Annotated in this window: 102 protein-coding genes, 1 tRNA gene and 2 pseudogenes (1 of these 105 only partly in view); 61 read left to right on the forward strand and 44 right to left on the reverse strand. The window is 63.4% G+C overall.

The window, feature by feature from the left end:
• Window positions 1-136: 136 nt before the first annotated feature.
• From groL to FJ954_RS15365, 3 genes are all read right to left on the reverse strand, one after another.
• A complete protein-coding gene (groL, locus tag FJ954_RS15355) occupies window positions 137-1,792 on the reverse strand; it encodes a chaperonin GroEL (RefSeq protein ID WP_015318388.1) in 1,656 nt (551 codons plus the stop codon).
• Window positions 1,793-1,857: 65 nt separating this feature from the next.
• The gene (gene groES / locus FJ954_RS15360) at window positions 1,858-2,154 is read right to left on the reverse strand and encodes a co-chaperone GroES (protein ID WP_006203049.1); all 297 of its coding nucleotides are present in this window, start codon (window positions 2,152-2,154) and stop codon (window positions 1,858-1,860) included.
• 164 nt (window positions 2,155-2,318) lie between these two features.
• A complete protein-coding gene (locus FJ954_RS15365) occupies window positions 2,319-3,329 on the reverse strand; it encodes a class I SAM-dependent methyltransferase (protein ID WP_246681073.1) in 1,011 nt (336 codons plus the stop codon).
• On the opposite strand from FJ954_RS15365, the gene FJ954_RS15370 reads away from it, so the two are divergent.
• Entirely contained in the window at window positions 3,288-4,055 is a 768-nt protein-coding gene (locus FJ954_RS15370; RefSeq protein WP_246681074.1) for a hypothetical protein, read from the forward strand. The genes FJ954_RS15365 and FJ954_RS15370 overlap by 42 nt on opposite strands.
• Before the next feature lie 18 nt (window positions 4,056-4,073).
• On the opposite strand, the gene FJ954_RS15375 is transcribed toward FJ954_RS15370, so the two are convergent.
• Window positions 4,074-4,700 (reverse strand): TetR family transcriptional regulator, encoded by a 627-nt coding sequence (locus FJ954_RS15375; protein WP_140617152.1) that lies wholly within the window; start codon window positions 4,698-4,700, stop codon window positions 4,074-4,076.
• Between the two features lie 124 nt (window positions 4,701-4,824).
• Between FJ954_RS15375 and FJ954_RS15380 the strand changes: the two genes are divergently transcribed.
• The 4 genes from FJ954_RS15380 (at window position 4,825) to FJ954_RS15395 (ending at window position 9,487) form a co-directional block, all read left to right on the forward strand.
• Entirely contained in the window at window positions 4,825-6,012 is a 1,188-nt protein-coding gene (locus tag FJ954_RS15380; protein WP_140661865.1) for an MFS transporter, read from the forward strand.
• Between the two features lie 5 nt (window positions 6,013-6,017).
• On the forward strand, window positions 6,018-7,319 hold the full coding sequence (locus tag FJ954_RS15385) for a D-arabinono-1,4-lactone oxidase (RefSeq protein ID WP_140662072.1): 1,302 nt from the start codon (window positions 6,018-6,020) through the stop codon (window positions 7,317-7,319).
• Window positions 7,316-8,461, forward strand: coding sequence for an alanine racemase (locus FJ954_RS15390; RefSeq protein WP_140661866.1), 1,146 nt, complete (start codon window positions 7,316-7,318; stop codon window positions 8,459-8,461). The genes FJ954_RS15385 and FJ954_RS15390 overlap by 4 nt, the downstream gene beginning before the upstream one ends.
• Before the next feature lie 75 nt (window positions 8,462-8,536).
• Complete coding sequence (locus FJ954_RS15395) at window positions 8,537-9,487, forward strand: helix-turn-helix domain-containing GNAT family N-acetyltransferase (RefSeq protein WP_140661867.1); 951 nt, start codon at window positions 8,537-8,539, stop codon at window positions 9,485-9,487.
• Window positions 9,488-9,494: 7 nt separating this feature from the next.
• On the opposite strand, the gene FJ954_RS15400 is transcribed toward FJ954_RS15395, so the two are convergent.
• The 6 genes from FJ954_RS15400 to FJ954_RS15425 all read right to left on the reverse strand — a co-directional run bounded on the left by FJ954_RS15400 (window position 9,495) and on the right by FJ954_RS15425 (window position 15,481).
• Window positions 9,495-10,328, reverse strand: coding sequence for an AraC family transcriptional regulator (locus FJ954_RS15400; protein ID WP_140661868.1), 834 nt, complete (start codon window positions 10,326-10,328; stop codon window positions 9,495-9,497).
• A gap of 170 nt (window positions 10,329-10,498) precedes the next feature.
• Entirely contained in the window at window positions 10,499-11,551 is a 1,053-nt protein-coding gene (locus FJ954_RS15405; RefSeq protein ID WP_140661869.1) for an ABC transporter permease, read from the reverse strand.
• The gene (locus FJ954_RS15410) at window positions 11,548-12,345 is read right to left on the reverse strand and encodes an ATP-binding cassette domain-containing protein (protein ID WP_015318378.1); all 798 of its coding nucleotides are present in this window, start codon (window positions 12,343-12,345) and stop codon (window positions 11,548-11,550) included. Before FJ954_RS15410 ends, FJ954_RS15405 begins: the two co-directional genes overlap by 4 nt.
• Before the next feature lie 85 nt (window positions 12,346-12,430).
• Window positions 12,431-13,444, reverse strand: coding sequence for a substrate-binding domain-containing protein (locus tag FJ954_RS15415; RefSeq protein WP_140661870.1), 1,014 nt, complete (start codon window positions 13,442-13,444; stop codon window positions 12,431-12,433).
• 97 nt (window positions 13,445-13,541) lie between these two features.
• Window positions 13,542-14,447, reverse strand: a complete 906-nt coding sequence (locus tag FJ954_RS15420; RefSeq protein WP_210241804.1) for a sugar phosphate isomerase/epimerase — start codon at window positions 14,445-14,447, stop codon at window positions 13,542-13,544.
• A gap of 2 nt (window positions 14,448-14,449) precedes the next feature.
• Entirely contained in the window at window positions 14,450-15,481 is a 1,032-nt protein-coding gene (locus FJ954_RS15425; RefSeq protein WP_140661872.1) for a Gfo/Idh/MocA family oxidoreductase, read from the reverse strand.
• Window positions 15,482-15,649: 168 nt separating this feature from the next.
• Between FJ954_RS15425 and FJ954_RS15430 the strand changes: the two genes are divergently transcribed.
• The 4 genes from FJ954_RS15430 to FJ954_RS15445 all read left to right on the forward strand — a co-directional run bounded on the left by FJ954_RS15430 (window position 15,650) and on the right by FJ954_RS15445 (window position 20,264).
• Window positions 15,650-16,675, forward strand: coding sequence for a LacI family DNA-binding transcriptional regulator (locus FJ954_RS15430; protein ID WP_140661873.1), 1,026 nt, complete (start codon window positions 15,650-15,652; stop codon window positions 16,673-16,675).
• A gap of 90 nt (window positions 16,676-16,765) precedes the next feature.
• Window positions 16,766-17,245, forward strand: coding sequence for a MarR family transcriptional regulator (locus FJ954_RS15435; protein WP_015318373.1), 480 nt, complete (start codon window positions 16,766-16,768; stop codon window positions 17,243-17,245).
• Window positions 17,242-18,420 (forward strand): HlyD family secretion protein, encoded by a 1,179-nt coding sequence (locus FJ954_RS15440; RefSeq protein WP_140661874.1) that lies wholly within the window; start codon window positions 17,242-17,244, stop codon window positions 18,418-18,420. Before FJ954_RS15435 ends, FJ954_RS15440 begins: the two co-directional genes overlap by 4 nt.
• 308 nt (window positions 18,421-18,728) lie before the next feature.
• On the forward strand, window positions 18,729-20,264 hold the full coding sequence (locus tag FJ954_RS15445) for a DHA2 family efflux MFS transporter permease subunit (RefSeq protein ID WP_140661875.1): 1,536 nt from the start codon (window positions 18,729-18,731) through the stop codon (window positions 20,262-20,264).
• A gap of 47 nt (window positions 20,265-20,311) precedes the next feature.
• Here FJ954_RS15445 and FJ954_RS15450 read toward each other — a convergent pair whose 3' ends face one another.
• On the reverse strand, window positions 20,312-20,842 hold the full coding sequence (locus tag FJ954_RS15450; protein WP_181166516.1) for a CAP domain-containing protein: 531 nt from the start codon (window positions 20,840-20,842) through the stop codon (window positions 20,312-20,314).
• 70 nt (window positions 20,843-20,912) lie between these two features.
• Window positions 20,913-22,136 (reverse strand): pilus assembly protein TadG-related protein, encoded by a 1,224-nt coding sequence (locus tag FJ954_RS15455; RefSeq protein WP_140661876.1) that lies wholly within the window; start codon window positions 22,134-22,136, stop codon window positions 20,913-20,915.
• Between the two features lie 250 nt (window positions 22,137-22,386).
• Between FJ954_RS15455 and FJ954_RS15460 the strand changes: the two genes are divergently transcribed.
• Window positions 22,387-23,211, forward strand: coding sequence for a DUF2189 domain-containing protein (locus FJ954_RS15460; RefSeq protein ID WP_140661877.1), 825 nt, complete (start codon window positions 22,387-22,389; stop codon window positions 23,209-23,211).
• A 4-nt stretch (window positions 23,212-23,215) separates the two neighbouring features.
• Here FJ954_RS15460 and FJ954_RS15465 read toward each other — a convergent pair whose 3' ends face one another.
• Window positions 23,216-23,848: a LysE family translocator gene (locus FJ954_RS15465; RefSeq protein ID WP_015318367.1), complete on the reverse strand. Its 633-nt coding sequence runs from the start codon at window positions 23,846-23,848 to the stop codon at window positions 23,216-23,218.
• Window positions 23,849-23,972: 124 nt separating this feature from the next.
• Window positions 23,973-25,958, reverse strand: coding sequence for a TadE/TadG family type IV pilus assembly protein (locus FJ954_RS15470; RefSeq protein WP_181177826.1), 1,986 nt, complete (start codon window positions 25,956-25,958; stop codon window positions 23,973-23,975).
• 258 nt (window positions 25,959-26,216) lie between these two features.
• Here FJ954_RS15470 and FJ954_RS15475 point away from each other — a divergent pair, with 258 nt between their 5' ends.
• Both FJ954_RS15475 and FJ954_RS15480 read left to right on the forward strand, forming a co-directional pair.
• Window positions 26,217-27,077 carry a TIGR01459 family HAD-type hydrolase gene (locus FJ954_RS15475; RefSeq protein WP_140661878.1) on the forward strand — a complete coding sequence of 287 codons (861 nt, stop codon included), beginning with the start codon at window positions 26,217-26,219 and terminating at the stop codon, window positions 27,075-27,077.
• Window positions 27,078-27,083: 6 nt separating this feature from the next.
• Window positions 27,084-28,064, forward strand: a complete 981-nt coding sequence (locus FJ954_RS15480) for a bifunctional riboflavin kinase/FAD synthetase (RefSeq protein WP_140662075.1) — start codon at window positions 27,084-27,086, stop codon at window positions 28,062-28,064.
• 29 nt (window positions 28,065-28,093) lie between these two features.
• Here FJ954_RS15480 and FJ954_RS15485 read toward each other — a convergent pair whose 3' ends face one another.
• Complete coding sequence (locus FJ954_RS15485) at window positions 28,094-28,648, reverse strand: HdeD family acid-resistance protein (protein WP_015318363.1); 555 nt, start codon at window positions 28,646-28,648, stop codon at window positions 28,094-28,096.
• 188 nt (window positions 28,649-28,836) lie between these two features.
• Between FJ954_RS15485 and FJ954_RS15490 the strand changes: the two genes are divergently transcribed.
• The 3 genes from FJ954_RS15490 to FJ954_RS15500 all read left to right on the forward strand — a co-directional run bounded on the left by FJ954_RS15490 (window position 28,837) and on the right by FJ954_RS15500 (window position 33,795).
• The gene (locus FJ954_RS15490) at window positions 28,837-29,649 is read left to right on the forward strand and encodes a MipA/OmpV family protein (RefSeq protein ID WP_140617137.1); all 813 of its coding nucleotides are present in this window, start codon (window positions 28,837-28,839) and stop codon (window positions 29,647-29,649) included.
• A gap of 284 nt (window positions 29,650-29,933) precedes the next feature.
• Window positions 29,934-32,918, forward strand: coding sequence for an isoleucine--tRNA ligase (gene ileS, locus FJ954_RS15495; protein ID WP_140661879.1), 2,985 nt, complete (start codon window positions 29,934-29,936; stop codon window positions 32,916-32,918).
• A 205-nt stretch (window positions 32,919-33,123) separates the two neighbouring features.
• Complete coding sequence (locus FJ954_RS15500; protein ID WP_015318360.1) at window positions 33,124-33,795, forward strand: hypothetical protein; 672 nt, start codon at window positions 33,124-33,126, stop codon at window positions 33,793-33,795.
• Window positions 33,796-33,829: 34 nt separating this feature from the next.
• Here the strand turns inward: FJ954_RS15500 and FJ954_RS15505 are convergent, their stop codons facing one another.
• Entirely contained in the window at window positions 33,830-34,279 is a 450-nt protein-coding gene (locus tag FJ954_RS15505; protein ID WP_041163474.1) for a nucleoside deaminase, read from the reverse strand.
• A 181-nt stretch (window positions 34,280-34,460) separates the two neighbouring features.
• Between FJ954_RS15505 and FJ954_RS15510 the strand changes: the two genes are divergently transcribed.
• From FJ954_RS15510 to FJ954_RS15530, 5 genes are all read left to right on the forward strand, one after another.
• A complete protein-coding gene (locus FJ954_RS15510; protein ID WP_140661880.1) occupies window positions 34,461-36,473 on the forward strand; it encodes a pseudouridine synthase in 2,013 nt (670 codons plus the stop codon).
• Window positions 36,470-37,024 carry a 16S rRNA (guanine(966)-N(2))-methyltransferase RsmD gene (rsmD, locus tag FJ954_RS15515; RefSeq protein WP_140661881.1) on the forward strand — a complete coding sequence of 185 codons (555 nt, stop codon included), beginning with the start codon at window positions 36,470-36,472 and terminating at the stop codon, window positions 37,022-37,024. Before FJ954_RS15510 ends, rsmD begins: the two co-directional genes overlap by 4 nt.
• Before the next feature lie 119 nt (window positions 37,025-37,143).
• On the forward strand, window positions 37,144-38,532 hold the full coding sequence (locus tag FJ954_RS15520) for a pitrilysin family protein (protein WP_015318356.1): 1,389 nt from the start codon (window positions 37,144-37,146) through the stop codon (window positions 38,530-38,532).
• 2 nt (window positions 38,533-38,534) lie between these two features.
• Window positions 38,535-39,932 (forward strand): pitrilysin family protein, encoded by a 1,398-nt coding sequence (locus tag FJ954_RS15525; protein ID WP_140661882.1) that lies wholly within the window; start codon window positions 38,535-38,537, stop codon window positions 39,930-39,932.
• Window positions 39,929-40,801, forward strand: a complete 873-nt coding sequence (locus FJ954_RS15530; protein WP_140617132.1) for a patatin-like phospholipase family protein — start codon at window positions 39,929-39,931, stop codon at window positions 40,799-40,801. Before FJ954_RS15525 ends, FJ954_RS15530 begins: the two co-directional genes overlap by 4 nt.
• A gap of 84 nt (window positions 40,802-40,885) precedes the next feature.
• On the opposite strand, the gene efp is transcribed toward FJ954_RS15530, so the two are convergent.
• Window positions 40,886-41,455: an elongation factor P gene (gene efp / locus FJ954_RS15535; RefSeq protein WP_015318353.1), complete on the reverse strand. Its 570-nt coding sequence runs from the start codon at window positions 41,453-41,455 to the stop codon at window positions 40,886-40,888.
• A gap of 114 nt (window positions 41,456-41,569) precedes the next feature.
• Here efp and epmA point away from each other — a divergent pair, with 114 nt between their 5' ends.
• Complete coding sequence (gene epmA / locus FJ954_RS15540; RefSeq protein WP_140661883.1) at window positions 41,570-42,616, forward strand: EF-P lysine aminoacylase EpmA; 1,047 nt, start codon at window positions 41,570-41,572, stop codon at window positions 42,614-42,616.
• A 24-nt stretch (window positions 42,617-42,640) separates the two neighbouring features.
• Here epmA and FJ954_RS15545 read toward each other — a convergent pair whose 3' ends face one another.
• Window positions 42,641-43,057 carry a VOC family protein gene (locus tag FJ954_RS15545; RefSeq protein ID WP_027042200.1) on the reverse strand — a complete coding sequence of 139 codons (417 nt, stop codon included), beginning with the start codon at window positions 43,055-43,057 and terminating at the stop codon, window positions 42,641-42,643.
• A gap of 175 nt (window positions 43,058-43,232) precedes the next feature.
• Between FJ954_RS15545 and FJ954_RS15550 the strand changes: the two genes are divergently transcribed.
• The 6 genes from FJ954_RS15550 (at window position 43,233) to lpxK (ending at window position 48,825) form a co-directional block, all read left to right on the forward strand.
• On the forward strand, window positions 43,233-44,576 hold the full coding sequence (locus tag FJ954_RS15550; RefSeq protein ID WP_140661884.1) for a TldD/PmbA family protein: 1,344 nt from the start codon (window positions 43,233-43,235) through the stop codon (window positions 44,574-44,576).
• Window positions 44,563-45,366, forward strand: coding sequence for a 3'(2'),5'-bisphosphate nucleotidase CysQ (locus FJ954_RS15555; protein WP_140661885.1), 804 nt, complete (start codon window positions 44,563-44,565; stop codon window positions 45,364-45,366). Before FJ954_RS15550 ends, FJ954_RS15555 begins: the two co-directional genes overlap by 14 nt.
• 76 nt (window positions 45,367-45,442) lie before the next feature.
• Window positions 45,443-45,688 (forward strand): DUF4170 domain-containing protein, encoded by a 246-nt coding sequence (locus FJ954_RS15560; protein WP_140661886.1) that lies wholly within the window; start codon window positions 45,443-45,445, stop codon window positions 45,686-45,688.
• Between the two features lie 5 nt (window positions 45,689-45,693).
• Entirely contained in the window at window positions 45,694-46,485 is a 792-nt protein-coding gene (locus FJ954_RS15565) for a lysophospholipid acyltransferase family protein (protein WP_140617128.1), read from the forward strand.
• Window positions 46,482-47,798, forward strand: coding sequence for a lipid IV(A) 3-deoxy-D-manno-octulosonic acid transferase (gene waaA / locus FJ954_RS15570; RefSeq protein WP_015318346.1), 1,317 nt, complete (start codon window positions 46,482-46,484; stop codon window positions 47,796-47,798). The genes FJ954_RS15565 and waaA overlap by 4 nt, the downstream gene beginning before the upstream one ends.
• A 1-nt stretch (window position 47,799) precedes the next feature.
• Entirely contained in the window at window positions 47,800-48,825 is a 1,026-nt protein-coding gene (gene lpxK / locus FJ954_RS15575) for a tetraacyldisaccharide 4'-kinase (RefSeq protein ID WP_140661887.1), read from the forward strand.
• Between the two features lie 96 nt (window positions 48,826-48,921).
• On the opposite strand, the gene FJ954_RS15580 is transcribed toward lpxK, so the two are convergent.
• Complete coding sequence (locus FJ954_RS15580; protein ID WP_010915490.1) at window positions 48,922-49,155, reverse strand: DUF2093 domain-containing protein; 234 nt, start codon at window positions 49,153-49,155, stop codon at window positions 48,922-48,924.
• A gap of 114 nt (window positions 49,156-49,269) precedes the next feature.
• Here FJ954_RS15580 and FJ954_RS15585 point away from each other — a divergent pair, with 114 nt between their 5' ends.
• Complete coding sequence (locus FJ954_RS15585) at window positions 49,270-49,860, forward strand: hypothetical protein (RefSeq protein ID WP_140661888.1); 591 nt, start codon at window positions 49,270-49,272, stop codon at window positions 49,858-49,860.
• Between the two features lie 59 nt (window positions 49,861-49,919).
• Here the strand turns inward: FJ954_RS15585 and FJ954_RS15590 are convergent, their stop codons facing one another.
• On the reverse strand, window positions 49,920-50,846 hold the full coding sequence (locus FJ954_RS15590; protein ID WP_083883064.1) for a LysR substrate-binding domain-containing protein: 927 nt from the start codon (window positions 50,844-50,846) through the stop codon (window positions 49,920-49,922).
• 90 nt (window positions 50,847-50,936) lie between these two features.
• On the opposite strand from FJ954_RS15590, the gene FJ954_RS15595 reads away from it, so the two are divergent.
• The gene (locus FJ954_RS15595) at window positions 50,937-51,830 is read left to right on the forward strand and encodes a DMT family transporter (protein ID WP_140661889.1); all 894 of its coding nucleotides are present in this window, start codon (window positions 50,937-50,939) and stop codon (window positions 51,828-51,830) included.
• Window positions 51,831-51,963: 133 nt separating this feature from the next.
• Window positions 51,964-52,725 carry a hypothetical protein gene (locus FJ954_RS15600; protein ID WP_015318341.1) on the forward strand — a complete coding sequence of 254 codons (762 nt, stop codon included), beginning with the start codon at window positions 51,964-51,966 and terminating at the stop codon, window positions 52,723-52,725.
• Between the two features lie 20 nt (window positions 52,726-52,745).
• Here FJ954_RS15600 and mutL read toward each other — a convergent pair whose 3' ends face one another.
• The gene (gene mutL / locus FJ954_RS15605; RefSeq protein ID WP_140661890.1) at window positions 52,746-54,635 is read right to left on the reverse strand and encodes a DNA mismatch repair endonuclease MutL; all 1,890 of its coding nucleotides are present in this window, start codon (window positions 54,633-54,635) and stop codon (window positions 52,746-52,748) included.
• Between the two features lie 43 nt (window positions 54,636-54,678).
• Window positions 54,679-55,581, reverse strand: a complete 903-nt coding sequence (locus FJ954_RS15610; RefSeq protein ID WP_015318339.1) for a LysR substrate-binding domain-containing protein — start codon at window positions 55,579-55,581, stop codon at window positions 54,679-54,681.
• A 92-nt stretch (window positions 55,582-55,673) separates the two neighbouring features.
• On the opposite strand from FJ954_RS15610, the gene FJ954_RS15615 reads away from it, so the two are divergent.
• The 6 genes from FJ954_RS15615 (at window position 55,674) to FJ954_RS15640 (ending at window position 63,353) form a co-directional block, all read left to right on the forward strand.
• On the forward strand, window positions 55,674-57,224 hold the full coding sequence (locus FJ954_RS15615; RefSeq protein WP_140617120.1) for a trimethylamine methyltransferase family protein: 1,551 nt from the start codon (window positions 55,674-55,676) through the stop codon (window positions 57,222-57,224).
• Between the two features lie 44 nt (window positions 57,225-57,268).
• Window positions 57,269-58,918, forward strand: a complete 1,650-nt coding sequence (locus tag FJ954_RS15620) for an ABC transporter substrate-binding protein (protein WP_015318337.1) — start codon at window positions 57,269-57,271, stop codon at window positions 58,916-58,918.
• 73 nt (window positions 58,919-58,991) lie between these two features.
• Window positions 58,992-60,974, forward strand: coding sequence for an FAD-dependent oxidoreductase (locus FJ954_RS15625; RefSeq protein WP_140661891.1), 1,983 nt, complete (start codon window positions 58,992-58,994; stop codon window positions 60,972-60,974).
• 52 nt (window positions 60,975-61,026) lie between these two features.
• Window positions 61,027-62,136 carry a mandelate racemase/muconate lactonizing enzyme family protein gene (locus tag FJ954_RS15630; protein ID WP_140661892.1) on the forward strand — a complete coding sequence of 370 codons (1,110 nt, stop codon included), beginning with the start codon at window positions 61,027-61,029 and terminating at the stop codon, window positions 62,134-62,136.
• A gap of 127 nt (window positions 62,137-62,263) precedes the next feature.
• Complete coding sequence (locus FJ954_RS15635) at window positions 62,264-62,740, forward strand: DUF3828 domain-containing protein (protein ID WP_015318334.1); 477 nt, start codon at window positions 62,264-62,266, stop codon at window positions 62,738-62,740.
• Between the two features lie 4 nt (window positions 62,741-62,744).
• On the forward strand, window positions 62,745-63,353 hold the full coding sequence (locus tag FJ954_RS15640) for a hypothetical protein (RefSeq protein WP_140661893.1): 609 nt from the start codon (window positions 62,745-62,747) through the stop codon (window positions 63,351-63,353).
• Window positions 63,354-63,361: 8 nt separating this feature from the next.
• Here FJ954_RS15640 and queF read toward each other — a convergent pair whose 3' ends face one another.
• Window positions 63,362-63,823 (reverse strand): preQ(1) synthase, encoded by a 462-nt coding sequence (gene queF / locus FJ954_RS15645; RefSeq protein WP_140661894.1) that lies wholly within the window; start codon window positions 63,821-63,823, stop codon window positions 63,362-63,364.
• Between the two features lie 57 nt (window positions 63,824-63,880).
• On the opposite strand from queF, the gene FJ954_RS15650 reads away from it, so the two are divergent.
• Window positions 63,881-65,926: an NADH:flavin oxidoreductase gene (locus tag FJ954_RS15650; RefSeq protein ID WP_140661895.1), complete on the forward strand. Its 2,046-nt coding sequence runs from the start codon at window positions 63,881-63,883 to the stop codon at window positions 65,924-65,926.
• 100 nt (window positions 65,927-66,026) lie between these two features.
• Here the strand turns inward: FJ954_RS15650 and FJ954_RS15655 are convergent, their stop codons facing one another.
• Entirely contained in the window at window positions 66,027-66,434 is a 408-nt protein-coding gene (locus FJ954_RS15655; protein WP_140617114.1) for a hypothetical protein, read from the reverse strand.
• A 175-nt stretch (window positions 66,435-66,609) separates the two neighbouring features.
• Between FJ954_RS15655 and FJ954_RS15660 the strand changes: the two genes are divergently transcribed.
• Window positions 66,610-67,008, forward strand: a complete 399-nt coding sequence (locus FJ954_RS15660; RefSeq protein WP_246681081.1) for a MarR family transcriptional regulator — start codon at window positions 66,610-66,612, stop codon at window positions 67,006-67,008.
• 33 nt (window positions 67,009-67,041) lie between these two features.
• Here the strand turns inward: FJ954_RS15660 and FJ954_RS32005 are convergent.
• Both FJ954_RS32005 and FJ954_RS15670 read right to left on the reverse strand, forming a co-directional pair.
• Window positions 67,042-67,188: pseudogene (locus tag FJ954_RS32005) on the reverse strand (polysaccharide deacetylase family protein); the annotation flags it as partial.
• 98 nt (window positions 67,189-67,286) lie between these two features.
• The gene (locus FJ954_RS15670; RefSeq protein WP_140661897.1) at window positions 67,287-69,359 is read right to left on the reverse strand and encodes an EAL domain-containing protein; all 2,073 of its coding nucleotides are present in this window, start codon (window positions 69,357-69,359) and stop codon (window positions 67,287-67,289) included.
• Between the two features lie 306 nt (window positions 69,360-69,665).
• On the opposite strand from FJ954_RS15670, the gene FJ954_RS15675 reads away from it, so the two are divergent.
• Window positions 69,666-70,853 carry a glycine C-acetyltransferase gene (locus tag FJ954_RS15675; protein ID WP_140661898.1) on the forward strand — a complete coding sequence of 396 codons (1,188 nt, stop codon included), beginning with the start codon at window positions 69,666-69,668 and terminating at the stop codon, window positions 70,851-70,853.
• Window positions 70,854-70,905: 52 nt separating this feature from the next.
• Entirely contained in the window at window positions 70,906-71,940 is a 1,035-nt protein-coding gene (gene tdh, locus FJ954_RS15680) for an L-threonine 3-dehydrogenase (RefSeq protein WP_015318326.1), read from the forward strand.
• 149 nt (window positions 71,941-72,089) lie between these two features.
• Here tdh and FJ954_RS15685 read toward each other — a convergent pair whose 3' ends face one another.
• Window positions 72,090-72,527 (reverse strand): MarR family transcriptional regulator, encoded by a 438-nt coding sequence (locus FJ954_RS15685; protein ID WP_015318325.1) that lies wholly within the window; start codon window positions 72,525-72,527, stop codon window positions 72,090-72,092.
• 87 nt (window positions 72,528-72,614) lie between these two features.
• Between FJ954_RS15685 and hmgA the strand changes: the two genes are divergently transcribed.
• From hmgA to FJ954_RS15705, 4 genes are read left to right on the forward strand one after another with little or no spacing between them, the layout of a single operon-like run.
• A complete protein-coding gene (hmgA, locus tag FJ954_RS15690) occupies window positions 72,615-73,928 on the forward strand; it encodes a homogentisate 1,2-dioxygenase (RefSeq protein ID WP_140661899.1) in 1,314 nt (437 codons plus the stop codon).
• 11 nt (window positions 73,929-73,939) lie between these two features.
• On the forward strand, window positions 73,940-74,827 hold the full coding sequence (locus tag FJ954_RS15695) for an MBL fold metallo-hydrolase (protein WP_181177834.1): 888 nt from the start codon (window positions 73,940-73,942) through the stop codon (window positions 74,825-74,827).
• Window positions 74,824-75,837: a fumarylacetoacetate hydrolase family protein gene (locus FJ954_RS15700; protein WP_140661901.1), complete on the forward strand. Its 1,014-nt coding sequence runs from the start codon at window positions 74,824-74,826 to the stop codon at window positions 75,835-75,837. The genes FJ954_RS15695 and FJ954_RS15700 overlap by 4 nt, the downstream gene beginning before the upstream one ends.
• 21 nt (window positions 75,838-75,858) lie before the next feature.
• Complete coding sequence (locus FJ954_RS15705) at window positions 75,859-76,395, forward strand: DinB family protein (protein WP_140662076.1); 537 nt, start codon at window positions 75,859-75,861, stop codon at window positions 76,393-76,395.
• Window positions 76,396-76,399: 4 nt separating this feature from the next.
• On the opposite strand, the gene FJ954_RS15710 is transcribed toward FJ954_RS15705, so the two are convergent.
• From FJ954_RS15710 to hppD, 3 genes are all read right to left on the reverse strand, one after another.
• The gene (locus FJ954_RS15710; protein WP_015318320.1) at window positions 76,400-76,777 is read right to left on the reverse strand and encodes a type II toxin-antitoxin system VapC family toxin; all 378 of its coding nucleotides are present in this window, start codon (window positions 76,775-76,777) and stop codon (window positions 76,400-76,402) included.
• Complete coding sequence (locus FJ954_RS15715) at window positions 76,774-76,998, reverse strand: type II toxin-antitoxin system prevent-host-death family antitoxin (protein WP_140661902.1); 225 nt, start codon at window positions 76,996-76,998, stop codon at window positions 76,774-76,776. The genes FJ954_RS15710 and FJ954_RS15715 overlap by 4 nt, the downstream gene beginning before the upstream one ends.
• 66 nt (window positions 76,999-77,064) lie before the next feature.
• On the reverse strand, window positions 77,065-78,177 hold the full coding sequence (gene hppD / locus FJ954_RS15720) for a 4-hydroxyphenylpyruvate dioxygenase (protein ID WP_140661903.1): 1,113 nt from the start codon (window positions 78,175-78,177) through the stop codon (window positions 77,065-77,067).
• 136 nt (window positions 78,178-78,313) lie between these two features.
• Between hppD and FJ954_RS15725 the strand changes: the two genes are divergently transcribed.
• Window positions 78,314-78,781, forward strand: coding sequence for an Lrp/AsnC family transcriptional regulator (locus tag FJ954_RS15725; protein ID WP_140662077.1), 468 nt, complete (start codon window positions 78,314-78,316; stop codon window positions 78,779-78,781).
• Here the strand turns inward: FJ954_RS15725 and FJ954_RS15730 are convergent.
• The 4 genes from FJ954_RS15730 to aztA form a co-directional block, all read right to left on the reverse strand.
• Window positions 78,778-79,116, reverse strand: a complete 339-nt coding sequence (locus FJ954_RS15730; protein WP_015318316.1) for a TIGR01244 family sulfur transferase — start codon at window positions 79,114-79,116, stop codon at window positions 78,778-78,780. The two genes, FJ954_RS15725 and FJ954_RS15730, sit on opposite strands and share 4 nt — an antisense overlap.
• Before the next feature lie 149 nt (window positions 79,117-79,265).
• Complete coding sequence (gene aztC, locus FJ954_RS15735; RefSeq protein ID WP_140661904.1) at window positions 79,266-80,207, reverse strand: zinc ABC transporter substrate-binding protein AztC; 942 nt, start codon at window positions 80,205-80,207, stop codon at window positions 79,266-79,268.
• 31 nt (window positions 80,208-80,238) lie between these two features.
• Entirely contained in the window at window positions 80,239-81,114 is an 876-nt protein-coding gene (gene aztB, locus FJ954_RS15740; protein WP_140661905.1) for a zinc ABC transporter permease AztB, read from the reverse strand.
• Window positions 81,114-81,926: a zinc ABC transporter ATP-binding protein AztA gene (gene aztA / locus FJ954_RS15745; protein WP_015318313.1), complete on the reverse strand. Its 813-nt coding sequence runs from the start codon at window positions 81,924-81,926 to the stop codon at window positions 81,114-81,116. The genes aztB and aztA overlap by 1 nt, the downstream gene beginning before the upstream one ends.
• Before the next feature lie 220 nt (window positions 81,927-82,146).
• On the opposite strand from aztA, the gene FJ954_RS15750 reads away from it, so the two are divergent.
• Window positions 82,147-82,491: a RidA family protein gene (locus tag FJ954_RS15750; protein WP_023773346.1), complete on the forward strand. Its 345-nt coding sequence runs from the start codon at window positions 82,147-82,149 to the stop codon at window positions 82,489-82,491.
• Window positions 82,492-82,532: 41 nt separating this feature from the next.
• On the opposite strand, the gene hutC is transcribed toward FJ954_RS15750, so the two are convergent.
• Both hutC and FJ954_RS15760 read right to left on the reverse strand, forming a co-directional pair.
• Window positions 82,533-83,273, reverse strand: coding sequence for a histidine utilization repressor (hutC, locus tag FJ954_RS15755; RefSeq protein WP_085986622.1), 741 nt, complete (start codon window positions 83,271-83,273; stop codon window positions 82,533-82,535).
• A gap of 11 nt (window positions 83,274-83,284) precedes the next feature.
• The gene (locus FJ954_RS15760; RefSeq protein ID WP_140661906.1) at window positions 83,285-84,640 is read right to left on the reverse strand and encodes a formimidoylglutamate deiminase; all 1,356 of its coding nucleotides are present in this window, start codon (window positions 84,638-84,640) and stop codon (window positions 83,285-83,287) included.
• 98 nt (window positions 84,641-84,738) lie between these two features.
• Here FJ954_RS15760 and hutI point away from each other — a divergent pair, with 98 nt between their 5' ends.
• From hutI to FJ954_RS15800, 8 genes are all read left to right on the forward strand, one after another.
• Window positions 84,739-85,974, forward strand: a complete 1,236-nt coding sequence (gene hutI / locus FJ954_RS15765) for an imidazolonepropionase (protein ID WP_140661907.1) — start codon at window positions 84,739-84,741, stop codon at window positions 85,972-85,974.
• Window positions 85,971-87,512: a histidine ammonia-lyase gene (hutH, locus tag FJ954_RS15770; RefSeq protein ID WP_140661908.1), complete on the forward strand. Its 1,542-nt coding sequence runs from the start codon at window positions 85,971-85,973 to the stop codon at window positions 87,510-87,512. Before hutI ends, hutH begins: the two co-directional genes overlap by 4 nt.
• Entirely contained in the window at window positions 87,512-88,330 is an 819-nt protein-coding gene (gene hutG / locus FJ954_RS15775; RefSeq protein WP_140661909.1) for an N-formylglutamate deformylase, read from the forward strand. Before hutH ends, hutG begins: the two co-directional genes overlap by 1 nt.
• Window positions 88,331-88,358: 28 nt before the next feature.
• Window positions 88,359-90,029 (forward strand): urocanate hydratase, encoded by a 1,671-nt coding sequence (hutU, locus tag FJ954_RS15780; protein ID WP_140662078.1) that lies wholly within the window; start codon window positions 88,359-88,361, stop codon window positions 90,027-90,029.
• A gap of 3 nt (window positions 90,030-90,032) precedes the next feature.
• On the forward strand, window positions 90,033-90,611 hold the full coding sequence (locus tag FJ954_RS15785; RefSeq protein WP_140661910.1) for a HutD family protein: 579 nt from the start codon (window positions 90,033-90,035) through the stop codon (window positions 90,609-90,611).
• Window positions 90,612-90,899: 288 nt separating this feature from the next.
• Window positions 90,900-99,488, forward strand: coding sequence for a glucoamylase family protein (locus FJ954_RS15790; protein ID WP_140661911.1), 8,589 nt, complete (start codon window positions 90,900-90,902; stop codon window positions 99,486-99,488).
• Window positions 99,489-99,858: 370 nt separating this feature from the next.
• On the forward strand, window positions 99,859-101,631 hold the full coding sequence (locus FJ954_RS15795) for a glucan ABC transporter ATP-binding protein/ permease (RefSeq protein WP_015318303.1): 1,773 nt from the start codon (window positions 99,859-99,861) through the stop codon (window positions 101,629-101,631).
• 104 nt (window positions 101,632-101,735) lie between these two features.
• On the forward strand, window positions 101,736-102,497 hold the full coding sequence (locus FJ954_RS15800; protein ID WP_140661912.1) for a heme ABC transporter permease: 762 nt from the start codon (window positions 101,736-101,738) through the stop codon (window positions 102,495-102,497).
• 4 nt (window positions 102,498-102,501) lie between these two features.
• Here FJ954_RS15800 and FJ954_RS15805 read toward each other — a convergent pair whose 3' ends face one another.
• Window positions 102,502-103,560, reverse strand: a complete 1,059-nt coding sequence (locus FJ954_RS15805) for a D-TA family PLP-dependent enzyme (RefSeq protein ID WP_140661913.1) — start codon at window positions 103,558-103,560, stop codon at window positions 102,502-102,504.
• 198 nt (window positions 103,561-103,758) lie between these two features.
• Between FJ954_RS15805 and FJ954_RS15810 the strand changes: the two genes are divergently transcribed.
• Together FJ954_RS15810 and FJ954_RS15815 are read left to right on the forward strand one after the other, a co-directional pair.
• The gene (locus FJ954_RS15810; protein WP_140661914.1) at window positions 103,759-104,445 is read left to right on the forward strand and encodes a D-lyxose/D-mannose family sugar isomerase; all 687 of its coding nucleotides are present in this window, start codon (window positions 103,759-103,761) and stop codon (window positions 104,443-104,445) included.
• Window positions 104,446-104,516: 71 nt separating this feature from the next.
• On the forward strand, window positions 104,517-104,918 hold the full coding sequence (locus FJ954_RS15815; RefSeq protein ID WP_140661915.1) for a hypothetical protein: 402 nt from the start codon (window positions 104,517-104,519) through the stop codon (window positions 104,916-104,918).
• Window positions 104,919-104,948: 30 nt separating this feature from the next.
• Here the strand turns inward: FJ954_RS15815 and FJ954_RS15820 are convergent, their stop codons facing one another.
• Window positions 104,949-106,631 (reverse strand): hypothetical protein, encoded by a 1,683-nt coding sequence (locus FJ954_RS15820; protein ID WP_140661916.1) that lies wholly within the window; start codon window positions 106,629-106,631, stop codon window positions 104,949-104,951.
• 133 nt (window positions 106,632-106,764) lie between these two features.
• Window positions 106,765-107,397, reverse strand: coding sequence for a hypothetical protein (locus tag FJ954_RS15825; protein WP_140661917.1), 633 nt, complete (start codon window positions 107,395-107,397; stop codon window positions 106,765-106,767).
• A gap of 611 nt (window positions 107,398-108,008) precedes the next feature.
• Between FJ954_RS15825 and FJ954_RS32365 the strand changes: the two genes are divergently transcribed.
• The 3 genes from FJ954_RS32365 to FJ954_RS15840 all read left to right on the forward strand — a co-directional run bounded on the left by FJ954_RS32365 (window position 108,009) and on the right by FJ954_RS15840 (window position 109,501).
• On the forward strand, window positions 108,009-108,230 hold the full coding sequence (locus FJ954_RS32365) for a YidB family protein (RefSeq protein ID WP_348641136.1): 222 nt from the start codon (window positions 108,009-108,011) through the stop codon (window positions 108,228-108,230).
• An 8-nt stretch (window positions 108,231-108,238) separates the two neighbouring features.
• The gene (locus FJ954_RS15835) at window positions 108,239-108,715 is read left to right on the forward strand and encodes a hypothetical protein (RefSeq protein ID WP_140661918.1); all 477 of its coding nucleotides are present in this window, start codon (window positions 108,239-108,241) and stop codon (window positions 108,713-108,715) included.
• 519 nt (window positions 108,716-109,234) lie between these two features.
• Window positions 109,235-109,501, forward strand: a complete 267-nt coding sequence (locus FJ954_RS15840; RefSeq protein WP_041163471.1) for a hypothetical protein — start codon at window positions 109,235-109,237, stop codon at window positions 109,499-109,501.
• Window positions 109,502-109,827: 326 nt separating this feature from the next.
• Here FJ954_RS15840 and FJ954_RS15845 read toward each other — a convergent pair whose 3' ends face one another.
• Together FJ954_RS15845 and FJ954_RS32015 are read right to left on the reverse strand one after the other, a co-directional pair.
• Entirely contained in the window at window positions 109,828-110,388 is a 561-nt protein-coding gene (locus FJ954_RS15845) for an EF-hand domain-containing protein (RefSeq protein WP_140661919.1), read from the reverse strand.
• 146 nt (window positions 110,389-110,534) lie between these two features.
• Window positions 110,535-110,685 (reverse strand): annotated as a pseudogene (locus FJ954_RS32015) (IS110 family transposase); the annotation flags it as partial.
• 281 nt (window positions 110,686-110,966) lie between these two features.
• Between FJ954_RS32015 and FJ954_RS15855 the strand changes: the two are divergent.
• Window positions 110,967-111,242, forward strand: coding sequence for a hypothetical protein (locus FJ954_RS15855; RefSeq protein ID WP_015318293.1), 276 nt, complete (start codon window positions 110,967-110,969; stop codon window positions 111,240-111,242).
• 88 nt (window positions 111,243-111,330) lie between these two features.
• Here the strand turns inward: FJ954_RS15855 and FJ954_RS15860 are convergent.
• The 3 genes from FJ954_RS15860 to FJ954_RS15870 form a co-directional block, all read right to left on the reverse strand.
• Window positions 111,331-111,404, reverse strand: a tRNA-Gln gene (locus tag FJ954_RS15860).
• Window positions 111,390-111,578, reverse strand: coding sequence for a hypothetical protein (locus FJ954_RS15865; RefSeq protein ID WP_140661920.1), 189 nt, complete (start codon window positions 111,576-111,578; stop codon window positions 111,390-111,392). The genes FJ954_RS15860 and FJ954_RS15865 overlap by 15 nt, the downstream gene beginning before the upstream one ends.
• A gap of 3 nt (window positions 111,579-111,581) precedes the next feature.
• Window positions 111,582-112,514, reverse strand: a complete 933-nt coding sequence (locus FJ954_RS15870) for a lysylphosphatidylglycerol synthase domain-containing protein (protein WP_015318292.1) — start codon at window positions 112,512-112,514, stop codon at window positions 111,582-111,584.
• A gap of 352 nt (window positions 112,515-112,866) precedes the next feature.
• Between FJ954_RS15870 and FJ954_RS15875 the strand changes: the two genes are divergently transcribed.
• Window positions 112,867-113,658 carry the 5' portion of a Ppx/GppA phosphatase family protein gene (locus FJ954_RS15875; RefSeq protein ID WP_140662079.1) on the forward strand. It continues 570 nt past the right edge of the window, so the window shows 792 of its 1,362 coding nt (coding positions 1-792); its start codon is at window positions 112,867-112,869; the stop codon falls past the right edge of the window.

Genomic DNA, 113,658 nt, shown 5'->3' on the forward strand with positions numbered 1-113,658 from the left:
ACTCAAGCCCGCTTGCGGGCTTGAGCAACTTGGATTCATGGGCGTGCTTTATGGACTTCTTAGAAGTCCATGCCGCCACTCAAGCCCGCTTGCGGGCTTGAGCAACTTGGATTCATGGGCGTGCTTTATGGACTTCTTAGAAGTCCATGCCGCCCATGCCGCCCATGCCGCCGCCGCCCATGCCGCCAGGCATGCCGCCGCCAGCCGAATCCTTCTTCGGAGCTTCGGCGATCATGGCTTCGGTGGTGACGAGCAGGCCGGCGACCGAGGCCGCGTCCTGGAGGGCCGTGCGCACGACCTTGACCGGATCGACGATACCCATGACGATCATGTCGCCATATTCGCCGGTCTGGGCGTTGTAGCCGAAGGTCGCGCCCTTGTTCTCAAGGATCTTGCCGGCAACGATCGAGGCTTCCGCACCAGCGTTGGCCGCGATCTGGCGGGCCGGAGCCTGCAGCGCACGACGAACGATGTTGATGCCGGCGGCCTGGTCGGCGTTGACGCCGGTCACCTTGATGTTGGCCGAAGCGCGCAGCAGGGCAACGCCACCGCCAGCAACGATGCCTTCTTCCACGGCCGCGCGGGTCGCGTTGAGGGCGTCATCGACGCGGTCCTTCTTTTCCTTGACTTCGACTTCCGTCGCACCGCCGACGCGGATCACCGCAACGCCGCCGGCGAGCTTCGCCAGACGTTCCTGCAGCTTCTCCTTGTCGTAGTCCGAGGTGGTCTCCTCGATCTGCTGCTTGATCTGGGCGACGCGACCCTGGATCTCGGCTTTCTTGCCGGCGCCGTCGACGATGGTGGTGTTCTCCTTGGAGATCGACACCTTCTTGGCGCGGCCGAGCATGTTGAGGCCGACATTCTCGAGCTTGATGCCGAGGTCTTCCGAAATGACCTGGCCACCGGTCAGGATGGCGATGTCTTCCAGCATGGCCTTGCGGCGATCACCGAAGCCCGGCGCCTTGACGGCGGCGATCTTCAGGCCACCACGCAGCTTGTTGACGACCAGCGTTGCGAGCGCCTCGCCTTCGACGTCTTCCGAGATGATGAGCAACGGCTTCGAGGTCTGCACGACGGCTTCGAGGACCGGCAGCATCGCCTGCAGGTTGGAGAGCTTCTTCTCGTGCAGGAGGATGTAGACGTCCTCCAGCTCGGCAACCATCTTGTCGGCGTTGGTCACGAAATAGGGCGAGAGATAGCCGCGGTCGAACTGCATGCCTTCGACGACTTCGAGTTCGGTCTCGGCGGTCTTGGCTTCCTCAACCGTGATGACGCCTTCGTTGCCAACCTTCTGCATCGCTTCCGCGATCATCTTGCCGACCGACTCGTCGCCATTGGCCGAGATCGTGCCGACCTGGGCAACTTCCTCGGAGGTCTTGATCTTCTTGGCGGCCTTGCCGAGAGCAGCGACCACTTCGGTGACGGCCAGATCGATGCCGCGCTTCAGGTCCATCGGGTTCATGCCGGCCGCAACCGACTTGTGGCCTTCCTGGACGATCGACTGCGCCAAAACGGTCGCGGTCGTGGTGCCGTCGCCGGCGATGTCGTTGGTCTTCGAAGCAACTTCGCGGACCATCTGCGCGCCCATGTTCTCGAACTTATCTTCAAGCTCGATTTCCTTGGCGACGGTGACGCCGTCCTTGGTGATGCGCGGGGCGCCGAACGACTTGTCGATGACGACGTTGCGGCCCTTGGGACCGAGCGTGACCTTCACCGCGTCGGCGAGGATGTTGACGCCGCGCAGCATGCGCTCACGGGCATCGCGAGAGAATTTTACGTCTTTGGCAGCCATGTTTTAGCTCCTGGCAGGGGCTCGGATAGAGCCCGAAAAATTCAAGTTGAGGGTGAGGCCGATAATCAGCCGATGATGCCCATGATGTCGGATTCCTTCATGATCAGAAGGTCTTCGCCATTGAGCTTGACTTCGGTGCCCGACCACTTGCCGAACAGGATGCGGTCGCCGGCCTTGACGTCCAGCGGGACCAGCTTGCCAGCTTCGTCACGAGCGCCGGAGCCGACGGCGATGATCTCGCCTTCCTGCGGCTTTTCCTTCGCCGTATCCGGGATGATGATCCCGCCGGCGGTCTTGGATTCGGATTCGACCCGGCGAACGACCACGCGGTCATGAAGCGGGCGGAACTTCGACTTTGCCATTTTTTCTTCCTCGATGAGAACGGTGAGAAACAGTTCCTCCGTCCGGCGGCGCCGGACACATAGTTAGCACTCACCAAAGGCGAGTGCTAACGTGGCGCTGAAATAGGCCGCCGACCTGCCAGAGTCAAGGCGCGCGGAGCGCCTCTTCGTACGATGGCGATGACTTATCGAAGCTTGGCCGAACCGAGTACCAGGAGCGGACAACGTTCCGCCAGGGGATAACTGCCGCTTGGCACGACGCGCACCTGGTCGAACCAGCCGCGCGCCTCATCCACCAGCATGGCCAGCGTCGCGAAGCTGTACCTCGTTTCGGAGCCCGCATAGACGTCGATCGTGTTGATGGATGCCATACTCCATCCGGTGCATGCGGCAAGGGCCTCCCGATCCGGAAACAGCTTGTCGAATGCCGCACGGATTGCTTGCACATCGACGCTGCTGTCGCAGTCGCCGGTCGTGCACGCCATGGCTATCCGCCATTTGAGCGCGTGGAAATTCTCGATTCCGCCGGCCAGGACCAGAGCTTCGATGCCGCGCAGGTCATCCGCGGTTTCCGGCCGAGCGAACACGCGGATCGCCGCATGCCGGCCAGGCTTTAGCACCCTTGCGATTTCACCGAACAGCGAACCGCGCGCGGCCTTGGTGTCGACCGCCGACAGGCAGCCGTCGCCGATGACCGCGTCGAAACATTCCCGCTCGACCGGGAGGTCAAGCCAATTGCCGGCCATCGCCCTTCGCGAGATGTTGTCGCCGGCCCATACGCCGGAAATCATGGCAGCCGATTGATCGATCGCCAACATCGATCTGCCTAGAACCGCCAGTTCAGGTGTCACCCCAAGCAGAAGGACATCGGCATTTCCGAGATCGAGTTCGCGCTCGAATAGGCCGACGGTTTCCGGCGTCGGCCGGAGCGGGGCGTCCAGGAGCTTCCAGTGCCGATGATAACTGTCCCAATGATTCGTCATGCAGACCCGATGGAGCCCAGGAAAGTCTGGCATTGATTGACTAGAGCCGCTTAATGGAAGTGGGGATGGAAGCCAAGGGGTTAGCTGGTGGCGCGCATCATTGTCATAACGCATGAGCATGACCGGTTCCTGGGTCGCCGCGGCCTTCTGCTGCGCCGGAATAGCCGTTACATGCTTTTCGATATTCTCGAGGACCTGAAGAGGCGGGGCCATTCGGTCCGAATTCAGCCTGGCCTCTCCAGACAATCCAGCGCCGATGTCGCGGTTCTGCACGTCGATGCGACAACGACACCGGCGGATTATCTCGAATATGCGCGGAGTTTTCCCTTATGCCTCAATGTCGGGGCCGCCGACATATCGAAACGGCGGGTAAGCGGAGCGCTTCTGGCCGAGGGCGACGGCTGGCTGGGCCCGGTCATCGTCAAAAGCAATCTCAACAACCAGGGCATTCCGGAGACACGGCTCAATCGGCGGTCGAGGCGTGCCGGCCAACCGGCACCCTTTGCGCACGTGCCAGCCATGCCGTCCTACGAGGTCTACCAATCCCGGGACGACGTTCCCGATGGCGTCCTCGATCGCGATGATCTGGTCGTGGAAAAGTTCATCCCGGAAAAAGAACCTGACGGCTTTGCGGTGCGCTTCTGGGTGTTTTGCGGAGAGCGCGAGCGCTGCACCCGCTACGTCTCGCCAAACAGCCTGGTCAAGGCATCGGAAACGATCCGGCGCGAGCCCGCCGCTGTTCCCGACGAACTGCGCGAACGGCGGCGTGAACTCGGCTTCGACTATGGGAAATTCGATTTCGTCATGCATGAGGGCAGGGCTGTTCTCCTCGATGCCAACAAGACGCCCGGCCGCCCGCAGAACCTGGTGAAGATGTTCGCGGCGGGCGCTTCCGACCTGGCCGATGGTTTCGAAGGCCTCATCCGCCGGGCGAGATAGGTCCCCGGTTGCCGGTCGCTAAAGAAACAGCCGCAACTGGGTGTGGATGATCGATCGGTAATCCTCGATGGTCCGGCGGCTTTCCACTTCGCCTTGCGCAAGCGCCAGGCGCACAACGCCGCCGGCGAGCTGGAAGATCAGCAGAACCATGCGTTCGAACTGCTCGTGCTTTTCCGGCTCGAGCAAGGCGATGACGTGGTCGCAGAACATCTTGGCCTGATGCCGGGTTTCGGCGATGTCGAGATTCTTCAGCGCCTTGTCGGCCTGGATGGCGTTCTGCAGATCCTGGATGGCCGGATCGCCGGCGACCCGGCTGAGGTAGTCGTCAAGCAGCCGATCGGACGCGACGATGACGTCCTTGGCTTCGCGGACATCGGCGACGATCGCCGCCAACCTGGCACGGCTGACCTCCGAGAACCGCTCATAGAGCATCGCCAGGATCGCCGACTTGTTGGGGAAGTAGTGGTAGACGGTGGCGATCGGCCCGCCCGCCAGCATGCCGACCTCCTTCATGGTGACGGCGTCGATGCCTTTCTCGCCGATCAGCCGCATGGTGGTCGACAGAATGGCGTCGATGCGCTCGCGGCTGCGCTCCTGCTTGGGCCTGCGCCTGGGCTCGGTGATCGTTCGACTGGCTTGCGTCATGCACCGATCTTTCGCACGAGTTCCCAAATTCCGGTTGACAAGAAATATGATCAAGTATCAGTTTCTGGAATGCTGACAGACTGTCAGCTTTTTTGCCGTGCGGCAAGGACGTTGGGAGGCGCCTATGGCTTCGACAAGCGCTGATCTTCAGGGCGAAGGCGACTGGCTGGTCGGCAATCCCAGCGGCGGGCAGCTCGCCTCGGCCCTGTGGATCGGGTCGGTCGGCCTGCTCATTCTCGGTCTGCAGCCCGTCCTGCTCGGCGCCCTCTATACCGAGGGCCATGTCAGCGGCGACGAACTGGCGTTGGTCGCCACCGCCGAGATGATCGCCATCGCGATTGGTTCGGCGATCGTCGCGATGCTGCTTTCCGCCCACAACATGCGCTGGAAAAGTGCCGTCCTCCTGCTGCTCTTGGCGCTGGCCAATGTGTGGACCGCCTATGCCGCCGGCGCCCACACGCTGATGGCGGCCCGCGCGCTGGCCGGCCTTGCCGAAGGCGGCCTTGTCGCGGTCGCCACCGAACTGATTGCCCGTTCGCGGCGCGCCGAACGCATCGGCGGCTATTTCGTCACCATGCAGACCCTGGCGCAATGCGCTCTTGCCCTGGTGCTGGCGCTCTATGTCATTCCAGCCGCCGGGTCGGCTGGCGGCTTCCTCGTTCTTGCCGTCGTCTGCGTCGCGTCGCTGGTGGTCGCCTTTGCTGTCCCTGCCGATTATGCCGATCTGCCGAAGGACGAAAACCTCGCCAATGTGCTGACGGTTCCCTCGATCACCGCGCTGTTGTCGGTCTTCTGCTACTTCATGTTCTTCGGCGCCGTATGGGCCTTTCTGGAGCCGCTTGGCGCCCAATTCGGCATCGACGGCCGCACCGTCGGGCTGATCGTCTCGGCCAGCCTCGCGGCGCAGGTGCTGGGCGCGATGACGGCGACCGTGTTCGAGGCGCGCATCGACTATCGGCTTGCCGTCACGGGGATCGGCCTCGTCGCGCTTGTCGCCTCGCTCGTGCTTGCCAGCGGGCCCGGCCTCACGATGTTCTGGGTCGTGGCCCTGGTCATGGGTTTTATCCTGCTGTTCATCGTGCCCTACCAGATCCGGCTGGCGATCACCGCCGACGAGACACGCACCGCCGTGCTGCTGGTGCCGGCCGCCCAGCTTTTCGGCCTGGCGATCGGACCGGTCGCGGCGTCGCTGCTCATCGACGGCAAGGAGTTTCGCCCGGTTCCCGAGTTCGCCGCCGCAAGCGCTGTCGCCAGCGTGGCGTTGCTCGGCCTGTTTGTCCTGGCGGCGCGGCGTCGCCGCGCGATTGCGTGAGCACCATGTCGAACAGCTGGAGCAACTGGTCCGGCTTTCTCACCGCCGAACCGCGGCTGCTTGCCAGTCCGGCCGATGCCGGCGAACTCGGCGATCTCATTCGCACCGCACCCGGCCCGGTCCGCGTCGTCGGCGCCGGTCACTCCTTCACGCCATTGGTGAAGTCCCAAGGCACCATCCTGTCGCTGGAGAAGCTGGAAGGGCTGGTCGCGCATGACGCGAAAAAACATCAGGCGTGCGTGCGGGCGGGGACGCGCCTTGGTCCGCTCATGCACATGCTGCAAGGCATCGGCCAGGGCCTGCCCAATATGGGCGACATCGACCGCCAGGCGATTGGCGGCGCGCTGGGCACGGCCACCCATGGCTCGGGGCCTACGCTGGGCGCGTATCACACACAGCTGGAAACGGTGCAGATCGTCGACGGGCTTGGCAAGGTCCGCGACTTCAAGCGGGAAGGGGATCAGGAAACGATCCATGCGATCGGCGTTGCGCTTGGCGCCTTCGGTGTGCTCAGCGAAGTGACGTTGAACAACATCGCGACCTACCGGCTGCGGCGCCGCAAATGGGTGCTGCCGATAGCCGACATGCTGCGCGATTTCGAAACGATGATGAGCGAGCACCGGTCGGCCGAATTCTACTACATCCCATTTTCAGGCTACGCGCAGTTCATCGCCAGCGACTTCAGCACCGAGGCGACCACCCCGCGCCCGACCGACGATGACGAGGGCTCCCTGCGCACGCTGCGCCGCCTGCGCACCGGGCTTGCCTGGCTGCCCTCGCTGCGCCGCAGGCTGATCCTGGGCGCGGTCGCCAAGGTGCCGGCCGAGGATTACGTGCAGGACTGGCTCAACGTCTATGCCAGCGACCGGCAGACCAGGTTCAACGAAATGGAATATCACCTTCCGTTCGAGGAGGGGCCGAAGGCGCTGGCCGAGATCATCGAACTGACCGAGAAGCATTTTCCGGAAGTCTATTTCCCGATGGAAGTGCGGTCGGTGGCATCGGATGAATTCTGGCTCTCCCCTTTCCACAAAAGGCTCACCTGTTCCATCGCCATCCACCATGACGCGGCGAACGATCCGTTGCCGTTCATGCGTGCAGCCGAGCCGATCTTCCGCGGATATGGCGGCAGGCCGCACTGGGGCAAGATGCACAGCCTGAAAGCGGCCGACCTGAAAAAGCTCTATCCGCGCTGGGACGATGCGATGGCGGTGCGCCGCGACATCGATCCGCAAAACCGCTTCGTCTCGCCCTATATGGCCGACCTGTTCGGCATCGAACCCAGTTCTTTCGGCATCCAGCCATGAAGGCGTATTTCGCCACGCTTTCGGATGCGCTGAGAGAGGCGGACATTTTCCAACCCTGCCTGCTGCTCGACCTCGATCGGCTGGATGGCAACATTGCCCTGGTGAAGAAGCGGCTTGACCCCAGTCTTGCCGTCCGTTTGGTCGACAAGTCGCTCGCTTGCCTGCCGCTGCTCTCCCATATCGGCAAGGCGCTTGGAACCCACCGCCTCATGACCTTCCATCCGCCGATCACCGAGGCGGTGCTTAAGGCGTTCCCGGATGCGGATCTGCTGTACGGCAAACCGATGCCGGTTGGCGCGGCCAGGGCGGTGCTTTGCAGAGGCGACGTGGCTTGGTCGCGGGTCTGCTGGCTGATCGATACACAGGAGAGACTGGCGGAATATGGCGCGCTCGCCGACGAACTCGGCGCCGAATTGCGCATCGCTTTCGAAATCGATGTCGGACTGCATCGCGGCGGCTTTGCCGAACCGGCGGCCCTGTCGCGGGCGCTGAATGCGCTGCCCACCCACAAAGGGCTGCGCTGCGAAGGTGTCATGGCCTATGAAGCGCATGCGCCGCACATACCAGGCCTGTTCGGTGGACCGGCCAAGGCGTTGGCGCAAGCCTCCGAACAGGCCGCCGCTTTCGTCGCGCGCCTCGGCGCCGACCAGCGCCATATCCTGAACATTGGCGGCAGCAAGACCGCGCTGCTTCATCATGGCGGCATTGCCAATGAAGTTTCGATGGGCTCGGCCTTCGTGCTGCCCGTCGATTTCGACACGCCCGGCCTTGATGGCTTCCAGCCGGCGGCCTTCATCGCAACGCCAATCCTGAAAGTGGTCGAGCCGATGCTGCCTGGCCCGCCGGCGGTCTCGCGTTTGCTGCAGGCGCTGGGCCGGTTTCCGCGCAAGGGCTGCTATCTCTATGGCGGCAAGTGGATGGCCGAACCGGTGTTTCCCGACGGCATGACGACAAACGGCCTGCTTGGCCTGTCTTCCAACCAGCAATTCATGGGTCTGCTCGCCCAGGCCGTCGTCAGGCCCGGCGACTATGCGTTCCTGCGGCCCACGCAGAGCGAGGCCGTGCTGCAGCAGTTCGGATCGATCGCGGTGCTTTCCGGTGGCAGGATCGTCGACCGCTGGCCGGTGTTGCTGATGATGTAAGCATCTCGGGCGCCTTCCCTATAGTTGACTCCGTCAAGTAAATGATCGATCCTGTGCCAGCAGGAGATGACTCGAATGACAATCCACCAGCAGCCAGACAAGGCTGCGCCCAACAAGGGCCTGATCGATGCGGTGCGGGCGTTCAACCGCTTCTACACCCGCCAGATCGGACTGCTCGATGAAGGGCTGCTGAAGAGCGCCTTCTCGCTGACCGAGGCACGCGTGCTCTACGAACTGGCGCATCGTGACGGACTGACCGCGACCGATCTCGGGCGCGATCTCGGTCTCGACGCCGGCTATGTCAGCCGTTTGCTGAAGAAGTTCGAGCGCCTTCACCTCATCTCCAGGGCCACGCTGGCTTCGGACGCTCGGCAATCGTCGATCGCGCTGACGCCGGCGGGCAAGAACGCCTTCGCGCCGCTGAACCAGGGTTCGCACGATCAGGTCGCGGCGCTGCTCGATCGTCTGCCTGCGTCGGAGCAGGACCGGCTGGTCAAGTCCATGCGCGCGGTGCAGCGTCTGCTGGATGACGATGCCGAGCCCAAAATCCCTTATCTGCTGCGGCCGCTGCAGGTCGGCGACATCGGCTGGATCATCCGCCGGCAAGGCATGCTCTACGCGCAGGATTATGGCTGGGACGAAACCTATGAGGCGCTGGTCGCCGAAATCCTCGCGGCGTTCGTAAAATCCTACGATTCGAAATGGGAGCGCGGCTGGATCGCCGAGCGGGCAGGCGAGGTCGTCGGCTCGGTCTTCGTCGTGCGCAAGTCGGATCAGGTGGCCAAGCTCAGGCTGCTCTATGTCGAACCTTCAGCGCGGGGTCTCGGCATCGGCAAGCGCCTGGTCGAGGAATGCATCGGCTTTGCCCGCGCCAGAGGGTACAGGACGCTGACCCTATGGACCAACGACATTCTCACCGCCGCCCGGCACATCTACCAGACGGCCGGTTTCAGGCTGACCGAGGAAGAGCCTCACCATTCCTTCGGCAAGGATCTGATCGGCCAGAACTGGGAACTGGAGCTGTAGCGGCGCGTCATGCCTTGACCGGCACCCAGATCTCCAGCCCGCCATTGCCGGTGTGGGCGTCGAATTCAGGCCCGTAGCGCTCGAATTCCGGCGCATCGGCAACCTCATGGCCGGATGCCGGCAGCCAGCTGTTCCAGATCGTATTGATCGTTCGCCGGATGGTCGAGATGTGTTCGCGATGCGTGAAAACGGCGTATCTCTGCGCCGGCACCCGCACCCGTTGGAACTCCTTCGGCAGATCGGCGAAGTCGCGCACCTCGACGCCGACGACATAATCGAAATTGCCGGCATCGTCGCCATTGAGGCAGACGCCGTAGAAAACGCCGGCCACTTGCCCGGGGATGTGGCCGATATGGGGAGCGAAGCGCTGCCATTGCATTGGAATGCCGGCGCTGGACTCACAACTGTAGCGCTCGCCCAGTCCGGCGATGAGGAATGGCCGGCTGGTCTCGAAGCGCGGTGGTTCAAGTGTGGTCAAAAGCGAATTGTCCATCAGGATGGGCTCCACGAGGTCGAGGGTCTCAGTCGAACCTTGCGCGCGCACCAGCTCCGGCGTGGTGCCGAACTGGTCGCGGAAGGCCCGGGTGAATGCCTCATGCGAGTTGTAGCCGGCGTCGAGCGCGACGCACAGGATGTCGGGCGCCCCGCCGGCGAGCCTCCGTGCCGCCTCGGTCAGCCGGCGCGAGCGCATATAACCCATGACGGAGCGGCCGGTGGCGGCGCCGAAGGCGCGCGTCACATGAAAGCGCGACACGCCGCTGCTTTGGGCAACGTCGTCGAGCGTAACAGCCTCCGGCAGGTGGCTTTCGACAAACCATAGCGCCTTCTCGGTCGGGTTCATGTGTTCCTCGCATGTGGCGTCCTCACTCTGGCGCCTCGTTGCCCGGCCAGCTTGATCGAAATTGCGCATCGCGCAAATAGGCGATCGGGCCCGCGCGGTGTCGTCCGCGCGGCCCGTCGTCTATCGTGGGCTCGGATGACCGGCAAATCGCCGTTGAACGGCCGACTGGTTCAGCGGTAACGCGCCTGGTTCCATTTGTGGCCAAGCAGCGAAAGGATGATGATCAGCCCATTGAAGAACTGGACGTAGAAGCCGCTGAGCCCAGCCGCCACGACGCCGGTTTGGATAAACGACACGGTGACGGCGCCGATCGCGCCGCCGGCCACGGTGCCGATGCCACCCCAGGTCGGCGTGCCGCCGACGAACACCGAGGCCAGCACCGGCAAGAGATAGCCGTCGCCGGCGGTTGGCCACCAGGTGAAGTTGATCATCACCGAGAACGTGCCGGCGATCGCGGCCCCGATGCCGACGAAGACGAACACTTTCACCCGCACGCGCTTGACGTCGATGCCCATCTGCTGGGCACTGTCGGGGTTATCACCGACCACCTTCACCTGCGCGCCGAAGCGGTGGCGGTTGTAGAGCATCGCCGAAAGGACGACGAAGGCGATGGCCCAGAAGATCTGCACCGGAATTCCAAGGACCTGGCTGGAGAAGATCCTGTAGGCCCAACTGTCGGCAAGGCTGGTCAGCGAAGTCGATCTGCCCTCATTGATGATCTGAATCAGGCCGCGCAGCAGGAAATTCATGCCGAGCGTGGCGATCAGCGACGACAGCCCGCCATAGACCACCAGCGACCCGACGAGGAAGCCGAGCAGCGTGCCGGTGACCAGTGCCGCCGCAATGCCGAGGAACGGATCGTAGCCCGCCTGCACCACCAGCGCGAAGACCCAGGAGGCAAAACCCATCGTCGCGGGAAACGACAGGTCGATCTCGCCGCAGGTGACGACGAAGACCAGCGGCACGACCACGAACAGCGCCACGGGAAGCGTGGTGAGCACGGCGCTGTAGAGATACCAGGTTGTGAAGACCGTCGGGTTGGCGATCATGAAGACCGCCATCATGACGACGAACACGCCGAGCGTGCCAAGCGACGCGCGGTTGTCAAGGATGAAGCCGCGCATCCAGTGATCGGACGGGTGCTTCCACTCGTTCTGGGAACTGCCTTGGCGGGAAATGCCGGCCGACGGCTCGTGCAGATCGGGCTCCATGGTCTTGCTCATCGTGCTCTCTGCTCCGCGTCGCCGGTGTCGTGCAGCCCGGCCAACCCGCCCGGATGCGCGACGTCTTCCATGAAGTTGATGAGGTCTTCGGCCGACTTGACCTCGCTGCGATCGGCGGTGAGCGCGACCTTCCCGCGATCCAGCACCACGAAGCGATCGGCGATGTCGAAGACATGATGGATGTTATGGCCGATGAAAAGGATCGAGCGGCCGCTCGCCCGCACCTGGCGCACGAAATGGAAGACCTTGGCGGTCTCGGTCAGAGACAGCGCCGTCGTCGGCTCGTCGAGGACGATCAGTTCGGCCTGCTTGTAGATGGCGCGCGCGATCGCCACGCCCTGGCGTTCACCGCCCGAAAGCTGGCCGACGATCGAATGCGGCGTGAACACTTTCGAGGTGAAGCCGATCTCGCGCATCAGCCGGCTCGCCTCCTCGATTTCCTTGCCGACCTTCAGCCAGCCGAAAGGGCCGGTGAGTTCGCGGCCCATGAAGATGTTGCGGACGATCGTCTGCTGCACGGCCAACGCCCGGTCCTGGAACACCGTTTCGATGCCGGCCTCGCGCGAACGTGCCGCATTCCATCCGGTCACCGGCTTGCCGCGGATGAGGATCTCGCCGCTGGTCGGCTTGACCACACCGGAGAGGATCTTGATCAGCGTCGACTTGCCGGCGCCGTTGTCGCCGATGAGGCCGACCACCTCGCCGCGATCGACGCTGAGATTGACCCCGCCAAGTGCGTAGACATGGCCGTAGGACTTAGCGATATCGCGCAGCTCTATGAGACGTTCGGCCATAGCATCCTCGCTTGATTGTCTGGCGCCAGCCTTCTCGCCAGCGGCCCGCCGGCCGGGGCCTGATCCCGGCCGGCGGCTTGGGAGGTCAGCGCAGCGCCTGCTTGGCGAGTTCTGCGACGATCTCGTAATTTTCGGGCGTGACGAAACCGGCGCCGGTGTCGACGTTCATCGGCGCCAGACCCAGCACCACCTGCTGGCACAGGCTGAGGATCGGCAGATAGCCCTGCAGGAATGGCTGCTGGTCGGCCGTCAGTTGCACCCAGCCGCCCTTGAAGCCCTCGACGATCTGCGGGCTGGTGTCGAAGCCGAAGTTGAAGATGTCGCCAGGCTTTCTGCCAGCTGCCTGCATGTAGGTGGCGACATTGCCGAGCATCTGTCCGCCGGGATAGCCGACGGCCTTGACATCAGGATTGTTGAGCAGCGCTGCCGTAAGCACCGGTATCGCCAGATTGGGGTCGGAAGCCCATTCGCCGCTCGGCGGCGACGACAGCTGGATGACTTCGACGCCCGCCTCCTTCAAGGCCGCCACCGTGCCGCGCTCGCGTGCGCCGCGGCTCTCGTTCTCGAACGGGCCGATCATGATCGCCTTGTCGCCGGCCTTCAGCTTACCGAGCTTGAACGCTTCGGCGCCAAGTGCGCGGCCCTGCTGTTCCTGCTGCGCGCCGATATAGCCGCCACCGAACGCCGCCGTCACCTTCGGCACCGGGACGTTCTGGTACATCATCTTGATGCCCTCCTTATGGGCCTCGTCGGCGAGCGGCATGATCGCGGCGTCGCCCGGATGGCCCATCATGGCGATGCCCTGGGGCTTGACCGCGACCGCTTCGCGCAATTGCTGCACCATCTTCTCCGCGTCCCACTGGGAGAAGATGTAGTCGACCTTGGGTCCGAGATCTGCCGCCGCCTGCTTGGCGCCATTGTAGACGATGGTGCCGAAGGCGTCGCCCTCGGCGCCGCCGACGAAGAAGCGGATGTGGACGTCCTTGCACCATTGGGCGTCGAGCGCCTGCGCCGGCAAGGTGAAGATTGTGGCGGTAAGCGCCGTGGCCGCCGCCACGACGGCCGTGCGCAGAAGTGTCGTCCTGATCGCGATGCTCATGCACGTTCCTCCCATTGTTTTCCTCGTCAGCCGAGGGGCCTTTGAACGATTGCTTTGGCAATGCCACTTGCGGCCGGCTCCTCCCGCCGACCGATCCTCACGCCGGATTTGGCAGGTAGCTCGCACCTCCCCGGCATAGTTTGAGATACTCCAGGGCGCGTGCCTGCCCCGTGATCTCGAGGTCGCCGCGATAGACCGGGTCGTGCCAGCCTTCGATGTCGATGGCGCCCTTGTACCCGGCCAGCCTCAGTTCACTGATCACCCGGGTCCAGTCGCTGTCGCCGAAGCCGGGCGTGCGCATCTGCACGAAGGGCAGGCGGCCGAACACGCCGTGCTCGCGGATGACGTCCCAGCGCACCGTGGCGTCCTTGCCGTGGACATGAAAGATGCGATGCGCCCATTTGCGGATCTGCGGCATCGGATCGATCAGGTAGACGAGCTGGTGGCAGGGCTCCCATTCGAGACCGAGATTGTCGTTGGGCAATTCGTTGAACATCAGCTCCCAGGCATCCGGATTGTGGGCGATGTTCCAGTCTCCGCCGGCCCAATTGCCGTCCATGGCGCAATTCTCGAAGGCGATGCGCACGCCCTTGTCGGCGGCGCGTCTGGCCAGTTCGCCCCAGACTTCGCGATAGCGCGGCAGGCTGTCGGTCAGCGGTTTCCCGCGGATGCGGCCGGTAAAACCGCTGACCAGCATGGTGCCGAACAGATGGGCGTTGTCGATCACCGTTTTCCAGGCCTCGAGCACGCCGCGGTCGGTGTCGCCGCTCTCGAGCGGATTGCCGAACACGCCGATCGAACTGACGGTGACGTCGGCATCGCCGATCGCCTCTTCAATCTCTCCGGCGAGCCGCGGCAGATCCTTGCCGCCGAGCGTCTGCCAGAAAAAGGGCTGGATGCTCTCGAAGCCGAGCGGCAGGATTTGCCTGATATAGGCGGCCGGGTCTTCGAGATTGGCCCGCACCATGGTGCCGATCCTGATGTCGAGAAGCGGGTTCGGCATGGTCATCCTTCCTGCGATGCGATGTTCACGCGACGACCGGTCTCGGCGCTCTGGATCGCCGCGAAGACCATGGCCAGGCTCTTGATGTTGTCCGAGCCCCGTGTCTCCGGCTCGGTGCCGGTTTCCACGGCTTGCACGAAGTCGGCAATGACGCCGAGATGCCCGCCGATACGGTCGGACGGATCGAGGGGAGGCACTGTCACCGGCCCGACCTTGTCGATCAGGCCTTCGCGCTCCGGCAGCACGACTTCCGCCTTCACCTCGTCATGGCCGTCCCAGATCAGGCTGCCGCGCTCACCGACGATACGCCAGCTGCCCTCCCAACTGGTGCGAAAGCCGTCGGCGCACCAGCTGCCACGATAGGTGAACATCCTGTTTCGGCCGAGCCCGAAAGTGGCGCTTGCCGACGACCCTTGCCGATACCAGGAATTGGCCGGCTCCCATTCCTGGCAATAGACATCGGCAGGTTCGCCGTTGACCATGTAGCGAGCGGCATCGAAGGTGTGGATCGCCATGTCGAGCAACAGCACGTGGCGCATCTCTTCGCGAAAACCGCCAAAGTGCGGCGCCACGAAAAAATCCGCGTGGATGCTGGTCGGCGCGCCGATGGCGCCTGAATCCAGAAAGCGGCGGATGCGCCGGACATTGGCGACATAGCGGCGGTTCTGAACGACGGCGTGGACGCGGCCGGCGCGCCGCGCGGCGTCGACGATGGCGCGGGCGTTGGCCGGACTGTCGGCGAGGGGCTTTTCCGTCAGCAGGTGACAGTGATGGGCAAAGGCCGAATTGGCCACCTCGCGGCGGGCGGCCGGAACGACCACGTCGAACACCGCATCGGCTTTGGTCTGATCCAGAATGACGTCGAGATCGGTGCCGATCGCGGCCCCGGCAAGGTCATATTCGCGGGCTCGCTGGCGTGCCCTGTCGGCGTCGAGGTCGACGAGACCGGCAATCCTGATTTCAGGGGACTGACGGGCGGCCTCGAGCCACGTTTTGCTCATGGCTCCGCACCCGACCAGGACGACATGCAGCATCCGGCGCTCCTCCGCCAACCCCTCCCGGTTGGCATTCACGGTTCTTCCGTAAACGTTTACGATGACACACCCGAGGGCGTAGAATGTCAACCGGATTTGTGGCCGTTCGTCTGAGTGGCCTTGGCCGCAAGGTCCGCTAATGTTAGCGGGAACGGAAGGGGATTGGTCTTGGCATCCAGCATTCACGATCTTGCGCGCCATTTGAATATTTCGATCGGCACGGTGTCGCGGGCGCTCAATGGGCGCGCCGATGTCAATGCCGAGACGCGGCAGCGCGTGCTCGATGCGGCGCGCCTACTCAACTATTCACCCAACCAGTCGGGCAGGAACCTGCGCCGGGGCACCACGCATGCCGTCGCGTTCATGCTGCAGCCCCACCCGGGTGATCAGCAATATGGCGAGCCGTTTTTCATTCCGTTCCTGAGCGGGTTGCAAGCGGCACTGGCCGAGCACGGGCTCGACCTGATCATCGTCATGGGCGCGCCCGCCGATTATCAGCAGGAGCGCCTGCGACGGGTCGTCGAGACACGCCGCGCCGATGCCGTGTTGCTGGCCTGGACCCGGCGTGAGGACGATCGCATCGACTATCTCAGCAGGGCCGGCTTTCCCTTTGCGACGCTTGGCCGAAGCCAGTCCGGTGACGAGACCTATCCCTCGCTCGACCTCGATTTCGAGAAGGCGGGCGCCGACGCAGTCGACCGCCTGGTTGCACGCGGCCACCGCCGCATCGCCGCCATCCGGCCGTCACTCGACCTCAACTTCGGCTATCTGTTTCTTGACGGCTATCGCAAGGCGCTGCGGCGGCACGGCATCCACATCGATCCCGAGCTGATCGCCGACGGCTTCATCAACGAAGCCGGCGGCTACGCGGTGACGCCGCAAGTCATGCGCTCGAAGGATCCGCCGACAGCGATCATCTTCAACAATGACGCGATGGCGCTCGGCGGCTGCAAGGCGCTTGCCGAGATGGGGATCATGCCCGGTCAGGGCATCGCGGTGATGGTCATCGTCGATACGCCGCTCTGCCGCTATTTCTCCCCGGCGCTGACCGCTTTCCGCCCGGCATTGGAGCCGATGGGACGGCGGCTCGGCGAAATCCTGCTCGCCTCGCTGCCCGCTTTCGCCGGGCCCACGGGGCCGCAGACCATCAGGGAGGTCTGGCCGCTGGAACTGGTCGCGCGCGACAGCGATTGACCACACGCCTGTGTCCGCCATCCGCATTTGCCGGCTTTCATAGCGAAGTGGCATCTTGAATAGTAAGCACGCTTATTATATGTATCGCTCATGGTTTCAGATGGCATCGATAGATTGGGATTTTTGATCCACGACGTGCAACGCCTGATGCGCAAGCGCTTCGAGGCGCGCGCCAGCGGGCTCGGCCTGTCTTCGGCGCAATGGCGGCTTCTGGTCCGCGTTGCCAAGGAGGCGGGCGTTGCACAGGCGCGGCTCGCCGAACTGCTCGAAATCGAGCCGATCAGCGTTTCACGCCTGGTCGATCGGATGGAGGAGGGCGGCTGGATCGAACGCCGCTCCGACGCGACCGACCGGCGCGTGCGCATGATCTTCCCGACCGAGAAGGCGAATGCGGCCTATGCGGACGTCAAGAGCCTTGCTGGCGAGGTCTATGAGGAATCGCTCAGCGGCGTTTCGCCGGAAGACCGGCGCATCCTGATCCGGGCGCTGGATGTAATCGTGCAAAATCTGACGGACAGCGAAGCTTCGTCGCTTGAAAAGATCAAGAGTGCGGAAGGTGCGGCAGCATGAACGCGGTAGCCAAGGTAGAAGAAAACGCTCCCAAGGTGGAGATGGAAGCGCCGGTCCAGCCGGCATCAACCCCGGTCGCGGTCGCTCCTCCCGTGCAACCCGCGCCGGCGCCGAAGAAGAAGCGCCGCATCGGCCGCTTCTTTTTGATGTTCGCCTTGCCGGCGGCATTGATCATCGGCGGCGGCTATGTCTGGGTGACGGGCGGGCGCTACCAGGAAACGGAAAACGCCAATCTGCAGCAGGCCAAGGTGTCGATCGCCTCTGACACGGCCGGTCGTATCGTCCAGGTCGCCATATCGGACAACCAGACGGTCAAGCAGGGCGATCTCCTGTTCGCCATCGACCCCGAGCCCTACCGGATCGCGCTCGCCCAGGCGGACGCCGCGGTCGCTACCGCGCGTCTCAATGTCGAGCAGTTACGCGCGGCCTATAGCCAGGCGCAGTCGCAGCAGAAGTCCGCTGCCAGCGAGGTCGACTATGCGCAGTCTCAATTCGATCGCGCCGCCGATCTTGCCCAGAAGGGCATCAACGCCAAGTCATCGCTGGATCAGGCCAAGAACGATCTCGACAAAGCCAGGCAGCAACTGGCTGTTGCCGAGCAAGGCATCATCAGCGCCAAGGCGGCACTCGGCGGCAACCCCGACATCGAAACCGACAAGCATCCGACGGTGATGTCGGCGCTCGCGGCGCGCGACAAGGCTGCCTATGATCTGGAGCAGACCACCGTGAAGGCGCCTGCCGATGGTGTCGTCTATCAAGCCGCGTCCTTCAAGGTTGGCCAGTATGTCGGCTCCGGCACACCGTTGTTTGCGCTGGTCGAGACCGGCGACACCTGGGTCGACGCCAATTTCAAGGAAACCCAACTGACCAACATGAAGCCGGGCCAGAAGGCGGAGATCGTGGTCGATACCTATCCGGGCAGGACCTTCGAGGCGACGGTCAGGGCTATCGGTGCCGGCACCGGCGCGGACTTCTCGCTGCTGCCCGCCCAGAACGCCACCGGCAACTGGGTCAAGGTCACCCAACGCATCCCGGTGCGCCTGGAACTGACCGACCCCGACGCCAAGATGGCGCTGCGCACCGGCATGAGCGCCTCTGTTACGGTCGATACGGGCGTCGCGCGTGGCTGGCCGTCGATCTTCGGTCACGCTACGGCCGGCGAGCCCGCGAAGTAGTCTCGGCAGAAGCCCGCGGAGACCAAGCGGGTGAAAGCGAGTTGAAGGATTGGTCTGACGGGAGGGGTGGGAAGGATCAGCGTTTGGGCCGAGCCGCGTGGCAGCCGTCCAAAATCTGAAATCTTCGACACGGACCTGTCGGTCCTCAGGTTTCCGGGCGGCAGGCATCCGCTCATCAGAGACTTTCAGTCGATGTAACCCCCACATCGATAATCGCGTCCCACCGCGACGAAGGTCTCTCAACGGAAGGCTTTGCCGCCCGGAAACCCGTTGTACACGTTTCTGTTACCTTCTGGAAGTTCTGCGCCATGAGCACGTCCGAACCATTCAAAGAAGTGCCGCATCGTGGCCTGATCACGGTCGCGCTCATGCTGGCGACGATCATGCAGGCGCTCGACACCACCATCGCCAACGTCGCGCTGCCGACCATGACCGGCGATCTCGGCGCCTCGCCCGACAACATCAACTGGGTGCTGACCTCCTACATCGTCGCCGCCGCCATCATGACGCCTGTCACCGGCTGGCTCGCCGACCGTTTCGGCCGCAAGGAGCTGTTCCTGACGGCGGTGGTCGGCTTCACCATCTTCTCGATGTTGTGCGGCCTGGCGTGGAGCCTGGAAACCATCGTGCTTTTCCGGCTGATGCAAGGTGTGTTCGGCGCCGCGATCGTGCCGCTGTCGCAGACCTTCCTGCTCGACATCAACCCCAAGGAGCGCCATGGTCAGGCGATGGCCATATGGGGCGCCGGCATCATGCTGGGACCGATCCTCGGCCCCACGCTCGGCGGCTGGCTGACCGAGAATTTCAACTGGCGCTGGGTGTTCTTCATCAACCTGCCGGTCGGCATCGTCGCCTTTCTTGGCATGGCGGCCTATTTGCCGGCGGTCGCCCGGCGGGTGCGCAGCTTCGATTTCTTCGGCTTTGCCATGATATCGCTCGGCGTCGGCGCCCTGCAGCTGATGCTCGATCGCGGTGGCGAGGTCGACTGGTTTTCCTCGGTCGAGATCTGGATCGAGCTTGGTCTTTCGCTCACCGGCTTCTGGGTGTTCATCATCCATACGATGACATCGGAACATCCGTTTATCGATCCGAAGATTTTCCTCGATCGCAATTTCGTCACCGGGCTGGCGTTCATCTTCGTCATGGGCGTGCTGATCCTGGCCTCGATGTCGCTGCTGCCGCCGATGCTGTCGACCATCTTCGGCTATCCAACGGTCACCATCGGCATCGTCATTGGGCCGCGCGGTGTCGGCACCATGATTTCGATGCTCGTCGTCGGGCGCATCATGGGCAAGGTCGATGCCAGGATTCTCGTCGTCATCGGTTTCCTCCTGACCGCGCAGTCGCTCTACACCATGGCAAGCTTCACCCCGCAGATGGACAACTGGCTGATCCTCAGCTCCGGCGTGATCCAGGGCCTCGGCATGGGCATGGTGTTCGTGCCGCTGTCGACGGTTGCCTTCGCCACGCTCGACGCCCGCTACCGCACCGATGCAACCTCGCTGTTCAGCCTGGTGCGAAATCTTGGCTCGTCGATCGGCGTGTCGGTCGTGACCGTGCTGCTGGTGCGCAACACGCAGATCAACCACGCCGAGCTTTCAACCTTCATCAACCCGTTCAATCCCAATCTCTGGGCGGTCTCGCCGGCAGCCGCCGGCGGCGATCCGACGGCACTGTCGCAGGTCGACCGCATGGTCAATCTGCAGGCGATGATGATCTCCTACGTCAACGACTTCAAAATCCTGATGATCATGACGCTGGCCGCTATCCCGTTCGTCTTCCTGTTGCGCAAGCCGAAAACGGCGCCGGCCGGCGGCGGTGCGCCCGCCGCTCATATAGACTGAAGTAGCGGCTGCTCGTCAGCGGATGTCCGCTGCCGGCGATGTCTTTGCTACCTGCCGAGCACCAGCGACCAGTAGCGCAGGTTGGGGTCGCGGCCGTCACGGACATAGGCAAGTCCGAAGCGGTTGAAGTCCGGATCGAGTATGTTGCGCCGGTGTCCCTGCGAATGCATCCAGATATCGAACAGCTTCTGTTGGTCGAAGCGGCCGGCCGCGATGTTCTCGGCGGCGGCACCGTGTACGCCATTGTCCCTCATGCGCGAGGCGAAATCCTTGCCCCAGCCGGTGGTGTGGCTCATGTTTTCACGCTGCGCCATGTAGCCGGCCTGCTGCAATGCTGCTTGCTCCAACTGCGCGTCCGGGGTCAGCGGGCCGCGCCCGGCCGTCGCACGCAGGCTTGCCAGCGTGCCGGTTGCCGAGGAGGAAACCCCGGCGCCTTGCCCTGTCGGCAGCGAGACGGTGCTGCAGGCGGCAAGCCCAAGCAAGGCCGCCAGGCCAGCCGCCTTGAGCCCAGCCGCCTTGAGCCAACTGCGCCTGTTCAAGTTCGCGATCTGGTCGCAATCGATTTTCGAAGTGGTCATGCGTGCCTGACTCGGTCCCGATCATGGCTTTTGCCGGGCAGGCGGTGAAAAATCTCGATCGAAGCGGCCCCTAGTTCACAAGCGTGATGAGGCGGCTGGAGTACATCTCTCGATTTCCGAACACCGCCGTGCAGTCGGTCTTGATGGAAGAGTTGCCTGTCATCTGCACGGTCAAGCCAACAAGCCTCAGGCAGTCCCCCTGACCACTCATGTCCGAATTGCCGGCAAACGAAACGGCCGCGTCAGGCGCATAGACGAATCCGCTGATCACGGAATTTGCGCCGCCATTCAGGGTCAAGGCTGAAATGTTCCCGCGGCTCTGGAAGATGGTGATGCCGGCGTAAGGCCCGCTGGTTGGCGGGGAAAGGTTCACCTTTTCATTGGCGTTTATGATGATCTGTGCCCCTTCGGTGAGGAATATGGTTACGCCCTGGCCGCTCAGGCTGCCATTCCCGCCCGGCTTCAGGGTGACGCCGCGCAAGATGTAGACGCCCGGGTTGAACGTGATGTTTCCTGACAATGTCTTGTCGCAATAGGTGCCGGGCGACAGCGTGTAGGTTTTGCCGTTCGGCACCGGCAGGCAAAGTGTGTAGGGGGGAGGGACGATGTCGGCCAGGGGATCGAAGGACGCATATTGATGTTCGAGCGGCGTGCCGCAGGTGAGGTTGGCAGCGGGCGGAGAAAGCCCGGAAGTGCCACCGACGGCCGATACGCAGCCCGCCGAGACCTGCGCGGAACCGCCCCTGCTGACGGCATCGGACGCGTCCGAGTTTGCCGCGATCACGCAGTTGCTCATGGCGACATCGGTCGAGCCTTGTAGGCTCACCGCCGCCGACGCATGCGGATCGAGCGCCAGCACGCAGGCCTGGGCGCCCGGGTGCATCTTGACCGTTGCCGACCGGTGAGCTGGCCAGGGGGCAGCGCCGTTGATGAAGCTCGGACGGTTGATGCCGGACGACAGCGAGATGTAATAGGCGCTCGGATCGCCGCTGGCGGTGGCCGAAAAGGCGGAAACGCTGTCTGAATATTCCTGCTGGTCGGCAATGCTCAAATTGGCTGCGAAGAATGTCAGCCCAAGCCCCTGGACATCGCTCGCGCTCATGCTGGGCAGGTATTTGGTGCCGACGGCAAGGCCAGCCGCGTCCAGCGAGTTCTGCAGTTGCGCGGCGTCATCGCTCGTGCCCGTCAGGTCGAGGGTGCCGGCGACGACAGCCATTATCGGCAGCAAGGCTACGGCGGTCGCCATGGCGAAATTGCCGCGTTCGCAAGACCAGAAGCCCTTCAATGTGAACATCGCCCCTCGCCAACGTTTGTAAAGCTCAGGTGATACGCTCTGGGTCTCTACGAGTAATTTAAGCAATAGCTAAAATGCATGGATTCTAAAATGAACTCAGTGGTTCGCCAGACGATGACCGCTCAGCAAACCTTATGAGACGCGGCGACAATCCCGGGAAGATCGGCTATCATGCGAGCGTTCTTGAAGTGGCAGCTACGGGCAGCCACCCTAGGCGGTGACCGCCCCCCGAGAAAAACGGAGGAAGGTTATGGCCGGCTTTCATGTCATGGCGGACGCGTACGGGATGCATGTGCAACCAGCGGTCCGCCGCATTTCCACGGCGGACCTCTGGGACGCGCTCAGGCTTGGCGCCGAGGACTTCTGGGCCAAGCCCTCGCATTACGTGTTCCTGTGCCTGATCTATCCGGTCGCCGGCCTGATCCTGACGCAGTGGACGTCCGGCTCCAACGCCATCCAGCTCGTCTATCCCTTGATGTCGGGCTTTGCCCTGGTCGGGCCGTTCGCCGCGATCGGACTCTATGAGATCAGCCGCCGGCGCGAGCTCGGCATGAACACCAACTGGCGGCATGCGCTCGATGTTCGCCATTCATCGGCGCTGCCCTCGATAGCGGTTATCGGCATCATGCTGTTCGCGCTGTTCCTGTTGTGGCTGTTCACGGCGCAGTCGATCTACACCAGCCTTTTCGGCGGCGAGCCGCCGGCTTCGGCCGGGGCCTTCCTGCGCGATGTGCTGACGACCAGCAAGGGCTGGAGGCTGATCCTTCTCGGCAACGCGGCCGGCCTGGTCTTCGCGGTGGTCGTGCTGGCGACCACGGTCGTTGCTTTTCCGCTTCTGCTCGATCGGGATGTCGGCGCCGTTTCGGCGATAGAGACCTCGGCGCGCGCGGTCATGGCAAATCCGCTGCAGATGGCGCTATGGGGCCTCATCGTCGCGGTGCTGCTGGTGATCGGCTCGATCCCGCTGTTTGCCGGTCTCGCCGTCGTCATGCCGATCCTCGGCCACGCGACCTGGCATCTCTACCGCAAGGTGGTCGAGCCGGCCCAGATCCGGCCGCCGCGCCGGCCGATGTGACGCTTCAGCGCTGCGCGTCGGTCGCCATCTTCAGCGCCAGCGCCGTCAGCACGGTTCCCATCATCCAGCGCTGGATGACCAGCCACAGCGGGCGTCCGGCGAGGAAGGTGGCGATCGAGCCGGCCGTCAGCGCGATGACGGCGTTGACGCTGAGGCTGATCGATATCTGCGTCGCGCCCAGCACCAGAAGCTGCGACAGGACATGGCCCTTGCCGGGGCTGATGAACTGCGGCAGCAGCGACAGATAGAGAACGGCCACCTTGGGATTGAGCAGATTGGTCATCAATCCCATGGCGAACAGCTTGCGCGGCCGGTCCTTCGGCAGATCGCGCACCTGGAATGGCGAGCGTCCGCCCGGTTTCACGGCCTGCCAGGCCAGCCACAAGAGGTAGAGTACGCCGGCAAAGCGCAGCACGTCATAGGCATAGGGCACCGCGATCAGCAGCGCCGTGATGCCGAACGCGGCCGACAGCACGTAGAACAGGAATCCGACCGCAACGCCGCCAAGCGAGATCAGTCCGGCCTTCGGCCCTTGCGACAGTGAGCGCGAGATCAGATAGATCATGTTCGGACCCGGCGTCAGCACCATGCCGAGGCAGACCAGCGCGAAGGCGAGATGGTTGGCGGTATCGGGCATTGTTCGTTCCCCAGCCTGCCGCGATGGATGAGAGACCATGCGAGCGGCCAATCTGTGCCTGTCACGGCAGCCGCCCGCAAGGGCTTGACGGCGCCGGGCGTTGCGCCAGGGGAAGGAACTCGGGTTAGCCGACGACGCGCAGGTTCGACAGCTCGTTGCCGATTTCCTTGAAATCGTTTGCCAGGCTGGCGCCGGTCGCATTCCAGAACAGCTTCGCCGGTTTGCTCGGATCCGTCGCATCCTTGCGGAAGCGTGAATTCGACGAGCAGGATTTCAGCGCATCGATCGCCAGCTTGTCGCTGGCCTTGGTCGTCGACAGATCGAGCGCCACCGTCATCACCATGATGTTGGCTGCCTTGGCGTTGTTGCAGAGCGTGGCCATCTGCTCGTTGAGGGCATTGGTGTAGTTGCCGTTCGAATAGTCGAACTGACCGATGGCGCTCGATGTGCCCATGAACAGGCGGCCGACCGAGGTGCCGTTGTAGCCGGGGTTGAGGTAGCCGAAGGACGCATAGGTCGATTTCGAATTGGCGGGGTCGGAATTGCCCAGCGAGGATGGCGTATAATAGGTGTTGGCGCCGTCGGTCAGCACGATCACCACCTTGTCGTTGCCTCTTTCGGTTTCCGGGCGCCCTTGCGTGAACGGCTCTCCGCTCGAGACCACCCGCCAGCCCCAGGCCATGCCCTCGGGAACATTGGTGCCGCCATTCGGCTGCATCAGGTCGATCGCCGCCTTGATCGAGGCGAGCCCGTCGGCGACGCTGACGTCGGTCAGCGGCGTGATCGGGTTGGTGGTGCAGCTGTAATTCGGCCCGTTGCCGGCGGGCAGCGCCGGCGCATCGATCGGCCGCGGCTGGAAATATTTGGCCATGTTGCGCAGCCGCGATTGGCCGCTGCTGCTCGATGGATCGTCGTTCCACCAGCTGTTGATGGCACCATAAGTTACCGGTGCGGCCTCGTCGGGGGCCTGGGTGAGTTTCCAGTGATTGCCGGGTTCGTCGGGCGCGAACATCGGCACGAACATCGTTGCCGGATCGCCGACGCCGATGCCGGTGTTGGCCGAGCCACCGGACGGCGTGGCGTCGTTGATATTGTAAGGGTAGGGCCGTGCCTCGACGCAGCCTTGCCAACTGGCGAACGGACCGTAGGAATCGACATAGTCATATTCGTTGTGGCTGCTTTTGCAGGTGTTGTTCGAATTGTATGCGTCGCAGACCACGCGCTTGCTATTGACGATACGCTCGTGGTTGGTGACGACCTTCATGTCGCGATAAAGCGAAAACCGGGTCAGCATCTGGCCTTCCTCGGTTCCCCAGCCGGTGCCGCGCTTGTACCAGATGCCGTTGGTCTGCTGGGCGTATTTGTTGGCGCCGTTCAGCGTCGACCAGTCGAAATTCTCGTTCGATACCGGCGACAGACCCTCGGTGTCCATCCACGAGGCGTTGCCGTTGCCGGGGCCGACATTGACGGAGGCGGCAAAGGGCACGAGGCCGAATTGCACCGGCCTGTCGACCTGCTTGATCATCGCGGCCTGCTGGGCAAGCGTGTCGACCAGTTGCTTGGCCGCTGTTTTGAGCAGATCGATGCGCATTTGTCCTGAGCCGGTGCCGGGCGTGACCATCGATCCGGAATTGTCGAGCACCAAGGCAACCTCCAGCGTGTTCTTCAGCCGGACTTGCGAGGTGACGTTGAAGCTGAGCCTCTGGTTGGCATCGGTCGCCGATTTGCCGACGAACTGGGCGAAGGCGGGGTAGAAATAGGGTTTGTAATTAAGTTGGGCGGTCATGGTCAGCAGGCCGCCGCCGCTGGTGTTGCTCGGCAAGGTGACGTTGAGCGTCGCGCTGACGGGATCGATGTCGTTCAAATTGGCGTTGAAAAAGTCGAGCGCGTAGGCTCTCAGCTGATCGTCGGTGGCGCCTTCCGTCAGCCGGCGGGCCGTGGCGAAGTTGGCGGCGTCGAGCGCGTTCATCACCATCTGCTTTTCACGGTTCATTTCCGTGAAATCGACCGCGATCGCCAGGCCGCCCATCAGCGGCACCATCGCCACAGCCGTCATGAGAGCATAGTTGCCGCGCCTGTCGCGGCGGAACTGACGCCAGATTTCAAACATGCTTGCAGCGGCCCCCGCCGACGGATTCTCGGCCGGCGCCAACTTTCCACAAAACGCTGAAGGACGGGTTTGGGAAACCGCTCTATTGCTTGGTCTGCGCTTCACCAACCGCTAACCAATCAAGGCCGCGGCTTGCGCCGCAATTCGCGCCGATCAAGGCGAAAGCTGGTGACAGCATGGGCCGGTTCGGATAATTCGAACCGGCCGCGGGGAACCGTCGGCCGCTGTAACCGCAACGATCATACTGAAGGAAACGGCATGGCGGATTCGCCTGAAATCGTCGGCTCGCTCGAAGACGTCTCGAAAGCCTATTCGGCAATTCTTTGCGATGTCTGGGGGGTGGTGCACAATGGCGAATGGCATTTTCCGGCTGCCGCGGCTGCGCTGGCAGCGGCAAGGGCGGACGGCACTCCTGTCGTTCTGATCACCAATTCGCCGCGCCGCAGCGCCGATGTCGTGGCGCAGATGAGCGTGATCGGCGTTCCGCCATCAGCCTATGACCGTGTGGTGACCTCGGGCGACGTGACCCGTGATCTGATCGCGGAGGGCCCGCGCAAGGTCTTCCACATCGGCGCCGACCGCGATCTGACCCTTTATGACGGCCTCGATGTCGAACTCGTCGAGGAGTTCGAGGCCACCGGTGTGGTGTGCACCGGACTGTTCGACGACGAGGTCGAAAAACCTGACGACTATACGGAACTGCTGCGCCGGTTGCGCGCCAGGAACCTGCCGTTCATCTGCGCCAATCCCGATATCATGGTGGAACGCGGCGAACGGATCATCTGGTGCGCCGGCGCGCTCGCGCGCGACTACGCGCAGCTCGGCGGTCGCACGCTGATCGCCGGAAAACCCTATGCGCCGATTTACGAGGTCGCGATGAAGGAGGTGGCCGAGATCCTCGGCCGGTCGGTTGAGCGTTCGCGAATACTGGCAATCGGCGACGGCATCATGACCGACGTCAAGGGCGCTGCCGACAATGGTTTCGACGTCCTCTATGTCTCTGGCGGCATTCATGCCCGCGACTATGGCGATCCATCCCGGCCGGATCCGGCAAAGCTCGGGCTCTTCCTGGAGCGGCACGGCTATCGTCCGGTGGCCGTGATCGCAAGACTGCAGTAGGTGGCAATGGTCGCGTTCCAGCATCTTACGACAACCGCGCCGCTGCCCGCCGATCTGCGAGGGGGCGTGGTCGCGATCGGCAATTTCGATGGCGTCCACCGCGGCCATCAATCCGTGCTCGAACGGGCATTGGCGGAGGCCGTGCGGCGTGGCGTACCGGCCCTGGTGCTGACCTTTGAACCGCACCCGCGAACGGTTTTCAGGCCTGATCTGCCGCTTTTCGTGCTGACGCCGCCGCCGATGAAGGCGCACCTCCTGTCGCTGCTGGGCTTTGCCGCGCTCGTCGAACAGCCGTTCACGCGCGACTTCGCCTCGCTGTCGGCGGAAGCCTTCGTCACCGATGTGCTGGAGAGGGCGCTGGGCATTACCCACGCCGTGACCGGTTTCGATTTCCATTTCGGCAAGGACCGCCAGGGCGGGCCGGCTTATCTGATGGCTGCCGGCGAGCGCCACGGCTTCGGTGTTACCCTCGTCGACGCCTTTCGCGACGAAGGCGCCGAGGTGGTTTCGTCGAGCCGCATCCGTGCCTTGCTTTGCAAGGGCGAGGTGGCCGAGGCCGCCGGTCTGCTTGGCTATCGCTTTACGGTGGAAAGCGAGGTTGTCGGCGGCCAGCAGCTCGGGCGAACGCTCGGCTTTCCCACAGCCAATATGAGGCTTCCGGCGGAAGCCACGCTCAAGGAAGGGATCTACGCCGTCCGCTTCCGTCGCGCGGACGGTACGCTGCACGACGGCGTCGCCAGCTTTGGCCGCCGCCCGACGGTCGACGACAATGGCGCGCCGCTCCTGGAAACCTTCGTCTTCGATTTTTCCGGCGATCTCTATGGCGAGACTTGCGAGGTGTCGTTCTTCGGCTTCCTGCGCAGCGAGATCAAGTTCGACGGGCTCGACGCATTGGTCGTGCAGATGAAGCGCGATGAAGCCGAGGCCCGCGCGCTGCTTGGCGGCGTCAAACCGCTCTCTGGCCTGGACGCCGCGGTGGCGTTCTGAAGCATGATCCCGAAAGGGGAAACGAGTTTCTATTTCTTCAACGCGAGGCCGACGGCGATGAAGGTCCAGCCCTGGAAGATCAGGTCGATCGCCAGGAACAGTCCGAGCACCCACAGGCTGTTGACCGGCCAGCCCATGGCGATGATCAGGCCCGCGAGCACGCTGATGACGCCCGCCGCGACAATCCAGCCCCAGCCGCGCTCCGGACGGTGGCTGTAGCCGACCCAGGCCCGCAGCGCGCCGGAAGCTACGAGCGCGATGGCCAGCAGGAAGGTCAGCACCGCCGAGGCGAGCAGCGGATTGTCGAAAGCGAAGAACCCTGCGACCGCATAAAGCAGTCCGCTGAGCAGCCAGTAGAAGAAGCGGCCCCAGGTCTTGACCCCGAAAGCATGCATGATCTCGATGATGCCGGCCACCAGCATCAGCCATCCGACAACGTAGACGGAAGCCACCGTGGCGATGAACAGATTGCCGAAGGCTACACCGCCGAGGATCAGCAGCACCACGCCCAGACCGACGAACCATCCCCATTTGTCACGCGTCCGGCCGATCGCGTTCTTCAGAGTATCGCCGTGCAAGGTCATGTCGCCACCTCCATAGAGGACCGCCAGCATGCAGGGAGGTTACCCTCGGCGCCGACCCGCGTCCAGCCGATGGCGGGCGCGATGGTGCAGGCAATGCGCGCTGGATGTCTCGCCCTTAAATCAAATTTTACCAAAGCCTCGTCAAAGCTGTCGCCGCAGGGCAGTTGTATCGTGTTAGTGGAGTGACCATGAGTGAGGTCGGGAAGATTTCTGTAGCCGTGGCTACTGTCGTGCTCGCCATGTCAGGCGCGGCCGAAGCCGGTGATGGCGCTTTCGGCTGGCTGTCCGGCGACTGGTATCTGACGGTCGGCGCGACCGGCCTGGTGGCGCCCAATTTCGAAGGCGGCAAGAAATACATGCTGAGCGCCCAGCCCATCATTTCGCTGGGCAAGGCCGGCCCTGCGGCTCGCTTCACCTCACGCAACGACAATATTTCGCTGGCGCTTGTCGACGACGGCGGCGTCCGTGCAGGCCTGACCGGCAAGTTCCTGTTCTCGCGCGACGACGGCGATGCCGACGAGCTCAGGGGGCTCGACCCGGTCCGCTGGGGCGGCGAGGTCGGCGGCTTCTTCGAATTCTATCCGACGGACTGGATGCGCGCGCGTGCCGAATTGCGGCATGGCATCCGAGCCCATAACGGCTTTGTCGCCGACATCGCCGCCGATGCATTCTACGATGTGACGCCAACCGTCAGGATTTCAGGTGGTCCGCGCGTGTCGTTCGCTTCGGCGAACTATTTCGATGCCTATTACGGTGTCAACGCGCAGGAAGCCGTGGCCTCGGGCCTGAGCCAGTACAATCCCGGCGGCGGCCTGAAATCCGTCGGCCTCGGTGGCGCGGTGACCTGGAAGGTGACCGATCCGATGACTGCCAGCCTGTTTGGCGAATATTCGCGCCTGGAGGGTCCGGCCGCTGATTCCAGCCTGGTCAGGGAGCGTGGCGACCGCAACCAGTTCATGGTCGGCGTGTCGACCACCTACCGCTTCGACTTCAAGATGTAAGCGAATCGAACGAGACGCTTTATTCCTGCGCTCTTCTCCGCTAAAAGCCCAGCAATGACGAGCTTTTTGCGCCTTCACGCGCCAACGATACGAATTACCAGCCCGGTGTTCCCAGCAGCCTGAAGGCTGTAGGAGCCGCCGGGAATATTGCGCGCGGCCTCTCGCGCTTTTCCAGATCATCAAAGCATGTCGCCCCGAGTGGGCCCCGTTTTTGGGAACGGCATGCGTGTAAAATAGAGTTTCACGCCGCAAGCCACGTGGCCCGGCATGCACATGGCAGACCAATGACCGACGAAACCCAATCGAAGATCGACTATTCGAAGACCCTTTATCTGCCGCAGACGGAGTTTCCGATGCGCGCCGGCCTGCCCGAGAAGGAGCCGGTGCTGGTCAAGCGCTGGCAGGACATGGACCTCTACCGCAAGCTGCGCGAGAGCGCGGCGGGGCGTACAAAATACGTGCTGCATGACGGCCCGCCCTACGCCAACGGCAACATCCATATCGGCCACGCGCTGAACAAGATCCTCAAGGACGTTATCACCCGCTCATTCCAGATGCGCGGCTATGACTCGAACTATGTGCCCGGCTGGGACTGTCACGGCCTGCCGATCGAATGGAAGATCGAGGAACAATACCGCGCCAAGGGCAAGAACAAGGACGAGGTGCCGGTCAACGAATTCCGCCAGGAATGCCGTGAATTCGCCGCGCACTGGATCTCGGTGCAGGGTGGAGAGTTCCAGCGTCTCGGTGTCATCGGCGACTTCAAGAACCCTTATACGACCATGGCCTTCCACGCCGAGTCGCGCATCGCGGGTGAATTGTTGAAGTTCGCCATGTCCGGCCAGCTCTACCGTGGTTCGAAGCCGGTGATGTGGAGCGTCGTCGAGCGGACTGCGCTCGCCGAGGCCGAGATCGAGTACCAGGACTACGAGTCCGACACGATCTGGGCGAAGTTTCCGGTGGCCAATCTCGTGGTAGCCAGTGTCGTGGACGGGCAGCCGACGGAGTTCGATCCGGACCTGAGCGGTCGGTCGCTTGACCTGCTGGATGCTCATGTCGTCATCTGGACGACGACGCCGTGGACCATCCCGGGCAATCGCGCCGTCAGCTATTCGCCGCGTGTCGCCTACGGCCTCTACGAGGTGACGGCGGCCGAGAATGCGTTTGGCCCGCAGCCAGGCGAGAAGCTGATCTTTGCCGATGCGCTGGCAGAGGAAAGCCAGGCCAAGGCCAAGGTCACCTTGAAGCGTCTTCACGGCATCAGCGCCGAACAGCTTGGAAATCTTGTACTTTCGCATCCCTTCAAGGGCCTCGGTGGCGGCTATGAATTCCCGGTTGCGATGATTGCCGGCGACCATGTCACCGACGATGCCGGCACCGGCTTCGTGCACACCGCTCCCGGCCATGGCCGGGAGGACTTTGATGCCTGGATCGACGCCGCGCCCGCGCTGCGCCAACGTGGCATCGACACCGAAATCCCGTTCACCGTCGACGATGCCGGCTTCTTCACCAAGGACGCGCCGGGCCTCGGCCCTGACCGCGAAGGCGGACCCGCGCGCGTCATCGACGACAATGGCAAGAAGGGCAACGCCAACCAGGCGGTCATCGACGAGCTGATCAAGCGCAATGCGCTGTTCGCGCGCGGCCGGCTGAAGCACAGCTACCCGCATTCATGGCGTTCGAAGAAGCCGGTCATCTTCCGCAACACGCCGCAATGGTTCGTCTACATGGACAAGGACCTCGGCGACGGCACCACGCTGCGGGGCCGCGCGCTGAAGGCCATCGACGAGACGCGCTTTGTCCCGGCCGCCGGCCAGAACCGCATTCGCGCCATGATCGAGGAGCGCCCGGACTGGGTGCTGTCGCGCCAGCGCGCCTGGGGCGTGCCGATCGCCGTCTTCGCCGACGAGGATGGCAATGTGCTGAAGGATGAGGCCGTCAACCGCCGCATCATGGACGCCTTCGAGGCGGAAGGCGCCGACGCCTGGTTCGCGCCCGGCGCCAAGGAGCGCTTCCTCGGCAATCACGATGCCTCCAAATGGAAGCAGGTGATGGACATTCTCGACGTCTGGTTCGATTCGGGCTCGACACATGTCTTCACCTTGGAAGACCGGCCCGACCTGAAGTGGCCGGCCGACGTCTATCTCGAAGGCTCCGACCAGCATCGCGGCTGGTTCCACTCCTCGCTGCTCGAAAGTTGCGGCACCAGGGGCAGGGCGCCTTACGACACCGTCGTCACCCATGGCTTCACCATGGACGAGGATGGGCGCAAGATGTCGAAATCGCTCGGCAACACGGTCGTGCCGCAGGATGTGATCAAGCAGTCCGGCGCCGATATCCTGCGGCTCTGGGTGGTGACGACCGACTATTGGGAAGACCAGCGCCTCGGCAAGAACGTGCTGCAGACCAACATCGACGCCTATCGCAAGCTGCGCAACACCATACGCTGGATGCTGGGGACGCTCGCCCATGACGATGGTGAGGTCGTTCCCCTGGAGACGATGCCGGAGCTTGAGCGGCTGATGCTGCACCGGCTGGCCGAACTCGACGAGGTGGTACGCCAGGGCTACGACGCCTTCGAGTTCAAGCGCATCACGCGCGCACTGCTCGATTTCATGGTGGTCGAGCTGTCGGCCTTCTATTTCGATATCCGCAAGGACGCGCTCTACTGCGACGGCCCGTCGAGCGTGAAGCGCAAGGCCTCGGTCCAGGTGGTGCGCCATCTCTTCGATTGCCTGGTGAAATGGCTGGCGCCGATGCTGCCCTTCACCATGGAGGAGGCGTGGCTCGAGCGTCATCCCGATGCGATGTCGGTGCATCTCGACCAGTTCCCGCAAATCCCGGCGGGTTGGAGGAACGAGGCGCTGGCGGAGAAATGGCGCAAGGTCAGGCAGGTGCGCCGCGTCGTCACCGGCGCGCTCGAGATTGCGCGTGCCCAGAAGGTGATCGGCTCCTCGCTGGAGGCTGTCCCCGTGGTCACGATCAACGATGCGGCGCTCGAGGCGGCGATATCGGACGTCGACATGGCTGAAATGGCCATCACCAGCGATCTCGTCATTGCCCATGGCGAGGCGCCGCGAACCGCCTTCGCCCTCGATGATGTCAAGGGCGTTGCCGTGGTCGTCGAGAAAGCGGAGGATCGCGGCCTGGTCAAATGCGCGCGTTCCTGGCGCTACACCGCCGATGTCGGGCAGGATTCCGAGTTTCCGGATGTTTCGGCACGGGATGCCGCGGTGCTGCACGAACTGAAAGCGCTGGGAAGGCTCTAGTGCCTGTCGCCCAAAGAAGTGCACAAATGCCACGCCGCGCGGGTGCAAACCCGCCCGTGCGTTGCCCTTAACGAGTGGTTGAGGTAAACACGCGAAACTCCGGAAGACAAATTGTCGCCGGATTTCCGTCGCAAGTGCTTGCACGATGGGGACCGGACACAAGGCCGGTGCGATCGAGAGGTTGTCTAGAGTGGGACTTTTTGGCATGACCGAAAGATATAACGCGCGCCTTGCGCTGCTGGCGCCGCTTGTCGCATCGGGCCTCGCTTTGTCCGGCTGCATGGGCTCTCCGACCTACGGCACCGACAAGACCGCCGCCGAGCAGCTGGCCGGCGATCTTACAGGCGCCGTTTCCTTCGCGCCGAAGCGCAAGGACCCGATCGACTACAAGCCACGTCCCACCCTGGTGAAGCCGGCACCTGGCCAGAAGGAAGCGCTGCCTGCCCCGCAGGAAAGCATCCAGACGGCAAACGCCGGTTGGCCCGAATCGCCCGAGCAGCGCCGCGCGCGCCTGCGCGCCGACGCCACCGCACACCAGAATGATCCGGCCTACCAGTCGGAGATCGTCGATGACGTGCAGACGGATCCGGCTTCGGTGAAAAGGGCGATGGAGGAATCAGGATCCAGCCACCCGCCGGCGTGGAAACCCGCCGATTCCGACAAGGGCCGCGCCGCCGAGATCCAGCGCCGCCTTGCCGAGAGCAAGCAGGGCGATCCGAACACGCGTAAATACCTCAGCGAGCCGCCATTGGCCTACCGTGTCGCCTCCGATGCCGCGCCGCAGAACGAACTCGGCGAAGACGAGTACAAGAAAGAACGCGCTCTCAAGGCAAAGGCCGAGGGTAAGAAGGGCGGCTGGTTCGACTGGTTGCAGTAAGAACAAGTCGCCCAGGTCTTGCGGCGGCCTTGGCTCAGTCTCGACGTCCCCTGAAAAAATCCTTCAGCAGCAGGCCTGCTTCGGTCTCGGCCATGCCCGGATAGATGTCGGGCGTGTGGTGGCAGGTCGGAGAGGCGAAGAAGCGCACGCCGTTGACGACGGCGCCGCCCTTTTCGTCGGCCGCGCCAAAATAGAGACGGCGCAGCCTGGCGAAGGAGATTGCCCCGGCGCACATGGCGCAGGGCTCCAGCGTGACATAGAGATCGTGGCCGGTGAGCCGCTCGCTCGAGAGTTTGCCGCAGGCTTCACGGATCACCAGCATCTCGGCATGGGCCGTCGGGTCCGCAAGCTCGCGCGTGCGGTTGCCGGCACTGGCAATAACCGCGCCGCCATTGGCGATGACCGCGCCGACCGGCACTTCGCCACGCAAGGCTGCCGCTTCGGCCTCTTTTAGCGCCAGGGCCATGAAATCCGGCCTCTTCAAGGGGTTTGTCTTCCCATTATATCCTCGCCACCCGGCGGTGATCCTGTTATGGAGCGCATCAACCCGAAAAATCGGACTCGATTTTCGGAAATGATCATGCGCCAAATCAAAAGTGCTACAGCGTTCGTTGCGCGCCGAACGGATGCGCCACGCTGTAGCAGCGCAAACGGACAAAGGCCACATGGACGACAACGACAAGAAATCACCGCGCAAAGCCGGCCCGGGCAGGAGTGGCCCGAAATCGGCAGGTGCACGTGGCCGCGATGCCGGCAAGGGCGGGAAGCCGTCCTTTGCTGCGAAAAAACCTTATGCGCCACGTGGCGATCGGCCGATGGACGCCGACGGCGACCGGCCGAAGCGGGACTTCAAGGGCGGCGACAGGCCATTCAGCAAGGGACCGCGCCCCGAAGGCAAGCCTTATGAAAAGCGCGAAGGCCCGCGCAAGCCCTATGCGCCGCGTGGCGACCGCCCGATGGCGGCCGAAGGCAAGCGCAAGCCATATGAAAAGCGCGAGGGACCACGCAAGCCCTACGCGCCGCGCGGCGACCGCCCGATGGCAGCCGAAGGCGAACGCAAGCCTTATGAGAAGCGCGAGGGACCACGCAAGCCCTACGCGCCGCGTGGCGACCGTCCGGTTTCTGCATCGGCGGAGGGCGGTGAAAAGCGCTTCGACCGTCCCAAGCGTGATTTCGGAGATCGTCCGAAGCGGGATTTCGCTGACCGTCCAAAGCGTGACTTTGGCGGCGACAGACCCAAGCGTGATTTCGGTGATCGGTCGCAAGGCGCGTCTGGCGGCGGCTTCAAGCCGCGCTCGCGGCCTGCCGAAGCAACGGAAGAAGCCGGCGAGCGCATCGCCAAGCGGCTGGCACGCGCCGGGCTCGCCTCGCGCCGCGACGCCGAGGAGTTGATCGCCGCCGGCCGCGTCAAGGTCAATGGCAAGGTGCTGGCCTCGCCGGCGTTCAACGTCATGTCCAATGACATCATCCATCTCGATGGCATGGAAATCCCGCCGATCGAACGCACGCGCCTGTTCCTGTTCCACAAGCCGGCCGGCGTCGTCACCACCAACCGCGATCCGGAAGGGCGCAAGACTGTCTTCGACGTGCTGCCCGCCGAACTGCCGCGGCTGATGACCATCGGCCGCCTCGATATCAACACCGAAGGCCTGCTGCTGCTGACCAATGATGGCGGCCTGTCGCGCGTACTCGAACTGCCGGCCACTGGCTGGTTGCGCCGCTACCGCGTGCGCGTTCATGGCAAGGTCGAGGAAAGCGCGCTCGCCGGCCTGCGCGAGGGCATTGCCGTCGACGGCGTCTTCTACGGCGCCATCGAAGCCAGCTTGGATCGCGAGCAGGGCTCCAACGCCTGGCTGACGATCGGTCTGCGCGAGGGCAAGAACCGTGAGGTCAAGAACATCCTCGGCGCGCTCGGCCTCGACGTCACGCGGCTGATCCGCATCTCCTACGGTCCGTTCCAGCTCGAGGATCTCGCCGAGGGTCATGTTCTGGAGATCAAGGGCCGGGTGCTGCGCGACCAGCTCGGCGAGCGCCTGGTCGAGGAATCCGGCGCCAATTTCGACGCCGAGATAACAAAACCGTTTTCCAATCAGCCGGTGCGGCGTACCGAAGTCCGAGAAGTCGAGCCCGAACGGCCGAAGTTTACGCGAGACGGCGAGCGCCGGCCGATCGGCGAGGGTGGGCTGATCAAGAACCGCAAACGCCGGGAAGGCAGCCGCGACGAGGCGCTCGGCAAACTGTCGACGAGCCCCGACAGGGGTGAGAGACCAGAAAAGAGCTTCGGCGATCGCGGTCCGCGACCGGAGCGCGGCGGCTTTGGCGATAAGCCGCGTGGAAGTTTTGGCGACAAGCCGCGCGGTGGATTCGGTGACAAGCCTCGCGGCGGCGGCAAGAAACCCGAGCGCGAGCAACGGCCGATCGAGCCGCCCGGCCAGCGCAAGGCCAATGTCTGGATGGCGCCGGGAGCCCGGCCGATCGGCAAGGGCAGGGCGGAGGCCGATGCGGCCAAGGCGGCCGAGAACAAGGCACGCAAGGCCTCGTTCAAGCCGTCTTATGGCAAGCCCGCCGGCAAGCCAGGTGGCGCGAAACCGTTCGGCAAGCCGCGTGGCGAGCGTCCAGGAGGCGCCGGTGGCGGCGAGCGGCCGCGCGGCGGCCCCAAGGGCCCCCGGACAAGATGAGAATCGTCGGCGGTGAGTTTCGCGGGCGTCTGCTGGCGACGCCCCGCAGCAGCGCCATCCGCCCGACGACCGATCGCACCCGCGAGGCCGTCTTCAACGTTCTGGCGCATCGCTTTGCCGGGCAACTGGACGGCGCGCGCGTGCTCGACCTGTTCGCTGGCACCGGCGCGCTTGGCCTGGAAGCCCTGTCGCGCGGGGCATCCTATGGCGTCTTCATCGAGGAATCGGCCGAGGGCCGTGGTCTGATCCGCGACAATGTCGAAGCCTTCGGCCTGACCGGACGCACCAAGATCTTCCGCCGCGACGCAACCGGCCTTGGCGAGGCGGGCACGCTGGCGCCGTTCGGCCTGGTCTTTGCCGATCCGCCCTATGGCAAGGGCCTTGGCGAGCTAGCCCTGCGGTCGGCCCAGGCCGGCGGCTGGCTGCGGCCAGGCGCACTCTGTGTGGTCGAGGAGACGGCGGTGGTTCCCTTCGAGCCAGGCCCGGGCTTTTCCGTGCTTGATGAGCGCAACTATGGCGAGACCGTGATCCGCTTCATCGAAGCTGCCTGAGAGGCCTGCTTTCAGCCGTGGCCTCTTTGCCGCCGCCTTTGCCGGCAACATGACCAACAATTCACTTTGCTTGTCGCCAGCGCCTTGCCTATCGTCGCTGCATGAAACCGGAGCCATCGATGACATCAAGGACTGAATGGCTTCGGGCCACGCTGCTGGCGACGTCGCTGGCATTGTTCATGACCGCCCCCGTCCTGGCGGACGGCCCCGTATTGCCAAGCACAGTGCCGGCCGAGTTCAAGGTCACGGACTTCCTGCTCGACAACGGCATGGAAGTGGTCGTCATTCCCGATCACCGCGCGCCGATCGTCACCCACATGGTCTGGTACAAGATCGGCAGCGCCGACGAGCCGCCGGGCAAATCCGGCATCGCCCATTTCTTCGAGCATCTGATGTTCAAGGCCACGGCCCACCACGCGGCCGGCGAGTTCGACCGCGCCGTCTCCGACATTGGCGGCTCCAACAACGCCTTCACCTCCTACGACTACACCGCTTTCCACGAGACGGTGGCACCGTCGGCGCTCGAGCTGATGATGAGCTTCGAAGCCGACCGCATGCGCAACCTCATCCTCACCGATGACGTCATCAAGACCGAGCGCGATGTCATCCTGGAGGAGCGCCGCTCGCGCATCGACAACAATCCGCAGGCCGTGCTCGACGAAGAGGTCGATGCCACGCTATGGCAGAACCAGCCCTATCGCATCCCGGTCATCGGCTGGATGCAGGAGATGGAGCAGCTGAACCGCACCGACGCGGTGGCGTTCTACAACAAATACTACCGGCCCAACAACGTCGTGCTGATCGTGACCGGCGATGTCGAACCGGACACGGTGAAGGCGCTGGCCGAAAAGACCTATGGCAAGGTGGCCCGCGGGCCGGACCTGCCGCCGCGCGTCCGTCCGGTCGAGCCGGAGCAGAACACCAGGCGCACGGTCACGCTCTCCGACGCTCGCGTCAGCGTGCCGAGTTTCTCGACACAATGGGTCGTGCCCTCCTATCACACTGCGAAGCCCGGCGAGGCCGAAGCGCTCGATCTGCTGGCCGAGATCCTCGGCGGCGGCAACCGCAGCCGGCTTTACCAGGCCCTTGTCGTCAAGCAGGGCATTGCTTCCGGCGCCGGTGCGTACTTCCAGGGCACCATGCTCGACGACACCAATTTCACTGTCTACGGCGCGCCGCGCGGTGACGCCAAGCTGGCCGACGTCGAAGCCGCGGTCGATGCGGAAGTGGCGCGCATCGCCAGCGACGGCGTCACCCCGGACGAGCTCGAAAAAGCCAAGGACCGCTATGTCAGGTCGATGATCTTTGCTCGCGACAAGCAGGATTCCATGGCCAACATCTATGGCTCGACGCTTGCCACCGGCGGCAACGTCCAGGATGTGCAGCAATGGCCGGACCGCATCCGCAAGGTCACCACCGACGAGGTCAAGGCCGTTGCCGCGCGCTATCTGGTATTGGCCCGCTCCACGACCGGCTATCTCTTGCCGCAGCAACAGGCGGGGAATTGATGATGACGAACCAGTTTAGCGGCGCGTTGACCTCTCCCCGCCAGGCTCTCCCTTCTCCCCTCGCGCGAGAAGGGAAGGCCCTCCACGCCCTCGCAACCTTCTTCCTCTCCGTCCTCTTCCTGGTTCTGCCGGCGCTTGCCGCCCGCGCCATGGAGATCCAGTCCGTTACCTCCTCGAAAGGCGTCACGGCCTGGCTGGTCGAGGACTATTCCGTGCCGGTGGTCGCCGTCCGCTTCGTCTTCGGCGGCGGCTCGACGCAGGATCCGGTGGGGAAGGAAGGTCTCGCCAACCTGATGACCGGCCTGTTCGACGAGGGTGCCGGCCCGCTCGACTCGGAAGCCTTCCAGATCAAGCTCGATGATGCCGGGGCCGAAATGAGCTTCGACGAGACCCGCGATGGCATCTACGGTTCCATGCGCATGCTGGCCGAACAGCGCGACGAAGCCTTCGACCTGTTGCGTCTGGCGGTCAATGAGCCGCGCTTCGACCAGGCGCCGATCGACCGCATCCGCGCGCAGGTCCTGTCCGGCATCATCGCCAACGAGAACGATCCCGACACGGTGGCGCAGAACCGGTGGGCGCGCGCCGTCTATGGCGACCACCCTTATTCGCGTTCCGACCAGGGCACCAGGCAGAGCATCGCCGCCGTCACGCAGGCCGATCTCGAGGCCCTGCACAAGGCGGTGTTCGCGCGCGGCGGCTTGCATGTCGCCGTGGTCGGGGCCATCGACCCCGAGACCCTGAAGAAGAAGCTCGACATGGTGTTCGGCGACTTGCCGCGGGACCAGGCGCTCGCTCCTGTAGCCGATATCGAGCCCAAGCTGGCCCAGCATATCGAGGTCAATTACGACCTGCCGCAGACATCGCTGCAGCTCGCCTGGCCGGGCGTGAAGCGCAAGGCGACGGATTTCTTCCCGGCGGTGCTGATGAATGAGATCCTCGGCGGTGGAACTTTCACCTCGCGCCTGTTCCAGGAGGTGCGCGAAAAGCGCGGGCTCGCCTACAGCGTCAATTCCTCTCTGGTCAACCAGGACCATGCCAATGCGCTGATCGTCACCACTGGGACGCGCTCCGATCGCGCGGCCGAGACGCTCGCTATCGTGCGCGACGTCGCCAAGCGCCTGGCCGAGGATGGCCCGACCGAAGCCGAACTGGCGGCGACCAAGAAATATCTGATCGGCGCCTATGCGATCAGCAATCTGGATTCGTCGAGTTCTATCGCCGCCACGCTTGTCGAGCTGCAGATTGACGATCTCGGCATCGACTACATGCAGCGCCGGGCCGGCTATATCAACGCGGTGACGATCGATCAGGTCAAGGCGGCGGCGAAGAAGCTGCTGACGACCGAGCCGACCATCATGGTGGTCGGGCCGCCGCTGGCGGGAGCCGGCAAGGGATGAGCCCCACTTTCGGCATAGCGTTCGGCGGTGGCGGCGCGCGCGGTCTGGCGCATATCCATGTCATCGAGGCGCTGGACGAGCTCGGCATCAAGCCGGTGGCGATAGCCGGCTCGTCGATCGGCGCCATCATGGGCGCCGGCATGGCCTCGGGCATGACCGGCAAGGATATCCACGACTATGCCCGCTCGATCCTCGGCCGCCGCGCCGAGGTGGCGAGCCGCATGTGGCGGGCGCGGCCGGGCACGATCGCGGAAGCCATGCAAAATGGCATCCGCGTCAGCCAGTTCAATGTCGAGCGCATCCTGAAGGCGTTTCTGCCCGAGGCTATTCCCGAATCCTTCGCCGGATTGAAAATCCCGCTGAAGGTGACAGCAACCGACTATTTCGGCCACAAGCTCGCCGTGTTCGACGATGGCGACCTGCATTCCGCCCTTGCTGCCTCTGCCGCCATTCCTGCCGTCTTCCGTCCGGTGACGCGCGACGGCAGGCTGCTGATCGACGGCGGCATCTACAACCCCGTGCCCTTCGACCTGATCGAGAAGGATGCCGATATCATCATCGGCGTCGACGTGGTTGGCGCGCCGGAAGAGGCCGACCGCAAGCAGCCGACCTCCGTCGACCTGATGTTCGGCGCCACGCAATTGATGATGCAGTCGATCATCGCCAACAAGCTGAAACAGTGCCAGCCCGACATACTGGTCCGCCCGGCGGTGTCGAAATACCGCGTCCTCGATTTCCTGAAGATCGAGGCCCTGATGAGCGAGACGGTTGAAATCAAGGATCGGCTGAAGCGGGAGGTGGAGGTCGCAATTGAACGGCGTTCCGCCAAGGTCGAAGCAAAAAGGACAAGAACACCAGCCAGGTCGTGATCGCAGTCAGCGAGACTGCGAGGCTATTTTGTGCCGTGTCGGCGGGGCATCAATGCCGAGGCGGCAACAATGCCTCCGCTTCGCTCAGTCCTTCGCCCGCTCCACATAGGATCCGTCCGCAGTCATCACCACGACGCGGGTGCCAGGCGCGATGTGCGGCGGCACGGTGGTGCGCACACCGTTGGAAAGCACGGCCGGCTTGTAGGAAGACGATGCCGTCTGGCCCTTGGTCGTCGGCTCGGTCTCGACCACTTCGAAGGTGGCGCGCTGCGGCAGCACCAAGGCGATAGCGATGCCGTTGAACTGTGACACCTGCACCGGCATGCCTTCCTTCAGATAGGGCGCCGCGTCGCCGACCACGGCTTCCGACACCGCCACCTGGTCGTAGGTTTCCGGGTTCATGAAGTGATAGCCTTCGCCATCGGCGTAAAGGAAGGTGTGCTCGCGCTCCTCGACATAGGCGCGCTCCACCTGTTCGGTGGTGCGGTAGCGCTCCGACACCTTCACCCCGTCTCCGATGCGGCGCATATCGAGCTGCGTCACGGGCGTGCCCTTGCCTGGGTGGATGTTTTCGGCAAAGAGGATCACATAAAGCTTGCCGTCCTTGTCGACGACATTGCCTTTGCGGAGTGAACTGGCGATGACTTTCACCACGGTTTTAAATCCTGCGAGAGTTGACTGGCGTTTGCCGGCTTGCGCGGCGCTGAATGGGGGCCTAGCGCATCTTGGCGCGAACCGCCAGCCCCCTCGGCGAACCGAAGCGCGCTGATGACCGCCGCGTCGCCCTGGTGGACGCCGCATGTCCATGCCGACCGCCGTCCGCGCCTGATGCTGCGCAACGGGATGACGGCTGCCTTGCGCGACTGGTTCGCCCGCAACGAATTCATCGAGGTGGAGACGGCGGCGCTGCAGGTCTCGCCCGGCAACGAGGCGCATCTGGCGGCCTTCGCCACCGAAGCGGTCGGGCCGGATGGCGCCCGCTCGCCGCTTTATCTCCACACCTCGCCGGAATTCGCCTGCAAGAAACTGCTTGCGGCGGGGGAGCAGCGCATTTTCAGCCTGGGAGCCGTCTACCGCAACCGCGAGCGCGGTCCCTTGCATCATCCCGAATTCACCATGCTCGAATGGTATCGGGTGGGCGAGACCTATGAAAGCCTGATGCGCGATTGCGGCGATCTGCTGGCGCTGGCCGCGACACGGGCAGGGGCCACGCACTTCTCTTTCAGGGGCCGCGACTGCGATCCGTTTTCCGAACCGGAGCGGCTGACCGTGGCGGACGCCTTCAGCCGCCACGCCGGGATCGATCTGCTGGCCACGGTCGCGCCCGATGGCGGCACGGACCGGGACGCGCTGCATGCCGCTCTGATCCAGGCCGGTCTGCGCACCGCGCCTGACGACAGGTGGGCCGATTTGTTCAGCCGCGTGATGGTGGAAAAGATCGAACCCAATCTCGGCATCGGCCGCGCGACCATTCTTTGCGAGTACCCGGTCGCCGAGGCGGCACTGGCGCGGCCGAGCCCGAGGGATCCGCGCGTCGCCGAACGCTTCGAGCTCTATTGCTGCGGCGTCGAGCTCGCCAACGGCTTTGGCGAACTGACCGACGCGGCCGAGCAACGCCGGCGCTTCGTCATCGAGATGGACGAGAAAGAGCGCGTTTATGGTGAGCGCTACCCGCTGGACGAGGACTTCCTCGCCGCGTTGGCCATCATGCCGCAGGCCAGCGGCATCGCGCTCGGCTTCGATCGGCTGGTGATGCTGGCGACCGGCGCGCAGAAGATCGAGGACGTGATCTGGACTCCGGTCGCGGCATCTTGAAGACGGGCTGCCGCCCCTTTGATCTCAATGCGCGAATACCTGCTCCAGCGAGCGAAAGCCCTTGAATTCCAAGGCATTGCCCGAGGGATCCCGGATAAACAATGTCGCTTGTTCGCCGGGCTCGCCCTTGAAGCGGACCATCGGCCGCTCCAGCCAGTCTATGTCGTCGCGCGCTTCCAGCCGTGTCGCCAGACGCTGCCAGTCGTCCATCAAGAGCACAGCGCCGAAATGCGGGATCGGCACCAAAATGCCGTCGACCTTGCCGTCGCTTGCAGCTTGCGCGGCCTGCGGCCGCAAATGCGCCGACATCTGGTGGCCGTAGAGGTCGAAATCGACCCAGGTCGCCGACGAGCGGCCGATCGCACAGCCCAGTACCTCGCCATAGAAAGTTCGGGTTTCATCGAGATCACGGACTGGAAAGGCAAGATGGAAAGGCGTCATGGCGAAGGCTCCAGATAGGCAAAAACCGCGACGTCCGCTCTTTGCGGGCGCTTCGATGGCGATTTGGTCGCAACATCCTGATTGCCCTTCGGCCATTGCACAAGCGGCAGTGGAACAATAGATGGTGCGGCAGCACCTGCCTTCCGGACAGGCTGAAGAAAACAGGATCAAGTGCATGACCGACAAGCTCGACGCCGCGAAATTGACGGACCGTGTCGCGGCCCTGGTCGAGGCCGCCAAACGCGCTGGCGCCGATGCCGCGGACGCCGTCGCGGTGCGTGGCCGCTCGACCGGTGTTTCGGTGCGGCTTGGCAAGGTCGAAAACACAGAGGCGTCCGAGGGCGACGACGTTTCGCTGCGGGTGTTCGTCGGCCAGCGTGTGGCCAGTGTATCGGCCACCGCAGTGTCCGATCCGAAAGCCCTTGCCGAGCGCGCCGTCGCCATGGCCAAAGTGTCCCCCGAGGATCCCTACCAGGGTCTTGCCGACCCCGCGCTGCTCGCCAGACAGACGCGCGATCTGGACCTGTTCGATGCAACCGAAGTGTCGGCGGACCAGTTGAAGGAGGCGGCCCTTGCGGCCGAGGCGGCGGCTCTCGCCGTCAACGGCGTAACCAATTCGGCCGGCAGCAATGCCAGCGCCGGGCTCGGCGGGCTGGTTCTGGCCACCTCGCACGGTTTTCTCGGCCAGTATGTCGCCTCGCGCTTTTCGCGCTCGGCCAGCGTGATCGCCGGCGAGGGCACCGGCATGGAACGCGACTACGAATTCTCCTCGCGCCAGCATTTTGCCGATCTCGACGCGGCCGAGGATATCGGCCGCCGGGCCGGCGAACGGGCCGTGCGTCGCCTTGGCGCGCGCAAGGCGGCGACCGGATCGGTCGACGTGGTGTTCGACCCGCGCGTCGCGCGCGGCATTGCCGGCCATATCGCCGGGGCCATCAACGGCGCTTCCGTCGCGCGAAAAACCTCGTTCCTGCGCGACATGATGGGCAAGCAGGTGGCCGCGTCCGCCATCACCGTCACCGACGAGCCGCTGCGGCGCCGTGGCCAGGCCTCGCGCCCATTCGATGGCGAAGGCGTCGAGGGCGAGAAGCTCCTGATGATCGAAAAAGGCGTCCTCAATCACTGGTTCCTATCGACATCGGCGGCCCGGGAGCTCGGCCTCGTCACCAACGGGCGCGGCACGCGCGGCGGCTCCTCCGTCTCACCGTCTTCCACCAATCTTGCCATCGAGCCAGGCGAAAGGTCGCCGGAAGACCTGATCGGCTCGCTCAAGAGCGGCTTCTACGTCACCGAAGTGTTTGGCCAGGGCGTAGACATGCTCACCGGCGAATACAGCCGCGGCGCTTCGGGCTTCTGGATCGAAAATGGGGCGCTTGCCTATCCGGTCGCCGAAGTCACCATCGCCTCGAACCTGAAGACGATGTTCCTCAACATGATGCCCGCGAATGACCTTGATCGCAATTTCGGCACCGCCGCCCCGACGCTCCTGATCGAAGGCATGACCCTTGCCGGAGCATGAGCTGACCACCGCCGGTGCCGATCTGGACCTGCCGCTGCTGCGCGACGCCGCCCGCGAGGCGGGTCTCATCGCCATGCGCTACTTCGGCAATAATCCGCAGGTCTGGATGAAGGGCGGCACCTCGCCGGTCAGCGAAGCCGATCATGCCGCCGATGCGTATCTGCGCCAGACGTTGCTTGCGGCACGGCCGGATTATGGCTGGCTGTCGGAAGAGACGGCCGACGACCCGGCGCGGCTTTCGGCGCGCCGCACCTTCGTTGTCGACCCGATCGACGGTACGCGCGGCTTCCTTGAAGGCCAGCGCGCCTGGTGCGTCAGCGTCGCCGTCGTCGAGAATGGCCGCACGCTCGCCGGCGTGCTCGAATGCCCGGCGATGGACGAGACCTATTCCGCGCTGCCAGGCCAGGGCGCATTCCGCAACGGCAAGCGCATTGCGGTGCGCAAGCCAGGCGACAAGCCCGAGATTTCCGGCCTGAAGCAGTTGATCGACCTGATGCCGGCCGGCTGGCAGAAGCGGCTGCAACGGGCGCCCTACAGCCCTTCGCTTGCCTACCGCCTGGCGATGATCGCCAATGGCACGCTCGACGGCACCTTCGTCAAGCCGAACGCGCATGACTGGGACATTGCAGCCGCCGACCTCATCCTGCGCGAGGCAGGTGGCCAGCTGCTCGACCCGCACGGCCACGCACCGCTCTATGCCGGCGAGGTGACCCGCCACGGTGCGCTCGCGGCCGGCAGCGGCGAACTGCTGGCCGTGCTGGTCGACGTCATTGCCGGGCTGGATGGCTGAAAGCGTTTTCGAAGGTTCCAAAGTCGGCGGCTTTGGTCTAGACCTGTCACAAACTCACGATATGTGAAGGACCGACATGGCCGCGGAAGACGGAAAGAAACAGCTTTTGCATCTGGTATTCGGCGGCGAACTGAAGAAGCTTGGCGGCACCGAGTTCCGCGATCTCGATGCGCTCGACATCGTCGGCGTCTATCCGGATTATCAATCCGCGCACACGGCGTGGAAAGCCAAGGCGCAGGCCAGCGTGGACAATGCTCATATGCGTTATTTCGTCGTTCATCTGCACCGTCTGCTGGATCCCGATAGCAAGGCCACCGGTTGACTTCGATGGAGCATGATCTGGCGAAAGAGCCAGCCGGCGAGGCCGCGCCCACGGGCAGGGGCCGCAGCCGTACGACCAAGGCCTTCTGGCGCAGGATTCGCGAACCGCTCGCGCAGTCGCGATTCGTCAAGAACGCCATTGCCAGCCTGCTCGCGCAGTTCGTGCGGCTGGTTCGCGCGACCAGCCCCCTGGTCGCCGGATCGGCGCGCTTTTCGGGCGGCGCCTATGCCGAGTTCGAGCCGGGGATCATTGCTCTGTGGCATGGCCAGCATCTTTTGACGCCGGCCTATTACCCCAAGCGCAAGCCGCTGGTTGCCATGGTGTCGCGTAGCGCCGATGCCGAGCTCAACGCCCTGATGCTGGAGAAATTCGGCATCGAGGCGGTGCGCGGTTCGGGCGGGCGCGACAATGCCAGGCATCTCGACAAGGGCGGGGCCAAGGCGCTCATCGCCCTCAAAAAGTCGCTCACATCAGGCAAGAACGTCGCCATGATCGCAGACATTCCCCATGGTACCCCGCGCGATGCAGGGCTCGGTATCGTTCTCCTGGCTCGCCTCTCCGGCCGGCCGCTGCTGCCCGTCGCCATCGCCACCAGCCGCCGCAAGGTGCTGGAAAAGAGCTGGGACAAGACCACTATCAACCTGCCCTTCGGCCGCTCCGCCGTGACCATCGGCACGCCGATCTTCGTGGCGGCGGATGCCGATGACGCCGAAATGGAGCGCAAGCGCCAGGAAATCACCACCGCCCTCAATGCCGCGACCGCCGAGGCCTACCGCCTCGTGGATGCTCCGCGGTGAGCGGCCGCTGGGCCCGCACCATGTTGTCGGCATACCGTTTTGCCGGCGCGGCAGCCTATCCGCTGGTCGGGCCTTATGTCGCCTGGCGCACCTCGCGCGGCAAGGAAGACCGCAATCGCCGGCGCGAGCGCTACGGCGTCGCCGGACGGCCGCGCCCCGAGGGCCCGGTGATTTGGATCCATGCCGCGAGCGTCGGCGAGACCTTGGCCGTCGTGCCGCTTGTCGAAAGCATCCTCGACTATGGCGTCAACATCGTGCTGACGACCGGTACGGTCACCTCGGCCCAGGTCGTCGACGAGCGGCTCGGCGACCGCATCATTCACCAATATGTGCCACTCGATCTGAAGCCGGCGGTCAGCCGCTTCCTCGATCACTGGAAACCCGATCTGGCGATCATCGCCGAATCCGAGATATGGCCGATGACCATCCTCGAACTTGGTGCCCGCCACGTGCCGCAGGTGCTGGTCAATGGCCGGCTCTCCGATCGCTCCTTCATGTCTTGGAAGAAGCGGGCCAACATCGCCGAGGCCCTGTTCGAGAATCTGGCCCATGTCGTTGCCCAGTCCGACGTCGACGGCGAGCGTTTTCGGGCGCTCGGCGCCCGGCCGGTCACGGTGTCGGGCAATCTCAAGGTCGACACCAACCCGCCGCCGGTCGACTTGCGAGCGCTTGGCACATTGCAGCGGCAGATCGGCGATCGGCCGACCTGGGCGGCGATCTCGACCCATGATGGCGAGGAAGTGGTCGCCGCGGAAGTTCACGCGACGCTGCACAGGCGTCACCACGGCCTTTTGACGATCGTCGTTCCGCGCCATCCCGATCGGGCCGAAGCCCTTGCCGCGCAGATTTCCGGCATGGGCCTTAAAGTCGCGCGGCGCAGCAAGGGCGACCGTATCGGGGCCGATACCGATATCTTGCTTGGCGATACGATCGGCGAAATGGGCTTGTATCTCCGGTTGACCGAAATCGCTTTCGTCGGCCGCTCGCTGACCTCCGAAGGCGGCCAGAATCCGCTTGAGCCGGCCATGCTCGACACCGCCGTTCTCGCCGGGCGCAACGTGCAGAATTTTCGCGAGGCCTATCAGCGCCTGCTCGACAGCGGCGGCGCCAAGCTGGTGCGCGACCGCGACATGCTGGCCGGCGCCGTCAATTTCCTCCTGACCAACGAAGTGGCGCGCCACGAGATGATGGCGGCGGGGATCGCGACTGTCGAAGAGATGCGCGGCGCACTGGCACGCACGCTCAAATCGCTCGAACCCTATATCCAGCCGCTGGTGGTCAAGGCGCGCCTGAAGGGCGCCAACGGGCGTTAGAATGGCCTCCGAAGCACCGCCATTCTGGTGGGAAGAGCCGGACTGGAAGGTCCTGGCGCTGTCGCCGCTGTCGGCTGTCTACGCGCTGGTTGCCGGTCGCGGCATGCGGCGGGCCCGGCGCGAGAAGATCCAGGCGCCGGTTCTGTGTATCGGCAATTTCACCGTCGGCGGCACCGGCAAGACGCCGGTGGCGATCGCGCTCGCCCAACAGGCCAAGCGCATGCATCTGAAGCCCGGGTTCCTGTCGCGCGGCCACGGCGGTTCCTTCGCCGAGCCGCATGTCGTCGATGTCAGCCATGACAGCGCCAGGCATGTCGGCGACGAACCGCTGCTGCTGGCCGAACATGCCCCGGTGGCGGTGACGCCGAACCGTGCCGCCGGCGCCCGGCTGCTGCTGGAAAAACACGGTTGCGATTTCCTGATCATGGACGACGGCTTTCAGAGCGCGCGCATCCACATCGATTATGCGCTGGTCGTGGTCGATGCCCGCTACGGGATCGGCAATGGCCGCGTCATCCCGGGCGGTCCACTCAGGGCCAAGATCGTCGACCAGCTGGTTTTCACCAGCGGGCTGCTGAAGATGGGCGAGGGCACGGCCGCCGACGCCGTGGTCCGCCGAGCCGCGCGTGCCGGCCGGCCGATCTTCGAGGCCCACACGGAGCCGAGCAGCACGGCCGGGCTTGCCGGAAAGCGGTTCCTGGCCTTTGCCGGCATCGGTCATCCCGAAAAGTTCTTCGACACGGTGCGTGACGCCGACGGCGAAGTGGTCCTGTCCAGGCCCTTCCCGGACCATCACTTCTACGCCGAGGACGAGCTTGCCGAACTGGCCGCGACGGCACGCGCCGAAGGCCTTGGCCTGATCACCACCGCCAAGGACGCCGCCCGGCTGCGTCACGGCGCCCCGCAGGACTTTCTCGACCGTCTCGACGTGCTGGAAATCGACACGGTGTTCGAGCTTGATCACGTGCCCGAACGCATCATCGAGGAAACGCTCGATGCCTGGCGGCAGCGCAAGCTGAGAAACTAACGCTATTCCAGGAAAAGTGCGTAGCGGTCTTCAGTAAGGAATTGCGTAAAACAAAGAAGGAGAGCGGGTCAGATTCTATCATAGACTGAGCCGCTTTTAACTCCGTTTGCGCAACTCCGGATGCACCTCGATTTCGCGGCGCAGCGATGCGGTGGCGTTCACGTAGGGTTCCTGCCTGGCGACGCTCCAGTATTTCAGCTCGTCCAACGGGATGTTTTCGCCCGTCACTGCGCAGCGCACGAACGAGCCCGGGCTGGTGACCTGGAAATCGCCATCGAGATAGCGGATGCGGGCTTCCTTGCCGCCCGGGCCTTCGAAACGGTTCATCATGCAACGGCACTTGAGTTCATCGGGATTCAATCGCCATAAATCGTGGGCAAGGTCAAGCTTGGCGCAATGCTCATATAATATTGCGGTATGGCACAATGGTTGTCAGGAAGCGCCATGGACATCGCCAATGCCAGTATGACGTCTTTGCTGAAAGAAGCGCTCATTCCCGGGCCGGTGCCTTCGCCCAGGGCCGATCCCGCGACCGCGGCTCTGGTCAAGGCGCTCGTCCAGCCGGCGGCGCCCGCGATGGTGCAATCGGCGCAGTTCGCCGCCCAGGCGCTGCAAGGCTCGCTACCGCGGCCGGCCGGTCAAACCTCGCAACGCCTGTCCTCCCCCGAGATCGAGGATGCCTACCGGGCCGTCATGGAACCTGACGCCGCCACCCACCATGCATTGGCACGAGCCTCGACGGGTGGGGCAGGGACGGACACCGATCAGGCTTCGCGCGGCTTCGCTCCGCCGCGGATAACGGCCAACGACAGCACCCCCAAACTCGCGGCGCCGCCGGCCCTATCCACATTCTCGCCGGCCGTGGTGCTGGTCGCGGCCAATGTCAACGCGCCGCAACCGCGCGGCGCCTCCATCCGTCCAGCGGGCCATGCTCCCCGATCCGAGCCAGTTCCGTCGTCGCTGTGGACGATATCGATCGTGACGGCCATCGTCTCGGCCGCAACCACCACGATCGTGCTTTTGCTGTTCCGTTAAGCGAGTATCACGCGATTTCCAGCAGCGGCCGTCACGTATTCTCCGAGATGCGTCAGAGCCTAATCCTCATCCTGCAGGAAAGCTTCCAGCCTTGCCGAAGCAAGCCCGGCCTGTTCGGCAATGCGCCTGGCGAGATCCGCGGCGGCCGCGCGCGGCCGGCCCACCGGACGATCCAGCCAGTAGGAAACGGGATTGAGCACGGTGCGATCGTCAACGGCGACGAGGCGGCCGGACTGTATCTGGTGCTCGGTGAGCGGCGGCCGCGCCAGCGCGATGCCGAGGCCATGAGCCGCTGCATCGAGCACCAGATTGTAATCCTCGAAACGACGGTCTTGCGGGCGCGGCCGGTAGTCCATGTCCTGCGCGGCCAACCAGGCGCGCCAGCCCGAAGCGTCGGAATCGTTGATCAGCGGGAATTTGAGCAGCCGGGCTGGATCGCCGCTGCCGATCTCCCGTGCGAGGCCCGGCGAGGCGATCGGGAAGAGATATTCTTCGAACAGTTGCACCGAGACACGGCCCGGGATGCGGCCGCGACCGCAGCGCACCGACAGATCGATGCCTTCGTCGGCGAGATCGGCCTGGCGGTTGTCGACATCGAGCACGATGCGCAGGCGGGTGGGATCGTTCTCCAGCGCCGCCATGCGCGGCATCAGCCACAGGCCGCTCACCGAAGGAATGGAGGCCAGGCGCACCACCGCGGTGCCGCGCGGCTCCACCCACCGGTCGGAATTGACCGAGATCAGCGCGAAGGCTTCGGTGGTCCTGAGATGCAGTCGATTGCCTTCGTTGGTCAGCGTCACGCCGCGCGCGCCGCGCTCGAAAACCTTCAGGCCAAGCCAGTCCTCGAGTTTGGCGACCTGCCGGCTGACCGCGCCATGTGTGAGGTTGAGTTTTTCGGCGGCGGCCGAGAAGCTCCCCGTGCGCGCCGCCGCGTCGAAAGCGCGCAACGTCTCCAAGGGCAGCATACTGTTCGAGCTGTGATCCATGCTCACAGGTGACCCTCGATTTGGTCGTTTGTCAATTGACCTGGAAAGGCGTTTCCTGCTCCCGAGACCTGAAGAATCCGAGGCACTGGGATGAGCATGACGACAGGCACGTTGAATTCGACACAGCGGATGGACACCACGGCCGCCATTGCCGTGGCGCTGACGGTGATCGGCTGGGCCTCCGCCTTCCCGGCGATCCGGGCCGGGCTCGCCGCCTTTCAGCCGCTGGAGCTTGGCGCCCTGCGCTTTGCCATCGCCGCCGTGCCGGCGGCGATCTTCCTTGCCGTCAAGCGTCCGGCTCTGCCCAGGATTGGCGATCTCTGGCGCTTCGCCTTTGGCGGCGCCATTTTCGTCGCGCTCTACACGGCGATGCTCAATTTTGGCGAACTGACGGTCTCGGCCGGAGCGGCGGGCTTCATCATCAATGTCAGTCCCATCTTTACCGCCATCATGGCAATGGCGCTGCTCGGCGAGCGCTTCTCCGGCCTGGCCTGGATCGGCACGGTCATCTCCTTCGCCGGCATCGGCATCATCGCCGTCGCCGACGGGCATGGCCTTCATTTCAATGCCGGCGCGCTGCTGGTACTTGGCTCGGCCCTCTGCTCGGCCGTCAACACCATCGTCCAGAAGCCGCTGTTTGCCCGTCATCATCCGCTAACGATCGCGGCGTCCAACATGGTGCTCGGCGCGCTCTGCCTGGCGCCCTTCCTGCCCACCGCTCTGCAGCAGGCCGCTGTCGCCAACACTGCCGGCGTCGGCGCCGTCATCTATCTCGGCATCGTGCCGAGCCTGGTTGCCTATGCGGCGTGGGCAACCGCGCTGTCGCGCCTGCCGGCGGCGCGTGCCTCGAACTTCCTCTATCTGGTCTCGCCGATGTCGGCCCTGATCGGCTTCTTCTGGCTGGGCGAGGTGCCGACGCTGCTCGGCATCCTCGGCGGCGCGCTGGCGCTCGGCGGTGTCATCGTGGTGAATTTGAAACGCTAATTCAAAAGCTTGCGATCTTTCCCTGACTCGTGTCGGGAACCACCGATTTCATCGCCAGTTGACGGCTGCCGCAAGGCAAGGCAACTGTCACGCAGTCTTGGCGGATGGTCGTCGCGGGCGCTGCGAGGTCGGGATGGGAAGACGTTTTATCTCAACGGTCGTTTGCTTGTTGCTGCTTAACGCGAAAGCCGTCGCGGGTTGGTACCACGTGGAAAACTACGAGGGTTTCCTCGGGCCGTCTCCCATCCATTTCTCCATACAGACATATGATAGCTTAGGCAGCGCGCCAAAGGTCGATGGAAGCTACTTCTACGACGCGAAGCAGAGCCCGATTGCGCTGTATGGCACGGTCACCGGCACCAAGTTCGTGCTTTGCGAGATTTCAGACGACAAGGAATTCTATCGGATAATTGTGCAGGGGCCGAGACCCGCTGTGGATACCACAAGCTGCCCATTCTCCCTCGACCTCAATGGAAACGCTGTGACCGGAAGCTGGAGCAAGGGCACGGATAGATATCCCGTCACCCTCAAGAAAATAGCGAGCCTGGATGACACCGGCGAGGCGAAGATCGACGGCACCGTCGAGATTTCCTTCTGGGCGCAGACAGCCACCGACAGGTTTTCGGGAATTTACACGAATACCAGCGCCGGCCTCTGCATGGAAAAAATGCGTGTCATCAAAAAGAGCAGCCGCAAGGTTGTCCAGGAAATTACCTTCGCCGATGATGACGTGTGCAGTGCCGGCATGCTGATGACGACCATCTATATGAACGTCGAGAAATGGGTGGAGCGAGGCAAGGACGTCATTTCCGTGAATTTTCGAGGCGGTGGCGCCGGAACCGCGGTCGATTACGTCTTCAATTCACGGACAAGGAAATATCAGCGGAGGAAATGAGGGCTGGCCGCGCAGCCGGTTCACCGCCGCCCGAACAGCCGCTCGATGTCGGCCAGCTTGAGCTCGATATAGGTCGGGCGGCCATGGTTGCAGGTGCCGGAGCCCGGCGTCGCTTCCATCTGGCGCAGCAGGGCGTTCATCTCCTCGGCCTTGAGCAGCCGCCCGGAGCGCACCGAGCCATGGCAGGCCATGGTGGCGGCGATCTTGTCCAGCCGTTCCTTGAGCGTCTCGACCGTGTCGTTGTCGGCAATCTCGTCGGCGAGGTCGCGGACCAATTGCTGGACGTTGGTCTCGCCGAGCATCGACGGTGTCTCGCGCACGGCGACCGCACCCGGTCCGAAACGCTCGATACCGAGGCCGAAGCGGGCGAGCGTTTCGGAATGCACGGCCAGCCGCTCGGCGTCCTCCTCCGGCAGGTCGATAATCTCGGGCAGAAGCAGCATCTGTGACGGCACCGGCCGCGCGTGCAGCGCGTTCTTCAGCGCCTCGTAAACCAGCCGCTCATGGGCCGCGTGCTGGTCCACGATGATGAGCGAATCCCTGGTCTGGGCGACGATATAGTTCTCATGCACCTGCGCGCGCGCGGCCCCCAGCACCGCGCCGAGCAGCGTCTCCGCCGCCTCGCTTTGCCCGGCGCGCGCATCGGCGCTGGCAAGCGGGCCGGCATCGAACGCGGCTTGCTCATTTTCGCCAAATCCGCCCTGTCTTGCGCCGGTGTGTTCAAAGCCCGGGCTGTCGAATTGCATGTCGAGCGGCCGCTGCGGCGAGCGCGCGGGATCGAAGCCGGCGGCGCCTGAAGCGCGATAGGCCGCGTCGTAGCTGCGATGGCCATTGGCCGGGCCGGGATGTGCATAGGACGGGCTGCCCGGCCGAAACGCTGCCATCATGCCGGCGGCGCCGGTGGTGGCCGAGCGGATGCCGGCATCGGCCAACGCCTGCCGGATCGCGCCGACAATCAACCCGCGCACGAGGCCCGGATCGCGGAAGCGGACATCGGCTTTGGCCGGGTGGACGTTGACGTCGACGATGGCCGGATCGAGCGAAAGAAACAGGACCGTCACCGCATGGCGGTCGCGCGGCAGGACGTCGGCGAAGGCGCCACGGATCGCTCCGGCGATCAGCTTGTCGCGCACCGGGCGGCCGTTGACATAGGCATATTGCTGCAATGCGTTGGCGCGGGTGAAGGAGGGGATCGACACATGGCCGGTCAGGTGCACGCCTTCGCGCATCGCATCGATGGCAATGGAATTGTCGGGAAAGTCGGCGCCCATCACCTGCGCGACCCGGCGCAGGCTGCCGTCCGCGCTGTCGTCGGTGGCCGGCAGTTCCAGCGTCGTGCGGTCGGAACCGGCCAGCGTGAAACGCACCATGGGGAAGGCGATGGCGATGCGCTTGATCACATCGCTGATCGCCGAGCTTTCGGCGCGTTCGCCCTTCATGAATTTCAGCCGCGCCGGCGTGGCGAAGAACAGGTCGCGCACCTCGACGGTCGTGCCGCGATTGGCCGCCGCTGGCTTGATTGGCAGGACGCGGCCGCCCTCGATGCCGATCTCTGCGGCGCTGTCGCTAGAGGTCGTGCGCGAGCGGATCGACAGCCGCGACACCGAGCCGATCGATGGCAGCGCTTCGCCGCGAAAGCCGAGCGAACGAATGTCGTTGATATCCTCGGTGAGCTTGGAGGTGCAGTGGCGTGCAATGGCCAGCGCCAGTTCCCGTTCAGGAATGCCAAAGCCGTCATCGGTGACGCGGATCAGGTTCAGCCCGCCGCCCGATGTGACGACTTCTACCTTGCTGGCCCCGGCATCGAGCGCATTCTCGACCAGTTCCTTGACCACGCTCGCCGGACGCTCGATGACTTCGCCGGCGGCGATCTGGTTGATCATCGTTTCGGAAAGCTGGCGGATGGGCATGCTCTGATCTTACACGGATTCGGTGGGCGCGCGCGAGGCCACTTTACGCCTGCGCCAGCAGCCAATCCCTGACCTTGCGCGCATTGTCGCTGAGTTCGCGGTTCTTCGGCCAGATGACGTAGAACGCGGTGCCCGTCTTCATGATGTGGTCCGTCACCGGCACCAGCAGCCCGGTCGACAGCAGCCGCTCGACAAGGTGGCGCCAGCCGAGCGCGATGCCTTGCCCCTCCATGACCGCCTGGATCACAATCGCATAGTCATTGATGCGCAAGCCACGCTCCGCATTACGGAGACTGGCTCCGGCCGATTGGAACCATTCGTCCCAGTTCGGGGCCTCGCGATAGGGCTCTTCCAGATGAATGAGGCGGTGTGTCGCCAGTTGCTCGACGGTCTCGGGCCGGCCGAATTTCGTCAGATAACTGGGACCCGCGACCGGAAAGATCTCTTCGTCGGAGAGCGCTAGCGAGTGGTAGTCCGGCCAGTCGCGTGGCACGCCTCCGCGCACGGCAAGCGGAATGCCTTCGGCGATGATGTCGAGATCTCGGTCGCCGGTCTGGATGCGCAGATCGATGCCCGGCAGTTCGTCGCGGAACCGCTGCAGGCGCGGCATCATCCAGAACGAGCCGAAGGCCGTCGAGGCGGCGAGCGTCACATGGCCACCAGTCGCCTGCAGACGCAGGTCCTCCGCCGACTTGCGGATGTGGGAAAGACCGAGCGAGACGTCGGCATGGAAGCGCTCGCCGGCCTCGGTCAGGCTGACCTGGCGGTGGCGGCGCTGGAACAGCGTGGCGCCAAGCTGTTCCTCCAACCCACGCACGGCATAGGAAACTGCGGCCTGCGTCATGCCGAGCTCGCGCCCGGCGGCGGTGAAACTCGACAACCGGCCGGCCGCCTCGAAGACGATCAGGCTGCCGGCGGAGGGCAGGAGGTGGCGAAGGCTTCGCATAAGCTCAGCTTATACAAGAGATCAGGATTTTCCAGCGTCACAGTCGAATTTCACCTCGCTAAGTTGACCGGGATCGAAGGGATGGAGGCTCCATGAACGCACCGGCCACTGAATTGACCGAGCAAACCCATCGCCGTGGTGGTGGCCGTCTCGGGCGCAAGGCGATGAGGAGCGCGCCGATTGCCTCGTTCCCGACCCTGGTGCGCCAGATCCCGGTCTATGAGATCGTTCCCGATGAGGCGGTGGAACTGATCCACGAGGAGTCGCTCAAGATACTCGAAGAAGTGGGCTGCGAATTCCGCGACGACGGAGCCATCGAGCTCTGGAAGGCGGCTGGGGCCGATGTCAGGGAAACGCGCGTGCGTATCGACCGCGCGCTGCTGATGGAGCTCGTCTCGAAAATCCCATCCGAATTCACGCTCCATGCGCGCAATCCCGAGCGCACGGTCCGCGTTGGCGGCAAGAACTCGATCTTCGTGCCGATGTATGGCGCGCCCTACATACGCGACCTCGACAACAACAGGCGCTACGGCACGCTTGCCGACCTCAACAATTTCCACAAGCTCGCCTACATGGCGCCGGCGCTGCATTCCTCGAGTTCGGTCATCTGCGAGCCGATGGAAATCGCCGTGCCGAAGCGGCATCTGCACATAATCCATTCGGCGCTGAAACATTCCGACAAGCCGTTCATGGGCATCGTGACGTCCAAGGAGCGCGCCGAGGACACGATGGCGATGGCTGCAATCGTCTTCGGCGAGGAGTTCGTCCGCGAAAACCCGGTGCTGGTGGCGATCACCAACTGCAATTCGCCGCTGGTCTGGGACGCCACCATGATCGATGCGATGCGGGTCTATGCAAGCCACAATCAGCCGCTGATCCTGGCGCCGTTCGCGCTCTGCGGCGCCTCGACCGCGGCGTCGGCCGTCGGCGCGGTGGCGCAGGTCAATGCCGAGGCGCTCGCGGGCGTGGCCCTGACCCAGCTCATCCGTCCCGGTTCGCCCCAGATCTACGGCCAGTTCATGGTCACGGTCGACATGAAGACCGGCGCTCCCATGGGCGGCACGCCGGAGGCCGCCCAGATGATGTATCTGATGGGTGCGCTGGCGCGGAAATACAAACTGCCGTGGCGCACATCGGGCTTTCATGTCGGCTCGAAGCTCAACGATGCCCAGGCTGGCTATGAGGCGAACATGCTGATGCATGCAGCCATCCTCGCCGGCGCCAACTACATCTGGCATTCGGCCGGATGGCTGGAAGCGGGTCTCACTTGCGGTTACTCGAAATTCGCCACCGACTGCGAACAGCTTGTCGGCTGGTACAAATATGCCGGCGGCCTGCCTTTCGACGATTTCAAGGAAGCGATGGCAGCGATCCGCGAGGTCGGGCCGCAGGGCCATTTCCTCGGCACCCAGCACACGCTCGAGCATTTCGAGAAGGCTTTCTTCATGCCGAGCATCATGGACTTCAACTCCTACGAACAATGGAAGGCGGAAGGGGCGAAGGACCACGACACGCGCGGCCGCGAGAAGGCGCGCAACATGCTTGCCGACTATGAGGAGCCGAAACTCGACGAGGGCATTGCCGACGGTCTCAAGGATTTGATCGCGCGGCGCGAGGAAAAACTGCCTGACAGCGTTAGTTGAAAAAGCAGGCAAAGACCTCACGGGAACAACAAGGGGAGAATGACATGACGATTTTCAGAAGCAACGGCGATCGTGTGCCGCCCGCTATCGAAGCGATGGCGGCGGAAGCGAAGGCGGGTCGCATGGACCGGCGCGAGTTCCTGGCGCTGGCTAGCGCGCTTGGTGCGTCGACGGCATTTGCCTATGGCATGATCGGCCTCGCCGCGCCGACGCAAGCTGTGGCCGAGGAACCGAAGAAGGGCGGGACGCTGCACGTCTCGATGGCGGTGAAAGCGCAGAAGGATCCGCGCACTTACGATTGGGTGGAACTGGCCAATATCTCGCGTTGCTGGCTGGAGCCGCTGGTGCGCTACACCAGGCAATTCACCTTCGAGCCGGTGCTGCTCGAAAGCTGGGACATCAACGACGACGCCACCGAATACACGCTGCATGTGCGCAAGGGCGTCGCCTGGAACAATGGCGATGCCTTCAGCGCCGATGACGTGGTGCACAATGTGACGCGCTGGTGCGAGAAGGGCGTCGCCGGCAACTCGATGGCGGCCCGCGTCGGTGCGCTGATCGATGCCAAGACCGGCAAGGCCAGGGACGGCGCCATCACCAAGGTCGACGACAACACGGTCAAGCTGAAGCTCAGCGAGCCCGATATTTCGCTCATTCCCAATTTCACCGATTATCCGGCGCTCATCGTGCACCGCAATTTCGACGCCGATGGCGCCGACCCGATCAAGAAGCCGATCGGCACGGGAGCGTTTGAGTTGGTCTCTTACGACGTCGGCCAGAAGGCGGTGGTCAAGCGCCGCGAGAACGGCAAATGGTGGGGCGGCGAGGCGCCACTCGACGGTATCGAATTCATCGACTACGGCACCGATTTCAACGCCACGGTGAACGCGTTCGATTCCGGTGAAATCGACCTCAATTTCGAGTCGCCCGCCGACTTCATCGACATTCTCGACAAGATGGGGCTGCAGAAGTCTGAGGTCGCGACCGCCACCACGCTGGTTGCCCGCACCAACATCACGCACAAGCCATACGACGATCAGCGCGTTCGCAATGCGCTGCAGATGGCGGTCGACAACAACGCGGTGCTGCAGCTCGGCTACAACGGCCGCGGCACGGTCGGCGAGAACCACCATGTCAGCCCGATCCATCCCGAATACTATGCCCTGCCCAAGAAGGAGCGCGACGCCGCCGGCGCCAAGAAGCTGATGGCGGACGCCGGGCAGGCCGACTTCGAGCACGAGCTGATCACCATCGAGGACGACTGGCAGAAGAACACCGGCGACGCGATCGCCGGCCAGCTGCGTGACGCCGGCATCAAGGTCAAGCGCACGGTGCTGCCGGGCTCGACCTTCTGGAACGACTGGACGAAATATCCCTATTCGATGACCATCTGGTACATGCGCCCGCTCGGTGTCCAGGTGCTGGCGCTGGGTTATCGCACCGGCGAGGCGTGGAACGAATCGGCCTATTCCAATCCCGATTTCGACGCCAAGCTCAAGCAGGCGCTCTCGCTGATCGACGTCGCCAAGCGCAAGGAGGTGATGAAGGATGTCGAGCAGATCCTGCAGGACTCCGGCGTCATCATCCAGCCGTTCTGGCAGAAGCTCTACAGCCACACGAACAAGAAGGTGAAGAACTACGGCGTCCACCAGACCTTCGAGATGGACCTCCAGAACGTCTGGCTGGACGCCTGACGCCAGAAGTTCTGCCGCACAGCGCCGGCGCTCCCTTGCGCCGGCGCAATGCCGCCGATGGGGAAGAATTTGCATGTCCGGCCGGGTCTTCAAACGTTTGTTCGAGCCGGCCACCTTGCGTGGCAAAACATTGCGCAACAGGATCGTGTTTGGAGCCCATACGGCGAACATGGCCGAGAACGGGCTGCCGACCGAACGCCATGTCGGCTACTACGCCGAACGCGCCATCGGCGGGGCCGGCATGATCGTGGTCGAGCCGATGCCCGTGCATCAGGCCGCCGTGCTTACCCGTGGCAATTTCAGCCCGTCCGATGACCGCGTCATCCCGCATTTCCGCAAGGTGACGGAGGCGATCCGCGGCAACGGCGCCGTCGCCATCCAGCAGCTCTACCATGTCGGTCAGCACGCGGACGCGGACAACTCGTTTCACCCCGGTTGGTCGCCTTCCGGCCTGCCGAGCTACCACGATTCCGACGGCTCGCATCGGATGTCCGAAGCCGAGATCGAAGAAACGATCGACGGCTTCGTCCAGGCCGCGCGCCGTTGCCACCAGGCCGGCTTCGACGGCGTCGAGGTCTGGGCGGCGTACCATTCGATGCTGGACCAGTTCTGGACACCTTGGTCGAACCGCCGGGACGACCGATGGGGCGGCAGCCTCGAAAACCGCACCCGCATGAGCCGTGAGGTGATGACCAGGATTCGCCGGGAATGCGGCGATGATTTTATCATCGGTCTCGCGATCAATGATGAGCCCGAAGTCGAAGTGGCGCTGAAGCGCGAAGCGCTGGCCGAGATCATCGACCTCCACGACCGCGATGCCTTGATGGACTATGTCACTTGCGGAACGGGTTCCTACTTCGATTTCTACAAGATCATGCCGACCTTTGTTTACCCGGAGAAGCTCGGTGCCGACCTGGCGTCCGTGCTCAAATCCACCGTGCGTCACGCGTTGATCACCGCCGAGAGCCATATCCGCACGCCCGAGAACGCCGAGAGCGTGCTGAGCGAAGGCCGTGCCGATCTCGTTTCCATCGTGCGTGGGCAGATCGCCGATCCGCATCTGGCTGCAAAGGCTGCCGCCGGCCGGCCGCAGGACATTCGCGGCTGCCTGTCCTGCAACCAGATGTGCTGGGGCCGGCGCAGCCGTGACTACTGGATCAGCTGCGTCATCAATCCTTCCGCGGGGCGGGAATGGGAGTGGGGCGGCGACCGCTTTGCTCCGGCCGGCCAGCCGAAGCGCGTACTGGTCGTGGGTGGCGGCCCGGCCGGTCTCGAAGCGGCGCGCGTGGCGGCCGAGCGCGGCCATCGCGTCACGCTGGCCGAGGCATCCGACCGCCTTGGGGGGCAGTTCCGTCTTGCCGGACTGCAGCCGCGCCGTGCCCAGATTCTGGACCTGATCGACTGGTATGAGCGCCAGCTCGGCCAGCTCCAGGTCGACATCCGCTACGGGCAGTATGTCGAAGCCGACGATGTCGAGCGCGAAGGCGCCGATCACGTCATCGTCGCGACCGGCTCGATGCCGCCGGACGGCGCTTTCCAGCGGGCCTTGCCGCACTGGGAGAGCATTCCGGGCGGCGGTCCGGTGCTCTCGGCCGAAGCGGTGATGGCGCGCGAGGCGAGGCCGGGAAAAAATGTTCTCTTGCTGGACGATGGCGGCAATTGGAAGGGCTGCGGCACCGCCTGGAAACTCGCCGAGGATGGTCACAATGTAACGCTTGTGACACCGGACGCCCTGGTCGGCAAAGAGCTTCAGCGAATGGCCGTCGATGCGCCGCTGCGACGGGCACTCGCCAAGCTGAAGGTGCGGTTTGTGACCGAGAGCGCCGTCGTTCATTGGGACGGCAGGGTGGCCAGGATCGCTTCGCTGCTCGACGGGACCGAGCAGCAGGTCGAGGCCGACGCTTTGGTCTTCGCCACCACCAGCATGGCGCAGGACAGCCTGTCCATCGAGCTCGAAAGGCGCGGAATTGCGCATACCTCCATCGGCGATTGTACCGCCTCCAGACAGGCGGCATTTGCCATTCATGACGGGCGCAAGGTGGCGCTTGGTCTTTGACCATGGCGAAAGGCGCCAGACCAGGCAAGGCATGAACGAGGCTAATGTCTGAATGCGTATCAGGTCAATCAAAGTCTATCAGATGCTTCTGCCCGTTAAAGGCGGTGCCTACCGGATGGCCAGCGACACCGTGCAGAATTTGGACAGCACGCTGGTTGAAGTCACCACCGAGGATGGACTGTCAGGCTGGGGTGAGACTTGCCCGATCGGCCCTGTTTATCAACCCCAGCATGCTCTGGGCGCGAGAGCGGCAATTGCTGAAATAGCGCCGGGACTCATCGGCGAGGACACAGCGTCCATGCGCCGCCTCGCCAAACGAATGGACGAACGACTGAACGGTCACAACTATGCCAAAGCGGCCTTGGACATAGCTCTCCTCGACCTCGCCGGCCAGCGGCTGGGCGTCCCTGTTTCAACACTTCTCGGTGGTGCGCTCACCGATCGCGTGCCGTCATACTACTCGACGACCGTCGGTGCTCCGGACGAGACCGCGCGTATTGCCGCCGACAAGGTCAATGCCGGATATCCACGGCTTCAGATCAAGATCGGCGGGCGGGATCTCGAACAAGACGTCGCCACTGTGCACAAAGTATGGGAGGCGGTTGGCTTCAGGGCCCGCATAGCCGTCGACGCCAATCGCGGCCTGACCGCTGCCGCGGCGCTGCACATCGATCGGCTTTGCCAGGCAATCCCGTTCGTGTTCGAACAGCCTTGCAACACCATGGAGGAAGTCGCTGGTCTCAAAGGGCGCGTTACGCATCCGATCTATCTCGATGAGAGTACCGAGGATTTGAATGCCGTGCTTCGGGCAGTTTCATCAGGTATCGCCGACGGATTCGGATTGAAGGTCACCCGTCTTGGTGGTCTGACCAAGATGGCCACGGTCCGCGACCTGTGTGCGATACGATCTCTTCCGCACAGCTGCGACGATGCCTGGGGCGGAGACGTCATCGCCGCGGCATGCGTCCACCTCGCCGCTACCGTCGAGCCGAGACGTTTTGAGGGGGCCTGGATCGCGCAGGAGTACATCGAAGGGCATACTGATCCCGCAAACCCGATCGTGATCGAGAACGGGCATATACGCGTCCCGCAGATCCCAGGGCTCGGTGTCAAGCCTGAGCGCTCCCAACTCAACGCGCCGATCGCCACTTTCGGAAACTAAGGATCGTTGGATTTGATCTATGCAAGCAGACGCGCCGCCCGGAGGAGGCTTCATGAGCCGCAAAAAAGCCGATATGCACGATGCGTGGTATTGATTGCCTTCCGCAGTCAAACATTCGGGGAAATCCATGAAACTGCTGCTCGCTGCCATCCTGTCGATTGCCGCACCAGCCGCGGCATTGGCCGGCCCGGCGTCCGACGCCGTGAAGTTCTTCTATGTCCCGCAGGTCAAGTTCGAGGCCGACGCGCAATACCGCGATCGCTTCACCGAGCCGGTGACGAAACTGTTCGACCTCAACGACCAGGCCACCAAGAAGAATCCGGACCAGGTCGCCTGTATCGACTTCGACCCCGGCCTCGACGCGCAGGATTTCGACCAGAAGGCCCTTTCCAAGACACTGAAGCTGTCCGAGACGGTGGAGGGCGATACGGCGCAGGTGGTGGCGAGTTTCAGTCTTTTTCCGGAAGGAGACGATTCGCAGCGCGAAATGCACTGGTCGCTGAAGAAGGTCGACGGCAAGTGGAAGATATCGGACATTGCATCGAAGACCAGCGACTGGACGCTGAGCCAGCTCGAATGCATGGCGGGCCAAGATCCGGAGTGATGCGATGGCCGGTCGCACGCTTCTTTTGTTCTCGGCCGTGTGCCTGCTGGCGGCGGGCTTGAACGGCGCAGCCGCTCAGGGGCTGTTGGGCGCGCCGCCGGCAAAAGCTCCGGCCGGGACCGCGCCCGATGACAGCGTGACGCCGCCGGCAACTCCGCCTGGCGGCGCCGCGGAGCCGCCGACGCCACCCGTCGCATTGCCGCCGAGCGAGCCTGCCGCTCCAATCCAGCCGGGGTCGCCGACAGCGGTGGTGCGGCCGTTCTACGATCAGGTCGGCCTGGAGGTCGATCCGGCTCAGCGCGGCCGTTTCATCGATCCGGCGAAAACCGTGCTCGACAAGAGCGATGCCTTGCGCAAATCCGGGCAGGGCGAGTGCCTGGACCCCAACATGGCGCTCGACAATGCGGACTACGACAAGGCCGAGATCGACAAGAGCCTGAAGACGCTCGAAGCGATCAATGACGACCAGGCCAAGGTGATCGTCGCCTTCGTCGTCGCCGGTAACCCGCACCGCCTCGAGTGGAAGTTCAAGAAGGTCGACGGCGAATGGAAGATAGCGGACCTTTTGTCGGTGACCGGCGAATGGGCGCTCAGCCAGTACCAGTGCGAATGATGGCCGAATTAGCCGCGCCCGCGATAGGGGGCGACGCCGGTATCCGGCAGCCAGGCGCCTTCGGGCGGAGCGCCGGTCTGCCAGAACACATCGATTGGAATGCCGCCGCGCGGAAACCAATAGCCGCCTATGCGCAACCAGAGCGGCTTGGTCGCGGCCACGATGCGACGTCCGATCGTCACCGTGCAGTCTTCATGGAAGGCGCCATGGTTGCGAAACGAAGTCATGAACAGCTTGAGCGACTTCGATTCCACCAGGGCGGCATCGGGTGCGTAGTCGATGACGATATGGGCGAAATCCGGCTGTCCGGTCACCGGGCAGAGCGAGGTGAATTCCGGGCAGGTAAAGCGCACGATCGCCGGTGGTCCGTCGCCGCGCGAAAACGGCACGGTTTCCAGGACCGCGGCTTCGGGGCTCTGTGGCGTCTCGACGTGCGTGCCGAGCTGGGTGAGATTTTTGGTATCGATCATATGCGGTTTCCCTTGGATTTGCCGCTCATTAGCACAAATTAAAACGGCAGGAAGACGATGACCAGCAACGACCCGCTTCTCCAACCCTACCAGCTCAAGCATTTGACGCTGAAGAACCGGGTGATGTCGACCAGCCACGAGCCGGCTTACTCGGAGGACGGCATGCCGAAGGAGCGCTACCGGCTCTACCATGCCGAAAAGGCCAAGGGCGGCATGGCGCTGACCATGACCGCCGGCTCGGCGATCGTTTCGCGCGACAGCCCGGCTGCCTTCGGCAATCTGCACGTCTATGACGACCGCATCGTGCCGTGGTTGGCCGAACTCACCGATGCCTGCCATGAGCATGACTGCAAGGTGATGATCCAGATCACCCATCTTGGCCGCCGCACGGGTTGGAACAAGGCCGACTGGCTGCCGGTGCTCTCGGCTTCGCCGGTGCGCGAGCCGGCGCATCGCGCTTTCCCCAAGACCATCGAGGACTGGGACATCGAGCGCATCGTCGCCGACTATGCGTCGGCCGCCCAGCGCTGCCAGGCGGCCGGGCTCGACGGCATCGAGTTCGAATCCTACGGCCATCTGATGGACGGCTTCTGGTCGCCTGCCACCAATCATCGCGATGACGAGTATGGCGGTTCGCTCGACAACCGCCTGCGCTTCACCAACATGGTGCTCGATGCGGTGCGAGCGGCGGTCGGCGAGAAATTCGTCGTCGGCATCCGCATGGTCGCCGACGAGGATTTCGACAAAGGCCTGTCGAAGGAGGAGGGCGTCGAGATCGCCAGGCGGCTGGCCGGCTCCGGCAAGCTCGATTTCCTCAACATCATCCGGGGCTCGATCGAGACCGACGCGGCGCTCACCAAGGTCATTCCGGTGACCGGCATGCGGTCTTCGCCGCATCTCGATTTCGCCGGCGAGGTGAGGGCGGCGACGAAATTCCCGACCTTCCACGCGGCGCGCATTTCCGATGTCGCCACCGCGCGCCATGCGATCGCCACCGGCAAGCTCGACATGGTCGGCATGACACGCGCCCATATCGCGGATCCGCACATCATCAAGAAGGTGATGGAGGGCCGCGAGCACGAGATACGTCCCTGTGTCGGCGCTACCTATTGTCTCGACCGCATCTATGAAGGCGGCGAGGCGCTATGCGTTCACAATGCGGCGACCGGCCGCGAGGCGGATATCCCGCACGTCATTGTCAAGACGGAAGGGCCCAAGCGGAAAGTGGTGGTCGTCGGCGCCGGCGCTGGTGGGCTGGAGGCGGCGCGCGTCGCAGCCGAGCGCGGTCATCAAGTCACGATCCTCGAGGCATCATCACAAGCTGGCGGCCAGCTGCGTCTGGCGACCCAGAACCCGCGCCGCAAGGAATTGATCGGCATCATCGACTGGCGGCTGGCCGAACTCGACCGGCTCGGCGTCGAGATCCGCTATGACACCTGGGCGGAACAGGACGATGTTCTGGCGCTGGCGCCCGACGTCGTGGTGATCGCCACCGGGGGCCTGCCGCAGAACCCGCCGCTGGCCTCCGGCGACAATCTCGTCACCTCGAGCTGGGACATCATGGCCGGCAGCGTCAAGTCGGCCGAAAATGTGCTGCTCTACGACGACAATGGCGGCCATCAGGGCATGGGCGCGGCCGAACTGATTGCCAACAGCGGCTCGAAGCTGGAACTGGTTTCGCCGGAACGCTTCTTCGCCCCCGAAATGGGCGGCATGAACCACGTACCCTATGTCAGGGCCTTCCAGGAAAAGGGCGTCACCGTCACCATCAATACCCGCCTGCGCTCGGTGCGGCGCGAAGGCAATCAACTGATCGCGGAACTCGCTTCGGATTTCGCCGATGGCTGGCGCGGAGAGCGCAGGGTCGACCAGGTGGTGGTCGAGCACGGCACGGCGCCGCTCGACGATCTGTACCTTTCGCTGAAACCGCTGTCGAAGAACGGTGGTGCGGTCGACTATGAGCGGCTGGTCAACGGCGGCGCCATTTTTCCCAAGCGCAACGCGGATGGCGGCTTCGTGCTCTTGCGCATCGGCGACGCGGTTGCCTCGCGCAACATCCACGCCGCAATCTATGACGGGATCAGGTTCGGGATCAGGATTTGATCACGATCGGGTGGCGCGCAACGGCCTTTGCAAGGAGAGCCACCTGCCGCTCTGGTCCGTTGCGCGCCGCGCATGATCGGCTTTCACCGGCCGTGCGATTCTAAAACATCTTGGCGGTCGCCATGCAAAGCACTGTGATGACCAGCAGCCCGCCGGCAATGCGTTCGCCCCTGGTCATTTTCGCGCGCAGCGCCGTTTGGGTCGCGGCATCGGCGCCGGCAAGCTGCCTGCTGGCGGAGCCCACAAGCGCGCCTTGCACGCCGGCGGCGATCAGCGCCGTCAAAATGCCGAGCGCCAGTACCTTTTCCATCGAGCCAAAAGCACCCTCATGAAAGAAATACCAGAGCAGCAAACCGGTCAGGAAAGCCAAACCGGCCGCGCCCATTTGCGGCCGGAAGAACCGCTCTGCCCGGATGTCCGGATCTCGGCCAACCGCGATGGTCGTGCCGGCCCAGAAGACGCCGGCCATGACGTGCAGGCCGATGACGGCGATATAAACATATTGCATGACCGCATTCCTCTCATTCGCCCACCGCCTAGGCGCCGCAACCATGCTGCGATGCCATCAATAAAGCAAAATTAGATATCTAACGGTTAGATGTCAACCATGAAGCCAAGTTTCACATTCCCACTGCTTGCTCTACTGTCAGATCATGACACCATTTGACCGCCCGCCGGTCGGCATGAATCTCGGCCGAACCGCCAAGCTTGTCGCCCAGGCCTTCGACGCTGCCTTGGTTGAAGCAGGCGGCACATTGCCGGTCTGGCTCACGCTGCTGTCTGTCAAGTCGAGCGAGCTTGCCAATCAGCGCGAACTCGCCGGCATGATCGGCATCCAGGGCGCGACGCTGACCCATCATCTCAACGCGATGGAAGCGCAGGGCCTGCTGACGCGGCGGCGCGATCCCGTCAACCGCCGCGTTCACCTGGTCGAATTGACGGAGAGGGGAGAAGCGCTGTTCGAGACGTTGCGGCAAGCGGCACTCGTCTTCGACAAGCGGCTTCGCAAAGGGCTGCCAGACGAGCGTCTGGCGGAATTTGCGCAGGTGCTTGCGGCGTTGCGGAAGAACGTAGAGAGCTAGGAATGCCGGCCTGTTGGACGCACTGGCCTCGGCATGCATACCGACCATGAACAGCGTTGCCGGAACCTGCGCGGCCTCCAAGACGTCGAGGATGTTGCTTGTACCGTTCAGCGGACCGTCGTCGAAGGTGAGATAGATGGTGCGATCCGCGCCATGGGCAGGCAACGCCGACATCAACATGGCTGCCAGGGCAAGCCGAAAGAATGTTATGGGGCCGCTATCCCCTCGCGATCAGGACAGGCCGCCATTTCCGCGGCTGCTTGTCAAGGCTGGCCGGGTTACGCCAAGCTTCCCTGCAATACCGTCAGCCTGGCTTTCTTCGGCATGCGGGCGGTCAGCCATTCGAGCGCCTTGTCATGCGGCATCGGGAAGGCGATGGAATAGCCCTGCACCTGGTCGCAGCCGATCGCCATCAGCGAGTCGAGCTCGGCCTCGGTTTCGGCACCCTCGGCGACGATGGAGATGCCCAGCCCCCGGGCAAGTTCAGTGATGGCGCGCACGATCTTGGAGTTGTCGCCATTCTCGTGGATGTTTTGCACGAAGCGACGGTCGATCTTGAGCCTGTCGATCTCGTTGGGATTGACGTGGCTGAGCGAAGCATAGCCGGTGCCGAAATCATCGAGTTCCAGATGCACGCCGGCCGCCCTGATATGACGCAGCTTCGCCGCGATGCCAGTCTTCTCGTCGTCCAGAATGACGGATTCGACGATTTCCAGCGACAGTTTCTGCGGCGGCAGTCCGGCTTTCTCCAGCGTATCGAACAAAAACGCATCGAAATCATGCTCGCGCAACTCGGTACCCGAGACATTGACCGCAAGCCGGCCGAAGGCAATCCCGGCACGGTTCCACTCGGCGGCCTCGTTGATCGCCTTGCTGATCACGATGCGGCCGATCTCCGGCATGAAGCCGCATTTCTCGGCGACCGGGATGAATTCGCCCGGCGAGATCATGCCGCGCTCGGGATGATTCCAGCGCACGAGCGCTTCGATGCCGCTGATGGTGCCGTCGGTCAGCGAGACCTGCGGCTGGAAATAGACCTGGAACGCCTTTTCGGAAATGGCGACCTTGATGTCATGTTCGAGCTGCTTGCGGTAGTCGAGTTCGCGGCGCAGTTCCTCCGAGAAGAACGAGAAGTTGCCGCCCCCCATTTTCTTGGCGGAGTAGAGCGCCAGATCGGCATGGACGAGCAGGTCCTGCGCGTTGTCGGCATCGATCGGATAGACCGCGATGCCGCCGCTGGCGCCCGGAAGAATGGTGGTGCCCTGGAACATGATCGGCTCATTGATATGCACCAGGATGCGCCGTGCCAGCATGTTGATGTCCTCGGTGCTGCCGGCTCCGTTGAGGATCATCACGAATTCGTCGCCGCCGAGCCGCGCGCACAGATCCGACGCGCGGCAGGAATCGCGCATGCGCTGTGCCGTCACGACCAGGACATAGTCGCCGGCGGCGTGGCCCAGCGTATCGTTGATCTGCTTGAAGCGATCGAGGTCGAGCTGGACTACGGCCAGGCGCTCGCGCCGGCGATGCGCGCCCTTGATCAGCGTCTCGAAATGGTCGGTGAGGAAGGTGCGGTTGTGCAGGCCGGTCAGGCCGTCATGCACCGCGATGAAGGCCATCGAATTGCGCGCGTCGACCAACTCACGCGTCTTGCGCAGGATCGCGTTGGACATCGGCCTGAAGATGAACAGCGCCACCAGCAGGATGACGCCGAGTGTGGCGTAGAACAGCGTGCGGTGGAGGGAGAGCAGCTTTTCGGAGCGCTCGTCGGCATCGGCGCTGATGCGCTGGCCGAGCGCGGCATAGCCCGACAGCGTGGCATTGGCGACCGAGGCATCGAGATTGACGCGTTCGGCGCCGCCCTTGTAGCCGCCATTGTCGCCAAGATTGAGCTGCGATTCCAGTGCGGAGACCAGCCGGTCGCCATTGGCGATCAGGCCAACCGAGAAATAGTCCAGATGAAAGGGCTTGGCGAAAAGCACGCTCTGGATCGACTTCGCATCGAGCTTGGCCGGCGATTGCGGATCCGCGCCCGTCTGCTTGAGCAGCAGATCGTAGTTCGTCTCGAACTCCGCCGTGGCCTGCTTCAGCGCGCTGACCAGCGCCGGCTGCTTGTCGCGCGAGGCGGCGCCCGTTGCGTTGGCCAGGAAGACGATGCGCTGCGACAGCGTCTTCTGCGTACCGACGATGTCGAGCAAGGTGTTGTTGTGCTGCTGCGTGGCCATCGTCTGCTGCAGCAGGACGAAGGAGGCCGCGACCATGGCGGCAATGATCAGCAGCGCCAGCCAGTAGCCAGCCTTGATCAGCAGTATGAGCTTGCCTGAAACGGTTTGCACCGGCTGCTGAGACATGTTCGGGGGCGGTCCTCTCGCCAACGGATTTATTCGAGCACCATTGAACTGCAAATGTTAACAGGACTGGAAATCGACGGCCGGCCGGCGCGGACGAGAGGCGGAAAGATCACGAAATGGTTATCGGGTTCTTTCGCGGCCGGCCCGCATTTGAGCATTCGTCGGCCCATGCATTTCCGGGTGGCCACCTGGGCAATGTCGGAACGTCCCAGCTGATGCTGCCCGGCCACCTGATCCGGTCGCTTTTGCGATGGATTTTTTGTGCGGGCGGGACGACAGTCTGCCGAAGTCAAACGGGGCCCGATCATGACCGCAGCATTTCTCTCCCATATCGACAGCGAGCTTGCCGGGTTGAAATCCGCCGGGCTCTACAAGTCCGAGCGGGTGATTTCCTCGATGCAGTCGGCTGAGATCGAGGTCGGCGGCGAGAAAGTGCTGAACTTCTGCGCCAACAACTATCTCGGCCTTGCCGACAGCGCGGAACTGCGCGCGGCGGCCACGCAGGCGCTCGACCGCTACGGCTACGGCATGGCCTCGGTGCGCTTCATCTGCGGGACGCAGGAAGAACACAAGCAGCTCGAGACGACGATTTCATCGTTCCTCGGCTTGGAGGACACCATCCTCTACGGCTCCTGCTTCGACGCCAATGGCGGCCTGTTCGAGACGCTGCTTGGCGAGGAAGACGCAATCATCTCGGATGCGCTGAACCACGCCTCGATCATCGACGGCGTCCGGCTGTCAAAGGCCAAACGCTTTCGCTACGCCAACAACGACATGGCCGATCTCGAGGCACGCCTGAAGGAAGCCAAGGATTGCCGCTTCCGGCTGATCGCCACCGACGGCGTGTTTTCCATGGACGGCATCATCACCAATCTCTCAGGCGTCTGCGACCTGGCCGAGAAATACGACGCCATGGTCATGGTGGATGACAGCCATGCGGTCGGCTTCGTCGGCGGCAATGGGCGCGGTTCGCCCGAGCATTGCGGTGTCGAGGGCAGGGTTGACATCATCACCGGCACGCTCGGCAAGGCGCTCGGCGGCGCTTCCGGCGGCTACACCTCGGGCAAGAAGCAGGTGGTCGACTGGCTGCGCCAGCGCTCGCGGCCTTATCTCTTCTCCAACACGCTGATGCCGGCGATCGCCGGCGCCTCGATCAAGGTGTTCGAGCTGATCCGCAATGGCGACGGATTGCGCGAGCGCCTATATGCCAATGCGGCGCGGTTCAGGTCCCAGATGGGCAAGCTTGGCTTCACGCTGGCCGGGGCCGACCATCCGATTATCCCGGTGATGCTGGGCGATGCCACATTGGCGCAGGAGATGGCGGCGCGCATGCTGAAGCGTGGTATCTACGTCATTGGATTCTCATTCCCTGTGGTGCCGAAGGGCCAAGCCCGCATCCGCACCCAGATGTCGGCGGCGCACTCCAGCGCCGACATCGACCGGGCCGTGGAAGCGTTCGGAGCGGTCGGCAGGGAATTGGGCGTGATTTCCTGAAGGGCCGGTAGCGAAAAGCGATTCCGGATCAAGAGATTCAAGGGACAAGAGAATGTCGAACATGATGAAGGCACTGGTGAAGGCCAAGGCCGAACCGGGCATCTGGATGGAAGAGGTTCCGGTGCCGGAGATCGGCCCCAACGATGTGCTGATCAAGATCAAGAAGACCGCAATCTGCGGCACCGACGTCCACATCTACAACTGGGACCAGTGGGCGCAAAAGACGGTTCCTGTGCCGATGGTGACCGGCCACGAATTCGTCGGCACGGTCGCCGACTTTGGTGCCGCGGTCACCGAATACAAGGTCGGCCAGCGGGTGTCGGGCGAGGGACACATCGTCTGCGGCCATTGCCGCAACTGCCGCGCGGGCAGGGGACATCTGTGCCGTAACACGCTCGGCGTCGGCGTCAACCGTCCCGGCGCCTTCGGCGAGTACCTGGCCATTCCCCAGCACAATGTGGTGCCGATCCCCGACGACGTGCCGGACGAGATTGCCGCGATCTTCGATCCCCTGGGCAATGCGGTCCACACGGCGTTGTCCTTCGATCTGGTCGGCGAGGATGTGCTGGTCACCGGCGCCGGACCGATCGGCATCATGGGCGCGCTGGTGGCGCAGTGCGTCGGCGCACGCAAGGTTGTCATCACCGACATCAACCCGGTGCGCCTGGCGCTGGCGAAGAAACTCGGCGTCCAGCATGTCGTCGACGCTTCGCAGGAGAAGCTGCGCGACGTCATGCCGGCACTCGGCATGACAGAAGGTTTCGATGTCGGATTGGAGATGTCGGGCGCCGCTCCTGCCTTCCGCGACATGATCGACACCATGAACAATGGCGGCAAGATCGCCATCCTCGGCATCGCCCCGACTGGTTTCGAGATCGACTGGAACAAGGTCATCTTCAAGATGCTGCACTTGAAGGGCATCTACGGCCGCGAGATGTTCGAGACCTGGTACAAGATGATCGCCCTGGTGCAGGGCCCGCTCGACGTCTCCGCGCTCATCACGCACCGCATCGGCATCGACGATTTCCAGGCCGGCTTCGATGCGATGCGCAGCGGCAGTTCCGGCAAGGTGGTGATGGACTGGTAACGGCGCGCATAGCGCCATCCGGTCTGCGCGAGGCGCCCCCTCTGTCCTGCCGGACATCTCCCCTCAAGGGGGAGATCAAATAACGGGATAGCTTTGCGCCAGGACGGAGGGGCGCGCTGTCCCGCCAGCCTATCCCCATTCTTTCAGCGCTACTTCTCTTCCAACGTCCTCTCAAGCGCCGCCACCCCACGCACAATCGCCGCACGTTCGTCCACGCCAAGTTTCGCCAGCAGTTCCCGCTCGAAACTCTGCGCCAGCGGCACCATCTCGCGATAGGCTGCAAGCCCGGCGTTGGTAAGCGTCAAGTGCTCGACGCGGCGGTCGTTCTCGTCAGGTGTTCGTACCAGCCAGCGCCGCCGTTCTAACTCGGCCACGGCGCGCGAGACCTTAGTCTTGTGCATGGCCGACTGCTCGCCAAGTTCCGTCGCGGTCATCGTGCCGCGCTGTCCCAATCCCGACAACGTGCGCCATTCGGGCCGGGTCAGGCCATGGCGGTCCTTATAGACCTTCGAGAATTCGCGGCTGACCGCATCTGCAAGGCGGTAGAGCCGGTAGGGCAGAAAGCTTTCGAGTTCGAGAATGTCCATTGTCCGCATCCGGGAAAAACGGAAGATTGATAGTTACATTTTCGATGGTTACAAATGAAACCAATTTGGTCAATCCGGGAGGAAGCAATGGCCTTTTCCTATATGCCGGGTTTCGGCAACGACTTCGAAACCGAAACCTTGCCCGGCTCGCTGCCGCAGGGACGCAACTCGCCGCAGCGGCCGGCCTACGGCCTCTATGCCGAGCAGCTTTCAGGCTCGCCCTTCACCGCGCCGCGCGGCACCAATGAGCGCTCCTGGCTCTATCGCATCCGGCCGAGCGTCAAGCACACGGGCAGGTTCAAGGCGGCGAGTTATCCCCTGTGGAAGAGCGCCCCCAATGTCGGCGACCACGAGCTGGCGCTTGGCCAGTACCGCTGGAATCCGGTGCCGATGCCCAAAGAGCCGACCGACTTCATCAAGGGTATGCGCACCATCACCACCGCCGGCGACGTGCTTGGCCAGACCGGCATGGCTGCCCATGTCTATGTCGCCAACCGCTCGATGACCGACGATCATTTCTTCAACGCCGACGGCGAGCTGCTGATCGTGCCGCAGGTGGGCAGCTTGCGCTTCATCACCGAGATGGGCGTCATCGAGCTTCGGCCCGGTGAAATCGCCGTGCTGCCGCGCGGCCTCGTCTTCAAGGTCGAACTGGTCGACGCCGAAGTGCGCGGCTATGTCTGCGAGAATTACGGCGCCAAGCTGACGCTGCCTGACCGCGGCCCGATCGGCGCCAATTGCCTGGCCAACCCGCGCGACTTCAAGACGCCTTGCGCCTGGTTCGAGGAGAAGGAGACGCCGTGCCGGCTGATCGTGAAATGGTGCGGCAATTTCCACGTCACCGAGATCGGCCATTCGCCGCTCGACGTCGTTGCCTGGCACGGCAACTACGCGCCCTATAAATATGATCTGGCGACCTTTTCGCCGGTCGGCGCGCTGCTGTTCGATCACCCCGATCCGTCGATTTTCACCGTGCTGACTGCGCCGAGCGGCGAGGAAGGCACCGCCAACATTGACTTCGTCATCTTCCCGCCGCGCTGGCTGGTGGCGGAAGATACGTTCCGGCCGCCCTGGTACCATCGCAACATCATGAGCGAGTTCATGGGCCTGATCCACGGCCAGTACGACGCCAAGGAGGAGGGTTTCGTGCCCGGCGGCATCAGCCTGCACAATCTGATGCTGGCCCATGGCCCGGATGCGCCTGGCTTCGAAAAGGCCTCGCGCGCGGACCTGAAACCGGTCAAGCTCGACAACACCATGGCCTTCATGTTCGAGACCCGCTTTCCGCAGATGCTGACCCGCTACGGCGCCGAACTCGAAACCCGGCAGGACAACTACATCGATTGCTGGGCCGACCTGAAGAAGCGGTTCAATGGCACGCCCGAGGGCGACTGGTCTTGAGCGGCAAGCCAATGCCGGACCGGCTGGTGCTGCTCGGGTCGAAAGGCGGTCCGGCACTGCGGCCGGGCGGGCCTTGGCCGAGTTCGTCGCTGCTCGAGATCGGTGGGCGAGCCATCGTCGTCGATTGCGGGCTTGGCGTGACGCGCGGTCTGGTCGATGCCGGTGTCAGCCTGAAGGCACTCGACCTGATCTTCATCACGCATCTGCATTCCGACCACGTGCTGGAACTCGGGCCGCTGATCCACACTGCATGGACGGCTGGCTTGGCGACGCCGGTCACCGTGTTCGGGCCGCCTGGGCTTGGCCACTACTGGCGGCGCTTTTGTCAGGCGATGGAATTCGACATCGAGATCCGCATCGCCGACGAGGGCCGCCCCGATATTCGCGAGTTGGTCTCTATCGACGAATTCGGCCAAGGGCATGTGGTCGAGCAGCGCGGACTGAAGGTGACGGCGCTGCGCGTCGACCATCCGCCTGTGACCGATTGCTTCGCCTTGCGCTTCGAGCATGGGGGAAACAGCGTGGTGTTCTCGGCCGATACTGCTTTCTTTCCGCCGCTGGCCGATTTTGCCGATGGCGCTGCTATCCTCGTCCATGAAGCCATGCTGGAAGAAGGCATCGAGCGGCTGGTTGCCAGAACCGGCAATGGCGCGCGGCTCAGGGAACATCTGCTCGCCAGTCACAGCTTTGCCGAGGAGGCAGGCCGTATCGCCAGCGATGCCGGCGTCACAAGATTGGTGCTCAATCACCTCATTCCAGCCGACGATACCGAGATCGGCGAGGTCGACTGGATAGCCGCTGTCAGGAAAACATGGGCTGGCGACTTGACGATCGCTCGCGACGGCCTTGTTGTGGAGTTAAGCGGCGCCAAGGCCGCATCAGGAGAGGGAACCGCATGAAGCTTGCCACGCTGAAGGACGGAACACGCGACGGAAAACTCGTCGTCGTTTCGCGCGACCTGACGCAATACACGGACGCCTCGTTCCTGGCGCGGACGCTGCAGGCCGCACTCGACGACTGGCGCAGGATCTCGCCGCATCTCGCGACCATAGCGGAATCGCTGGAGAACAATGCGATGCCGGCGGCCCGTTTTCACGAGCATGACGCGCATTCGCCGCTGCCGCGCGCCTATCAATGGGCCGACGGCTCGGCCTATGTGAACCATGTCGAACTGGTGCGGAAGGCGCGCGGCGTCGAGATGCCGGCAAGCTTCTGGACCGACCCGCTGATCTACCAGGGTGGCTCGGATTCCTTCGTTGCCCCGCGCGATCCGATCCGTCTAGCGGACGAGGCCTTCGGCATCGACATGGAAGCCGAGATCGCCGTCATCGTCGACGATGTGCCGATGGGCGCCAGCCTCGAGGAAGCGCGCGCCGCGATCCGGCTGGTCATGCTGGTCAACGATGTCACGCTGCGCGCGCTGACCGGGCCGGAACTGGCCAAGGGATTCGGCTTCTTCCAGTCGAAACCGTCCTCCGCCTTCTCTCCGGTCGCGGTGACGCCGGATGAGCTGGGCGATGCCTGGGACGGCGGCAAGGTCAATCTGCCGCTGCTTGCCGACATCAACGGCAAGCCGTTCGGCCGCGCCGATGCCGGTGTCGACATGACCTTCGATTTTCCGGCCCTGATTGCTCACGCTGCCCGCACAAGGCCGCTGGTGTCAGGCACCATCATCGGCTCGGGTACGGTGTCCAACAAACTCGACGGCGGCCCGGGCAAGCCGGTCTCTGCGGGCGGAGCCGGTTATTCCTGCATCGCCGAACTGCGCATGATCGAGACCATTGTGTCAGGCGAGCCCAAGACACCTTTCCTGCGCTTCGGCGACACCGTGCGCATCGAGATGAAGGACAGATCAGGGCATTCGATCTTCGGCGCCATCGAGCAGAAGGTCGAGAAATACCAGCGGTAGGCACAATGAGAGGTTTGAGTGATGGACCTGCTGGATCATCTGCGTCGCATGGCGAAGAACAATCTCTGGTCGAACGACCGGCTCTATCGCGCCGTGCTTGCGCTGAAGCCCGGTGAATTCGAGGCCGAGCGCACCAACTTTTTCCCGTCGATCAAGGCAACGCTCAACCATGTCCTCGCGGTCGATCATCTCTATCTCGATTTTCTCGAAGACGGCGGCCTCGGTGCGGCTGCCTACGATGACTTCGTGCCTTTCGATGCCGCGCCGGAGCTTTACCTGGCTCAGCTTGCGGCCGACCGGCGGCTGATCGCCTTCTGCGATGGCCTGTCGAAGGCCGATCTCGATCGCAGCGTCGTCACCGACCGGCGCGAGGACGGCATGATCCCGGAAAAGACCGGCGATATCCTGGCGCACGTCTTCCTGCACGACATCCACCATCGGGGCCAGGTGCATGCCATGCTCGCGGGTACCTCCGTAGCGCCGCCGCAGCTCGACGAGTTCCTGCTCGATTATGACGTTAAGTTGAGAACAGCGGAGGTCGAACGGCTGGGATTATGAAACGTCATGCCAGCGCGACGTCATAGAGAGCAAATTGCTTGTCCGCTGTCAGGATGGTGAGATTTTCGACCTGCGCTTGGGCGATCAGCAGCCGGTCGAACGGATCGCCATGGTGGCGGGGAAGGCGGCCGACAACATGCGCATGCTGAAACGTGATGGTCAGCGGCTGGAATTGCATTCTCGGGAGTAACGCCGGCAGGTCGTCCGGAACGTCGAGTTTGCCGATCGATCGCTTGATCGCGATTTCCCAAACGCTTGCCGCGCTGGCGTAAACGGTCGCGTCCGATGCAAGGACAGCCCGGTGCTCCTCGCTGAGTCGAGGGTCGTCCTTAATAGACCAAAGGATAATTTGCGTATCGGCAAGAAAGGAGCCGGCAGTCATTTGACGTATTCGTCCCATTCGGGACCGAGTTCGTCAAAATCGTCCGCTATCCAAATCTTGCCCTTTAAGGCGCCAATACGGGGCAGGAGATTTTCGCCGAGCGGTGGCACCAGCCGAGCCGCGATCTTGCCGTGACGTGTAAGCACGATCTCTTCGCCAGCTTCCGCACGGCTGATCAGTTCCGACAGTTTTGCCTTGGCTTCTGCAATGGACACATTCATGGGCTCGACCTCTTATGACCAAAATTTAGGTCATAATTAGTCGAGCCGCAAGCGGAGCCGGAGAAACTACTCTGCCGCCTGAACCTTGATCACACCGCGCTTGATCTGGTCCTGCTCGATCGATTCGAACAGCGCGCGGAAATTGCCCTCGCCAAAGCCTTCGTCGCCCTTGCGCTGGATGAACTCGAAGAAGATCGGCCCGATCACGGTCTTCGAAAAGATCTGCAAAAGAATCTTGGTCATGCCGCCGTCGACCACACCTTCGCCGTCGATCAGGATGCCATGCTTCTTCATCCGCTCGATCGGCTCGTCATGGCCGTTCACGCGGTCATACGACATGTCATAGTAGGTCTCGGGCGGGCCGGGCATGAATTTCAGCCCGTTCTCCGCGAGCTTGTCAGTGGCGGCGTAGATCTCGTCGGTTCCCACCGCGATGTGCTGGATACCTTCGCCATTGTACTTCTTCAGATATTCGGCGATCTGGCTGGTTTCATCCTTGGACTCGTTGAGCGGAATGCGGATCTTGCCGCAGGGCGAGGTGATCGCCCGGCTGACCAGGCCCGTGATCTTGCCGTCGATGTCGAAGAAATGAATCTGCTTGAAACCGAACAAATTGCGGTAGAAATCCCACCATTTGTCCATCTGGCCGCGATAGACGTTGTGGGTCAGGTGGTCGAGGAAATAGAAGCCGACGCCTTGCGGTTTGGGGTCGCGTTCGCCGAGCCACTCGAATTCGGCGTCGTAGGCCGAGCCCTTCTTACCATAGCTGTCGATAAAATAGAGCAGGGAGCCGCCGATGCCGACGATAGCAGGCACGTCGAGCGCCTTGTCGTCGCCTTCGTAAGGCGTGGCGCCCTTCGAGACGGCATGCTCGAAAGCATGCTTGGCATCAACCACCCGCCAGGCCATCGAGGCTGCACAGGGGCCGTGCTTGTCGACGAATTTCATCGCATGCGAGCCGGGCTCGGCATTGACGACATAGTTGATGTCGCCCTGGCGCCAGACGGTGATGTCCTTGGTGCGATGCCTGGCTACCGCGACATAACCCATGCGGGTGAACAGCTCGGCCAGCTTCTGCGGCTCCGGATGCGCGAATTCGACGAACTCGAAACCGTCGGTGCCGGCGGGGTTGTCTTTGCTGATCGTGGCGGGCGGGGCGTCGTGCGGGAAAGGACCCATGATATCCTCCGGAAGCTGCTCGGCCTGAAAAGACCGTCTGAAACCATAATAGCGCGGAGCCGGCGCACGGTGCTTGCATTCAAACGCTTGAAATGGTGATCTCATGCGCGAATCGTGCATGATGAAGGCCAAAGCCATGGATGACGCGCGCATTGATCGGTTCGACCGCAAGATAATGGCGCTTTTACAAGGCGACGCGCGGCTCACCAACAACGATCTCTCCGAGCGGGTGAACCTCTCTGCCTCGCAATGCTCGCGCCGCCGCCAACGGTTGGAGGAGGACGGCTACATCAAGGGCTATCGAGCGGTGCTCGACCGCGACAAGCTCGGTTTCTCGCTGGTCAACGTCATCTCGGTGACACTGGCCACCCACAATCGCGACAATGCGCGCCGCTTCGGCGAATTGGTGGCACGGCTGCCCGAGGTGCAGGAGGCTCACGCACTGACCGGCGAGATGGATTACATCCTGAAGGTCGTAACGCCAGACCTCAAATCACTGTCGGAATTCGTCAACGGCGTGCTCCTGCCGCACGAATCCGTGCAGCATGTGAAGACTGCGATCGTGCTGGAGACGCTGAAGGAGACCGGCGCGCTGCCGATTTAACCCTTCGACTGCTGGATCAGCCCGTACAGATTGGTACAGCGGGCGCCGGAGCGGCAATAGGCGAACACCGGGCCGTCGAGCTCGTCGAGGGCCTCGGCCTGGTCGTCGACATTCTCTCGCGTGATCTGGCCGCTGATCACCGGAATGTAGCGAAAGGCGAGGCCGGCGGCCTCGACCGCGGCCTTGAGCGTGTCCGCGGAAGGCTGTCCCGGCTGCTCGTCGTCAGGCCGGTTGCAGATCACGCTCTTGAAGCCGGCTTCCTTGATGGCGGCAACGTCCTCGGGCTGGATCTGGCCCGAGACCGAATAGTCTTCGCTGATCTGGCGGTATTCCATGGCTCGTATCCTCGCGATCTCTTTGACGGCAGTCTTGCCACTCCGGGAGGGGGGCGGCAATCCGCATCGAAGGAATTCTCTGCCAAATAGACATCGCGCGCCAGAAAATCCAACCGGGCCGATACGGCCCGGCTGGCCGCAGATCAAACTCAGCTGCCGAGAATGGCGCCTTTGATCTGGCGGATGTTGTTGTGCATCATGTCGATATAGGTCGAGCCGGGGCCGTCGGGCTGCGACAGCGCGTCCGAGTAAAGCGTGCCGCCGACCTTGATGCCGGTCTCGCTGGCAATCTGCTCGATCAGGCGAGTGTTGGTGATGTTCTCGACGAAAATGGCCGCAGCCTTGTCCTGCTTGACCTGCTCGACCAACTTGGCGACATCGGCGGCCGATGGCTCGGAATCGGTCGAGATACCTTGCGGGGCGAGGAAAGTCAGGCCGTATTCGTGCTCGAAATAGCCGAAGGCGTCATGCGAGGTGATGACGACGCGCTTTGCCTCGGGGATCGACTGGATCGCCGCCTTCACTTCGCCTTCCAGCGCGTCGAGCTTCTTGGTGTAGGCGGCGGCATTGGTCTGGTAGCTGACGCAGCCGTCGCTGTCGGCCGCACAGAAAGCTTCGGCGATATTCTTCACATAGATCCTGGCATTGGCGATCGACTGGAAGGCGTGCGGGTCGGTGACCGTCTTGCCGCCGCCGGTGCCGGCGCCTTCGGCCGCGTCGGCGTCGGTAAATTCAGGCTTGAAGTCGATCGGTGTCACACCCTTGGTCAGCGTGACGATCGCGGCCTTGGTGGCGCTGGCATCGACCAGCCGCTGCAGGAAACCTTCGAAATGCAGGCCGTTGACCAGCACGATGTCGGCCTTGGCCATGGCGACCGCGTCGGCAGGGCTTGGCTCATAGACATGAGCGTCGCCATCCGGCCCGACGATCGTGGTGATCGCGACGCGGTCGCCGCCGACGTTTTTGGCAAAGTCGGCAATGACCGTAAAGCTGGCGACCACTTTCAGCGGCGCCGCCAAGGCCGATGATGCGCCAAAGGCGGTTAATGTTATAACGCTCAATGTCAGGGCGGCGTGGATCGTTTTCAGCATAAGCGGGGTTCCTTCTAGGGGGTGAGGCGGATCAGGCCGTTCTGTGACGGTGATGGATGATGCGACCGCGCAGGATGCCGCGCGTGCCAAACAGGATCGAGGCGAAATAAACGACACCGGCCGACAGGATGATGGCCGGGCCGGAGGGCAACGACGCATGATAGGACAAGAGCAATCCGGCAATGCAGGAGGCAAAGCCGATCAGCACCGCCAGCACGCACATCGGCTCGACGCGTGCGGTCCAGAATCGCGCGGCTGCCGCCGGCAGCATCATCAATCCAACGGATAGCAAAGTGCCGAGCGCCTGGAAGCCGCCGACGAGATTGAGCACGACGAGGCCGAGGAAGATGAAATGCACCGGGCTGCCCGTGCGGCTGACCGAACGCAGGAACAGCGGGTCGAGGCATTCGGCGACCAGCGCCCGCCAGAAGATGGCCAGGCTGGCCAACGTCACCGCGACGATGCCGGCAATCAGCATCAATGCCTCGTTGTTGAGCGCCAGCACCGTGCCGAACAGCACATGCATGAGATCGACGCTGGAGCCGCGGATCGACACCATCAGCACGCCGATGGCGAGCGAAATCAGATAGAAGGCGGCCATCGAGGCGTCCTCGCGCTGGATGGTGAAGCGCGAGACAGCGCCAGCGCCGAGCGCGACGATGACGCCGGCGATCAGGCCGCCAATGGTCATAGGCAGGATTTCAAGGCCATAGAACAGGAAGCCGGCGGCCGCCCCTGGCAGGATGGCATGCGCCATGGCGTCACCCGACAGGCTCATGCGCCGCAGCATCAGGAAGACGCCGATGGGGCAGGCGCCGAGCGACAGCATCAGCGAGCCGAACAGCGCCCGCTGCATGAAGCCGAAATCGGCGAAGGGAGCAATGAAGAGACTGTAGAGCGCGTCCATCAGGCGGCCCTCGGTCCGGCGCCATGGTGATGGTCGTGATCATGGCCATGATGATCATGATCATGGCCATGAGCGTGCTCGTCAGGCTCGCACCAGGGGGCGTTCTCTTCCCAGGCTTCGTGGAAGCGGCGCGCGCGCAGCAGGTTCTCAGGCTTCAGCGTCTCCCGGGTATCGCCCCAGGCAACCGGCTGGCGGGCAAGCAGCAGTGTTTCGGGAAAATTCTGGCGCACCAGGTCCAGATCATGGACCACCACCATGATGGTGCGCTCTTCGCCATGCCAGCGCTTGATCAGGGCAATGAGGTCACCGACCGTCTTGGCGTCGACCGCGTTGAAGGGCTCGTCGAGCAGGATCAGGTCGGCATCCTGCAACAGCACGCGGGCAAACAGCGTGCGCTGCAGCTGGCCGCCCGACAGCGTGTCGATCGGCCGCTTCTCGAAGCCGCCGAGGCCGACGGCCATCAATGCTTGGCTGACGGCTTCGCGATCTTCCCTGGTATAGCGGCCGAGCATGCCGCGCTTCGGCCACAGGCCAAGCGAGACCAGATCGACGACGCGGGCGGGAAAGGAGCGATCGAGTTCCGACTGCTGCGGCAGATAAGCTGCCCGCACGCCCGACGCGCGGATGACCTCGCCGGCCATTGGCTTCAGCACGCCGACAATACCCTTCATCAGCGTCGATTTTCCGGAGCCGTTGGCCCCGACCACGGCCGTCAGCGAACCCTTGCGGATCGTGCCATCGAGGTGATGGATCGCGGGATGACTGTTGTAGCCCAGCGTCAGGTCACGGAAGGTTAGGCAGGTCTGGGTCATATCGTTCCGTTGGGAAGTCGAGCCTGGCCGCGATAGTGGCCGTTGGATATGTGATGTTATTACATTAGTCAACAGGCCAATCCGGTGGATTTGCGACCCGGCGGCTCAACTTGCCGTGAGTTTCTTCCGCGCTGGTCCAAGGAGATTTGGCGCCGGCGGCCTTGCCCGAAGCCCACGCCGACTCTAAACAAGCGCAACCCTCAAACGAAGGAACCTCGCAATGAGCATTCGTCGCATCGATGTTGGCCCGCGCATGAGCCAGATCGTCATACACGGCAACACCGTCTATCTGGCCGGCCAGGTCGGCGAGCCCGGCGGCAACGTCGCCGCGCAGACCCGCGACATCCTCGCGACCATCGACGAATTGCTGGCCAAGGCCGGCACCGACAAGACCAAGATCGTCCAGGCGATCATCTGGCTGGCCGACATGGGCACCTTCGCCGAGATGAATTCCGAATGGGACAAATGGGTGCCGCAGGGCCACACACCCGCTCGCGCCACCGGCGAGGCGAAGCTCGCCGGCCCCGAATATCTGGTCGAGATTATTATTACGGCTGCGCTGTAAAGCGGCTGTAGGTGCCGATCTTCCCCAAGCGGGAGATCGGCTTACCCCTGCGACGGCGTGAACCTTGCCACCAGCGTGTGGCTTTCCGCCGGATAGATGAAGCGCACGTGTGTAACCGGGTGCTCCGCGCTCCAGGTGCGGCGCTCCACGACCAGGCAAGGCGCGCCAGGATCGATATCGAGCACGTCGGCGATAGTCTCATCGGCGGCCACGGCGCGTATCCGATGTTCGGCCTCGCTCCACGGCACGCGGCCGATCAGCCATGGACCCGCCGCGATTTCCAGAAACTCTTCGTCCCCGGCTTCCGCGACCGCCGAAAGATTGATCAGACGTTGCTCGAGTGCGAATGGCCGTTCGCCGGCAAAATGAAGGCCTTCGACCGCCAGCACCGAACCCGCGGCGGACAATCCGAGCAACGCCCTGTCCTCCACGTTGCTGCGCCGCCTCAGGCGTTCCAGCCGTTCGTAGCGATAGGGCAGGCCGAGCGCCTCGACCTCGATCCTGATGTCGTGAAGCTCCAGCACCGCTGCCTGCGATTGCGGCTGGCGGACAAAACTGCCCGACCGGCGGCGGCGTTCAATCAGACCTGCCTTGGCCAACTGCGACAGAGCCTTGTTCACCGTCATGCGTGAGCATTTGTATTCGGCGGTCAGCTCATGTTCGAATGGGATACGGTGGCCGGGCGCCCAGGTGCCGGACAGGATCTTTTCGCGGATATCGGACAGGATGCGCTGATGCAGCGAGACGGTCTCGCTGTCGTCTATGTCCGTCCGTTCAGCCATGCTCATCTGCGTTAACCCTCGGAAAGCGCAGTCATCACGCTGCGAAACCGTGCGGCGATAGCCCCGCGCTTGGCGTGTCTGCCAGCGCTGACCTGTTTCTTGCCATGCACCCAGACGCAATCGACCTTGCTGCCATTGGCAAAGATCCAGGCATCGAGGATCGCGTCGCCGGTCTTGCCAGCCAGCGAGGGATTACCGACGTCGAGCGAGACGAGATCGGCGGATGCCCCAGTCGCGATTTGCGAGGCGCCGGCACCAAGGGCGACGCCACCGCCGTCAAGCGCTGCGTCGAACAGGGCGCGGCCTGTTGAGCCGCCGGCTACCGCAAGCACATTGCGGGCGCGGTGCGCGAGGCGCTGCGAATATTCGAGCTGGCGCAATTCGTCGGGCAGGCCGATCAGCACATTGGAATCGGAGCCGATGCCGAAGCGGCCGCCATGCTCCCTGAACAATGGCGCGGCAAAGGTGCCGTCGCCGAGATTGGCCTCCGTGATCGGGCAAAGGCCGGCAATGGCGCCGGTCTTCGCCATGCCGATGGTCTCGGCATCCGTCATATGGGTGGCGTGAATCAGGCACCAACGCTGGTCGACAGCGGCAGCCCCAAGCAGAAATTCGACCGGACGCGCGCCGGACCAGGCAAGGCAGTCCTCGACTTCCCTGACCTGTTCGGCGATGTGGATGTGGATCGGTCCGTTTGGCGCCATGGCGGTGACTTCGATCAGCTCTTCAGGCGTCGCGGCGCGCAGACTGTGCGGCGCGACGCCGACGACAGCTTGATTCAGCGCGCGAACCGATTCACGGCTTTTCTCCACAAGCCGGGCGAACTGATTCACATCGTTGATGAATCGGCGCTGGCCCTCATTCGGAGCTGCGCCGCCGAAAGAGGAGTGGGCGTAAAACACCGGCAGCAGCGTCAGGCCGATACCCGTTTCGCCAGCCGCGGCAGCGATGCGCTCGGCCATCTCGGCTGGGTTGGCATAGGGTTGTCCATCCCGATCATGGTGCAGATAATGAAATTCGCCGACGCGGGAAAAACCGGCCTCCAGCATTTCGACATAGAGCTGCGCCGCCACCGCCTCGACCTGGTCGGGAGTCATCGACAGCGCGAAGCGGTACATCACCTCGCGCCAGCTCCAGAAACTGTCGGCGGAGGGGCCTCGCAACTCGGCAAGGCCGGCCATGCCGCGCTGGAAGGCGTGGCTGTGCAGGTTGGGCATGCCTGGCAGCAGAATGGAATGGCGTTCATCACCGGGCAAGGCGGCGGCTTCAGGCTCCACGGCCGTAATGCGCCCATTGGCAAAAGTGATCCGCACATTGTTGTGCCAGCCGTTAGGAAGAAGCGCCTGTTCCGCAAAGATATCGGTCACTTTTCTCTCCGCTTTCCGGTCTCGTATGTGATGATGGCACTTGCAGTGCGTTTCAATATGTATATACATAATCGCCACCGATTGAAACGGAAAAGATGATGGCCGTAGAGAGCAGCAAAAACCACGCAGGGGGGCTTCGCCTGTGGCGCAATGCGCGTCTGGCGACCATGGCTGAAAATTCTGCCGGATTGGGTATCGTCGAGCATGGTGCGCTCGCCGCGCGCGACGGCCGCATTATCTATGCCGGTCCGCAATCCGAGATGTCCTCGGCCTTTGCCCAAGGCGAGATCATCAATTGCGAGGGCCGCTGGATTACGCCCGGCCTGATCGACTGCCACACCCATCTGATCCATGCTGGCAACCGCGCCAACGAATTCGAGATGCGGCTGGCCGGCGCCACCTATGAGGAAGTCGCCAGGGCCGGCGGTGGCATCGTCTCGTCGGTCAAATCCCTGCGTGCTGCCAGTGAGGGCGACCTGGTTGCCCAGACGCTGCCGCGCCTCGATGCGCTGATTGCCGAGGGCGTAACCACAGTGGAAGTAAAGTCGGGCTATGGCCTCGATCTCGAAAACGAGAAGAAATCGCTGCGCGCCGCGCGACAGCTGGGCAATGAACGCCCGGTGACGGTTCGCACCACATGTCTCGCAGCCCACGCGCTGCCGCCCGAAGCCAAGGGCGACAAGGATGCCTTCATCGATCTCGTCGCCAAAACGATCCTTCCCGGCGTCATCGAGGAAGGCTTGGCCGATGCCGTCGATGGGTTCTGTGAAGGCATCGCCTTTTCGCCGGAGCAGACGGCGCGCGTTTTCGATGTCGCCCAGGCGGCTGGCTTGCCCGTCAAACTCCACGCCGACCAGCTGTCCAATCTGCATGGCGCTGAACTTGCCGCCCGCTATGGCGCGTTGTCGGCCGACCATCTCGAATATACCGACGAGGCAGGCGCGGTGGCAATGGCCAAGGCGGGGACCGTGGCGACGATCCTGCCCGGCGCCTACTACTTCATCCGCGAGACCAAGAAGCCACCGATCGGCCTGTTTCGCCAGCATGGCGTCAGAATGGCTGTTGCCACCGACAACAATCCCGGCACATCGCCGCTGACCTCGCTGCTTCTGACCATGAACATGGCGGCCACCCTGTTCGGCATGACGGTCGACGAATGTCTTGCTGGCGTCACCCGCGAAGCCGCGCGTGCGCTGGGGCTGCTCGGCGAGACCGGCACGCTGGTATCAGGCAAATCCGCCGATCTGGCGATCTGGGACATCGAGCGCCCCGCCGAACTCGTCTACCGCATGGGCTTCAACCCGCTGCATGCCCGCATCTGGAGAGGACAATGACCGAACTGACCCTGAAGCCCGCCAATGCGACGCTGGCCGACTGGCGCGCCATATACCGTGGCGCCGTGCCGAAACTGGACGATGCCTGCCGTCCGAAAATCAAGGCGAGTGCCGAAGCTGTCGCGCGCATCGTTGCCAAGGGTGAGCCGGTCTATGGCATCAACACTGGTTTCGGCAAGCTGGCCAGCGTGCGCATCCCCGCCGACGATCTCGAGACGCTGCAGCGCAACATCGTGCTTTCGCATGCCGCGGGCGTGGGCGAGCCGACGCCCGTTGCCGTTGCCCGGCTGATGATGGCGCTGAAACTTGCGAGCCTCGCGCAGGGCGCCTCCGGCGTGCGCTCGCAGACCATCGAGCTGCTTGAAGCGATGCTGGCCAACGACGTCATCCCGGTCGTGCCGGCGCAAGGTTCCGTCGGCGCCTCCGGCGACCTTGCCCCGCTGTCGCATATGACGGCGGTGATGATCGGCGTCGGCGAATGCTTTACTCCGCATGGCCGTTTCCCGGCCAAGGTTGCCTTCGTCTCGCACGGGCTGGAGCCCGTGACATTGGGTGCCAAGGAGGGCCTTGCGCTGCTCAACGGCACGCAGTTTTCGACGGCCTATGCACTGGCCGCTTTGTTCGATGCCGAGGTGCTCTACCAGTCGGCGCTTGTCGCCGGCGCGCTTTCGACCGACGCGGCAAAGGGTTCCGACGCGCCGTTCGACCCGCGCATTCATCTGCTGAGAAAGCACCGTGGCCAGATCGAGACCGCGGACGCGCTGCGCGATTTGATGGCCGGCAGCGCCATCCGCGAGTCGCACCGGGTCGGCGACGAGCGTGTGCAGGATCCCTATTGCCTGCGTTGCCAGCCGCAAGTGATGGGCGCGGCGCTCGATGTGCTGCGCAAGGCCGCCGATACGCTCGAAACCGAGGCCAATGGCGTCACCGACAACCCGCTGATCTTCGCAGAAGACGATACTGCTCTGTCCGGCGGCAATTTCCACGCCGAGCCGGTGGCTTTCGCCGCCGACATGATCGCGCTGGCCGTCTGCGAGATCGGCTCGCTGTCGGAACGCCGCATCGCCATGCTGGTCGATCCCGCGCTGTCAGGCATGTCCGCTTTCCTGACGCCCAAGCCCGGTCTGAACTCCGGCTTCATGATCCCGCAGGTTACGGCGGCCGCGCTTGTCTCGGAAAACAAGCAGAAGGCCTATCCGGCCAGCGTCGATTCCATCCCGACCTCGGCCAACCAGGAAGACCACGTCTCGATGGCCGCGCATGGCGCACGCCGCCTGATCGGCATGGTCGAGAACGCAACCGCGGTGATCGGCATCGAGTTGCTGGCCGCCGCGCAAGGCTGTGATTTCCATCAGCCGCTGGCGTCGAGCGCAGCACTGGAAGCCGTGCGCAAGCTGGTTCGCGCCGAGGTGCCGCATCTCGATAACGACCGGCATTTCCATCCCGACATGGAAAAGGCGATCGCCATGGTGCGCAGTGGTGCGGCTGTGAAAGCCGCGAGCGCGGTGGCACTGCCCTCGATTGCCGGAGCGGCGTGATGACTGCCGCCCCTTGGCTCACGGTCACACGCGGCACGGCGCCGCTGCTGGTGTCGATTCCGCACACCGGTATCGACCTCGCCGGCCTCGAAAACCGGCTGGCCTCGCCTTGGCTCGGCCGTCGTGATTGCGACTGGTGGATCGACGATCTCTATGATTTCGCCGCCGGTCTCGGCGCCACTGTCGTGCACACCGCGATCTCGCGCACCGTCATCGACGTCAACCGCGATCCATCCGGCGCCTCGCTCTATCCCGGCCAGGCAACCACCGGCTTGTGCCCGACCGAAACCTTTGACGGCGACCCGCTCTACCGCGACGGCGAAGAGCCGGGGCCATCGGAGATCGACGAGCGCCGGCTGAAGTTCTTTGCACCCTATCACGCCGCCTTGCAGGCCGAGATCGACAGGTTGCGCACCTTGCATGGCAAGATTGTCCTCTATGACTGCCATTCGATCCGCTCGGTGCTGCCACGCCTGTTCGAAGGCACGCTGCCGGTGTTCAATCTCGGCACGAATGACGGCAAGAGCGCCGATCCGACGTTGCAGGCGATGGTCAACCAGATCATGGCCGAAACCGGCGAGACTTTTGTCGTCAACGGACGCTTCAAGGGTGGGTGGATAACGCGCCATTTCGGCCAGCCGCTACAGGGCGTGCACGCGCTGCAGATGGAGCTCTCCAATCGAGGCTATATGCGCGAGCCCGAGGGGAAGGGCACGCCGGACAATTGGCCGGTGCCCTACGACGCCGCGTTCGCCGCTCCGATCCGCGCCACGCTGACGCGAATTCTTCAAACCGCCATTGACTGGGCCGGGCACTGACGCGCCGCCTCGTCCGAAAGGGACAATGATGAACAATCCCCGTCACAACATACGCGAAGTGCGCGCCCCGCGCGGCGACAAGCTCAATGCCAGGTATTGGACCACCGAAGCGCCGCTGCGCATGCTGATGAACAACCTGGACCCGGACGTTGCCGAAAACCCCAACGAACTGGTCGTCTACGGCGGCATCGGCCGGGCGGCGCGGACCTGGAACGATTTCGACCAGATCGTTGCTTCGCTGAAGATGCTTGGCGAGGACGAGACGCTGCTGGTGCAGTCGGGCAAGCCGGTCGGCGTGTTTCGCACCCACCCGGACGCGCCACGCGTGCTCATCGCCAACTCCAATCTGGTGCCGCACTGGGCGACCTGGGAGAAATTCAACGAGCTCGATAGAAAGGGCCTGATGATGTACGGCCAGATGACGGCCGGCTCCTGGATCTACATCGGCACGCAAGGCATCGTGCAGGGCACCTACGAGACCTTCGTCGAGGCCGGCCGCCAGCATTATGGCGGCAATCTCAAGGGAAAATGGATCCTGACCGGCGGCCTCGGCGGCATGGGCGGCGCCCAGCCATTGGCCGCCGTCATGGCCGGCGCCTGCTGCCTGGCGATCGAATGCAATCCCGACTCGATCGATTTCCGCCTGCGCACCCGCTATGTCGACGAGAGGGCCGAGACGCTCGACGAAGCCATGGAAATGATCGAGCGCTGGACCAAGGCCGGGGAGGCGAAGTCCGTCGGCCTGCTCGGCAACGCCGCCGAGATCGTGCCCGAAATGTTCCGTCGCGGCATCCGCCCCGACATGGTCACCGATCAGACCTCTGCCCACGACCCCATCAACGGCTATCTGCCGAAGGGCTGGACGATGGCCGAGTGGCGCGAAAAGCGTGTCAGCGACCCCAGGGCGGTCGAGAAGGCGGCTCGCGCCTCCATGCGCGAACATGTCGAGGCGATGGTGGCGTTCTGGAACGCCGGCGTGCCGACGCTCGACTACGGCAACAATATTCGCCAGGTCGCCAAGGATGAAGGGTTTGAAAACGCCTTTGCCTTCCCCGGTTTCGTGCCGGCCTATATCCGTCCGCTCTTTTGCCGCGGCATCGGCCCGTTCCGCTGGGCGGCACTCTCCGGCGATCCGGAGGACATCTACAAGACCGATGCCAAGGTCCGCGAGCTCACCCCCGGCAACACCCATCTGCACAATTGGCTGGACATGGCCCGCGAGCGGATTTCCTTTCAGGGGTTGCCGGCGCGCATCTGCTGGGTTGGCCTCGGCGACCGGCACCGGCTGGGTCTCGCCTTCAACGAGATGGTGGCCAAGGGCGAACTGAAGGCGCCCGTCGTCATCGGCCGCGATCACCTCGATTCCGGTTCGGTCGCCTCGCCGAACCGCGAGACGGAAGCGATGAAGGACGGTTCGGACGCCGTGTCCGATTGGCCGCTGCTCAATGCGTTGCTCAACACAGCTTCGGGCGCCACCTGGGTGTCGCTGCATCACGGTGGCGGCGTCGGCATGGGTTTCTCGCAGCATGCCGGCATGGTTATCGTCGCCGACGGCACGCCGGATGCTGCAAGGCGCCTGGAACGGGTGTTGTGGAACGATCCGGCGACCGGCGTCATGCGCCACGCCGATGCCGGCTATGACATTGCGATCGAATGCGCCAAGGAGCACCAGCTCAACCTGCCTGGCATTTTGGGCTAAGCCATGCGCGTTCTTCGTGCCGCCGACTACCGCGTCATGCCGTGGAAGAACGGCGGCGGTACGACGACCGAGATCGCCGTCTCGCCCGCTGGCGCTGGGCTCGACGATTTCGACTGGCGCGTCTCGATGGCCCGGGTCGAGACGAGCGGGCCGTTCTCCAGCTTTGCCGGCATCGACCGCACCCTGTCGGTTCTGGAAGGTGAGGGGATCGTGCTTAATGTCGCCGGCCGTCCGCCCGAGCGGATGACAGCGGCTTCCCAGCCTTTTTCCTTTCCAGCCGACCAGCCGACGAGTGCCGCGCTGATCGCCGGCCCGATTACCGATCTCAACGTCATGACCCGCCGCGGCCGCATGTTGCATCAAGTCGAACGCCTGCCGGTTTCGGCGCCTGTGGAAATCTCGACCGAGGCCTGTTCCACCCTCATCCTTTGCCACAGAGGCCATGCCATTTTCGCCGGCGCCACGCCTGTCCGCCTCGAGCCGCTCGACACCCTGCTGCTCGGGCCGGATGTGCCTATCTTGCGGGTTGAGCCCGCCCCGGATGCGACCCTTTTCGTGGTCCGCATAATCAGGGCCGCCTGACGGGTTTGCCGCCAACGGTTACCGCCTGTTTCCAAACATGATCGTGATGCCGGCGAAATATAGCGTACACTGACGATGGCATCACGAAAAAGCCCGAATCCTCTCCGTCGATCGGTCCCGACGGGAGCGAGGGGCGCTCGTCTTTGAGTTGGTCGAAAGATGACGCTCCGTCGTGGTGCGGAAACAAACTTTCGGCATAGGGGTTGATGCAGCCGATTGCATTTGAACCGGTTTTAGGGCCATTGCCGTGGCGGTGACGCCGCTGAGTGCCCGCTTACGGAATTTTCAATGAATATTCAGACGAATCCAGCCCAGATCGAGAAGACAAGCGCGAGCTTCCCGGCCATCACGGAAGAGCCGATACGATCGGTATTCCTGCCGGAGGAACGGCTCCGGCTGCTCGGCGAGAGCCTGGCCAAGGGCGATCTGACGGATCTGTTCGGCTTGATCCCGTTCGACTTCCAGGCCCGCATCCGTGACAGCGCCAAGAAGATCCTCGAAGTCTACCGGTCGACCAATGCCGCGCAGGGGAGGGGCGAAACCATCACGCCGGCCGCGCAGTGGCTGCTCGACAACAACTATCTGATCGAGGAAACCATTTTCCAGGTCAAACGCGACCTGCCGCGCCGCTTCTACCGGCAATTGCCAACGCTGAAACTGCCCGACGGCGGCACCGTGCCGCGCGCATTGGCTCTGGCCTGGACCTATGTCGCGCATTCCGACAGTTCCGTCTCGGCGACCATGTTCAAGTCCATCGTCCAGGGTTTTCAGTCGGTCGAGCCGCTGAAAATCGGCGAACTCTGGGCACTGCCGTCCCTTTTGCGCTTCGTGCTCATCGAAAACCTCCGCCGCCTGGCGGTCAGGGTCAACCGCACCCGCCAGATGCGCCAGATCGCCAACGACGTGGCCGACAAGGTGCTGGCGACCGACGACAATCCGGACCGGCAGGCGATCCTTGCCAATTTCAGCGCGCATGCACAGGACACCACCTTCGCCACTCAGCTGCTCTATCGCCTGCGTGACGGATCGCAGAATGCCGGCAAGGCGCTGGAGTGGCTGGAAGGGGAACTCGAAAAGACCGGCTCGGATGCCGAGGAAATCATCATTTCCGAGCACCAGACGCTGTCCAGCGGCAATGTGACCACCGGCAACATCGTTCGCGGCCTGCGCCTCATCAACGACGTCGACTGGACGGTGTGGTTCGAAGGCGTCAGCCGCATCGATACCGTGCTGCGCGAGCGCACGGATTTCGCCGCGCTCGACTTCTTCTCGCGCGATCAATACCGCACCGCGATCGAGGAACTGGCACGCCGCTCGAACCTGTCGGAGTACCGTGTCGCCGAAAAAGCCATCGAACTGGCCGGCCATGCTGTCAGCGAAACCGTCCCGGAGAGCGGTGAGGGGGTTGATGCCCAGGCTGCATCCGTTCACACCGATGTCGGTTTCTATCTCGTTGGCCCGCGTCGGCTGGAACTCGAAAAGACGATCGGTTACCGGCCCACGATCAGCCAGATCGTCAAGCGGACCTTTGCCAAGACCGGATGGCTTGGCATCGTCCTGCCCGTCTTCGCCCTGACCGTCTTGCTGCTCGTCCTGTCGGGCAACGCCCTTTCCAATCTCGGTCTGTCGGTTCCGTCCATCGTGCTGATGCTGGCCCTGTTTGCCGTGCCGGCCAGCGAAGGCGCGCTCGCTTTCTTCAACACCGTGGTCTCGCTCTTCCTCAAGCCGACACGCCTGATCGGCTATGACTACCGGCACGGCGTGCCGCCAGAGGCGCGCACCCTGGTGGTCGTGCCGTCCCTGATCGGCTCGCGTGACGATGTCGAGGAAAACATCCGCAACATCGAAGTGCATTACCTTGCCAATCTGGCGGACGAGATCCATTTCGCGCTGCTTTCGGATTGGCCCGACAGCAAGATCGAGATCGATGCGGCCGATACCGAGATCTTAGACTTCGCCCGTGCCGAAATCGCCCGCCTCAATGCGCGCTATCCCTCCGAAGGCGCGCCGCGCTTCTACATCCTGCACCGCCGCCGGCTCTACAATGCCGCTCAAGGGTCCTGGATGGGTTGGGAGCGCAAGCGCGGCAAACTGCACGAACTCGATCTCTTGCTGCGCGGCGACAGCGATACCACCTTCCTGCCGCTCGAAGTGCCGCTGCCGGAAAAAGTCGTCCATGTGATGACGCTCGACGCCGATACCCGCACCACCCGTGATGCCGTATCGAGCCTTGTCGGCAAGCTATGCCATCCGCTCAACCGCCCGCATTTCGACGCCACCAGGCGCGTCGTCACCGCCGGCTACACCATCCTGCAGCCGCGCATCACCGCTTCGCTCACCAGCGGCGACGAAGCCTCGTTCTTCCAGCGCGTCTTCTCGGCCAATCGCGGCCTTGATCCTTATGTCTTCGCTGTTTCGGATCTCTATCAGGACGTCTTCAGCGACGGGTCCTTCACCGGCAAGGGTCTCTATCATGTCGATGCCTTCGAGGCCGCTTTGCAGGGCCGCATCGAGGAAAACACCATTCTCAGCCACGATCTGCTCGAAGGCGCGTTGGCGCGCGCCGCGCTGGTCACCGACGTCGAACTGGTCGAGGATTACCCGACCCGCTACTCGGTCGATGCCTCGCGCCACCATCGCTGGGCGCGCGGCGACTGGCAGCTTTTGGGGTACATCTTCAACCCGCGCTCCGGCGTTCCGGCCCTGTCGCGCTGGAAGATGGTCGACAATCTGCGCCGCTCGCTGACGCCGATCTTCTGGGTGATGGCGGCGATCGCCGGCTGGACCTTGCTGCCCTTCACGCAGGCCGCGCAGTGGCAGGCCTTGCTGATCCTGAGCCTGTTCATGGCGCCGACCTTCGACGTCGTCAACGCCATCCTGCCCAAGAGCGGCGACCAGACGCCGCGCGGCCATTTCTCGGCGCTGGCGCGCGACGTCGCCTTCGGCACCGCCATGGTGGCGCTGAAGATCGTGCTGATGGCACATAACGCCTGGATGATGGGCGATGCCATCGTTCGCACGCTCTACCGGCTGTTCGTCAGCCGGCAGAACCTCCTGGAATGGCGCACCGCCTCGCAGGCGCACAAGGCCGGCGACAACGATGTCGGCTCCTACTACGGAATGATGTACGGCGCCGTGATCATCGGCTTTGTCGGCCTCGCCATTCCGGTGCTGGCCGATTCCACCGGTGCCTTCGTCGCCTTTTTCTTTGCCTTGTTCTGGATCGGCTCGCCGGCGATCGCCAGCTGGATCAGCCGCTCCGCTGAAACCGAGGATCGGCTGCGCATATCGCAAGCCGACATCCACACGCTGCGCACCGTGGCGCGCCGTACCTGGCATTATTTCGAGAGCTTCGTGACGGCAGAGCATCACAATCTGCCGCCGGACAATTTCCAGGAGAGCCCCGCGCCAGTCGTGGCGCCGCGCACCTCGCCGACCAATATCGGCGTCTACTTGCTCTCGGTCGTCTCGGCACGCGATTTCGGCTGGATCAGCCTGTCCGATGCCATCACCCGCATCGACGCCACCATGACCACCATCGAGAGTATGCCGCGTCATCGTGGCCATCTCTTCAACTGGTACGACACCACGACGCTGAAGCCGCTCTATCCGCTCTACATCTCGGCTGTCGACAGCGGCAATCTCGCCGGCCACCTGGTGGCGGTGGCGGCTGCCTGCGCCGAATGGGCGGAAGCCCCTTCCGTCCACCTGCAGGGCGATTTCGAAGGCATCCTCGATACGGTGACCATCCTGAGCGAAAGCCTCGATGAACTGCCCGACGACCGCCGCCAGTTGCGCCCGTTGCGCCAACGCCTTGTCGATCGCCTCGACGGCATGCGTCGCGCGGTTGAGACGATCAAGGCACAGCCGGAAATGGCCTCGATCCGCACCATCAACCTGGCGGTGCTGGCCGGCGAAATCCGCAAGCTTGCCACCGCCATTCACACCGAAGCCGCATCGCCGCAAAGCGACGTCATCGTCGACTGGACGGCAAGGCTCGAAACCACCTGCGAGGCGCACGTCCACGACGCCCACAGCGACGAGAACGCCGTCGAGGCTCTGCGTGCCAAGCTGCTCACCTTGCGCGAGCGCACCCGTCGTTTCGCCTTCGAGATGGAGTTCGCCTTCCTGATGCGGCCGGAGCGCAAGCTTTTGTCGATCGGCTACCGGGTCGAGGAACATCAGCTCGACGAAAGCTGCTACGACCTTCTCGCCTCCGAGGCGCGGTTGACCAGCCTGTTCGCTATCGCCAAGGGCGATCTGCCGACCGAACATTGGTTCAGGCTTGGCCGCCCGATCGTCGAGATCGGCTTCCAGGGCGCGCTGATGTCGTGGTCCGGCTCGATGTTCGAATATCTGATGCCGCCGCTGGTGATGAAGGAGCCGCAAGGCTCGATCCTCAACCAGACGAGCAAGCTGATCATCAAGCGCCAGATGCAGTATGGCCGCCAGAAGAACGTGCCGTGGGGCATTTCGGAAGCGGCCTACAACGCCCGCGACCGGGAACTGACCTATCAGTACACCAATTTCGGCGTGCCGGGGCTTGGGCTGAAGCGTGGCCTTGGCCAGAACACGGTGATTGCGCCTTACGCGACCATCATGGCGGCGCAGTTCAACCCGCGCGAAGCGGTGCAGAATCTGACCCGGCTGCGCGAGATCGGCGCGCTTGGCCGTCATGGCTATTACGATGCGGTCGACTTCACGCCGCAGCGCGTACCGGAAGGCACCAACCACGCGGTCGTGCTGAACTACTATGCCCACCATTCGGGCATGTCGATCGCCGCCGTCGCCGACGCCATCTTCGAAGGTCGCCTGCGCGATCGCTTCCACAGCGATCCGGTCATTGAATCGGCCGAATTGCTGCTGCAGGAGAGGGCGCCGCGTGACATTCCGACCGCCACCGTCCGCACCGAGGCCGACGAGCGCTCCAAGGACGAGACCGAGACCGAGAGCCCCGACACCCGCATCGTGCTCGATCCCGCGCGAGCGCTGCGTTCGACCAATGTGATGTCGAATGGCCGCTATTCTGTAATGGTGACCGCGACCGGCTCCGGCTACAGCCGCTGGGGCGATCTTTCCGTCACCCGCTGGCAGCCCGATCCGGTCGAGGATCGGCTTGGCTCCTACATCTTCCTGCGCGATGCCGCCACTGGCGACTGGTGGTCCGCGACTTCGGAACCCAGGCGCGCGGCCGAGGAAAAGACGCAGGCCCTGTTTTCCGATGACAAGGCGAGCTTCGTGAAGCTGGTCGGCACGCTGCGCTCCGAAGTGGAGTGCATCGTCATCTCCGAGGGCAATGGCGAAGGCCGTCGCATCACGCTCTACAATGAGAGCACATCCGACCGTCACATCGAGGTGACGTCCTTTGCAGAACTGGTCCTGGGTTCGGAAGCTTCCGACAACGCGCATCCGGCCTTCTCGAAAATGTTCGTGGAAACGGAAATCGCCGCCAACAACGGCGCGATCTTCGCCACGCGCCGCAAGCGTGAAACCAGCGAACCGGATGTGACGCTGGTGCATTTCGTCACCGATCCGTCGGGACCGGCGCGTGATGCCGAGGCCGAGACCGACAGGCGCGCCTTCATCGGCCGTGGCCGCACCATCGTCGATGCCGCCGCCTTCGATCCAGGCGCCAGGCTTGGCGGCCATTCCGGCTTCACGCTCGATCCCATCGCCTCGCTGCGTCGTCAGGTGCGCGTGCCCGCCAACAAGAAAGTATCGCTGACCTTCTGGACCGTCGTCGGGGCAAACCGTGCCGAGCTGGAGGAGGCGATAAGCCGGCTAGACCATCAGGAGAGCTTTGCCCGGCAGGCGATGCTTGCCTGGACGCGTAGCCAGGTGCAGACCCGCCATATGGGCCTCAGTCTGACCGACGCGGCCAATGTGCAGAAACTGGCGCGCTATCTGATCTATCCCGACCCGTTTTTGCGGCTGCCGGCCGAGTCCATCGCTTCCGGGTTAGGCAAGCAGTCGAGCCTATGGCCGACCAGTATTTCGGGCGATTACCCGATCTTCCTGGTCAGGATCGGTGACGTTGCCGATCTCGAGATCGTAGCTCAGGCGTTGCGCTTCCAGGAATACATGCGCACCCGCGGCATGATGATCGACTTCGTCGTCGTCAACGAGCAGGCTTCGTCCTATGTCCAGGATCTGCAGCGCGCGGTCGAGACGCTGTGCGAAAACAGCCGCTTGCGCGGCAAGGAACTCGGACCCCGCCAGCACATTTTCGCGGTGCGCCGCGACCTGATGGAGGAAACCACCTACAAGACTCTGCTCGCCGTCGCCCGGGTTGTGCTGCATACACGTAACGGCACCATCTTCGACCAGATCGAACGGGCCGAGGCGGCCGCGCTGCAGGCGCGCGATGGCTTGCAGCCGGCAGGATTGCCGGGTTCGCGCGAAATCGCGGCGCTCGCACCGCAGATGCATGCATTTGCCTCGCAGGCTGTGGCCGACGTCAGCGCCGATGGCTCCGGCCTCAGCCTGTGGAATGGTTTCGGCGGCTTCGACGGCGACGGGCGGCACTATGTGGTGCGCCTGGCTGGCCGGCGCACGACGCCGCAACCCTGGATTAACGTCGTCTCCAACGCGTCGTTCGGCTTCCACACCTCGGCCGAGGGAGCGGCCTTCACCTGGAGCCGCAACAGCCGCGATTACCAGCTGACGCCATGGTCGAACGACCCGGTGTCCAATCGGCCGGGCGAGGGCATCTATATTTACGACCAGGCCAGCGGCAAGGCGTTCTCTCCGCTCGCAGCGGTGGTGCGCGATCCCTCGATGACCTACGAGGCTTGGCATGGCCAGGGCTTCTCGACCTTCCGCTCGAAGCGCGGACCGTTGTCGATGGACCTGACCCATGTCGTCGATCCCATCGATCCGGTGAAGATCACGCGGCTGCGCATCCAGAATTCCGGCCCGGTACCGGCTCGGCTGCGTGTCTATGCTTACGCCGAATGGGTGCTTGGCGGGCATCGGTCGCGCACCGCGGCAACCATAGTGCCGTCCCGCGACGGGGCCACCGGCGCGCTGCTGGCGCAAAATCCCTACGGGCTCGATTTCAGCGAGCGGGTGGCCTTCCTCGCCGCCGACACCGGCGTCCACTCGGTGACGTCAGACCGGGCCGAGTTCCTTGGCCGGCACGGGTCCAGCGATCTGCCACAGGCGGTGCTGAGCGGTTCGGCCCTGTCGGGTCGCGTCGAGGCCGGAGATGATCCTTGCGCGGCGATCGCCCGCGACGTCGAGATTCCGGCCGGCGCCGACGTCACGCTTATCTGGCTGCTCGGCGATGCCGATTCCGCGGCGCAGGCGAGCGCGTTGGTGCAGACGCACCGGGGCAAGGATTTCGACCAGCGCCTGGCCGACAATGAGCGCGAATGGCGCGCCTTCCTCGACACCATCCAGGTGGAGACGCCGGACAAGGCACTCGATGCCATGGTCAATCACTGGCTGCCCTATCAGAGCCTTGCCTGCCGCATCCGCGCCCGCTCGGCCTTCTACCAGGCAAGCGGCGCCTTCGGCTTCCGCGACCAGTTGCAGGACACGCTCGCCTTGCTGGCGCATGACCCGAAGCTGGCGCGCGACCAGATCCTCAACGCCGCGCGGCGGCAATTCCCGGAGGGCGACGTGCAGCATTGGTGGCTGCCGCGCACCGGCGCCGGCGTGCGTACCCTGATCTCCGACGACGTGGTGTGGCTCGCCCACGCCACGTCCCGCTATCTCATGGTGACCGGCGACGCCGCCATCCTGAAGGAGCAACTGCCTTTCCTCGATGGACAGGCGCTGGGTGAAGGCGAGCACGACGCCTTCTTCACCCCGGAAATCTCGAAGAAGACAGTGTCGCTCTACGACCACTGCGCGCGTGCGCTCGACCTTGCCATCAAGCGCAGCAGTCCAGCCGGCCTGCCGCTGATCCTTGGCGGCGACTGGAACGACGGCATGAACCGTGTCGGCGAACACGGCAAGGGCGAGAGCGTGTGGCTGGGTTGGTTCCTGTTGAAGACGCTGGGCGACTTCGCCGCGGTCGCCAAGACCGAGGGCGACACCAAGCGCGCACAGGCCTGGGCAAAGCATGCCGACGCGCTGAAGCGGGCACTCGAAAGCACGGCATGGGACGGCGAATGGTACCGGCGCGGCAGTTTCGATGACGGCACGCCTTTGGGCTCGCGTACATCGCAGGAGTGCAAGATCGACTCCATCGCCCAGTCCTGGAGCGTGCTGTCGGGCGAGGGCGACCCGGCGCGGTCGACCACGGCCATGGAGCAGGCGACGAAGCTGCTCGTCGACGACCGTCTCAAGATCGTCAAACTGTTCACGCCACCCTTCTCGAAGACACAGAAGGACCCCGGCTACATCAAGAGCTATCCACCTGGCGTGCGCGAGAATGGCGGCCAGTATACCCACGCGGCGACGTGGTTCGTCATTGCGCTGGCCGAGATGGGGCAGACCGATGAAGCTTATCGCTGCTTCTCGATGCTGAATCCGGTCAACCACGCGTTCGACGAGGCCTCGGCCGAGCACTACCGCGTCGAGCCCTACGTGGTGGCGGCCGATATCTACGCCGGCGATGACAAGGGAGGTCGCGGCGGCTGGACCTGGTACACCGGCTCGGCGGGCTGGCTTTATCGGGCGGCGGTCGAAGGCATCCTGGGCATCGAACGGCGCGGCAAGCAGATCACATTCCGGCCGAAGCTGCCCAGCCACTGGGATGGCTACCAGGCTTCACTCAAGATGCTGGGCGCCGAGATAAAGGTCCAGGTCATTCGCGACAAAAAGGCCAAGACGATCTCGCTCGAAGTCAATGGTTCGAAGACAAAATCGACGTCCTTCGCACCCAAAGCTGGTGACCAGACCGAGGTCGTGGTCAAGATACCGGCATGAAATCAACCATTTAGTGATTAGATCGCGCGTCCTTCGGGACGCGCGATGCCGTGCATTGTTACTTGCGCGCGGGGTGCCGACGACGTTGGCCAGCCGCCCGGACGAAGTCATGCCGGCCTGCCGTGATTAAAAATGTGGCACAGCTCGACCACTGCCATGATTTTGCCGCAAGGCTGACATTTCACCTTTTATCTCAAACTGTTAGGTGATCACGCCAGATTTCGTATCGTCGTCATCTTTTGTTCGCTAAATGGGAACGGAAGAGATAGACGGGCATTGTTTTGCGACGCATCAACCGTTACGTGTCAGGAAATGGTGCGGTGCACAATATTGGTATTGGGCACAATAGAACGTTGGCGGAGTAGCTGAAGTGTCACTTCTGCAGATCTATTGGAGAGCGCTGGGGTATCTGGCTGCCGACAAGAAGCGCGTCGCGCTGATCTGTTCGGCCAACGTCGCTCTTGCAGCCATCGCGATCCTTGAGCCGATCATGTTCGGCCGGGTCATCGACGCGATTTCCGCGCACGGTTCGGTTTTCTCCACGCTCGCCGTGTGGGCCGGCCTCGGCGCCTTCAATGTCATGGCTTTCGTCCTGGTAGCGCGCGGCGCCGACCGGTTCGCGCACGCCCGGCGCAGCGAAGTGCTCTGTCAGTCGTTCGAGCGCGTCATCACCATGCCGCTCGCCTGGCATCATCAGCGTGGCACCTCGAATGCCCTCCACACGCTGCTGCGCGCCGTCGAGACTCTGTTCAGCCTCTGGCTTGAATTCATGCGCCAGCACTTGTCGACCGCTGTCGCGCTCGTTCTGCTGGTTCCGACGGCGCTCAGCATGGATGTGCGCATGTCGATGGTTCTGCTCGTGCTCGGCGTGCTCTATGTCGGCATCGGCCGCCTGGTGATGAAGCGCACCAAGGAAGGCCAGGCCGCGGTCGAGCGTCACTATCACAAGGTATTCGCGCATGTGACGGACTCGGTGAGCAACGTCGCCGTGCTGCAGAGCTACAACCGTCTCGGCTACGAGGCCGAGGCGCTGCGTGGCTACGTCAAGAACCTGCTCGACGCGCAGAACCCGGTGCTCGACTGGTGGGCTATCGCCAATGCGCTCAATCGGCTGTCGTCGACGATCTCGATGATGGTGGTGCTTCTGATCGGCGCTTACCTGGTCACTCATGGCCAGCTGCGCATCGGTGACGTCATCGCCTTCACCGGCTTCGCCACGCTGCTGATCTCACGGCTCGACCAGATGTCGGCTTTCGCGAACCAGATTTCGGAAGCTCGCGCCAAGCTCGAGGATTTCTACAAGCTCGAGGACTCGGCCGCCGATACCGCCGAGCCGGATGGTCTGCGCGACCTTGCCAACGTCACCGGCCATGTCCGTTTCGAGGATGTCAGCTTCGAGTTCGCCAATTCGGGGCAGGGCGTCAGCGACGTGTCCTTCGAGGTGCAGGCCGGCCAGACCGTCGCGATCGTCGGACCAACGGGTGCGGGCAAGACCACGCTGATCAACTTGCTGCAGCGCGTCTTCTCGCCGTCCAGCGGCCGCATCCTGATCGACGGCATCGATACCCGCACGGTGACCCGCAAGTCGCTGCGCCATTCGATCGCCACCGTGTTCCAGGACGCCGGGCTTTTGAACCGCTCGATCGAGGACAACATCCGCGTCGGCCGCGCCGATGCGACCAACGACGAGATCCATGCCGCCGCCACCGCGGCCGCGGCGCAGGATTTCATCCTAGCCAAGAGCAATGGCTACGACACGGTGGTCGGCGAACGTGGCGGCCAGCTCTCGGGCGGCGAGCGCCAGCGCATCGCCATTGCCCGTGCCGTGCTGAAGGATGCCCCGATCCTGGTGCTCGACGAGGCGACCAGCGCACTCGACGTCGAGACCGAGGACCGCGTCAAGGAAGCGATCGACGAATTGCGCCGCGACCGCACCACTTTCATCATCGCCCACCGCCTGACCACCGTCCGCGACGCCGATCTGGTCGTGTTCATGGACAAGGGCAGGGTGGTCGAGATGGGTGGCTTTGCCGAACTGTCGCTGCGCAACGGCCGCTTCGCCAGCCTGCTGCGCGCCGGCGGCCTGCTCAACGACGAGGAAGTCCGCCGCCTCAGCCGGTCGGTGCAGGGCGAGGCCGCCTGAGCCATTAACGGTTCCGCCTTCTCCCGAACGGGAGGAGGCAAGACCAGAGCTGCGACACCGCCGCTCGATTGCCCCAAACGCATCGGCGGTCTATGTAAAGTCGCATGAGTGACATCACCTCACGCCTGAGCGGCTTGACCGATCTCGCCAATCCAACGCGGTTCGTCGGGCTTGCAGACAAGCTTGTGCCGTGGCTGGCGGCGCTCGCCGCGCTCACCCTCGCGATTGGCCTCTATATGAGCTTCACCGCGCCCGAGGATTTCCAGCAGGGTATCACCGTTCGCATCATGTACATCCACGTGCCTTTCGCCTGGCTCGCCATGATGTGCTACACGCTGATGGCGGTGTCTGCCCTCGGCACGCTGGTCTGGCGCCACCCTCTGGCCGATGTCGCCCTGAAATCGGCCGCCCCCATAGGCGCCGTCTTCACCGCGCTGGCGCTGATCACCGGTTCGATCTGGGGCAAGCCGATGTGGGGCACCTGGTGGGTGTGGGACGCCCGCCTGACTTCTGTCTTCGTGCTGTTCCTGATGTATCTCGGCATCATTGCGCTGACCCGTGCGCTGGATGATGCCAGCCGCGCCGCCTGGGCCGCCGCTATCATCACGCTGGTTGGCTTCATCAATATCCCGATCATCAAATTCTCGGTCGACTGGTGGAACACGCTGCACCAGCCTGCCTCGGTGTTCCGGCTCGGCGGCCCTACCATCGACCCGAGCCTGCTCTGGCCTCTGCTGGTGATGGCTTTCGGCTTTACCGTGCTGTTCTTCGCGCTGCACCTGATGGCAATGCGCACCGAAATCCGCCGCCGCCGGGTGATAGCCATGCGGCGGGTGGCAGCGCGGCAGGCGGAGCGTCCGGCCTAAAACCTCATGTCATCAGCCCGCGAGCCGCCACTGGCAGCGTTTCGAGAACCTTCTCGCCGTCTATCAGATTGATCTCGTTGAACAGGTTGGTGACGACGCAGCAGTGGTCTGGCACCACGCGCACGCGTTCGCCAATGCGCAGCCTGCCGTCGCCAGAAAGCGTGACCGTGCCGTGCTCCTCGCTCAGCCCCGTCACCCGCGCTCCGGGGACGCCCATCAACTCTCCAAAATCCTTTAGCCCTAGCGTATCGCTGGACAGGGCCTTGCTGCCGCTATCGAGAATGGCGCGCGTCGCTGTCGGATGGCTGACCACGGTCGCAAGCACCGTCAGCGCGCAATCGTCCAACGTGCCGACGCCTTTGGCGACCTGGTAGCGATCGAGATAGATGTAGGTTCCCGGGCGATACTCCGTGACGACGGATGCATCGGCGGAGCGCCATATATCAGGCGTGCCGCCGCTCGAGATGCGCTCGCAGGCAAGCCCCGAAGCAGCCAGCGCCTGCTTGGCGGTGGCGAGCCAGGCTTCCGCTTCAGCCGCGCGGCCGGCGGCCGGATAGGTCATCAGTCCGCCGAAGGTGAGGCCACCTGCCTTGTCGATCACCCTTGCCAGCGCTACCGCTTCATTGGCTGTCTGCACGCCGCAGCGACCCATGCCGGTGTCGCATTCGACCAGCACGGACAGAGGATGGCCGGCATCGGTGAAAGCTGCCGCGAGCCCTTCCAGCGTGTCCATGCTGTCGGCCGTGACCGACAGGGTCACGCGGCCATGCAGCGCCTTCAGCCGCTCGAGCTTGGCGCGCCCCAGGATGTTGTAGGGAAGAAAGATATCGGTCAGCCCGGCGTCGGCCATTACCTCGGCCTCGCCGATCTTCTGGCACGTGATGCCGACGGCACCTGCCGCCATTTGCTTCTTCGCCCAATAAGGCAGCTTGTGCGTCTTGATGTGCGGCCTGAGCTTCAGTCCGTTCTTGTCGGCATGAGCCTGTGCACGAGCAATGTTGGCTTCGGCGCGTGCGACGTCGATCAGGATCGAAGGCGTATCGAGGTCATGGATGGTCGGCATCGGCTATCCCTGTGCAATTCGCAAGGGTTATGAGCCTCAAAGCACGCGATGTCACGCGGCCAGCGGGCCGCGATCTGTTGGCCATGACTGGCCCGCGCAAGGCTCGAACAGACAGGGCTCGAACAGGCAAGGTGGATCGACACCGCACCGGCGTTCGGCTATGCGATTGTCGGAAAAATCGACACGAGGGTCATCATCATGAAACGCTCCGCCATCAACGACATCATCCGCGAAGCCGACGCTTTCATCCGCTCGTTCGGCTATATCATGCCGCCCTTCGCCTACTGGTCGCCGGAAGAGATGAAGGCGCGCCAGGTCGATTCCTCGGCCATCTTCACCTCGCGGCTCGGCTGGGACATCACCGACTACGGCCAGGGCAAGTTCGACGATCTCGGCCTGTTCCTGTTCACCGTTCGCAACGGCCGCTACGAGGACATGAAGAAGGGCATGGGCATGCTCTATGCCGAGAAGATCATGATTTCGCGCAAGGAGCAGATGTCGCCGATGCACCGGCACAACATCAAGGCCGAGGACATCATCAACCGCGGCGGCGGCAAGCTGGTGCTGGAATTGTTCATGCATGACCGCGACGGCGGCATCGACCCCAAGGCCGAGGTATCGGTGCCGGTCGACGGAACCATCCACAGGCTGCCGGCGGGCGGACTGCTGAAGCTCGATCCGGGCCAAAGCGTCACGCTCTTGCCCGGCGTCTGGCACGCCTTCTGGGCCGAGGACAAGGATGTGCTGATCGGCGAGGTGTCGACCGTCAATGACGATCGTACGGACAACGTCTTCCGCGAGCCGATCGGCCGTTTCGCCGATATCGAGGAAGACACACCGCCGCTCCATTTATTGGTGGCGGACTATGACAAATGGCTGGGCTGAGGGCACCCGTCCTCAACCCCACTTTGCCCCGATTTGCGGGGCCAGCAACCAAGCCCGAGGAGAAATAAGTCTTGAAATCAGCTCTGGTTCCAGCCATTGCCGCCTTGGCGGCGCTCGGTTTCAGTATGCCGGCCCAGGCGGCGGACTTCACCAATATCGTCCTTTCCGCGACGAAGGACGAGGGAACGCCTCAGAGCAACTTCCCTGTCGAGACACCGGTGATCTACGTCTCGGCTGATCTGGTGGATATCGCGCCAACCTCGAAAATCACATTCTCCTGGGTCTCGGTTGATTCCCACGGTGCCGCGCCGGAAAACTATACGATCGACAAGGTCGACCTCGACGTAGGAGCCAACAATCAGGCTGATTCACAACTCAGCAAACCCACGGCGGGATGGCCGGAGGGCACCTATCGGGTTGATTTGGCCATCGATGGAACGGTTGCTGAATCGGTGCCCTTCAGCATTCCATGATTGAACTGCCCGGGAAGGGTGCGATGGGCATCAAGGACAACAGCTGAGTGCCGATTGCACGCCCGTCCGGCACAGGCACGATGAGCTGATCGGCACATCGGCCTTGGCCAGCGCCGTGGCGAGTTTTGCCTGCAGTACAGGCAGCTCTTGGCTCTCGCAGCGCCCCAAACATTCCACCAGCCCGTGCAGCGCCCAGACATTGTCCGGGTGCCGGGCGCAGCGCTGCACATTGCCGCTCAGGCCGAGATCGTCGCGATAGACCTGCTCGGCCTCTTGCGCGTGGCCCTGGTCGAGAAGCAGCGCCGCCAGCGCATGGCGCGGCGGGTGCATCCACGCCCACGGCTCGGTGTAGGACAGATTGTCGTCCAGCTCGACCGCGTGCCTGAGATGGTCATAGGCCTGCTCGTGCAGGCCCTGATGATAGGCAAGCTCGCCGTCGAGCAAGGCGGCACCGACGGCGAGCGAGGCGCGGGCCGGGTTGCTGAGAAAACGCCGCTCGGCTGGAATGCCTTCGAGATGCTGGTGGAAGCGTTCACGCTCGCGCTCGGCGTCGGTGAATTGCCTCAGCGTCGCATGCGCCACGCCCTTGGCGTAATGCTGCATGGCCGCCGTCAGCACATAGAGGCCGGGCTCTTCGGTTGCCGGCTCGTCGATGATTTCCCGCCAGCGACCGAAGCGCACCAGCACGTGCGATTTCATCGCATGATAGCCTTCCACGGTCTGGGTGAGTTTGGGCCGATCCTGGATGGCGACCACGTCACGCGTCACCAGGCTGCGCACCTTGTCGGCGGCCCACAGCGCCGGCTGGTACTGGCCCGACAACATGCAGGTGAACATCATCAGGTGCAGATCGTGGCAGCAGCCGAGCAGATAATAGGTCGGCTCATTGGCGTAGGCGATATAAAGGTCGTTGGCCCGAACCGCCTTTTCGCTGGCGAGCTTCGCCTTCTCATACTCGCCGCACAGCACATAGATATGCCCCGGCATGTGGTTCATGTGCCCGGCATCGGGGCACATCTCGCCGAGCAGATCGGCCGAGCGCATGCCGCGCTCCGGCTGGGTCGACATTTCCAGCAGATGGATGTGCAGGTGGACGATCGCCGGATGCTGGGCGGTGCCGGCCTCGTCTGCGAGCAGGATTGACCGCTCGCAAACCTCCAGCGCTTCGACGACGTCGGAATTCGGCGCCGGTTCACCGGTCTTGAGATTCCACAGGCGCCGCACCGTGCGCATCATCAGCGCCTCGACGAGAAGCGCCATCACATCATGATCGTCGGGAAAATTCTGATAGACCCGCCGCATCGCGGCGGCATAGGCGTCGTTCCATTGCTCGAATTCCTGTGGCGTCACCCGGTGCGGTTTCCGGAAGCGGCAGGCCAATGCCTCGATCAATTGTCTTTCGACCTCGCTCGCTGCAGCCGCACTGGCGCACGCGAGCTGGACATGCTCGAAGCAACGCTTCGTCGCGCTGTTTGCCTCGGCCTCGCCATGCTCCTTCCAGGTCAGATTGTAGAAGGGTCCGGCTGCATAGGCGATTCCCCAATGAACCATCGGGCAGTCCGGATCGGTCTCCAGTGCCTTCTCAAAGCACTTGATGCCTTCCTCATGGTTGAAGCCGTAGCACCAGTTAAGACCGATATCGAACCAGCGCTGGGTCTCGGTGGAGCGGGTGGAGATCGGGCGGCGGTAGGCGCCGAGATTGAAGCGATCCATGGGGTCTCATTCAAGTCTGGTTCGCCACGAGCCAAGCCCTGGCCAGATTCTTCGCGATCAATGTGTTCCGAAATTCGTAGCCGTGGCAAACACCATGGTTTGGGGTGAGTGTGAAGAGCGGCAGCGCGCCGTCCTAGTCGGTTGCTTCGGGCGCCGCTTCGTCTTGCCAGCCGCCTAACTCCGGCAGGTCGTCAAGCCAACTTTTCTCGGTTATCACGGCATCGCCGGCCCGCGGGGCGACCTCGGTGGCGTTTTGAATCAGCCAGTCCACCCACTTCCGATAGGCAACCGGGTCCATCCGGGGCGGCAGCACCTTGGCCTTGAGCAGCATCCTCTTGCGGAAGCTGGTTTGCCTGCGCAGTTTGGTCGTCGTGAACTTGATAGCCTTGCCTTGGTATTCAACCGTCCAGCGGTCGCCCCCATGACCGACAAGCCTGTCTACCGAGAAACCGGCATCGACCGGTCTCTCCCGCCAGGGAAGCTCGATGGCGTTCCTCCTCAGATCGAGAACCCATCGCCTGTAGTTGGCCCCGGGACGCAGGGGCGGCAGCACGCCGGCCTCTTCGAGCATCTTCCGTCGGAAGGTAGGCTGCTTCTTGAACTGACCGGTCGTCAGCTCGATGCGATGTCCACGGAATTCGACATGCCAGCGGATCCTCCCATTGCCGACATACTTCACCAGCCTGTCGATAAAGAACTCGCCATCGGCAAGCATCACGCAGCCTTGGCTGATGCTTTCGACGATGAACTCGGTGTCAGTGACCATCAGGCGGCCTTGCAGGATTTGTTCGCGAAGCGTGGCGACAGCGATGTGCCGGATTTATGCACCAGAAAAGTGTTCCGGTTCCGATTTTCGCTAAGTGACCATTTTCATTGAAAAATGCTTGGCTGGGGTTCCTGGAAGCTTTTCGAACTTTCTGGGTCGCGCCTCAGCCTGAATTGCGGGTGCTTACGGACAAAGTAGGATACTAGCTTCGGGTTTGTGAGGCATCGACTTCCTGGCGCGTTTGCCCACCTCATGTGCACGTCCGGAGGTATCCACCTAAGGTTTGGTGGCCAATGCGGAACTTTTGGCAGGCCGAGAGCTTCTCCAAGCTCGAGACCACAGGAGGAACGAGTGGCCGATCTTGGAAGATTTGCGATCGCTATGCTGGGGGTCTTGGCTTATCAAAACCGCGACAAGATCGCAGAGATGATCCGTGGAGCGGGAGAGCGCGATCCAAACAATCCGCAAGGGGGGATACTGGACCAGATGTCCAGGGGCGTTGCCGGCACCGCGCTTGGCGATATTCTCGACCGTTTTAAAAATGTAGGTGCTGGCCCGAAGGTGGACTCCTGGGTTGGTACCGGCCGAACGAGCCGATCGAGCCTCATGAGGTGGAAAAGGCTATTGACGCTCAGACGCTGGAAGCACTTTCAACGCAGACTGGCCTCTCGCGCGAAGAGCTCATTGCGAGGATCACCAGGGATCTGCCGGACGCCGTTAACCAGATGACCCCAAACGGCAAGCTGCCAGCAGATCACCGAACGAACGACTCGGTCGAGCCGACCCTACTAGACGACGTGCCACGGACAGGGAGCGGGACGCCGAAGCAATAGGAACAGCTATGAGATATGGTCCCCATATTCTGCTGAGTTTACTTGTCACCATGGTGCCCACGTCGCTGCTCGGTGCTCAGGGATGGCAGGGCTTCGGGATCAAACATCTCGGCTTCGTGTTCGATGTCCCCCCGGGGTTTGTACTTACCCAGCGCTCCGACCAAGGGGCAGCCTTCGAGGGCAAAAACAAAGCGTTTCTCGCAGTATGGGGGGCGCAACTCGGCAAGGCGAGTTTTCGCACCGAGATAGAGCATCGCATGGCAGTGAATGAGCACGACGGCTGGAGGTTGACCTATAAGCGGGTGACGCCGCAATGGGCCAGCTATTCTGGGCTGAAGGACGGTCAGATACTGTATGTCCGGGCCGTCAAAGTATGCGACGGCCGCGCGGCATTGTTTACGGCCACCTATAGTCGTGACGAAAAGCTCCCCTACGATCCCATTGTCGTTCGCATGGTAAGATCGCTAAGGGCCGATGGTTGTTAACCAAGCTGTATACGACCCGGCTGGATGGCGCTGCTTGCATGTCCTGCTGGTAGGGCATCGCATCGATCTCCAGAGGCCAGTCCGATCAAAGCGACGTCAACGGTTCTACGCCTCCTGGTTGTCCACGCTTGAGAGTCACGGCCCTGGACGCGACCGCTCGCAGGCGAGGCCCTTCGCTGCCGGGATCCGTCGAGACGGGTACGCGTGAGCACGGCATCGAAGCTCCAGGAACAAAGTGGTTCCGCTAATGTTGGGAGAAAAATTAGCGGAGACTAATATGAAATTCTTACCCGTTCTGGAACCGTGCGACACATGGGCGGTATTCGACACCACGAGCGACGAACCGGCCGAGTTTGCAGGTGAGTGCCTCATTGGTCTGACAAAGGCCGCCGCTATTTGGCTCTCGGCAAGAGCCAGCGACGATGAAAGAAGAAACCGTTGCCGGCATGCATCGAGCATCAGCGTACTGGGTAGCGGTGGGTTTCTTCAGCAGCAACCGCGTGAACAGTCGTGGGGGTGATGAGTGACGAGGCCATGGCCGCCGTGTTGGGCTCACGTGATGATGAAGTGCAGGTCCTCGGTGTATTCGACGCAGCGAACAAGAAAGAAGCCGCCCTTGAACTTCGCCGTCTTGGAGAGGCAGTTCACTTTTTGGCAAACGCGTCGGTATTGGGCTACGACGTTCGTTCTGCGATAATCTTTCATAAAGTTGCGGGAGCGCCATGCTTGAGGGCGAAGCAATGTGAGCAACTTTGGGCGAAACACGGCGCGCTGCTGGTAAAGTAACACTGCAGTTCTTGATGGAAGGCTTGTCGGTGACGGGCTGGCCCGACTGTGTCTGCGATCCTGACGGCTGGCCCGGGCCTCGCCCGATCCGGCTGCTTTACGGATGACTGCGTTGAAAGGATCTATGTGAGGACATCTGGCCGGATGCCCGCTCAACTTGACCTTAGGTCGCTGGATGGGCGATTGGGAACCGGCAGCGGGCTCCGGGGGAGAACGCGCCCACGGCCGTGTTGCCTCTCCCCAAAGCCCCTCATGGCGCCTGTGGTGTTCGCCAAACTCCGAGCCGCTTTTTGACTAGCCGGATTTCAAGCTAAGACACTAGCCAATCACGGCATTTCTTCACGACCGCCAGAGCCATGCGAGAAGGACTGGATTTCATCCATGTCGATCTTCCCGTCACCGTTCTGGTCGATTGCAGAGAAGATTCTGCCGACAGCCTCCTGGACCTCGTTCTCGGACAGCGATCCGTCACCATCCGTGTCCAGAAGCGCCAGTACAAGTCGCATCCCGGTGCCGCGCATCATGCGAGGACCATGATTTCCGACCATTCCATGCTCACCGGCCGGCCCGCCAGTGCGGTGCCGCTGCCAACCGTCTCGATGACGGGAAGCTTCCTCTTGACGGTTGTCACCCTCCTCTTGCCGATTGTTACCTTCGTTAAAGCTCCGATCCTGTTGCATTCTCTCCTGGACGGCTTGCTCAATCATCTGGCGAATCATTTCATGCGTCGGCCCACCCGTCTGTCCGCTCACATCCGGCAGTTGCCCAGCTCCGGGCTGTTGGGTCGCCGGGGTTGGTGCAGGTGTTCCGTTCGTCTGGGCGAGCGCAGGGAAGGCCGCGAACATCAAAGTGGCGGCCGCGGTGGTCGTGCAGCGTGGAAATCTCATGACATGCTCCATTGGTTGGTCGTGGTCTGCCTCAAGCTGATTGGCTGGCCCCCAACTTGGAGTTCATTCTGATTGTTCCTCCCTGGAGATCGGGTCACGATGAAGTTACACGACCATGGAGTATGGGCTTCAACATACTGTGCCGACAGCAGCCGCACGTCATGGCCACGTGCAGTCAATTCTCGCCCAACAATGCAATGAGCTGCAGGCTTCGATCCCGACCAGGCAGCGTGGCAGGCCCTCGAAGAATGGCAGCACGCGCCCACGCGTCAGCTTCCTGCGAACGACAATCTCACCTCGTGGACTTGCAGAATCGGCAGCTGCGGCGGCCTCATGCGAGCCGACCGGGGCGAAATCATCCGTAGGACATCCAGTTTGGCTGGGGAACCTGGATCTTCGGTAATCCGGCCGACGATGTGGTGACGCTGGAACCCTAACCGGCCGGATCCTCGACGCCGACCAGAAGCCCGCCGCTCGCCACGGCGGGCTTTTCACTTGCCTCGCCGTTCCCGTCATACTCGACCGGACCGAGGCGCTGCACGAAACCGAGAATTCATAATCTTGTTGCAGCGTAGGGAATGAACAAGAAAACGAAGATCATTTCTTATGCCGTGGTGCTGGCGTGCCTCGCCTTCGCAAGCTGGCGGCTTATTTTGCTTGTCTCGGCCGGCCAGTGGAAGGGAAGATTCGGCGGCTGGAGAGAATGTGAAACGTTTTGGTGCTATTCGACGGGCATCTTGTCTTATGCGAGCGTGGTTGCGTTCTGCCTCTTCGCGCTCTACCTGTTGCGCTACCGCGAAAACTATGTCGCGAAGCTCTATCGAGATTACCACGAAATGAAGGGAAAGGGCTGATGCCCCCGCGTGAGACATCCATTTGGGTGTAACACTTAGCAATTTCTAATGTTCGCTAAGCAGCTGAAAACAACGATTAAAGAGGTGTTGGCTGGGGAACCTGGATTCGAACCAGGACTAACGGAGTCAGAGTCCGTGGGTCTACCGTTAACCTATTCCCCAGCAGGCGTGACAATCACCGTAAAAGTGAAAACCGCGCGGGCCGAACAGCTGAGCCGCTTGAGCGCTGCCTTGTAGCCGCCAGTGGAAAATAGTCAAGTCTGCTTTGCGGTTCAATTGCCAGGTTTCATCACCGGTTCCGAACACCAGCTTTTCCGGTGGCGTGCGAACCTCCAAGCCTCAGCTCTCCTTGCGGCTGAACTGCGAGCGTTCGAAGAACAGCACGATGCCCAGGCCCAGAAACAGCGGGACGATGAGATAAAACAGCCGGAACACCAGCAGCGCCGCCACCACGCCGACCGGGTCCATGTCGGAAAGCCCGGCCAGGAACACCACCTCGAAAACGCCGAGGCCGCCTGGCGCGTGCGAAATCTGGGCGACCGAGAAGGAGACCAGGAAGACGCCCAGCACGACGAAATAGCCGGGATTGTGCACCTCGGGCAGGGCGAAGAAGATGATCGCCGCGGCCGCGAGCAGTTCGATCGGGCCGATCAGCAACTGCCTGGCGACGATCGGCAGCGCCGGATAGTGCAACTGAAACCCGGCGATCCTCAGCGGGCGCAGGTGCAGCCAACTGCCGAATACATAGGCTGCGATGAGGACCAGCATCGCAATGCCTGCCGCCTCCGACAGGCCGTGATGGGCAATGCCGGAAAAGCGGTCGATGATCCGCGGCTCGAACACCAGCACAAGGCCGGAGACCAGTAACGTCGACAGCACGAAGGTTATCCAGCAGATCGCCACCAGCACGCCGACTTCCTGGCCGGTCAGCCCCCTTGTGCCGTAGGCACGGTAGCGAATGACGGCGCCGGAGAACACCGAGCCGCCGATATTGTGCGACAGCGCGTAGGTGGTGAAGGAGCAGAGTGTCACGAACAGCCACGACACCTTTTTGCCAATATGCAGCAGCGCGATGTGATCGTAGCCGGCGAGCGCGGCATAGGCGACGACCGAGCTCAAGCCCGCCAGCATCCAGCCACGAGTTGGAATGGCCGCCAGCCCATCCCAGACGTCGTCGAGCGAGATGCCGCGCAATTCATGCCAGAGCAGCAGCAGGGAGAAGATCACCGCGCCGATGCCGACGACCGGCCAGAAATAGCGTTTCCAGTTCATTGCCCGACTGCCATGCGTTGCGTATCCGCTTCCTTTCCGTCGAGAGGCCGTCCGCCCCGGATTTCCCATTCATTTCAGAGATGCCTCATTGAAGCCGGCTATTCAACCGCGAACACTTGTCGCGCCTGACGCCGTCCCTGTTTGCCGCGCGCCGCGACGGTGTTTCGCTACCAGCCCAGCCTTGCCGGTACATTACGCCAGTGCAAAAACAGGCCCGCGCACCCAGCCGGCAAAATTCAGCATGCGGCTCTTGGTGATCGGGCACGGCGCTGTTAGTCTGGCGGCAACTTGAAACATGCCAAAGCGCCTGCTGCGTCCTTCACCGGTTCGCGCGGCGCCGGAAGGAACGACAGTGGAAGACCGCGACACCGGCGCAGGCGCGCCGGAGGTGGGCGCGTCCAGCGCTTCCCTGGGGCCATCAGGCCCGGGGACAGCCGGTTGGCAGCAACGCCGCCCAACGGAGCCTCGCTCCGTGAATGGGCAGGCTGGCGACGCGACCCAGAAGGGCAAGCCCAAGAAACGGCGCAAGCGAAGGCGTGGACGCAAGGTTTTTGCGCGTGACGAGGCGCGCCCAGGGGACAATCAATCGCCGGTGCAAGGCAAGGCTCATGTCGCGGCGGTGGATTTGAAGCCTGTTGCCGCGGCGACAATCTCGCCCGCCGCTTCATTGCCTCGCCCCGAACAAGGCCACCGCCGGCCGCCGGTGCACGAGCTTCCCGTCTTCGCCGCGCTGGACCTCGGCACCAACAATTGCCGGCTGCTGGTCGCCGTTCCCACGCGTCATGGCCAGTTTCGCGTCATCGATGCCTTCTCGCGCATCGTCAGGCTGGGCGAGGGGCTCACCGCCAATGGCCGGCTCGGTCAGCCGGCGATGGACCGCGCGGTCGAGGCGCTGAAGGTCTGCGGCGATAAATTGCGCGGCCGCAAGATCAGGAAAGCAAGGCTGATCGCCACCGAAGCCTGCCGCACCGCCGAAAACGGCGTGGAGTTCCTCGATCGCGTCGAACGCGAGGCTGGCCTGAAGCTCGAGATCATCGACCGCCAGACCGAAGCCCGTCTCGCGGTTTCCGGCTGCGGTTCGCTGGTCGAGCGCGACACGCAGGGCGTCGTCCTGTTCGACATCGGTGGCGGGTCTTCCGAGATC

It is taken from the genome of Mesorhizobium sp. B2-3-15, from assembly GCF_006442875.1.
GTDB classification, from domain to species: Bacteria; Pseudomonadota; Alphaproteobacteria; order Rhizobiales; family Rhizobiaceae; genus Mesorhizobium; species Mesorhizobium australicum.

What these genes read in the sequence shown, in the direction of transcription:
- groL (WP_015318388.1), bottom strand. Translation starts at nt 1,792, where the DNA reads ATGGCTGCCAAAGACGTAAAATTCTCTCGCGATGCCCGTGAGCGCATG.
- groES (WP_006203049.1), bottom strand. Translation starts at nt 2,154, where the DNA reads ATGGCAAAGTCGAAGTTCCGCCCGCTTCATGACCGCGTGGTCGTTCGC.
- FJ954_RS15370 (WP_246681074.1), top strand. Translation starts at nt 3,288, where the DNA reads ATGCTTTTCGATATTCTCGAGGACCTGAAGAGGCGGGGCCATTCGGTC.
- FJ954_RS15365 (WP_246681073.1), bottom strand. Translation starts at nt 3,329, where the DNA reads ATGGCCCCGCCTCTTCAGGTCCTCGAGAATATCGAAAAGCATGTAACG.
- FJ954_RS15375 (WP_140617152.1), bottom strand. Translation starts at nt 4,700, where the DNA reads ATGACGCAAGCCAGTCGAACGATCACCGAGCCCAGGCGCAGGCCCAAG.
- FJ954_RS15380 (WP_140661865.1), top strand. Translation starts at nt 4,825, where the DNA reads ATGGCTTCGACAAGCGCTGATCTTCAGGGCGAAGGCGACTGGCTGGTC.
- FJ954_RS15385 (WP_140662072.1), top strand. Translation starts at nt 6,018, where the DNA reads ATGTCGAACAGCTGGAGCAACTGGTCCGGCTTTCTCACCGCCGAACCG.
- FJ954_RS15390 (WP_140661866.1), top strand. Translation starts at nt 7,316, where the DNA reads ATGAAGGCGTATTTCGCCACGCTTTCGGATGCGCTGAGAGAGGCGGAC.
- FJ954_RS15395 (WP_140661867.1), top strand. Translation starts at nt 8,537, where the DNA reads ATGACAATCCACCAGCAGCCAGACAAGGCTGCGCCCAACAAGGGCCTG.
- FJ954_RS15400 (WP_140661868.1), bottom strand. Translation starts at nt 10,328, where the DNA reads ATGAACCCGACCGAGAAGGCGCTATGGTTTGTCGAAAGCCACCTGCCG.
- FJ954_RS15405 (WP_140661869.1), bottom strand. Translation starts at nt 11,551, where the DNA reads ATGAGCAAGACCATGGAGCCCGATCTGCACGAGCCGTCGGCCGGCATT.
- FJ954_RS15410 (WP_015318378.1), bottom strand. Translation starts at nt 12,345, where the DNA reads ATGGCCGAACGTCTCATAGAGCTGCGCGATATCGCTAAGTCCTACGGC.
- FJ954_RS15415 (WP_140661870.1), bottom strand. Translation starts at nt 13,444, where the DNA reads ATGAGCATCGCGATCAGGACGACACTTCTGCGCACGGCCGTCGTGGCG.
- FJ954_RS15420 (WP_210241804.1), bottom strand. Translation starts at nt 14,447, where the DNA reads ATGCCGAACCCGCTTCTCGACATCAGGATCGGCACCATGGTGCGGGCC.
- FJ954_RS15425 (WP_140661872.1), bottom strand. Translation starts at nt 15,481, where the DNA reads ATGCTGCATGTCGTCCTGGTCGGGTGCGGAGCCATGAGCAAAACGTGG.
- FJ954_RS15435 (WP_015318373.1), top strand. Translation starts at nt 16,766, where the DNA reads ATGGTTTCAGATGGCATCGATAGATTGGGATTTTTGATCCACGACGTG.
- FJ954_RS15440 (WP_140661874.1), top strand. Translation starts at nt 17,242, where the DNA reads ATGAACGCGGTAGCCAAGGTAGAAGAAAACGCTCCCAAGGTGGAGATG.
- FJ954_RS15445 (WP_140661875.1), top strand. Translation starts at nt 18,729, where the DNA reads ATGAGCACGTCCGAACCATTCAAAGAAGTGCCGCATCGTGGCCTGATC.
- FJ954_RS15450 (WP_181166516.1), bottom strand. Translation starts at nt 20,842, where the DNA reads ATGACCACTTCGAAAATCGATTGCGACCAGATCGCGAACTTGAACAGG.
- FJ954_RS15455 (WP_140661876.1), bottom strand. Translation starts at nt 22,136, where the DNA reads ATGTTCACATTGAAGGGCTTCTGGTCTTGCGAACGCGGCAATTTCGCC.
- FJ954_RS15460 (WP_140661877.1), top strand. Translation starts at nt 22,387, where the DNA reads ATGGCCGGCTTTCATGTCATGGCGGACGCGTACGGGATGCATGTGCAA.
- FJ954_RS15465 (WP_015318367.1), bottom strand. Translation starts at nt 23,848, where the DNA reads ATGCCCGATACCGCCAACCATCTCGCCTTCGCGCTGGTCTGCCTCGGC.
- FJ954_RS15470 (WP_181177826.1), bottom strand. Translation starts at nt 25,958, where the DNA reads ATGTTTGAAATCTGGCGTCAGTTCCGCCGCGACAGGCGCGGCAACTAT.
- FJ954_RS15475 (WP_140661878.1), top strand. Translation starts at nt 26,217, where the DNA reads ATGGCGGATTCGCCTGAAATCGTCGGCTCGCTCGAAGACGTCTCGAAA.
- FJ954_RS15480 (WP_140662075.1), top strand. Translation starts at nt 27,084, where the DNA reads ATGGTCGCGTTCCAGCATCTTACGACAACCGCGCCGCTGCCCGCCGAT.
- FJ954_RS15485 (WP_015318363.1), bottom strand. Translation starts at nt 28,648, where the DNA reads ATGACCTTGCACGGCGATACTCTGAAGAACGCGATCGGCCGGACGCGT.
- FJ954_RS15490 (WP_140617137.1), top strand. Translation starts at nt 28,837, where the DNA reads ATGAGTGAGGTCGGGAAGATTTCTGTAGCCGTGGCTACTGTCGTGCTC.
- ileS (WP_140661879.1), top strand. Translation starts at nt 29,934, where the DNA reads ATGACCGACGAAACCCAATCGAAGATCGACTATTCGAAGACCCTTTAT.
- FJ954_RS15500 (WP_015318360.1), top strand. Translation starts at nt 33,124, where the DNA reads ATGACCGAAAGATATAACGCGCGCCTTGCGCTGCTGGCGCCGCTTGTC.
- FJ954_RS15510 (WP_140661880.1), top strand. Translation starts at nt 34,461, where the DNA reads ATGGACGACAACGACAAGAAATCACCGCGCAAAGCCGGCCCGGGCAGG.
- rsmD (WP_140661881.1), top strand. Translation starts at nt 36,470, where the DNA reads ATGAGAATCGTCGGCGGTGAGTTTCGCGGGCGTCTGCTGGCGACGCCC.
- FJ954_RS15520 (WP_015318356.1), top strand. Translation starts at nt 37,144, where the DNA reads ATGACATCAAGGACTGAATGGCTTCGGGCCACGCTGCTGGCGACGTCG.
- FJ954_RS15525 (WP_140661882.1), top strand. Translation starts at nt 38,535, where the DNA reads ATGACGAACCAGTTTAGCGGCGCGTTGACCTCTCCCCGCCAGGCTCTC.
- FJ954_RS15530 (WP_140617132.1), top strand. Translation starts at nt 39,929, where the DNA reads ATGAGCCCCACTTTCGGCATAGCGTTCGGCGGTGGCGGCGCGCGCGGT.
- epmA (WP_140661883.1), top strand. Translation starts at nt 41,570, where the DNA reads ATGACCGCCGCGTCGCCCTGGTGGACGCCGCATGTCCATGCCGACCGC.
- FJ954_RS15545 (WP_027042200.1), bottom strand. Translation starts at nt 43,057, where the DNA reads ATGACGCCTTTCCATCTTGCCTTTCCAGTCCGTGATCTCGATGAAACC.
- FJ954_RS15550 (WP_140661884.1), top strand. Translation starts at nt 43,233, where the DNA reads ATGACCGACAAGCTCGACGCCGCGAAATTGACGGACCGTGTCGCGGCC.
- FJ954_RS15560 (WP_140661886.1), top strand. Translation starts at nt 45,443, where the DNA reads ATGGCCGCGGAAGACGGAAAGAAACAGCTTTTGCATCTGGTATTCGGC.
- FJ954_RS15565 (WP_140617128.1), top strand. Translation starts at nt 45,694, where the DNA reads ATGGAGCATGATCTGGCGAAAGAGCCAGCCGGCGAGGCCGCGCCCACG.
- lpxK (WP_140661887.1), top strand. Translation starts at nt 47,800, where the DNA reads ATGGCCTCCGAAGCACCGCCATTCTGGTGGGAAGAGCCGGACTGGAAG.
- FJ954_RS15580 (WP_010915490.1), bottom strand. Translation starts at nt 49,155, where the DNA reads ATGATGAACCGTTTCGAAGGCCCGGGCGGCAAGGAAGCCCGCATCCGC.
- FJ954_RS15585 (WP_140661888.1), top strand. Translation starts at nt 49,270, where the DNA reads ATGGACATCGCCAATGCCAGTATGACGTCTTTGCTGAAAGAAGCGCTC.
- FJ954_RS15590 (WP_083883064.1), bottom strand. Translation starts at nt 50,846, where the DNA reads ATGGATCACAGCTCGAACAGTATGCTGCCCTTGGAGACGTTGCGCGCT.
- FJ954_RS15595 (WP_140661889.1), top strand. Translation starts at nt 50,937, where the DNA reads ATGAGCATGACGACAGGCACGTTGAATTCGACACAGCGGATGGACACC.
- FJ954_RS15600 (WP_015318341.1), top strand. Translation starts at nt 51,964, where the DNA reads ATGGGAAGACGTTTTATCTCAACGGTCGTTTGCTTGTTGCTGCTTAAC.
- mutL (WP_140661890.1), bottom strand. Translation starts at nt 54,635, where the DNA reads ATGCCCATCCGCCAGCTTTCCGAAACGATGATCAACCAGATCGCCGCC.
- FJ954_RS15610 (WP_015318339.1), bottom strand. Translation starts at nt 55,581, where the DNA reads ATGCGAAGCCTTCGCCACCTCCTGCCCTCCGCCGGCAGCCTGATCGTC.
- FJ954_RS15615 (WP_140617120.1), top strand. Translation starts at nt 55,674, where the DNA reads ATGAACGCACCGGCCACTGAATTGACCGAGCAAACCCATCGCCGTGGT.
- FJ954_RS15620 (WP_015318337.1), top strand. Translation starts at nt 57,269, where the DNA reads ATGACGATTTTCAGAAGCAACGGCGATCGTGTGCCGCCCGCTATCGAA.
- FJ954_RS15625 (WP_140661891.1), top strand. Translation starts at nt 58,992, where the DNA reads ATGTCCGGCCGGGTCTTCAAACGTTTGTTCGAGCCGGCCACCTTGCGT.
- FJ954_RS15630 (WP_140661892.1), top strand. Translation starts at nt 61,027, where the DNA reads ATGCGTATCAGGTCAATCAAAGTCTATCAGATGCTTCTGCCCGTTAAA.
- FJ954_RS15635 (WP_015318334.1), top strand. Translation starts at nt 62,264, where the DNA reads ATGAAACTGCTGCTCGCTGCCATCCTGTCGATTGCCGCACCAGCCGCG.
- FJ954_RS15640 (WP_140661893.1), top strand. Translation starts at nt 62,745, where the DNA reads ATGGCCGGTCGCACGCTTCTTTTGTTCTCGGCCGTGTGCCTGCTGGCG.
- queF (WP_140661894.1), bottom strand. Translation starts at nt 63,823, where the DNA reads ATGATCGATACCAAAAATCTCACCCAGCTCGGCACGCACGTCGAGACG.
- FJ954_RS15650 (WP_140661895.1), top strand. Translation starts at nt 63,881, where the DNA reads ATGACCAGCAACGACCCGCTTCTCCAACCCTACCAGCTCAAGCATTTG.
- FJ954_RS15655 (WP_140617114.1), bottom strand. Translation starts at nt 66,434, where the DNA reads ATGCAATATGTTTATATCGCCGTCATCGGCCTGCACGTCATGGCCGGC.
- FJ954_RS15660 (WP_246681081.1), top strand. Translation starts at nt 66,610, where the DNA reads ATGAATCTCGGCCGAACCGCCAAGCTTGTCGCCCAGGCCTTCGACGCT.
- FJ954_RS15670 (WP_140661897.1), bottom strand. Translation starts at nt 69,359, where the DNA reads ATGTCTCAGCAGCCGGTGCAAACCGTTTCAGGCAAGCTCATACTGCTG.
- FJ954_RS15675 (WP_140661898.1), top strand. Translation starts at nt 69,666, where the DNA reads ATGACCGCAGCATTTCTCTCCCATATCGACAGCGAGCTTGCCGGGTTG.
- tdh (WP_015318326.1), top strand. Translation starts at nt 70,906, where the DNA reads ATGTCGAACATGATGAAGGCACTGGTGAAGGCCAAGGCCGAACCGGGC.
- FJ954_RS15685 (WP_015318325.1), bottom strand. Translation starts at nt 72,527, where the DNA reads ATGGACATTCTCGAACTCGAAAGCTTTCTGCCCTACCGGCTCTACCGC.
- hmgA (WP_140661899.1), top strand. Translation starts at nt 72,615, where the DNA reads ATGGCCTTTTCCTATATGCCGGGTTTCGGCAACGACTTCGAAACCGAA.
- FJ954_RS15695 (WP_181177834.1), top strand. Translation starts at nt 73,940, where the DNA reads ATGCCGGACCGGCTGGTGCTGCTCGGGTCGAAAGGCGGTCCGGCACTG.
- FJ954_RS15700 (WP_140661901.1), top strand. Translation starts at nt 74,824, where the DNA reads ATGAAGCTTGCCACGCTGAAGGACGGAACACGCGACGGAAAACTCGTC.
- FJ954_RS15705 (WP_140662076.1), top strand. Translation starts at nt 75,859, where the DNA reads ATGGACCTGCTGGATCATCTGCGTCGCATGGCGAAGAACAATCTCTGG.
- FJ954_RS15710 (WP_015318320.1), bottom strand. Translation starts at nt 76,777, where the DNA reads ATGACTGCCGGCTCCTTTCTTGCCGATACGCAAATTATCCTTTGGTCT.
- FJ954_RS15715 (WP_140661902.1), bottom strand. Translation starts at nt 76,998, where the DNA reads ATGAATGTGTCCATTGCAGAAGCCAAGGCAAAACTGTCGGAACTGATC.
- hppD (WP_140661903.1), bottom strand. Translation starts at nt 78,177, where the DNA reads ATGGGTCCTTTCCCGCACGACGCCCCGCCCGCCACGATCAGCAAAGAC.
- FJ954_RS15725 (WP_140662077.1), top strand. Translation starts at nt 78,314, where the DNA reads ATGGATGACGCGCGCATTGATCGGTTCGACCGCAAGATAATGGCGCTT.
- FJ954_RS15730 (WP_015318316.1), bottom strand. Translation starts at nt 79,116, where the DNA reads ATGGAATACCGCCAGATCAGCGAAGACTATTCGGTCTCGGGCCAGATC.
- aztC (WP_140661904.1), bottom strand. Translation starts at nt 80,207, where the DNA reads ATGCTGAAAACGATCCACGCCGCCCTGACATTGAGCGTTATAACATTA.
- aztB (WP_140661905.1), bottom strand. Translation starts at nt 81,114, where the DNA reads ATGGACGCGCTCTACAGTCTCTTCATTGCTCCCTTCGCCGATTTCGGC.
- aztA (WP_015318313.1), bottom strand. Translation starts at nt 81,926, where the DNA reads ATGACCCAGACCTGCCTAACCTTCCGTGACCTGACGCTGGGCTACAAC.
- FJ954_RS15750 (WP_023773346.1), top strand. Translation starts at nt 82,147, where the DNA reads ATGAGCATTCGTCGCATCGATGTTGGCCCGCGCATGAGCCAGATCGTC.
- hutC (WP_085986622.1), bottom strand. Translation starts at nt 83,273, where the DNA reads ATGGCTGAACGGACGGACATAGACGACAGCGAGACCGTCTCGCTGCAT.
- hutI (WP_140661907.1), top strand. Translation starts at nt 84,739, where the DNA reads ATGGCCGTAGAGAGCAGCAAAAACCACGCAGGGGGGCTTCGCCTGTGG.
- hutH (WP_140661908.1), top strand. Translation starts at nt 85,971, where the DNA reads ATGACCGAACTGACCCTGAAGCCCGCCAATGCGACGCTGGCCGACTGG.
- hutG (WP_140661909.1), top strand. Translation starts at nt 87,512, where the DNA reads ATGACTGCCGCCCCTTGGCTCACGGTCACACGCGGCACGGCGCCGCTG.
- hutU (WP_140662078.1), top strand. Translation starts at nt 88,359, where the DNA reads ATGAACAATCCCCGTCACAACATACGCGAAGTGCGCGCCCCGCGCGGC.
- FJ954_RS15785 (WP_140661910.1), top strand. Translation starts at nt 90,033, where the DNA reads ATGCGCGTTCTTCGTGCCGCCGACTACCGCGTCATGCCGTGGAAGAAC.
- FJ954_RS15790 (WP_140661911.1), top strand. Translation starts at nt 90,900, where the DNA reads ATGAATATTCAGACGAATCCAGCCCAGATCGAGAAGACAAGCGCGAGC.
- FJ954_RS15800 (WP_140661912.1), top strand. Translation starts at nt 101,736, where the DNA reads ATGAGTGACATCACCTCACGCCTGAGCGGCTTGACCGATCTCGCCAAT.
- FJ954_RS15805 (WP_140661913.1), bottom strand. Translation starts at nt 103,560, where the DNA reads ATGCCGACCATCCATGACCTCGATACGCCTTCGATCCTGATCGACGTC.
- FJ954_RS15810 (WP_140661914.1), top strand. Translation starts at nt 103,759, where the DNA reads ATGAAACGCTCCGCCATCAACGACATCATCCGCGAAGCCGACGCTTTC.
- FJ954_RS15820 (WP_140661916.1), bottom strand. Translation starts at nt 106,631, where the DNA reads ATGGATCGCTTCAATCTCGGCGCCTACCGCCGCCCGATCTCCACCCGC.
- FJ954_RS15825 (WP_140661917.1), bottom strand. Translation starts at nt 107,397, where the DNA reads ATGGTCACTGACACCGAGTTCATCGTCGAAAGCATCAGCCAAGGCTGC.
- FJ954_RS15835 (WP_140661918.1), top strand. Translation starts at nt 108,239, where the DNA reads ATGAGATATGGTCCCCATATTCTGCTGAGTTTACTTGTCACCATGGTG.
- FJ954_RS15840 (WP_041163471.1), top strand. Translation starts at nt 109,235, where the DNA reads ATGAGTGACGAGGCCATGGCCGCCGTGTTGGGCTCACGTGATGATGAA.
- FJ954_RS15845 (WP_140661919.1), bottom strand. Translation starts at nt 110,388, where the DNA reads ATGAGATTTCCACGCTGCACGACCACCGCGGCCGCCACTTTGATGTTC.
- FJ954_RS15855 (WP_015318293.1), top strand. Translation starts at nt 110,967, where the DNA reads ATGAACAAGAAAACGAAGATCATTTCTTATGCCGTGGTGCTGGCGTGC.
- FJ954_RS15870 (WP_015318292.1), bottom strand. Translation starts at nt 112,514, where the DNA reads ATGAACTGGAAACGCTATTTCTGGCCGGTCGTCGGCATCGGCGCGGTG.